Origin of the sequence: Winogradskyella sp. SM1960 (assembly GCF_020179375.1) — a bacterium.
Classification (GTDB): domain Bacteria; phylum Bacteroidota; class Bacteroidia; order Flavobacteriales; family Flavobacteriaceae; genus Winogradskyella; species Winogradskyella marina.
The window spans coordinates 1-115,343 of record NZ_JAICBG010000003.1 but is presented as its reverse complement, the minus strand read 5'-3'; the positions used below and the strand labels follow the sequence as shown (position 1 = coordinate 115,343).

At 34.1% G+C, this 115,343-nt stretch carries 96 protein-coding genes, 1 tRNA gene and 2 pseudogenes (1 of these 99 running past the window's edge); 51 read left to right on the top strand and 48 right to left on the bottom strand.

The genetic code is table 11. The features are described 5' to 3' along the window. The 16 genes from K1X16_RS09370 to K1X16_RS09295 form a co-directional block, all read left to right on the top strand. Positions 1 to 110, top strand: the 3' end of a protein-coding gene (locus tag K1X16_RS09370) for a polymer-forming cytoskeletal protein (RefSeq protein WP_195870265.1). It extends 319 nt beyond the left edge of the window; the window shows 110 of its 429 coding nt (coding positions 320-429); its start codon lies off the left edge, out of view; its stop codon occupies positions 108 to 110. Next, a complete protein-coding gene (locus K1X16_RS18080; RefSeq protein WP_195870264.1) occupies positions 67 to 312 on the top strand; it encodes an AtpZ/AtpI family protein in 246 nt (81 codons plus the stop codon). The genes K1X16_RS09370 and K1X16_RS18080 overlap by 44 nt, the downstream gene beginning before the upstream one ends. Before the next feature lie 11 nt (positions 313 to 323). Then, positions 324 to 719, top strand: coding sequence for a hypothetical protein (locus tag K1X16_RS09360; RefSeq protein ID WP_225035891.1), 396 nt, complete (start codon positions 324 to 326; stop codon positions 717 to 719). A gap of 145 nt (positions 720 to 864) precedes the next feature. Further along, complete coding sequence (gene atpB, locus K1X16_RS09355; RefSeq protein WP_225035890.1) at positions 865 to 1,965, top strand: F0F1 ATP synthase subunit A; 1,101 nt, start codon at positions 865 to 867, stop codon at positions 1,963 to 1,965. A gap of 30 nt (positions 1,966 to 1,995) precedes the next feature. Beyond that, positions 1,996 to 2,205, top strand: a complete 210-nt coding sequence (gene atpE, locus K1X16_RS09350) for an ATP synthase F0 subunit C (protein ID WP_195870261.1) — start codon at positions 1,996 to 1,998, stop codon at positions 2,203 to 2,205. 131 nt (positions 2,206 to 2,336) lie between these two features. Continuing rightward, positions 2,337 to 2,831: a F0F1 ATP synthase subunit B gene (locus tag K1X16_RS09345; protein WP_225035889.1), complete on the top strand. Its 495-nt coding sequence runs from the start codon at positions 2,337 to 2,339 to the stop codon at positions 2,829 to 2,831. Positions 2,832 to 2,906: 75 nt separating this feature from the next. After that, positions 2,907 to 3,443: an ATP synthase F1 subunit delta gene (gene atpH, locus K1X16_RS09340; RefSeq protein WP_195870259.1), complete on the top strand. Its 537-nt coding sequence runs from the start codon at positions 2,907 to 2,909 to the stop codon at positions 3,441 to 3,443. A 55-nt stretch (positions 3,444 to 3,498) separates the two neighbouring features. Beyond that, positions 3,499 to 5,079 carry a F0F1 ATP synthase subunit alpha gene (gene atpA, locus K1X16_RS09335; RefSeq protein ID WP_195870258.1) on the top strand — a complete coding sequence of 527 codons (1,581 nt, stop codon included), beginning with the start codon at positions 3,499 to 3,501 and terminating at the stop codon, positions 5,077 to 5,079. Positions 5,080 to 5,163: 84 nt separating this feature from the next. Continuing rightward, complete coding sequence (atpG, locus tag K1X16_RS09330) at positions 5,164 to 6,024, top strand: ATP synthase F1 subunit gamma (RefSeq protein WP_195870257.1); 861 nt, start codon at positions 5,164 to 5,166, stop codon at positions 6,022 to 6,024. 447 nt (positions 6,025 to 6,471) lie between these two features. Continuing rightward, a complete protein-coding gene (locus K1X16_RS09325) occupies positions 6,472 to 7,929 on the top strand; it encodes an oligosaccharide flippase family protein (RefSeq protein WP_225035888.1) in 1,458 nt (485 codons plus the stop codon). A gap of 93 nt (positions 7,930 to 8,022) precedes the next feature. Continuing rightward, complete coding sequence (gene dut, locus K1X16_RS09320; protein WP_195870255.1) at positions 8,023 to 8,457, top strand: dUTP diphosphatase; 435 nt, start codon at positions 8,023 to 8,025, stop codon at positions 8,455 to 8,457. A gap of 39 nt (positions 8,458 to 8,496) precedes the next feature. Then, positions 8,497 to 8,814 carry a GIY-YIG nuclease family protein gene (locus K1X16_RS09315; protein ID WP_225035887.1) on the top strand — a complete coding sequence of 106 codons (318 nt, stop codon included), beginning with the start codon at positions 8,497 to 8,499 and terminating at the stop codon, positions 8,812 to 8,814. Positions 8,815 to 8,894: 80 nt separating this feature from the next. Beyond that, positions 8,895 to 9,914 (top strand): sugar phosphate nucleotidyltransferase, encoded by a 1,020-nt coding sequence (locus K1X16_RS09310; protein WP_225035886.1) that lies wholly within the window; start codon positions 8,895 to 8,897, stop codon positions 9,912 to 9,914. A 137-nt stretch (positions 9,915 to 10,051) separates the two neighbouring features. Next, complete coding sequence (locus tag K1X16_RS09305; RefSeq protein WP_225035885.1) at positions 10,052 to 11,410, top strand: tetratricopeptide repeat protein; 1,359 nt, start codon at positions 10,052 to 10,054, stop codon at positions 11,408 to 11,410. 3 nt (positions 11,411 to 11,413) lie between these two features. Beyond that, positions 11,414 to 12,208: a DUF4292 domain-containing protein gene (locus K1X16_RS09300; RefSeq protein ID WP_225035884.1), complete on the top strand. Its 795-nt coding sequence runs from the start codon at positions 11,414 to 11,416 to the stop codon at positions 12,206 to 12,208. Beyond that, the gene (locus K1X16_RS09295; RefSeq protein WP_195870251.1) at positions 12,208 to 13,431 is read left to right on the top strand and encodes a murein hydrolase activator EnvC family protein; all 1,224 of its coding nucleotides are present in this window, start codon (positions 12,208 to 12,210) and stop codon (positions 13,429 to 13,431) included. Before K1X16_RS09300 ends, K1X16_RS09295 begins: the two co-directional genes overlap by 1 nt. A 13-nt stretch (positions 13,432 to 13,444) precedes the next feature. Here the strand turns inward: K1X16_RS09295 and K1X16_RS09290 are convergent, their stop codons facing one another. Together K1X16_RS09290 and K1X16_RS09285 are read right to left on the bottom strand one after the other, a co-directional pair. Then, positions 13,445 to 13,954, bottom strand: coding sequence for an acyl-CoA thioesterase (locus K1X16_RS09290; protein ID WP_195870250.1), 510 nt, complete (start codon positions 13,952 to 13,954; stop codon positions 13,445 to 13,447). Positions 13,955 to 14,365: 411 nt separating this feature from the next. After that, positions 14,366 to 15,304, bottom strand: coding sequence for an SPOR domain-containing protein (locus K1X16_RS09285; RefSeq protein WP_195870249.1), 939 nt, complete (start codon positions 15,302 to 15,304; stop codon positions 14,366 to 14,368). Positions 15,305 to 15,707: 403 nt separating this feature from the next. On the opposite strand from K1X16_RS09285, the gene dprA reads away from it, so the two are divergent. The 3 genes from dprA to K1X16_RS09270 all read left to right on the top strand — a co-directional run bounded on the left by dprA (position 15,708) and on the right by K1X16_RS09270 (position 23,658). Further along, the gene (gene dprA / locus K1X16_RS09280) at positions 15,708 to 16,811 is read left to right on the top strand and encodes a DNA-processing protein DprA (protein ID WP_195870248.1); all 1,104 of its coding nucleotides are present in this window, start codon (positions 15,708 to 15,710) and stop codon (positions 16,809 to 16,811) included. A gap of 261 nt (positions 16,812 to 17,072) precedes the next feature. After that, positions 17,073 to 20,345: a T9SS sorting signal type C domain-containing protein gene (locus K1X16_RS09275; RefSeq protein ID WP_225035883.1), complete on the top strand. Its 3,273-nt coding sequence runs from the start codon at positions 17,073 to 17,075 to the stop codon at positions 20,343 to 20,345. A 124-nt stretch (positions 20,346 to 20,469) separates the two neighbouring features. Then, positions 20,470 to 23,658: a T9SS type A sorting domain-containing protein gene (locus K1X16_RS09270; protein WP_225035882.1), complete on the top strand. Its 3,189-nt coding sequence runs from the start codon at positions 20,470 to 20,472 to the stop codon at positions 23,656 to 23,658. A gap of 78 nt (positions 23,659 to 23,736) precedes the next feature. On the opposite strand, the gene trpS is transcribed toward K1X16_RS09270, so the two are convergent. Further along, positions 23,737 to 24,705 carry a tryptophan--tRNA ligase gene (gene trpS, locus K1X16_RS09265; RefSeq protein WP_225035881.1) on the bottom strand — a complete coding sequence of 323 codons (969 nt, stop codon included), beginning with the start codon at positions 24,703 to 24,705 and terminating at the stop codon, positions 23,737 to 23,739. Positions 24,706 to 24,821: 116 nt separating this feature from the next. Here trpS and K1X16_RS09260 point away from each other — a divergent pair, with 116 nt between their 5' ends. Further along, positions 24,822 to 25,580, top strand: a complete 759-nt coding sequence (locus K1X16_RS09260; RefSeq protein ID WP_225035880.1) for a lysophospholipid acyltransferase family protein — start codon at positions 24,822 to 24,824, stop codon at positions 25,578 to 25,580. A 55-nt stretch (positions 25,581 to 25,635) separates the two neighbouring features. On the opposite strand, the gene K1X16_RS09255 is transcribed toward K1X16_RS09260, so the two are convergent. The 6 genes from K1X16_RS09255 to K1X16_RS09230 all read right to left on the bottom strand — a co-directional run bounded on the left by K1X16_RS09255 (position 25,636) and on the right by K1X16_RS09230 (position 33,282). Continuing rightward, on the bottom strand, positions 25,636 to 27,216 hold the full coding sequence (locus K1X16_RS09255) for a hypothetical protein (RefSeq protein ID WP_225035879.1): 1,581 nt from the start codon (positions 27,214 to 27,216) through the stop codon (positions 25,636 to 25,638). 2 nt (positions 27,217 to 27,218) lie between these two features. Further along, complete coding sequence (locus K1X16_RS09250; protein ID WP_225035878.1) at positions 27,219 to 27,764, bottom strand: RNA polymerase sigma factor; 546 nt, start codon at positions 27,762 to 27,764, stop codon at positions 27,219 to 27,221. Positions 27,765 to 27,788: 24 nt separating this feature from the next. Continuing rightward, on the bottom strand, positions 27,789 to 28,238 hold the full coding sequence (locus K1X16_RS09245; protein WP_225035877.1) for a hypothetical protein: 450 nt from the start codon (positions 28,236 to 28,238) through the stop codon (positions 27,789 to 27,791). A gap of 102 nt (positions 28,239 to 28,340) precedes the next feature. Beyond that, positions 28,341 to 29,345, bottom strand: coding sequence for a recombinase RecA (gene recA, locus K1X16_RS09240; protein WP_195870240.1), 1,005 nt, complete (start codon positions 29,343 to 29,345; stop codon positions 28,341 to 28,343). Positions 29,346 to 29,554: 209 nt separating this feature from the next. Further along, on the bottom strand, positions 29,555 to 30,853 hold the full coding sequence (locus tag K1X16_RS09235; RefSeq protein WP_195870239.1) for a hypothetical protein: 1,299 nt from the start codon (positions 30,851 to 30,853) through the stop codon (positions 29,555 to 29,557). A 20-nt stretch (positions 30,854 to 30,873) separates the two neighbouring features. Next, on the bottom strand, positions 30,874 to 33,282 hold the full coding sequence (locus K1X16_RS09230) for a TonB-dependent receptor domain-containing protein (RefSeq protein ID WP_225035876.1): 2,409 nt from the start codon (positions 33,280 to 33,282) through the stop codon (positions 30,874 to 30,876). Between the two features lie 615 nt (positions 33,283 to 33,897). On the opposite strand from K1X16_RS09230, the gene K1X16_RS09225 reads away from it, so the two are divergent. The 6 genes from K1X16_RS09225 (at position 33,898) to K1X16_RS09200 (ending at position 40,819) form a co-directional block, all read left to right on the top strand. Further along, on the top strand, positions 33,898 to 34,968 hold the full coding sequence (locus K1X16_RS09225) for a rhodanese-related sulfurtransferase (RefSeq protein WP_195870237.1): 1,071 nt from the start codon (positions 33,898 to 33,900) through the stop codon (positions 34,966 to 34,968). A gap of 309 nt (positions 34,969 to 35,277) precedes the next feature. Beyond that, complete coding sequence (locus K1X16_RS09220; protein WP_225035875.1) at positions 35,278 to 36,519, top strand: stage 0 sporulation family protein; 1,242 nt, start codon at positions 35,278 to 35,280, stop codon at positions 36,517 to 36,519. After that, complete coding sequence (locus K1X16_RS09215; protein WP_195870235.1) at positions 36,497 to 37,006, top strand: gliding motility lipoprotein GldH; 510 nt, start codon at positions 36,497 to 36,499, stop codon at positions 37,004 to 37,006. The genes K1X16_RS09220 and K1X16_RS09215 overlap by 23 nt, the downstream gene beginning before the upstream one ends. A gap of 5 nt (positions 37,007 to 37,011) precedes the next feature. After that, a complete protein-coding gene (locus tag K1X16_RS09210) occupies positions 37,012 to 39,369 on the top strand; it encodes a penicillin-binding protein 1A (protein ID WP_225035874.1) in 2,358 nt (785 codons plus the stop codon). A 92-nt stretch (positions 39,370 to 39,461) separates the two neighbouring features. Next, positions 39,462 to 40,163: a CoA transferase subunit A gene (locus tag K1X16_RS09205; protein ID WP_195870233.1), complete on the top strand. Its 702-nt coding sequence runs from the start codon at positions 39,462 to 39,464 to the stop codon at positions 40,161 to 40,163. 2 nt (positions 40,164 to 40,165) lie between these two features. Beyond that, entirely contained in the window at positions 40,166 to 40,819 is a 654-nt protein-coding gene (locus tag K1X16_RS09200) for a CoA transferase subunit B (RefSeq protein WP_225035873.1), read from the top strand. Positions 40,820 to 41,181: 362 nt separating this feature from the next. Here K1X16_RS09200 and K1X16_RS09195 read toward each other — a convergent pair whose 3' ends face one another. From K1X16_RS09195 to hemB, 7 genes are all read right to left on the bottom strand, one after another. Then, positions 41,182 to 42,867 (bottom strand): ABC transporter ATP-binding protein, encoded by a 1,686-nt coding sequence (locus K1X16_RS09195; protein ID WP_225035872.1) that lies wholly within the window; start codon positions 42,865 to 42,867, stop codon positions 41,182 to 41,184. A gap of 28 nt (positions 42,868 to 42,895) precedes the next feature. Next, positions 42,896 to 43,609: a 3'-5' exonuclease gene (locus K1X16_RS09190; RefSeq protein WP_195870230.1), complete on the bottom strand. Its 714-nt coding sequence runs from the start codon at positions 43,607 to 43,609 to the stop codon at positions 42,896 to 42,898. Between the two features lie 55 nt (positions 43,610 to 43,664). Next, entirely contained in the window at positions 43,665 to 44,804 is a 1,140-nt protein-coding gene (locus tag K1X16_RS09185; RefSeq protein ID WP_225035871.1) for a serine hydrolase domain-containing protein, read from the bottom strand. A 37-nt stretch (positions 44,805 to 44,841) separates the two neighbouring features. Next, the gene (locus tag K1X16_RS09180; protein ID WP_225035870.1) at positions 44,842 to 45,330 is read right to left on the bottom strand and encodes a methylated-DNA--[protein]-cysteine S-methyltransferase; all 489 of its coding nucleotides are present in this window, start codon (positions 45,328 to 45,330) and stop codon (positions 44,842 to 44,844) included. 8 nt (positions 45,331 to 45,338) lie between these two features. After that, positions 45,339 to 46,457: a CNNM domain-containing protein gene (locus K1X16_RS09175; RefSeq protein ID WP_225035869.1), complete on the bottom strand. Its 1,119-nt coding sequence runs from the start codon at positions 46,455 to 46,457 to the stop codon at positions 45,339 to 45,341. Between the two features lie 339 nt (positions 46,458 to 46,796). Beyond that, positions 46,797 to 47,204 (bottom strand): Lrp/AsnC family transcriptional regulator, encoded by a 408-nt coding sequence (locus K1X16_RS09170; RefSeq protein ID WP_195870227.1) that lies wholly within the window; start codon positions 47,202 to 47,204, stop codon positions 46,797 to 46,799. Between the two features lie 165 nt (positions 47,205 to 47,369). Continuing rightward, positions 47,370 to 48,362 (bottom strand): porphobilinogen synthase, encoded by a 993-nt coding sequence (gene hemB, locus K1X16_RS09165; protein ID WP_225035868.1) that lies wholly within the window; start codon positions 48,360 to 48,362, stop codon positions 47,370 to 47,372. A gap of 132 nt (positions 48,363 to 48,494) precedes the next feature. Between hemB and K1X16_RS09160 the strand changes: the two genes are divergently transcribed. After that, positions 48,495 to 51,131 (top strand): DEAD/DEAH box helicase family protein, encoded by a 2,637-nt coding sequence (locus K1X16_RS09160; RefSeq protein ID WP_225035867.1) that lies wholly within the window; start codon positions 48,495 to 48,497, stop codon positions 51,129 to 51,131. Between the two features lie 233 nt (positions 51,132 to 51,364). Here K1X16_RS09160 and K1X16_RS09155 read toward each other — a convergent pair whose 3' ends face one another. The 8 genes from K1X16_RS09155 to hemA all read right to left on the bottom strand — a co-directional run bounded on the left by K1X16_RS09155 (position 51,365) and on the right by hemA (position 59,058). Continuing rightward, positions 51,365 to 51,751 carry a YchJ family protein gene (locus K1X16_RS09155; RefSeq protein WP_225035866.1) on the bottom strand — a complete coding sequence of 129 codons (387 nt, stop codon included), beginning with the start codon at positions 51,749 to 51,751 and terminating at the stop codon, positions 51,365 to 51,367. A gap of 59 nt (positions 51,752 to 51,810) precedes the next feature. Next, the gene (hemF, locus tag K1X16_RS09150; protein ID WP_225036127.1) at positions 51,811 to 52,770 is read right to left on the bottom strand and encodes an oxygen-dependent coproporphyrinogen oxidase; all 960 of its coding nucleotides are present in this window, start codon (positions 52,768 to 52,770) and stop codon (positions 51,811 to 51,813) included. Positions 52,771 to 53,336: 566 nt separating this feature from the next. Beyond that, positions 53,337 to 53,882, bottom strand: a complete 546-nt coding sequence (locus tag K1X16_RS09140) for a GNAT family N-acetyltransferase (RefSeq protein ID WP_225035865.1) — start codon at positions 53,880 to 53,882, stop codon at positions 53,337 to 53,339. Next, positions 53,882 to 54,652 (bottom strand): EI24 domain-containing protein, encoded by a 771-nt coding sequence (locus K1X16_RS09135; RefSeq protein ID WP_225035864.1) that lies wholly within the window; start codon positions 54,650 to 54,652, stop codon positions 53,882 to 53,884. The genes K1X16_RS09140 and K1X16_RS09135 overlap by 1 nt, the downstream gene beginning before the upstream one ends. Positions 54,653 to 54,724: 72 nt before the next feature. Further along, positions 54,725 to 55,753: a uroporphyrinogen decarboxylase gene (gene hemE, locus K1X16_RS09130; protein ID WP_225035863.1), complete on the bottom strand. Its 1,029-nt coding sequence runs from the start codon at positions 55,751 to 55,753 to the stop codon at positions 54,725 to 54,727. A 50-nt stretch (positions 55,754 to 55,803) separates the two neighbouring features. Next, positions 55,804 to 56,160: a four helix bundle protein gene (locus K1X16_RS09125; RefSeq protein ID WP_225035862.1), complete on the bottom strand. Its 357-nt coding sequence runs from the start codon at positions 56,158 to 56,160 to the stop codon at positions 55,804 to 55,806. Positions 56,161 to 56,237: 77 nt separating this feature from the next. After that, positions 56,238 to 57,818 (bottom strand): hydroxymethylbilane synthase, encoded by a 1,581-nt coding sequence (gene hemC / locus K1X16_RS09120; protein WP_225035861.1) that lies wholly within the window; start codon positions 57,816 to 57,818, stop codon positions 56,238 to 56,240. Beyond that, positions 57,811 to 59,058, bottom strand: coding sequence for a glutamyl-tRNA reductase (gene hemA, locus K1X16_RS09115; protein ID WP_195870219.1), 1,248 nt, complete (start codon positions 59,056 to 59,058; stop codon positions 57,811 to 57,813). The genes hemC and hemA overlap by 8 nt, the downstream gene beginning before the upstream one ends. A gap of 209 nt (positions 59,059 to 59,267) precedes the next feature. On the opposite strand from hemA, the gene K1X16_RS09110 reads away from it, so the two are divergent. Then, positions 59,268 to 60,167: a helix-turn-helix transcriptional regulator gene (locus K1X16_RS09110; protein ID WP_225035860.1), complete on the top strand. Its 900-nt coding sequence runs from the start codon at positions 59,268 to 59,270 to the stop codon at positions 60,165 to 60,167. Between the two features lie 8 nt (positions 60,168 to 60,175). Here K1X16_RS09110 and K1X16_RS18075 read toward each other — a convergent pair whose 3' ends face one another. Together K1X16_RS18075 and K1X16_RS09105 are read right to left on the bottom strand one after the other, a co-directional pair. Continuing rightward, on the bottom strand, positions 60,176 to 60,475 hold the full coding sequence (locus K1X16_RS18075) for a type II toxin-antitoxin system RelE/ParE family toxin (RefSeq protein ID WP_410530002.1): 300 nt from the start codon (positions 60,473 to 60,475) through the stop codon (positions 60,176 to 60,178). Then, a complete protein-coding gene (locus K1X16_RS09105; protein WP_195870216.1) occupies positions 60,459 to 60,692 on the bottom strand; it encodes a hypothetical protein in 234 nt (77 codons plus the stop codon). The genes K1X16_RS18075 and K1X16_RS09105 overlap by 17 nt, the downstream gene beginning before the upstream one ends. Before the next feature lie 73 nt (positions 60,693 to 60,765). Between K1X16_RS09105 and K1X16_RS09100 the strand changes: the two are divergent. Continuing rightward, positions 60,766 to 60,918, top strand: a pseudogene (locus tag K1X16_RS09100) (helix-turn-helix domain-containing protein); the annotation flags it as partial. Positions 60,919 to 60,922: 4 nt separating this feature from the next. On the opposite strand, the gene K1X16_RS09095 reads toward K1X16_RS09100, so the two are convergent. Beyond that, entirely contained in the window at positions 60,923 to 64,438 is a 3,516-nt protein-coding gene (locus K1X16_RS09095) for a TraB/GumN family protein (RefSeq protein ID WP_225035859.1), read from the bottom strand. 309 nt (positions 64,439 to 64,747) lie between these two features. Between K1X16_RS09095 and hemH the strand changes: the two genes are divergently transcribed. From hemH to K1X16_RS09070, 5 genes are all read left to right on the top strand, one after another. Continuing rightward, positions 64,748 to 65,782: a ferrochelatase gene (gene hemH / locus K1X16_RS09090; protein WP_225035858.1), complete on the top strand. Its 1,035-nt coding sequence runs from the start codon at positions 64,748 to 64,750 to the stop codon at positions 65,780 to 65,782. Further along, entirely contained in the window at positions 65,782 to 67,137 is a 1,356-nt protein-coding gene (locus K1X16_RS09085; protein WP_225035857.1) for an MATE family efflux transporter, read from the top strand. Before hemH ends, K1X16_RS09085 begins: the two co-directional genes overlap by 1 nt. Positions 67,138 to 67,468: 331 nt before the next feature. Then, the gene (locus tag K1X16_RS09080) at positions 67,469 to 68,017 is read left to right on the top strand and encodes a CopD family protein (RefSeq protein WP_225035856.1); all 549 of its coding nucleotides are present in this window, start codon (positions 67,469 to 67,471) and stop codon (positions 68,015 to 68,017) included. Between the two features lie 201 nt (positions 68,018 to 68,218). After that, a complete protein-coding gene (locus K1X16_RS09075; RefSeq protein WP_195870517.1) occupies positions 68,219 to 69,643 on the top strand; it encodes an ATP-binding protein in 1,425 nt (474 codons plus the stop codon). A gap of 80 nt (positions 69,644 to 69,723) precedes the next feature. Continuing rightward, positions 69,724 to 70,506, top strand: a complete 783-nt coding sequence (locus K1X16_RS09070) for an enoyl-CoA hydratase/isomerase family protein (protein WP_195870211.1) — start codon at positions 69,724 to 69,726, stop codon at positions 70,504 to 70,506. A gap of 156 nt (positions 70,507 to 70,662) precedes the next feature. Here K1X16_RS09070 and K1X16_RS09065 read toward each other — a convergent pair whose 3' ends face one another. Both K1X16_RS09065 and K1X16_RS09060 read right to left on the bottom strand, forming a co-directional pair. Continuing rightward, positions 70,663 to 71,220 (bottom strand): hypothetical protein, encoded by a 558-nt coding sequence (locus K1X16_RS09065; protein WP_195870210.1) that lies wholly within the window; start codon positions 71,218 to 71,220, stop codon positions 70,663 to 70,665. A gap of 446 nt (positions 71,221 to 71,666) precedes the next feature. Further along, positions 71,667 to 72,227, bottom strand: a complete 561-nt coding sequence (locus K1X16_RS09060) for a hypothetical protein (RefSeq protein WP_225035854.1) — start codon at positions 72,225 to 72,227, stop codon at positions 71,667 to 71,669. 235 nt (positions 72,228 to 72,462) lie between these two features. Between K1X16_RS09060 and K1X16_RS09055 the strand changes: the two genes are divergently transcribed. Together K1X16_RS09055 and K1X16_RS09050 are read left to right on the top strand one after the other, a co-directional pair. Next, positions 72,463 to 73,341, top strand: coding sequence for an AraC family transcriptional regulator (locus K1X16_RS09055; protein ID WP_225035853.1), 879 nt, complete (start codon positions 72,463 to 72,465; stop codon positions 73,339 to 73,341). Positions 73,342 to 73,346: 5 nt separating this feature from the next. Further along, the gene (locus K1X16_RS09050) at positions 73,347 to 73,520 is read left to right on the top strand and encodes a hypothetical protein (protein ID WP_195870207.1); all 174 of its coding nucleotides are present in this window, start codon (positions 73,347 to 73,349) and stop codon (positions 73,518 to 73,520) included. A gap of 5 nt (positions 73,521 to 73,525) precedes the next feature. Here the strand turns inward: K1X16_RS09050 and K1X16_RS09045 are convergent, their stop codons facing one another. The 5 genes from K1X16_RS09045 to K1X16_RS09025 form a co-directional block, all read right to left on the bottom strand. Beyond that, entirely contained in the window at positions 73,526 to 74,185 is a 660-nt protein-coding gene (locus K1X16_RS09045) for an HD domain-containing protein (RefSeq protein ID WP_225035852.1), read from the bottom strand. Between the two features lie 9 nt (positions 74,186 to 74,194). After that, entirely contained in the window at positions 74,195 to 75,175 is a 981-nt protein-coding gene (locus K1X16_RS09040) for an acyl-ACP desaturase (RefSeq protein WP_195870205.1), read from the bottom strand. Between the two features lie 21 nt (positions 75,176 to 75,196). Next, positions 75,197 to 75,934 (bottom strand): lysophospholipid acyltransferase family protein, encoded by a 738-nt coding sequence (locus K1X16_RS09035; RefSeq protein ID WP_225035851.1) that lies wholly within the window; start codon positions 75,932 to 75,934, stop codon positions 75,197 to 75,199. A gap of 123 nt (positions 75,935 to 76,057) precedes the next feature. Beyond that, complete coding sequence (locus K1X16_RS09030) at positions 76,058 to 76,468, bottom strand: BrxA/BrxB family bacilliredoxin (protein WP_195870203.1); 411 nt, start codon at positions 76,466 to 76,468, stop codon at positions 76,058 to 76,060. A 142-nt stretch (positions 76,469 to 76,610) separates the two neighbouring features. Beyond that, positions 76,611 to 77,015, bottom strand: coding sequence for a hypothetical protein (locus tag K1X16_RS09025; protein WP_225035850.1), 405 nt, complete (start codon positions 77,013 to 77,015; stop codon positions 76,611 to 76,613). Positions 77,016 to 77,145: 130 nt separating this feature from the next. On the opposite strand from K1X16_RS09025, the gene K1X16_RS09020 reads away from it, so the two are divergent. After that, positions 77,146 to 77,913, top strand: a complete 768-nt coding sequence (locus K1X16_RS09020) for a TerB family tellurite resistance protein (protein ID WP_195870201.1) — start codon at positions 77,146 to 77,148, stop codon at positions 77,911 to 77,913. Between the two features lie 372 nt (positions 77,914 to 78,285). On the opposite strand, the gene K1X16_RS09015 is transcribed toward K1X16_RS09020, so the two are convergent. From K1X16_RS09015 to K1X16_RS08985, 7 genes are all read right to left on the bottom strand, one after another. Next, positions 78,286 to 79,446, bottom strand: a complete 1,161-nt coding sequence (locus K1X16_RS09015) for a metal ABC transporter permease (RefSeq protein WP_195870200.1) — start codon at positions 79,444 to 79,446, stop codon at positions 78,286 to 78,288. After that, on the bottom strand, positions 79,439 to 80,566 hold the full coding sequence (locus K1X16_RS09010; RefSeq protein ID WP_225035849.1) for a metal ABC transporter permease: 1,128 nt from the start codon (positions 80,564 to 80,566) through the stop codon (positions 79,439 to 79,441). The genes K1X16_RS09015 and K1X16_RS09010 overlap by 8 nt, the downstream gene beginning before the upstream one ends. A 129-nt stretch (positions 80,567 to 80,695) precedes the next feature. After that, positions 80,696 to 81,493 carry a metal ABC transporter ATP-binding protein gene (locus K1X16_RS09005; protein ID WP_225035848.1) on the bottom strand — a complete coding sequence of 266 codons (798 nt, stop codon included), beginning with the start codon at positions 81,491 to 81,493 and terminating at the stop codon, positions 80,696 to 80,698. Between the two features lie 47 nt (positions 81,494 to 81,540). Next, entirely contained in the window at positions 81,541 to 82,452 is a 912-nt protein-coding gene (locus K1X16_RS09000) for a metal ABC transporter solute-binding protein, Zn/Mn family (protein ID WP_225035847.1), read from the bottom strand. Between the two features lie 141 nt (positions 82,453 to 82,593). Next, positions 82,594 to 83,037 (bottom strand): tetratricopeptide repeat protein, encoded by a 444-nt coding sequence (locus K1X16_RS08995; RefSeq protein WP_195870197.1) that lies wholly within the window; start codon positions 83,035 to 83,037, stop codon positions 82,594 to 82,596. Positions 83,038 to 83,185: 148 nt separating this feature from the next. Next, positions 83,186 to 83,656 (bottom strand): thioredoxin family protein, encoded by a 471-nt coding sequence (locus K1X16_RS08990; protein ID WP_195870196.1) that lies wholly within the window; start codon positions 83,654 to 83,656, stop codon positions 83,186 to 83,188. 11 nt (positions 83,657 to 83,667) lie between these two features. Continuing rightward, positions 83,668 to 86,022, bottom strand: a complete 2,355-nt coding sequence (locus K1X16_RS08985) for a TonB-dependent receptor (protein WP_225035846.1) — start codon at positions 86,020 to 86,022, stop codon at positions 83,668 to 83,670. A 103-nt stretch (positions 86,023 to 86,125) separates the two neighbouring features. On the opposite strand from K1X16_RS08985, the gene K1X16_RS08980 reads away from it, so the two are divergent. Next, complete coding sequence (locus tag K1X16_RS08980; protein ID WP_225035845.1) at positions 86,126 to 86,779, top strand: metal-dependent transcriptional regulator; 654 nt, start codon at positions 86,126 to 86,128, stop codon at positions 86,777 to 86,779. A gap of 41 nt (positions 86,780 to 86,820) precedes the next feature. Here the strand turns inward: K1X16_RS08980 and K1X16_RS08975 are convergent, their stop codons facing one another. From K1X16_RS08975 to K1X16_RS08960, 4 genes are all read right to left on the bottom strand, one after another. Further along, the gene (locus K1X16_RS08975) at positions 86,821 to 86,961 is read right to left on the bottom strand and encodes a FeoB-associated Cys-rich membrane protein (protein WP_195870193.1); all 141 of its coding nucleotides are present in this window, start codon (positions 86,959 to 86,961) and stop codon (positions 86,821 to 86,823) included. Between the two features lie 27 nt (positions 86,962 to 86,988). Next, complete coding sequence (gene feoB / locus K1X16_RS08970; RefSeq protein WP_195870192.1) at positions 86,989 to 89,091, bottom strand: ferrous iron transport protein B; 2,103 nt, start codon at positions 89,089 to 89,091, stop codon at positions 86,989 to 86,991. Further along, positions 89,084 to 89,317, bottom strand: a complete 234-nt coding sequence (locus K1X16_RS08965) for a ferrous iron transport protein A (RefSeq protein WP_195870515.1) — start codon at positions 89,315 to 89,317, stop codon at positions 89,084 to 89,086. Before K1X16_RS08965 ends, feoB begins: the two co-directional genes overlap by 8 nt. 92 nt (positions 89,318 to 89,409) lie before the next feature. After that, positions 89,410 to 90,090: an SCO family protein gene (locus tag K1X16_RS08960; protein ID WP_195870191.1), complete on the bottom strand. Its 681-nt coding sequence runs from the start codon at positions 90,088 to 90,090 to the stop codon at positions 89,410 to 89,412. A gap of 85 nt (positions 90,091 to 90,175) precedes the next feature. Here K1X16_RS08960 and K1X16_RS08955 point away from each other — a divergent pair, with 85 nt between their 5' ends. The 3 genes from K1X16_RS08955 to K1X16_RS08945 all read left to right on the top strand — a co-directional run bounded on the left by K1X16_RS08955 (position 90,176) and on the right by K1X16_RS08945 (position 93,723). Further along, positions 90,176 to 92,116 (top strand): M1 family aminopeptidase, encoded by a 1,941-nt coding sequence (locus K1X16_RS08955; RefSeq protein WP_225035844.1) that lies wholly within the window; start codon positions 90,176 to 90,178, stop codon positions 92,114 to 92,116. A gap of 95 nt (positions 92,117 to 92,211) precedes the next feature. Beyond that, positions 92,212 to 93,555 (top strand): RIP metalloprotease RseP, encoded by a 1,344-nt coding sequence (gene rseP / locus K1X16_RS08950; RefSeq protein WP_225035843.1) that lies wholly within the window; start codon positions 92,212 to 92,214, stop codon positions 93,553 to 93,555. A 94-nt stretch (positions 93,556 to 93,649) separates the two neighbouring features. Then, positions 93,650 to 93,723: transfer RNA gene (locus K1X16_RS08945), tRNA-Asn, on the top strand. A gap of 76 nt (positions 93,724 to 93,799) precedes the next feature. Here the strand turns inward: K1X16_RS08945 and K1X16_RS08940 are convergent. From K1X16_RS08940 to K1X16_RS08930, 3 genes are all read right to left on the bottom strand, one after another. After that, on the bottom strand, positions 93,800 to 95,584 hold the full coding sequence (locus tag K1X16_RS08940; RefSeq protein WP_225035842.1) for a response regulator: 1,785 nt from the start codon (positions 95,582 to 95,584) through the stop codon (positions 93,800 to 93,802). Between the two features lie 510 nt (positions 95,585 to 96,094). After that, complete coding sequence (locus K1X16_RS18050) at positions 96,095 to 97,267, bottom strand: LuxR C-terminal-related transcriptional regulator (RefSeq protein ID WP_225035841.1); 1,173 nt, start codon at positions 97,265 to 97,267, stop codon at positions 96,095 to 96,097. 1,091 nt (positions 97,268 to 98,358) lie between these two features. Continuing rightward, a complete protein-coding gene (locus K1X16_RS08930) occupies positions 98,359 to 98,793 on the bottom strand; it encodes a hypothetical protein (RefSeq protein ID WP_225035840.1) in 435 nt (144 codons plus the stop codon). A 237-nt stretch (positions 98,794 to 99,030) separates the two neighbouring features. Here K1X16_RS08930 and K1X16_RS08925 point away from each other — a divergent pair, with 237 nt between their 5' ends. From K1X16_RS08925 to K1X16_RS08880, 10 genes and pseudogenes are all read left to right on the top strand, one after another. Continuing rightward, positions 99,031 to 99,588: an RNA polymerase sigma factor gene (locus K1X16_RS08925; RefSeq protein WP_225035839.1), complete on the top strand. Its 558-nt coding sequence runs from the start codon at positions 99,031 to 99,033 to the stop codon at positions 99,586 to 99,588. A 113-nt stretch (positions 99,589 to 99,701) separates the two neighbouring features. Next, positions 99,702 to 100,832, top strand: coding sequence for a FecR family protein (locus K1X16_RS08920; protein WP_225035838.1), 1,131 nt, complete (start codon positions 99,702 to 99,704; stop codon positions 100,830 to 100,832). A 153-nt stretch (positions 100,833 to 100,985) separates the two neighbouring features. Beyond that, complete coding sequence (locus K1X16_RS08915) at positions 100,986 to 104,471, top strand: SusC/RagA family TonB-linked outer membrane protein (protein WP_225035837.1); 3,486 nt, start codon at positions 100,986 to 100,988, stop codon at positions 104,469 to 104,471. A gap of 14 nt (positions 104,472 to 104,485) precedes the next feature. Next, positions 104,486 to 105,925, top strand: a complete 1,440-nt coding sequence (locus K1X16_RS08910; RefSeq protein WP_225035836.1) for a RagB/SusD family nutrient uptake outer membrane protein — start codon at positions 104,486 to 104,488, stop codon at positions 105,923 to 105,925. Positions 105,926 to 105,937: 12 nt separating this feature from the next. Then, positions 105,938 to 106,828 (top strand): hypothetical protein, encoded by an 891-nt coding sequence (locus tag K1X16_RS08905; protein WP_225035835.1) that lies wholly within the window; start codon positions 105,938 to 105,940, stop codon positions 106,826 to 106,828. Between the two features lie 3 nt (positions 106,829 to 106,831). Beyond that, positions 106,832 to 108,328 (top strand): TlpA family protein disulfide reductase, encoded by a 1,497-nt coding sequence (locus K1X16_RS08900; RefSeq protein ID WP_225035834.1) that lies wholly within the window; start codon positions 106,832 to 106,834, stop codon positions 108,326 to 108,328. Then, positions 108,309 to 109,424 (top strand): hypothetical protein, encoded by a 1,116-nt coding sequence (locus K1X16_RS08895; protein ID WP_225035833.1) that lies wholly within the window; start codon positions 108,309 to 108,311, stop codon positions 109,422 to 109,424. The genes K1X16_RS08900 and K1X16_RS08895 overlap by 20 nt, the downstream gene beginning before the upstream one ends. 142 nt (positions 109,425 to 109,566) lie before the next feature. After that, complete coding sequence (locus K1X16_RS08890; protein ID WP_225035832.1) at positions 109,567 to 111,558, top strand: protein-disulfide reductase DsbD family protein; 1,992 nt, start codon at positions 109,567 to 109,569, stop codon at positions 111,556 to 111,558. Positions 111,559 to 111,909: 351 nt separating this feature from the next. Then, positions 111,910 to 113,400 carry a helix-turn-helix domain-containing protein gene (locus K1X16_RS08885; RefSeq protein WP_225035831.1) on the top strand — a complete coding sequence of 497 codons (1,491 nt, stop codon included), beginning with the start codon at positions 111,910 to 111,912 and terminating at the stop codon, positions 113,398 to 113,400. A gap of 375 nt (positions 113,401 to 113,775) precedes the next feature. Then, positions 113,776 to 115,343 (top strand): annotated as a pseudogene (locus K1X16_RS08880) (hypothetical protein); the annotation flags it as partial.

Sequence of the window (115,343 nt, the reverse complement as noted above, 5' to 3'; positions counted from 1 at the left end):
CTGTAGAGCCTGGAGCAACTTTTAACGCTACTTGTAGTATGAAAGGCACTGTAAAATCTTTATCTAATGAGCCAAGCAAATCACAACAAACCGCAAAAGCCCAAAACTAAAAAGAGCGATCTTAATTCTTATGCTCGTTATTCTAGCATAGCAATTCAGATGGTAATTATTATCGGTGTTGGGACATTCATAGGAGTAAAACTCGATGAATACTTTCCTAATGAGCATAAATTATACACTTTAATATTGTCATTATCTTCCGTAATTTTGTCAATGGTTTATGTTATAAGACGTATTATTGCAAGCTCATAAGTAGATTAAAAATGGAGGATTTTAAAAAGAGACAAATAGCATTTGTTTTGCAGTTAGTTGGACTTAGTGTGTTATTATTTGGTATTCACGCTTATCTTTTGTTTCACTTTGCAAAAGACACTACTTTCTTTTTTCCTGTTTGGCATATTTATACCTTTCACGTCATTGTGACCTTAATAGTATATACAGTAGTCAATTACAAATTTTCCTCTGGAATGAAAGATGTTTTTATTCTATTTATGGGAATGACACTTTTTAAGATGCTATTAGCGATATTATTTTTACTACCATTAATTCTATCGGATTTTGAAAACAAAGTGCCAGATGTTTTCAATTTTTTCATCCCGTATTTCTTGTATTTGTTTTTTGAGGTTTTAGGCTTAGTTAAATTTCTTCAAAAGTCCTAAGGTTTGTTTTTTTAAAACTTATAAATCAACGGTTTCCGTAGTAAAACAGTAATTATAAATTATAGAAAAATTATTGTTTGTCAATTCATTTAATGTACGTACATTTGCATGAAATTTAAAAGAAGGTATTTTAAAGCCGTAAATAATGACATTAAGCACCTTAAAGCGCACCCTTTTTACTGTTTTGTTTTTAACTGTTTTTAGCTTCAGTTTTGCTAAGCAGAGTGAAGACACAGGAGATTCAGAAAAGTTTGACTCAAAAGCAATGATTTTGCATCACGTTAAGGATGCTTATGGTTTTCATATTGCCACCTTACATAAGGGGCAGGAGAATGAAACTCATATAAATATTCCTTTGCCTATAATTCTTTATACAGATCAAGGGTTTACAGCCTTTTTGTCCTCTGAATTTGAGTACGACTATAATGGAAATGTAGTTGTAGAAAAAGATGGTCAAAAATTCGCTAACGTGCACGAGAAGATATACGTGCTTAACGAAGGTGAAACGGCGGTTGCTTATGATGCAGATCACCATCCAACAAATGCTTCGAGACCAATTGTAGATTTATCAGTGACCAAGAATGTCTTTATGATGTGGGTGTCAGTTATAGTACTGTTACTTATTTTTATGACGGCCGCAAAACACTATAAAAAATCTGGAGAGAATGTTCCTAAAGGTATTGCTAGTTTTATTGAGCCTTTAGTTCTTTTTGTAAGAGACGACATTGCTATTCCTATGATAGGTGAGCACAAGTATAAGCGCTTTATGCCTTATTTGTTAACCGTGTTTTTCTTTATATGGATAAATAATATTTTTGGATTAATTCCAATTCTTAATGGTGCTAACCTTACAGGTAATATTGCATTTACATGTGCTATGGCATTGTGTACGTTTGTAATTACCACTTTGAGCGGTAATAAAAATTATTGGAAACACATATTTTGGATGCCAGGAGTTCCGGTGCCGATGAAAATATTTTTAATGCCTATTGAGATTGTTGGGATGTTTGTTAAACCTATATCGCTAATGATTCGTCTGTTTGCTAATATTACAGCAGGTCATATTATTGTATTGGCATTAATGTCTCTGATTTTTATATTTAAGAGCTATGCTGTAGCGCCAATATCAGTAGGTTTTTCATTGTTTATTATTATTATCGAGATATTAGTAACAGCAATACAAGCATATATATTTACAATATTGTCTGCCCTTTATTTTGGAATGGCAACAGAAGAAGCACATTAAACTAAATATTACTAATTTAAATTTTATATTATGACTATTACAGGAATCGCAGCTATTGGAGCTGGTATCGCAGTAATTGGAGCAGGAATGGGAATTGGAAAAGTTGGTAGCTCAGCTATGGAAGCTATGGCACGCCAACCAGAAATCCAAGGAAAAATCCAAACTTCAGCCCTTATTTTAGCAGCTTTTATTGAAGCTGTTGCATTATTCGGTGTTGTTGTTGCTTTATTACAAGGATAAGAAGACTAAGATACAGAAGTAGCGGTTGGCTGCTTCTGTGTTTTTACTTTAATTCTCTAGAGCTATAGAGAATCGTTTTTTGACCTAATTAGTCATATAGAATAAAACTTAAGTTATATAAATAAAACAGTATGGATATAATTAAACCAGAACTTGGTCTCGTATTTTGGTCGTTAGTAACTTTTATAATACTACTTATTGTATTAAGAAAATTTGCTTGGAAACCTATTTTAGGAGCTGTTGAGGAAAGAGAAGAAGGTATAAAAACTGCCTTAGCATCTGCCGAAGGCGCACGTAGAGAGATGGAAAATCTTAAAGCGGATAACGAGCGTATTTTACAAGAAGCGCGTAACGAACGTGAAAGCATGTTGAAAGAGGCGCGTGAAATGAAGAACAAAATGATTGCTGATGCTAAAGAAGAGGCTCAGGCACAAGCTGATAAAATGATTACTCAAGCTCAAGAAGCTATTGTAACCGAAAAGAAAGTAGCGATGGCTGAATTAAAAAGTCATGTTGCAGGCTTATCTTTAGATATCGCTGAAAAAGTAGTGCGTAATGAATTATCTAATAAAGACAAGCAACTAGAATTAGTTGAGTCTATGTTAGGTGAAGCAAAGTTGAATTAAAGTATCGTTGAGCGTAAGTTCAAATCGATAATCATTGAAGTATAATTAAAAGTCACCCACATCGTGGGCATAAATATGTCAGGATCAAGAGCAGCCATAAGATATGCTAAAGCGGTTTTAAGCATAGCAACAGATCAAAAATCTGCAGAAGCGGTAAATAGTGATATGAAATTAATCAAAAACACTATTGCTGAGAGCGGAGAATTAAATCAAATGCTTCAAAGTCCTGTTGTAAGATCTACAGATAAAAAGGAGGTATTATTAGCAGTTTTCAAAAATGCTAATGATGCAACCACTAATTTAATAGATACTTTAATTGCTAATAAAAGATTGGCGTTATTAAATGATGTTGCCATAAGTTATATTCAGTTATACGATGAACTAAGAGGTAGCCAAGTAGCAACAGTTACAACAGCAGTTCCATTAACAGAGGAGTTAAAAACGAAAGTATTAGCTAAAGTTAAAGAACTTACAGGAAAAGACGCTGAAGTAGAAAATATTATAGATGAAAACATTTTAGGTGGTTTCATATTACGAGTTGGAGATATTCAGTATAACGCTAGTATTGCAAACAAACTCGATAAATTAAAAAGAGAATTTACATTAAATTAAAAGCGTTAGCGTAGACGTTTATCGTCCACATCTAACGTCTAATATCTAAACAAAGATGGCAGAAGTAAAACCAGCTGAAATATCAGCAATCTTAAAACAACAACTTTCAGGTTTTGAAGCAGGTGCTTCATTAGATGAAGTAGGAACAGTATTAACCGTAGGTGATGGTATTGTACGTGCATATGGATTAGCTAATACACAATATGGTGAATTAGTCGAATTTGAAGGTGGTGCAGAAGGTATCGTTCTTAACCTTGAGGAAGATAATGTAGGTATTGTACTTTTAGGAACTTCAATTGGAATTAAAGAAGGCTCTACAGTAAAACGTACAGGACGTATCGCCTCTGTTAAAGTAGGTGAAGGTATTGTTGGACGTGTTGTAGATACTTTAGGTAATCCTATTGACGGTAAAGGTCCAATAACTGGAGATACTTATGAAATGCCATTAGAGCGTAAAGCACCTGGTGTTATCTATAGAGAACCAGTAACAGAACCATTACAAACAGGTATTAAGGCAATTGATGCTATGATTCCAGTGGGTAGAGGACAACGTGAGTTGGTTATTGGTGACCGTCAAACTGGTAAAACAGCAGTTTGTATTGATGCGATTTTAAATCAAAAAGAATTTTACGATGCAGGTGAACCTGTATATTGTATATATGTTGCTGTAGGTCAAAAGGCTTCTACAGTAGCTTTAATTGCTAAAACTTTAGAAGAAAAAGGAGCTTTAGCTTACACCACAATAGTTGCGGCTAACGCTTCAGATCCTGCAGCAATGCAAGTTTGGGCACCTATGACAGGAGCTTCTATTGGAGAGTACTTTAGAGATACTGGTCGTCCAGCGTTAATTGTATTTGATGATTTATCAAAACAAGCCGTTGCTTACCGTGAGGTATCTTTATTATTAAGACGTCCACCAGGACGTGAGGCATATCCTGGTGATGTATTTTACTTACACTCAAGATTATTAGAGCGTTCTGCTAAGATTATTAATAACGATGAGATTGCTAAAGAAATGAATGACCTTCCAGAGGTGTTAAAGCCAATGGTAAAAGGTGGTGGTTCATTAACAGCTTTACCAATTATTGAAACACAAGCGGGTGACGTTTCAGCATATATTCCTACCAACGTAATTTCTATTACAGATGGTCAGATTTTCTTAGATGGTGATTTATTTAACTCTGGTGTTCGTCCAGCAATTAACGTAGGTATTTCTGTATCTCGTGTTGGTGGTAACGCACAGATTAAGTCTATGAAAAAAGTATCTGGTACGTTAAAATTAGATCAAGCACAGTATCGTGAATTAGAAGCGTTTGCTAAGTTTGGTTCTGATTTAGATGCCGTTACTTTAAACGTAATTAATAAAGGTAAGCGTAATGTTGAAATCCTAAAACAAGCGCAAAATGATCCTTTTAAAGTAGAAGATCAGGTGGCTATCATTTATGCAGGTTCTAAGAACTTATTAAAAGATGTGCCTGTAGAGAAAGTAAAAGAATTTGAACGCGATTATTTAGAGTTCTTAAATGCAAAGCATAGAGATACTTTAGACACGCTTAAGGCAGGAAAATTAACTGATGAGGTTATTGATGTGTTAACGAATGTGTCTAAGGAACTTTCAGCGAAGTATAGAGCATAGTTGTCATTCCTGCGAAAGTAGGAATCTCATGTTTGAGTTAATATAATTGAAGACGCATTTAATGCGTAATGAGAAAAACAGATTATGGCGAATTTAAAGGAAATTAGAAACAGAATATCATCGGTATCTTCAACGATGCAGATTACTAGTGCCATGAAAATGGTATCTGCTGCTAAGTTAAAGAAAGCTCAAGATGCTATTACTGCAATGCGCCCTTATTCTAATAAGTTATCGGAATTGCTTCAGAGCTTAAGTGCAACTTTAGACGAAAACACTGGAAGTAAGTATGCAGAGCAACGCGAAGTTGAAAATGTACTTATCGTGGCTGTCACATCTAATAGAGGCTTATGTGGTGCTTTTAATTCTAATATTATTAAACAAACGAGTAATTTGATTAATAATGTTTACGCCACTAAAAATGTTTCGATTTTAGCTATTGGTAAAAAAGCCAATGATGCGTTTGCAAAACAAGATAGAGTTATAGCAAACAAAAGTGAAATTTACGACGACTTAACGTTCGATAATGTTTCTGAGATAGCAGAAATGCTAATGGAAAAATTTGAAACAGGTGAGTTCGATAAAATTGAAATCGTTTATAATCACTTTAAGAATGCAGCAACTCAAATAGTAATGACGGAACAGTTTTTACCAATTGTACCTGTAGAAACTGATGAAAACGTTACTTTAGATTATATTTTTGAACCTTCTAAAATAGAAATTGTAGAAGAATTAATCCCTAAGTCGTTAAAAACACAATTATATAAAGGGATTAGAGATTCTTTTGCGTCAGAACATGGTGCACGTATGACAGCGATGCATAAAGCAACAGATAACGCAACAGAATTAAGAGATCAACTTAAGTTAACTTATAACAAAGCACGTCAAGCGGCTATTACTAATGAGATCTTAGAGATTGTTGGTGGTGCTGAAGCTTTAAATAATTAAATTTAACTTATGATACATTGAATTTAGTCTTAGTGTCTCATAAATAATATTATAAAACCTAACTTTAACGAGTTAGGTTTTTTTTATGACTTAAATTAAAATGTTATAAAACCTATAGTTGTCGTTTGTTACATCTTAACCAATAACAATAGGAAAGGCCTAAGAAAGCCAACTTTCGTCATTGTTTTGCCACGCGCTTTATCCGTCACTTTTTACTATTCTAGTCCAAAAGCAATAACAACACAACGCGATTAATCCACACCTTTTAAGGTAACACCTATTCAATTTATAGAATGCGTTGCTGTAATTAAAGTTGGTCGTGAAAGAAAGCCTGTTTTTGTTTTTATTTCTAGTGTTTGTGTCAACTAATGTTTTAATTATTGATGTTTTGAAAGTCATAAGGTCTCAAATTATTTCAATACTTTTGAATTCAATAAGATAAATACATTGAGCGGATTCAAATCACTTTTTAAACAGACATTTATTTATGGCTTAGCGACTGTACTGCCTAGAATGTTAAGTTTTATTTTAGTCCCACTTTACACGGATCCAGCTGTACTCTCAGTAGAAGAATATGGACGTGTATCATTCATCTTTGCTTATTTTGTGTTATTTAATGTTGTTTTGGCATACGGCATGGAAACGGCTTTTTTTAGGTTTTTCAATAAAGAAGATCATCAAGAAAAAGTAACTAGCACTTCTGCAGTGTCATTAATAATCAGTTCTTTTGGGTTGATCGGAATTACCTTTTTGTTGAGACATCAAATTTCTAGTCTAATAAATATTGAGCTTAAGTACCTCAATTTAGTCTTTATTATTTTGCTATTAGACGCTTTGGTTATTATTCCATTTGCTTGGTTGCGCGCTACAGCAAAACCAATGCGTTATGCTATTATTAAAATATTAAATGTTGCCGTAAATCTTGGGCTCAATGTTTTCCTATTACTATACTTAAAAGATTTAGCAGAAAGTAATTCTGTTTTCGATCGTATTTATAAGCCGGATTTTGAAATAAGTTACATCTTTATTTCCAACGTCATTGCAAGTGGACTAACATTACTATTATTACTTCCATTTTATACAAAACTTAAGTTTACGTTCGATACCGTTCTTTGGAAAAATATGATGCGTTACGCCATACCAGTGCTTATTGCTGGCATTGCCTACTCAGTTAATGAAACCTTTGATCGTATTTTATTAGAGTACTTATTACCAGATGATATTGCTGATCAACAAATTGGTATGTACTCTGCATGTTACAAGCTGGCTTTATTCATGACCTTGTTTGCAACCGCCTTTCGTTTAGGAATAGAACCGTACTTTTTTAGCCATTCTAAAACAGATAATCCACAAAAAAATTATGCTAAAATTTTAGAATATTTTGTAGCCCTTGGTTCTGTAATCTTTTTAAGCGTTGTTGTTTTTGCAGATGTTTTAAAACCTTTTATAATTCGAAGTGAAGCCTATTACGAAGCCATGTGGATTGTTCCATTTATACTTTTAGCCAATTTTTGTTTAGGTATTTATCACAACCTTTCCGTGTGGTATAAAATAACAGATCGTACTAAGTACGGCGCTTATATTTCAATACTTGGTGCTATTACAACTTTAGTATTAAATGTAGTCTTAATTCCAATTATAGGTTTTAAAGGTTCGGCCATAGCAACACTTTCAGCGTATTTAATTATGATGCTGCTATCGTTTTACTTCGGAAAAAAACACTATCCAATTCCTTATAACTTGAAAAAAATAGGCGCATACCTTTCTGTATCTATAGTGTTTTCATTTGTGTTTTTCTATAACTATCGCGAGAATTATATTATAGGAATTGCAATGTTAATTGTATTTTTGGGACTGGTTATTTCACTTGAAAAGAAGGAATTAAAACAAGTGTTAAAACGTTAATTATTCTGTCCTCTCGAGCGCAGACGAGAGGGTGTTATTGAGGTTAGAGTTTTACATAGTTTTCGACTGCGTTCGAACAGACAAAAATGACTTATGAAAATTAAAATAATAAACAAATCAATTCACAATTTACCGCATTACGAAACCATCGCATCTGCAGGTATGGATTTACGAGCAAACTTATCGGAGCCTAGAATTTTAAAGCCATTAGAACGCAGTATTGTTGGTACAGGTCTATATATAGAATTACCAATAGGAACTGAAGCACAAGTAAGGCCAAGAAGTGGTTTAGCGGCAAAAAAAGGAATCACAGTTTTAAATGCACCTGGCACTATTGATGCGGATTATAGAGGTGAAATCGGTGTGATATTAGTCAACTTGTCTAATGAGGATTTCGAGATTCAGAATGGAGAGCGTATCGCACAATTAGTTATTGCCAAACACGAACGTGCAGAATGGGAGCAGGTTGACGTTTTATCTGATACTGATCGCGGTGAAGGTGGTTTTGGAAGTACAGGAACTAAATAACTAATTCCTGCGAAGGCAGGAATCTCTGAATAAATAAGAATGAAACTTTGGTATGTCTATATAATGGCAAACAAGCCATATGGAGTAATTTATATCGGAGTGACGGATAATATAGAAGAAAGAGTAAAAGAACATCAATTAAAAGTGTATCCTAAATCATTTACAGCAAAATATAATTGTGATTTGTTGGTGTATTTTGAAGAGTTTGAAGATGGAAGTAAAGCTGAGAAGCGAGAAAACCAATTCAAAAAATGGAAAAGAGATTGGAAAATTGAATTAATAGTAGAAATGAATCCTAGTTGGTCAGATTTAAGCACCAACTGGAATTTAAATTATAATAAATTAAGAACAAAATAAAGAGATTCCTTCACGATAATTATCGGGATTCAAAGGAATTAAGTTTAACCTAAAAGATACCTGCTTTCGCAGGCATAGAGATGAAAATAATAGTACCAATGGCAGGCAGAGGATCTCGCCTAAGACCACACAGTTTAACCGTACCAAAACCTTTAATTCCTGTTGCAGGTCAACCGATAGTACATCGTTTAGTAAAGGATATTGCTAAAGTTTTAAAACAACCCATTGAAGAAATTGCCTTTGTATTAGGCGATCCTGCTTGGTTTGGAGACGATGTAGTAGCTAGTTTAACTGAATTAGCAGAAGGTTTAGGTGCAAAAGCATCTATTTATAGACAAGATCAACCTCTAGGAACTGGTCATGCTATTATGAGTGCAAAACCATCATTGTCTGGTCCTGCTGTAATTGCTTATGCAGATACTTTAATTAGAGCTGAGTTTGATTTAGATCCAACAGCAGATAGTGTTATTTGGACCAAATCTGTAGAGAATCCTGAAGCCTATGGTGTTGTAAAATTAAATGATGACCAAAATATTGTTGAACTTGTAGAGAAACCAGAAACCTTTGTAAGTAACCAAGCCGTTATTGGTATTTATTACTTTAAAGATGTAGCTGTTTTAAAAGAGAAATTGCAAGAGATTTTAGACGAAAACATTATGAATGGTGGCGAGTACCAAATAAACGATGGTATAAAACGCATGATGGCAGATGGACGCATTTTTAAAACAGGAACCGTTGACGAGTGGATGGATTGTGGAAATAAAGCCGTGACACTAGACACTAACGCAAAAATGTTAGGTTTTTTAACATCAGATAACGAAGAGCAATTAGTTGATGATTCTGTTGTTTTAGAAAATTCAACAGTAATAGAACCATGTTACATAGGAAAAGGGACAGTTTTAAAAAACACAACAGTTGGACCAAATGTTTCAATTGGTAAGGATTGTGTGATTCAAAATTCAACCGTTAAAAATAGCTTAATACAAAACCAAACTACTATTAAAAACGCTAATTTAGACGAGGCTATGATTGGAAATCATGTAAAGTACAATGGCGAGTTTACTAAGATTAGTATTGGTGATTATACTGTTATAGAATAAAATCTTTGCAAAAGCTGAAACGGCTTTATTTTTAGTTAAATTTAGTTTTTGGAATAACTTTTGTCAGTGATTAGGTTATGCTGAGCTTGTCTAAGCCTCTATTAAAATGAGAGGCTCGGTATCAAAGTGAACAACAGATGAAAAAACAATGCTACATAATAATGCTTCTGCTCGGAATAGTCTTCATTCCGCAGATGGCGCATGCCCAAGTCGATTTCAATAAAAGACCAGATGACGACTTAGGCAATGTAGAAGACGAATTTCAAGAACACTTTTTTGAAGCCTTAAAGCAAAAAGGCATTGAGAATTACGGTAGAGCTGTTGATGCACTTCATAAATGTTTGAATTTAGACAGTAGTAAGCCAGTAATTTATTTCGAGTTAGGAAAAAACTACAACAAACTCAAAAACTTTGGTGCTGCAGAAGAAAACTTAAAAAAAGCCATCGATATGCAACCCGATAATGTTTGGTTTCTAGATGAGCTCTACGATGTGTATTTTCAGCAAGATGATATTAGAAATGCGTTAAAAACCATAAAGCAGTTGGTAAAATACCATCCAGATTATAAAGAAGATTTAGCGGCACTTTATGTTAGAGAAGAGAAATATAAGCTAGCCTTAAATATATTAGACGAATTAGATGAAGAGTTCGGTTTAAGCGAGTCTAGAGATGCCATGCGTAACGATATTTATAGCATTACGGGAAATGCAGATGATCGTATTGAAAACCTTGAACAGCGTATTGCTAACAATCCTAATAACGAAGACAATCATTTAAAACTCATTTACAGATACAGTCAAACAGGCGATAAAAAGAATGCTTTTAAAGCCGCACAAAATTTATTAAAACTAAAGCCAGATTCTAAATTTGTGCACTTGGCTTTGTATAAATTTTATCTTCAAGATAACAAGGTAGAAGACGCTATTAGTTCTGTAAAAACGGTTTTAACAAGCCCAGAAATAAATGCAGATGCTAAAGCTAAAGTTCTTAAGGATTTTGTCGCTTTTGTGGCTACAAACCCTGAGTATGAAACCGATTTAATTGATATTACATCGCTTATTGATGGCAACAAAGACGCACAGACACATAGCGACTTAGGACAATACTATTTAAAAGCAGGAGATAAAGCAAAAGCACTTTCAAATTTTAAAGAAGCCTTAAAGCAAAGCCCTAACGACTTTAAATTAATTAAAGACGTCTTATTACTTCAGTTAGATTTAAAGGATTATAATGCGGTTATAACAGATAGTGAGCAGGCTTTAGAACTTTATCCAGCGCAACCTATTTTATATTTAGTAAATGCTGTGGCAAATAATAATTTGGGCGCACCTAAAAAGGCGATTGACAATTTAGAAATGGGATTAGATTTTTTAATTGATAACCCAAGTATGGAGGCTGACTTTTATTCCGAATTAAGCATCGCACACAAAGCCTTAAATAATATTAGTAAATCTGAAACGTTTGCTAAAAAGGCAAAAGCCCTAAAAGCTCAATAATTAATGAAGTTACCTCAAGTACATAGACATATAAAATGGACACTAAGTGTCTTTTTAATAACCGTTGCATTTAGTTGTAATTCGGCAAAACGTGTTATAGCCTCTGGAGAAGCTAGTGATAAACTTTCAGCAAAACAAGTGATTAAACAACACCAAAAGAATGAGGTTAACTTTAAAACTTTAAAAGCTAGAGTAAAAATCGATATTTCTCAGAATAACAATTCACAAGGAGCTGGCTTTACTTTGCGAATGGAAAAGGATAAAGTGATATGGTTAAGTGAATCTATATTAGGCATGGCACGCATGATGATTACACCAGACAAAGTGAAGTTTTATAATAAATTAGACAACGAATATTTTGATGGAGACTATAAACTGCTCAGTGATGTTGTAGGTATTGATCTCGATTTTATGAAAGTACAAAATATCCTTTTAGGTCAGGCTATCTACGACCTTGATGACGAACCTTATCAGGTTTCAGTAAATAATAATTCTTATGCAATTAACCCAAAAGATCAAAATGCATTAATAGAGTTATTTTATTTAATTAACCCTTCGCATTTTAAGATGGACAGCTTACAAATGCAACAAATGTTAAAAAAGCGAATGCTTCAAGTTGATTATTCGTCGTATCAAAAGGTTGATAAGCAAATTGTGCCAGAAAACATAAGAATTATAGCCGTAGAAGATACTGACGAAGTTGCTATTACCATGGAGTTTAAATCGGTATCTTTGGACGATGAAGTGCGTTTTCCGTTTAATATTCCTTCAGGTTATAAAGAAATTGAAATCAAATAATGACTAACAATCGGTTTTATATTACTCTAGTATTTGGACTTTTATTGTCCTGCTTTTCACTGTACGCTCAAAGCGACAGACAAAAAGAGTTAGAAGCACAACGTCAACAAAAGTTACGAGAGATTAAGCAAATCAATGCATTACTATTCACCAAAAAGAAAGAGGAAAAATCTGCAATTACGCTTATTGAAGACATTAATTATAAGGTAAACGTTAGAAAAAATTTAATTAGAATTACTAACGAACAAGCCAACTTATTAACGCGCGAAATTAATGCTAATCAAGAAGAAATCACTAGCTTAAGAACGCAACTACAAGAATTAAAGGACGACTACTCGGCAATGGTTGTAAAATCTTATAAAAGCAAATCTGAACAAAGTAAAGTGATGTTTTTACTGTCCTCGCGCAACTTTCAGCAAGCCTATAAACGATTGCAATATATAAGGCAATATAGAGATTATCAGAAAGAGCAAGGGGAAGCCATAAAGGTTAAAACAAAAGAATTACAAGAGTTAAATATTCAGTTGTCTAAACAAAAAGAAGATAAGCAAAAGCTTATTGAAGAAAACCGAGTTGCTAAACGCGAATTGGAAGGAGAATTAAAAGAACGTGAAGCTTTAATGGCTTCAATAAAGTCTGATATGAGCAAATTTGCTTTACAGATAAAAACAAAAAAGCAAGAAGCAGACCGATTAGATAAAGAAATAGACCGTTTAATTGCCGAAGCTATTGCTGCATCAAATAAAGAAGCAGGTAATAAATCGTCTACCGGAAAATTTGTGTTAACACCTGAAGCTAAAAAATTAGCCTCAAGTTTTGCTGCCAACAAAGGTAAATTAGGATGGCCAGTGTCTAGAGGTGTTATTAAAGGAAAATTTGGTAAAACACGTTCGTTAACGGATAGTTCGGTAGAAGTTAACCATTCTGGTGTAAAAATAGCGACTGAGACCAATGCAGAAGTTAAAGCCGTTTTTAATGGTGTGGTGTCTTCAATTCATGTGATGAAACGAGGAAATCCTACGATATTAATCAGGCATGGAGACTATTTAACCATTTACCATAATCTCTCAAAACTTTACGTAAAAAAAGGAGATAAAATTACCACAGGTCAAGTTATAGGTGAAGTGTTTACTAACAAAATAACGGGTGAAACTCTTCTTGATTTTAGAATTTACAAAAGTAATCTAAAGTTGAATCCTGAATCTTGGTTGGCAAGACAATAGAACAGTTAGAATACTACTCGAAAAGTGCTTTAAGTTCTGTTGCATCTTCAGGCTTCATCTTTCCTGCTAAGACTAAACTTAATTGTTTTCTACGCAAAGCAGCGTCAAAACGTTGTTTTTCTAATTCTGTTTCAGGCACCAATTCTGGTACTCTAACAGGTCGTCCTGTTTCGTCTACAGCAACAAAGGTGTAGATGGCTTCGTTGGCTTTAATACATTCGCCAGACTCTCTATCTTCAATCCAAACATCCATATATACTTCCATAGAAGATGAAAATGCTCTCGATACTTTAGCCTCAATCATTACAACGCTACCTAAAGGCACAGCTCTATTAAAGGCCACATGATTTACAGAGGCAGTTACAACTATACGTCTAGAGTGTCTTCTGGCAGAAATACTAGCTGCTCGGTCCATACGAGCTAATAGTTCACCACCAAATAAGTTATTGATAGGGTTAGTTTCGCTTGGTAATACCAAATCGGTAACAATGGTTTTAGACTGAAATGCGGTTCTAGATGGCATAGGAAATTTAAAATTTGTGCAAAGATAAAGCGATTTTAGGATGAAGGAGTATTATTGTGCGTAAAAAGTAAAAAGTAAAAAGTAAAAAGTAAAAAGTGAAAAGTGAAAAGTGAAAAGTGAAAAAAGTTCGGCGAATAAAAAGATTAGATCAATCTATTAAAGTTTCTAAGTAAGCTTGGTCAAATTTCTCGCAGTGAATCTCGGAGTAAACTCTATCGATCTCTGTGTAGAACTATTCCACGCAACGTCGCTAAGCCGCAAATTATTAACACTTTTATCTCTGTGAATCTCCGTGTAAACTCCGCGAACCTCTGTGTAACCTCTATGGATCTTTGTGTAATTCTATTCCACGCAAAGTCGTATAGCCGTAAAAATTTGTGTCAATTAATGTAATTCGTGTCAGAAAGGAACCTAGTCAAGTTTCTTAATCAACAACCAAGCATCACGGTTGTGCTCACTACGAATTTTAAAAAGTTCATTTTGTGCTTCAGCTCTGGTTTCAAAACTAGCATAAACCACTTCATGCAGTCCATAGCGGTTGGCACCAATTTGTCGTGCTTTAAATCCTTGTTCTCTTAGTTGGTTGACTTTCTTTTTAGAATTAGCTTCCACTCTAAAAGCACCAGCAACAATGTGGTAATTTCCAGTTTGTTTTTTAACAGATAATGTTGCCGCAGGTAATGGGTTACTAATCACAAAAGTGGCTTCTTGCACTTTAGCATCGAGTTGCTCATTGGCTTGCTCTTGTGCTAATTGATTGTGATCTTCAATGGTGTTGTTGTAATACGTTGTACCACCAAAAGTGCCTATACCTAATAAAACAACAGCTGCAGCTGCATATTTTAACCAGTTACGGTTAGAACGTTTTTCTGGTGTTAATACAATTGGTGCAGTTTCTTCAATGACTTCTACGGTTTCCTTGTAAACTTCGCGAGAAATGTCTGAAGAAGAAAAGTGCGATAGTCCAAAGGCATCCGTCAAATAATTAATATGACTAGATGGATCAAATTGAATCTTTCCATCGGTGTTTAAAACCATTTCACCAATATTTTTTAGTTGAATAGTTTCACCTTCAACTAAAAACGACTTAATAGATCTTACTTGCCTAGAGATTTTATTTAGCGCTGTTGCGTATGGTATTTTTTCAACCTCAGCAATATAGTTAGCCAATAAACCATCGTTTTGTTGTAATTGCTCGTTAAAAGACAAGGCTTTTTTTGGAGGGTAAAACGTATGTGTGGTTTCATGAATTTTCGCCGAAACACGTTGTGTCAAAAATGCTCCAAATTCTGGAACAGTAACACAATCGTATCGGTATAAAAGGTCGCTAATGTAAGTCTCTAACTGCATATAAAGACAAAGTTAAAAATTTTTATTTCTGAACGAAGTGAAGTTTCGTTTATTTATTAACATCAAAATAGATTTTTTTCTATGTGTTTGATTTACTATGAATTTGTGTCTAAAATATTTATGTAATTTGGTGTTTACAGCTCAAAAGTAAAGTGATTTGTATTTAAATCTCAGGCATAGGGATCAGTTCGTCAGTTCGAGTCTTTCGACATTTTGGTCGGGATGTATCGAGAACCTTTTTTAGTTTTAATATAATAACGAGTAATGGCTTTTCAAGACAATTATTTTTGCGATGCAGTAATCATATTATTTATGGACTTCTTTAATGAAACTATAATCTGTTCAGAATTAAATAATTATATTCGTGTATGTAGGAATATTATCTTTAACTACTTCGTTTTCAATGACAGATCAACAACTTATATATGCATTAGCGTTACAACATGTTCCAAAAATTGGAGCAACAACGGCTAAAAAGTTGATTAATCATTGCGGATCTGCAGAAGCGGTTTTAAATGAAAAAAAATCGAATATTTTAAAAATTGATGGTATCGGAAGCATTACCATTCAAGGTTTGTTTGATAAAATTCATCTCGAAGACGCCGAACAAGAATTAAAGTTCATAAAAGATAACAACATCATTACACATTATTTCACCGAAGACACCTATCCAGAACGCTTAAAACATTGTATTGATGGACCGATAGTCTTATTCCAGTCGGGAAATATTAATATAAAACAGCAACGTATCATCAGTATTGTAGGTGCTCGCAAAATCACAACTAGCGGTATTTCGTTTTGTGAAAAGCTAGTAGAAGCTTTGTCTCCATTTAACCCAATTATAGTGTCTGGTTTTGCCTACGGAACAGATATTACAGCGCAAAAAGCTGCCGTAAAGCACAATTTACAAACTATAGGTTGCTTGGCTCATGGTCTTAATCAGATATATCCTAAAGTACACAAGAAGTATGTGGCAGATATAGAAAACCATGGTGGATTTTACACCGATTTTTGGAGTACAGATGCCTTTGATAGAAATAATTTTTTAAAACGTAACCGTATTATCGCTGGATTAAGCGAAGCGACCATTGTTATAGAATCTGCGGAAAAAGGTGGAAGTTTAGTCACTGCAGATATTGCTAATTCATACAATAGGGAAGTGTTTGCTGTACCAGGACGAACAACGGATAGCCAAAGTGTGGGGTGTAATAATTTAATAAAATTTCAGAAAGCCCATTTACTATCAAATCCATTAGATGTACCATATATGTTAAATTGGGATTTGGAATCGGATAAAAAACCAGCCATTCAACAACAGCTATTTGTAGAATTAGATCCCGATGAAAAAATAATCTATAACTTCCTTAAAGACAATAACAAAGAGTTGTTAGATGTCATAGCCTTACGTTGTGAAATGCCAACGTATAAATTGGCAGGTATTTTACTAAACATGGAATTAAAAGGTGTCATTAGGCCTTTACCAGGAAAATTGTTTGAAATAATCTAGAAACAATTAGTAGATCTTGCCCAACACCTTCTTCTTGTAAGATTTAAAATACAGTTTTTGTGTGAGTTACACTGTGATGTAATGCATTTCAAAGAATTTAGCTTACACATTAACTAGTTTATTTTAGTTATCACATAAAGCAATATATGTTTGCGTGGCCTAACCCAAATTTACATAGAAGTGTTATTTCTGTAAAGACCCAGTCTTAAAAAGTAATAACAATTCATAACATTTAAGATGCATAACTAAAATACAAAACCTATGAAAACAATTATACACACTGTTTTTTCTTTTTTAATGTCTAAAAGACTATTAACTGCATTTATGCTTTTGTTTAGTGTCTTGTCTTTTTCACAAACTGTCACTGATGTGTTTCCAACACGGTTTACAACAGGAAGTACGATCACCATTATTGGTACAGGATTTTATCCTGGCCTTGAAGGTAATATTGATACAAATTACAGCAGTCAAACTGATTTAACTTATGTAAGTTCTACGGAGATGACGGTGAAAATGACAACTGCTGCAACTCATGATGTTGTAAGAACTTTTACACTCTCAGGTGCTACAATAGATTCTAGTGTTGATGATCAATTAAGATATATTGCTCCCATAAATAAAAAGTTGACGACTGGAAGTGATTTTAGGATTACAGAAGTATATACAACATGGAATGGATTTTGGAGTTCTGGAGACTTTAATTCATCTACCTCGGAAGCAGGGAAAGCAACATGGCCTAATGACAGACATGATTTACTTGGTTTTAAAATGAATAATGGAGTAATTTATTCCACTGGGGTAGATGACGATTTACTTGAAGATGAGTTAACAGATTTAGGGGTAAATATAGCAGATCCATCTCAATATGTAAGTCAAGAATTTAAAGCCTATTCCTCTAGGGGGATTACCGGAAAACCACATAACTCTAATTTTTTAGCTATGGCGGACAAAGTTGATGGTGTTATCAATGGTCGTGTTTTAAATAGTAGTGTTTTAGCTACGGTATATGATGTTATCATTGATGGTGTAAATGGATTAGATTTAGGCACGGGAATTACCAATTTTAATAAAGATGCCGAAATTAAATTTTATAGTGGTAACGGTAATGTAGGAGCTATAGATACGACTCCTGATTTGCTAATTACGCAAATGGCTCAACCTGGAGGTAGTAGGAACAAAGATGTTTATTATTATGCTGATGTCTACGGTAATGTGATAGGTAACCCAATAATACTTCAGATTGACCATAGTTCTGCAACACGATTATTTGAATGGAGATTGGATTTATATTTAATGGATCAGTCGTCTTCTGTAACCTATGAAAATGCATACCCTACGCAGTCATCCTTTGGTACGCAAGAACATAGACCTTTTACAATGTTAGCTTTGAAGCTTCAAGATTTTGGTATTGATGCGAGCAATATTGAGGACGTTAACAATATTAATATGGCTGCAGGTGGTTCTTCCGATATGGCATTTATGGCCTATAATAAAGCTGCCTTTGAGATTAAGTCACCGGTAATTACAGAAGCTCCTGTATCAAGATATTTTTGTAGATTCCCTACGACAGAAGACATTACTTTTGAAGCTTTAGGCGGTGTAGAAGACGGTTACTCTACTCCTGTAGATACACTTGAAACCATTACCTACCAATGGTTTGAGAATTTTTCTTCATTAACGGCAAAGAGCGAAACTTTAGACTCATACACTTTTGCAACTGGTTTAAATGAAACTGATGTAGAAAATAAAATTTATAAGGTAAGAGTTGAAAATGATTATGGGGCTATAGATATACCGTTTACAATTTCTAAAGGAGGCACGCCTACGTATTGGGATGGTTCGGATTGGGTTTTGGCTCCTGTCTATGATGGAATTAGCATAAATGATGAAGATAAAAGTTTAATTTTTTCAAATGACTACTACGAGTCTGGTGATTTATTAGGTTGTGATTGTACAGTATCTGCGGGTAAGGATGTTGTTATTCCTGGAGGATCTAAAATGACACTTGTTAATTCGTTAACCGTAGAGGGTGAGATACCTGCATTTACCGATGAAGAGGGTTATACTACACCCTATGTTGCAGCCGGTACCTTGACCTTAGAAGATGACGCGAGCTTAATACAAATTAATGATGTAGCCAATAGTGGTGACATTATTATGAAAAGAACCGTAGATGGTAGCACATTAAATGGTAATGACTATATCTATTGGTCGTCTCCTATTGAAAATGCTCCATTTTCTTCAATACCAGGAAATGTTACTTACGAGTGGCATACAAATGAGACAAATGCTCGAGGAACAATAGGTGATTGGGCTTCAGCAAGTGGTGCTATGTCTGTGGGCAGAGGTTATATTGCGAGAGTACCTTCGGCAATTGACTATACGGCTTCTTTTAATGGAGTACCGAACAATGGAGATATCACTATGAATGTTTATAAGACTAGTAGTACAAGTGGTATGAATTCTGAAGATGCTCATTGGAATTTAGTAGGTAATCCATACCCATCTGCACTTGATGCTGATCAATTTTTACAAGCCAATACAAATATAGAGGGTAGCGTATACCTGTGGCAACACCATACACCAGCATCTACAGGTAATGCTAATCCATTTTATGAAAATTTTCCAGTTAATTATGGGGATCAGTATTTAACTTATAATAAAATGGGACCTTCTAGTCCTACCTCCGATTTTGATGGCTATATTGCTTCTGGTCAAGGGTTTTTTATTCAGGTTTTGAATTCTGAAAGTCAGACCTCTACACTTAACTTTGCAAATGCTATGCGTCACGATGTTGATGAATCAGGTTTTGACAATTCACAATTTTACAGAAGTAGTACGGAAGAAACTATAGCTCTAGAAAAGCAATTAGTGTGGTTAAGCTTATCTAATGAAAACGATAAGGCTATTAGTACATTAATTGGCTATGCGGACGGTGCTACTGAAGGAAAAGATAGACTTTACGATGCCTATACTAATAATGAAGGTTTCAACTTATACTCTCTAATTTCAGAAGACGAGAAATTAGTCATTCAAGGCCTTCCATTGCCATTTGTGGATACCAATACAGTACCTTTAGGTTTTGAAATACAAAAAAGTGGAATTTACAAAATTGCTATTGGTAAAGTAGAAGGGAATCTATTTGAAGCGCAAGAACAAGACATTTATCTAGAAGATACTTATACTGGTGAGGTTCACGATTTAAGAGTTGCTCCTTATACATTTACAGGTGAGGCAGGTATCTTTAATGACCGTTTTGTTTTAAGATATACACCTTCGATTTCACTTTCTATAGATGAGGTATCTAATACAAACACATATGCATACATTAATGATGCCATGTTGTTTGTTAGGTCTTCAAACACCATAAAATCTGTAGAGGTATATGATATAAATGGTAAGCAAATTGTTAGCCACATGTCAAATGATAATAGAGATACTTTTAGCACAGATTTTAATTTTGCTAAAGGCGTATATATAGTAGCTATCAAATTAGATAATGTCAGTATAGTAACTAAGAAATTAATAAACTAAATACTCTAATTTAGACTTCCCTAGGTTTAAATATAATCTATCTCATTTTTAATTAAACTAAATTTTAACCTTTAAAAATTTTAAAGGGTATAGGCGACTATGCCCTTTATTTAAACCTTCTATTATGAATAAAAAAATTACTTTAAATTTAAAACCGCTTGAAATAGTCAAATGGACAGTTTTAGCATTATTGTTAACAGTTTCAAATAGCGTGTTGGCACAATCAGAGACAGTTTCTCAAGTTACTCCTTCAAGAATTACAACCAATTCTCAAGTTACAGTATTAGGAACGGGCTTTACAGAAAGTACCTCAATTAGTATTAATGGCATTAGTGTAGCTAATAGTAGTATAACGTTACTAAGTGCTACGGAAATGCGTTTTAAAATATCTCATACAGGATCATCAGATACTTCTGGGGAACTTGTGTTAGGCGGAATTGCTACAGGGCATACTGTCGAATATGTGAGTCCTACAGCAAAGGAATTAAGAAATGGAGAGACGAGTAACGTCACTAAAATAACGGAAATATTCACTACTTATAATGGCTTTTGGAGATCTTCACAGTGGAAAGCAGACCCAGATAATAATAGTCTAAAACCAAATACTAGTCATGATTTACTCGCGTTTACTTACAATGGTGTTACCTATTCTACAGGTGTTAACGATCAGTTACTTACAGATAATGGAGTAACTTTTAGTTCTCAGTTATTCTATGCTTACACAACTAATGGTGTTGATGGTATAACACACCCAGGCAATTATTTAGCTATGGCAGATATGATAGATGGTGAAGTTGGAGAGGGAGTCGCTATAACATCTTCAGAAATAGAAGGTACTACGGTGTATGACGCTATTACTGATGGTGTAAACGGTTTAGATATCGGTACAGGTGTTACCAATTTTAACGCTACTGCCGATGTGGAATTTTACAGTAGTGGAGGGCAACTAGGAGCCTTAGAAGATGATATACCAGATTTTTTAATTACGCAAATAGCGCAGGCAGGTAGTACAGATGTTTATTATTATGCAGATGCTGAAAAGAACGTTGTTGGTAGACCTATAAAACTAACCATTAGAGATCAAAATGATAATGACGGTGATGCGCTATTAACTAAGTGGAGATTAGATTTATATAAATTTAATCCTGGGGTTAATTACGGTAATGCAACACCTAAAAGTAGAGCATTTTCTAATAATGAAGAAAGACCATTACGAATGGCAGCATTTAAATTTGAAGATTTTGAAATCAATGACGCTAATATCACAGATATTAATAACCTAAATATGGTTGCTGGTGGTACAGCAGATCTTGGGTTTTTAGCGTATAACAGAGGATCTTTTGATATAAAAACACCTGTAGTTACAGAATATCCATTAGCGAGATTTGTATGTGATTTTCCAAGTGATTCTAGTATTACATTTTCAGCTACAGCTGAGGTTTCTGGTGGTGCTACTGGTGCGCCAGAGGAAACCTTATCTTATCAATGGTCTAAGTATAATGAGCCAATTCCTGGTGCTACTTCTAATACATATACAATTCCTGGTAATATTAATGAGGAAAGTTTAGGTAGCTATAAATTGAGAGTAACCAATGATTTTGGATCTGTTGTGGTACCTGTAAGTTTATCGATTGGTGGAACACCAATATATTGGAATGGTTCTGAATGGCAATTACCTTTGGTTTATGAAAATGCAGGAATTACAGTAGAGCCACAAGATAGAGGATTAGTATTTTCTTCAAATTATAACGAAGCTGGAGATATTGAAGGTTGTGATTGTTTAATACCTTCTGGTAGTAATGTCATCATTCCTTCTGAATCAACACTTAAACTTTACGGCGCTGTTACTGTAGAATCTGGAGGCTCATTAACTTTAGAGGATAGTGCGAGTTTAATTCAAACAAAAATTGTAAGTACCAATGAAAATTCTGGTAATATCAGAGTAAAACGTGAAGCTAATGATTTAGATGCTAGTGATTTTATATTATGGTCATCACCTGTGGCTAATTTCGATATGGAAGATCTTGCAAGCCCTATGGTTTCAGATGGGTTTAAATGGGATGTTAATACTGTTAATACAAACGGTGTTGCTGGAGATTGGATTGCAACAACTATTAATATGACAGAAGGTATCGGATATGCTGTAGAAGCTCCATCTGATTATACAGTAAATTTTGTAGGAACACCAAATAATGGTGATATTTCAGTAAATGTTTTTAAATCTACAGGAAATCAGCCTAACCTTGAAGTTAGACACAGAAACCTTTTAGGAAACCCATACCCTTCAGCTATTGATGCTAATCAATTATTAGCAGATAACACCAGATTAGAAGGTCATATAAAATTCTGGGCGAATAACATGGCTATTGCAAACCAAAACCCTTTAAGTAGCTCAGCTTATCAAAGTTTAAATTATAATTACGGACAACAGTTTGTGAGCTACAACCTTACAGGAGCTAATCCTCCGGCTACTACAGATGGCTTTATTGGTTCTGGTCAAGGCTTTTTTGTACAAGTAGACGATAATGCATCAGAAGGTGAAGTTACCTTTACAAATTCAATGCGATATGACGACAATGAAGTAGCTCATGATAATTCACAATTTATTGGCTCCAGTCATACCTCAGTTCCAAGTACACAAGATGCAGGAAAACAATTAATGTGGTTAAGCCTAATTAATGATGCCAACGTTTCTGCAAGTACCTTAGTAGGTTATGTTGCTGGAGCAACTTTAGGAAAAGATAGACTTTATGATGCGTATTCTGATGAAGAAAGTATGCGAGTATATTCTATTGTAGATAACGCAAAAATGGTAATTCAAGGACGTCCAATTCCTTTCGTGGATACCGATGTGGTGCCTTTAGGAGTTGAGCTACCAACAGAAGGGGCTTACAAAATTGCTATTGGAGACTTGCAGGGAAGTGTGTTTGTTAATGATGCGCAAGGTATATATCTCGAAGATACATTACTTAATTTAGAGCACGATCTTAGACAATCTCCATATGCTTTTACAGGAGTTCAAGGTGAAACTAACGATAGATTTAACTTACGTTATGTTACTACGTTATCTATAGACGACAATGTGATGCTTGGTACTTTTGCTTTTGTAAAAGACGGCATGTTAAATGTTCAGTCTAACGCAAAAATAGAAGCGGTTAACGTTTATGATATTAATGGAAGACAGGTTGTATCCTATAGTTCTAACGGTTATAGCAATACACTTAGTGAAAACTTCCAGTTTTCTAGAGGTGTGTATTTAGCGTCTATAACTTTAGAAGGTGATATAACCGTAACGAAAAAGATTGTTAACTAACATATCGAAGTCGTTAAACATAAAAAAGCCCTCAATTATTTTTTAACTGAGGGCTTTTTATTTTATTACGCGAAGCGACTAGTAACCAACCTTTGCTCTAACACGCCCTAAGACATCATCAGCAACTAATTTAGCCTTTGCAGCTCCTTTTGCCAATGCAGCATCGACTTCGTCTAGGTTATCCATATAATAATGGTAACGTTCGCGTTGTTCTGCAAAACGCTCAACAACTAATTCATATAAAGCTTGTTTGGCATGACCATAACCGTAATTTCCACCTTCATAATTGGCTTTCATTTCTGCAATTTGAGCATCTGAAGCCAATAAACTATAAATAGCAAAACAATTACAAGTTGACCAATCTTTTGGCTCTTCAAGAGGTGTGCTATCCGTTTCAATAGACATTATTTTTTTACGTAATTTTTTATCTGGTAAAAAGATATTGATAAAATTACCTCTACTCTTACTCATTTTTTCACCATCTGTTCCAGGAATAAGCATGCCATCTTCTTGTATCTTTCCTTTAGGAAGTACAAAAGTGTCTCCCATTTTGGCGTGAAAACGAGACGCGACATCACGAGTCATTTCAATATGTTGTAATTGGTCTTTACCAACCGGAATTATTTCAGCATCATACAATAAAATATCGGCAGCCATAAGCATTGGATAAGTAAACAAACCAGAATTTACATCTTCTAAACGATCTGCTTTATCCTTAAATCCATGTGCTAAGGTTAAACGTTGGTACGGAAAAAAACAACTTAAATACCAAGATAATTCTGTGACTTGCGGAATATCACTTTGTCTATAAAACACCGTTTTTTCAATATCTAAGCCACAGGCCAACCAAGTAGCAGCAACAGAATAGGTATGATTTCTTAACTCCTCAGCATTTTTTATTTGCGTTAATGTGTGCAAATTTGCGATAAATAAAAACGAATCGTTTTTGGCGTCATTTGCCATTTCTATTGCTGGTAAAATTGCACCTAAGATGTTTCCTAAATGTGGTGTTCCTGTACTTTGTACTCCTGTTAGTATTCTTGCCATAACATTACCTGCGGAAGCAGGTATCTCTTTAAATTCAACTTCAATTAAAAAACAAAGGTAAATTTTTTAGCAGAACTATTAGAAGTCATTTAATTTAATTAACTAGTTTTGGTGCTATGGCATTTTTTAAATATCCATTTTGGCTTTTATATCGCATTTGGTTCTACATTTTGGTTGCTATTCCAATTATTGTACTGTTTCCGTTGTTGATTATTTCTATCTCAAGAGAGCAATGGTATTCTTACTTTTTTAAACTCGCTCGCATTTGGTCTAAGTTTATTTTAATAGGTATGGGGTTTGGATATAAAATTAAGAGAGAAGAAATACCAGATCCTGATAAAAGTTACATGTTTGTTGCTAATCACACGTCTATGGCAGATATTATGCTAATGCTAGTGGCTGTAAAAAACCCTTTTGTTTTTGTAGGAAAACAAGAGTTAGCCAAAATCCCCTTATTCGGATTCTTTTATAAACGGACTTGTATATTAGTTGACAGATCGAGCGCTAAAAGTAGGCAGGCTGTATTTTTAAGAGCACAACGACGACTAAAACAAGGTGTAAGCATTTGTATTTTTCCAGAAGGCGGAGTACCAGAAGAACATATTCTGTTAGACGAGTTTAAAGATGGTGCATTTCGATTAGCCATTAATCATCAAATACCTGTAGTACCAATTACGTTCTACGATAATAAAAAGCGATTTTCCTATACTTTTTTTAGTGGAAGTCCTGGTAGAATGCGTGCTAAAATCCTAACGTTTATTCCAACAAATGGATTGGAAATTGCAGATACAAAAGCTTTAAATAAAACAACAAGGACTATAATTTGGGATGAATTAAGCACAAGTCTTATAACCAAAAAAAACCACTCTAAATAAGAGTGGCTTTAATCATCATTGCATTTTCATAGCGTATAACTTGCAATAACCTAACCTAAAACTTATAACGTAATCCTGTATAGACTCCAATAAAGAAAGGCTTAAAATCACCTGTTGTATTATTGAAGGTATTTATTTGATATTTAAATGTGGGTTCAAGGTTTATATTCCATTGTTTTGAAAGGCTATAATCCATGCCTAAACCAAAATTGGCACTAAAACTTGTATCATTAATATTATTAGCTTCTCCTATTAATGATGAGCTTCCATCAATATCAGCATAAATTTCATTTTCACTTAAAAAGAAAGTACTGAATCCGCCAATAACATTAACTCCAAATTTGTTATCTAATACTCTATATTCTAATTCTAAGGGTATTTCTATAAATCCAAAACGCTGATCTATATTACCAGCAAGTTTTGTGTTAAATAGCTCTGGTGTAGAGGATCTATTCATCATTTTAGCACTCATAAGCGATACGTGCTCTCCTTCACTAAATGCAATATTATTAAATGAAGCATCGACACCTCTAGAAGCCATTTCTGGTCCTGTAAATGCATACACATCAGAAGTAGTTTGATTAAGATTAACACGGTTAATACCTGCTCTAACTTTTAGTTTTTTGGAAATAGCATAACTACCTGCAATACCATAACTCATATTAACATCAGAGCTTTTAGAATTTTCGTTAAATTGCTTATCTAAAGAAGAACCTTGACCAAAGGAATTAAAATAAACAGGCGCAACATTTGGCGCAATGCTCCACCTGCTTTGATCATCTTCTTTTTCTTCTTCACTTATAGTTTCGTTATGCTCTGCAATAGCATTTTCTATGGTTTCTTTCTCTGGAATTTCAATAATTGAATTCTCAGGTTCAGTATCGGTTGCTTTATTAGTTTCTGAATTAAAAGTCTCAGAGTCTTGTTTTTTGGGTGTTGCGTTTTCTACGACAGTAGTTTTAGTATCCTCAATACGCTTTTTAATTGCAGATTTCTGTTCTACCTCAGATGCCAACTGTATTTTAGTGTCTGTTTTTAAATTAGTATTAGACGTTTTGGTTTGCTGCACAACTTTTGTACGCGAAGCCTTATTAGTACCTGTAGATGTATTGTTTTGTTGCTGAGTAGTGTTTAATTTCTCTTCATTAGTGGTGTTGGCAACGGTGTTCGATGTTTGATTCGAATTTTTAGGTGTTATTAATGGCTTTGAACTATTCGATTTACGAGATGTTTTAGTTTCAGAATCGTTTACTTTTGATTCTTGTTCAGCACCTAATTTAGAATCGACCATCTTAGTGGTTTCACCTGTAACTGATTTAAGTTCGTTTTGATTTTTACGAGATGACGTATTTGAATTGTCCTTTTCTAACGGGCTTTCTACCTCTTCAGTATTTACTATAGGAAGTTCTTGATTATTATTGTCGTCTGAATTATAAACAGCATAACCAATGGTAAACAGTAGTGCAATTGCAGCTGCAACTCCACCAACTTGCCACCAAAGCGCAATGACTCTGCGTTTTTTCTTTTTATTAGGAAGACTTTCGTTTATGCGATCCCAAAGTGCATCATTTGGTGCAACTTCAAAATCTTTAAACTTTTCTTGAAAAAGCCTATCTATGTTTTTCTTGTGACTCATTTTTATATACTCTGCGAATTTGAACTCGCGTTGTAGGTTTCTATCTTTTCTTTTAAAATCTTTCTTGCGCGCGCTAGATTTGATTTTGAAGTGCCTGTTGAAATCTGAATTAACTCACTAATTTCAACATGAGAATAACCATCTAAAACATACAAATTGAATATCAATCTATATCTGTCTGGTAATTCTTGTATGATTTTTAACAAAAAATCAATACTAATATTATCATCATTAATAATTACAGAAACATCTTCAATATGGTCTTCGTTTACTATATCATAAACACCGACATCTTGTCTGTAGCGTTGTAATGAGGTGTTAATCGCGATGCGTTTTAGCCAACCTTCAAAAGCCCCTTTATTATTATACTGCTCTATTTTATTAAAAATAGTTATGAATGCGTCATGCAGGTTATCTTCTGCTTGTGCATAATTTTTTGAGTACTTAAGACAAAGCGAAAATAACTTACTTGCATACTGCTTGTATAATTGGCTTTGAGCTTGTACATCTTTATTAATACAATTTTTTATGAGCTTGTCTAAACTCACATTAGTTAAGGAATTAATTAATAATTAGTCTAATAATATAGCGTCGGAAGTAGGTCTTTCATTAAGAACGGGTACTTCTACTAAATAATACTGATCTTCACCTTCTTCATCAAGGCCTTGGTAAAATTTAAACAGATAAGTCTCTGTTTCTGTAACCAGAAAATTTAAAGTTACTGTAACCGATTCTTCTTCTTGCACACAATTTGAATTATTATACACCGAATTAATTATTGCAACGGTACGTTCGTTCTCATTAATTTCGTATAAAAAATTATAGAACTGATAACAGGTTGAAGGACGATTATATGTTATTTCAATTTCGTAGCTTTCTCCAAAAATAAAGTGATCTGGTATTTCTACACTTTCTATTGGTATAATTTCGTTACCAATATAATTACTATCATCATCGAGACTACAAGATGTAAATGCAGTGACAAAGCCAAAGACTAAGGCTAAAATGGTATATCTTTTCATAATTAAAAATAATCAATTTCACCTAATAGATGTAGAAAAGCCAAAAGGGTTGCGTCTGAAATCAAAAAAATCCTGAATTAATCAGGATTTTTTTTCAATGTTCTATTTAGGGTCGTTAATCAGTGCTCTAACTTTTTCCTCTAACTCATCCATCAGATCTGGATTGTCTTTAATAATAAGTTTAACGGCATCACGACCTTGTCCTAGTTTGGTATCTCCATAGCTAAACCATGAGCCACTCTTTTTAACGACTTCATGCTGTACAGCTTGATCTAAAATTTCTCCAACTTTAGAAATACCAGCTCCATACATAATATCAAACTCCGCCAATCTAAACGGTGGAGCTACTTTATTTTTCACGACTTTAACTCGGGTTTTATTACCCATTACGTTACTATCGCTATCTTTAATTTGTGTAGATCGTCTGATGTCTAAACGTACTGAAGCGTAAAACTTTAAGGCATTACCACCTGTTGTAGTTTCCGGGTTTCCGAACATAACACCAATTTTTTCACGTAATTGGTTAATAAAAATCACCGTACAATTTGTTTTGCTAATTGAAGCCGTTAATTTTCTTAAAGCCTGAGACATTAAACGCGCATGTAAGCCCATTTTAGAATCTCCCATTTCACCTTCAATCTCACTTTTTGGTGTTAAAGCCGCAACAGAATCGACCACTACAATATCAATAGCACCAGATCTAATTAGGTTATCTGCAATTTCTAATGCTTGTTCACCATTATCGGGTTGAGAAATTATTAAATTATCGATATCTACACCTAATTTTTCAGCATAAAAACGGTCAAAAGCGTGCTCTGCATCAATAAATGCTGCAATACCACCGGCTTTTTGAGCTTCGGCAATAGCATGAAGTGTTAGGGTTGTTTTACCTGATGATTCCGGACCATATATTTCAATAACACGTCCTCTAGGATAACCACCAACGCCTAAAGCTATATCTAATCCTAATGAGCCTGAAGGTATCGCATCAACATCTACCACAGCTTGGTCGCTCATTTTCATTACTGTTCCTTTTCCGTAAGCTTTATCTAACTTGTCTAAAGTTAATTTTAAGGCTTTTAATTTTGCGTCTTTTTCATTACTCATATGTTCTGTTTTCTAAGAATTCTTAATTAATTAATATTCAAAAATACCACTTATTTTAATTAATAACATTTCTTGTTTCAAATTACTACAAATGCAGGTAATCTTTTTTTATTTTTTAAAAAGGAATAGGTATTATTTTAGATTATAAAACACAAAAAAACCAGAACAAATTCATGCTCTGGTTTTACTATTTAATGCGTTAGACTGTTTTAAAATAGTCCAATATATGAAGCATCTGTTGTACCAGTTTCTAAAGTTGCACCTGTGGTATAACCATCTGGACTTGTAGAATTAGGATCAAAAATATAAACATTACCAACACCTCCTAAGGATGCTAATGCCATATATAATTTGCCATCAATAACACTTGCCCATTGGTACTGACGTAACCATAAATCTAATGGAATATTCATTTTAACGGCTGTTTTATTGTACACATCAATACGTACAATATCCCAATTAGAACTTGCATTATCACCTAAATCTGTGTTTAATACAGGTACATATCCAATACCATTGCCAACGTAAAACCATCCTGTATTTGCTTCAGCATTATAACCTAATAATGATTTTATATCAAATTTACCATAAGCCGTATCATAAGCACCATTGCTTATTTTCATAATAGAAGCGTCTCCGCTGGTTACTAATTGGTATGTATCTCCACTTTCATCTTTATGAGAAACTGGTGTTCTATAACCATTAGTAGAACCTTGGGCTAAAGTTGAGGTAATTGTAGTTTCATTTTCTAAAGAAGGATAATCTACAACCAAGGTTTCAATATTATCGTAAACCATTGTACCTCTTTCACCTGTTAAAGCATCATAAAATCGTTTCGCAACACCATAGTATAATTTTCCATTAGTAATTACTGGTGCATCAATACGGAAAGCATAAATACCTTCAGTAGATTCATCTTCACTATAAGGGAATTCAAATGATGAATTTTCTAAAACGGTCATTGTATTTAAGTCTACACGAGCCAAAGTTACTGTGGCTGTAGTTTTGATGTAGGGAGAAGTCTCGTCTTCAGGATTTTCATAAATGTTCTCGGTAGTGACGTTATGTAACATCGCGTAGTTCTCATCGATTTTTGTCCAACGTGGATATGCAGTTCCCATTACGGCTTGGATATCAGTTGTTAAAAGCAAATCATAGTTTTGTCCACTGACATAATCATACTTGGCAATATCACCACCACCATAATTTAAATTGTATACCGTTTCGCCATCATCAGATGTGTATAATCTTGCTGTACGAGTTGATGGTATTTCTTTACCAAAACCACTAAATGTAAATGTTTTGTCAGGATTATTAAGGTCTTCAACAGTGACTCCTTGAGTGTAAGTTTCTGATTCTCCTGTAGGACTTGAACCTATAACCAAGTGATATGGTCTGTAATTAGATTCAGATGGTCCTGAGCTTGGTACATCATCTTCACTACATGAAAACGTAGCTAAAGATAGGGCTGAAATAAAGGTAAAACGAAATAGGTTTTTAAAATTCATAAGTATTAAATTAAAAGTAATTATAAAATTGAAAATGTTAGTTTCCCATAAAACCCTCTTCCAGGTTTTTGAAGGGCATAATTGTCGAATAATTGATTGTTTAAAATGTTTTTTACATCAAAACTAAATGAGACTTTGTTTTTGGGAAATGTATAAGCAAAACCAGCATCAAAAGACACTTGGCTTGGAATTATTGTTTTTCCAGATCCACCAAGAACACTGCTACCTCTAAAAAATTCATGTACATATAATAAATTAGTATAGCTAGATAGTGTAGATCCTTTTTGAATAAGATTTTTGGTATTGAATTTTAAATTATAATTCATTGTAAAATACGGTGTGTTGGCTAGTCTTTCATAGCTTGGTGTAATTGGATTTCCATTAACATCATAAGTCACATTATAATCTCTAGCATTAAAGAACGAGGTATTAGCACTAAAGAAAAGTGCTTCGTTGTAGTTATAATTTAGAGTTAAATCAACACCTTCAGTATATATTTTCCCAACATTAGAGTTTGCAAAGAATTCTTCGTTACTACCTGTTGGCAGTTGCATAATTAAATCGTCTGTATCTCTAATAAAACCATTAGCAGTAACTCCAAACGTATGTTTTTTAAATTGTAAATTATCGTATGTAAAACCGAGGTTATAGTTGTTACTATGTTCTGGCTTTAGATTTATTGAAGCATTTAAATTTGCGGCTACATTTCCAAAGACTTCATTGGCTTCTGGTAACCGAATGGCTTTTTCGGCAGAACCAAATACAGTAAGTTTTGGAGAGAATGAATATGAAATTGAGCCTCCAAAGCCAAATTCATTAGAGGAAATAGTGTTTTCTTCAATAGATATTGTGGCAGTTGATGAATTTGAACTTCGTGTGCGTAATTTTGAAGTTCTATTCATATAATAAGATTTACCAAAAACCGAAGTTCTCAATTTCTCATCAAAAGCTTTATTTTCAAAAGAAACCGTTAAGATAGATTTTAAATATTCGCGTTCTTCTCGTAGTGCATTTTCAGCAGCAGGCAGCATTGGGTCGTCAGAATCTCGTGTAAAGGTGTTTAGTAAATGATTTAACTGAACAGTGTTATTATCATTGAGATGGTAAGCAACATTTGTCCGTGTATTAATGGTTTGATCAATATCTTTTTGAAGGGTTGGATTTCCTGCTTCTGCTCCAGTTGCCCATACATCAGGATCGTTATAATAACTCGTAGGATGTCCCAACCAACTGTATTGCGTAGCAATGGTATCTATAGTTTTTCTGTTAAGACGAGAATAAGACGCAAAAGCACTCACATCGAGGTTTTTAATAATATCTTCTTTTGCATAATCTAAACTATACATATTGGTGTTTTGCTCGGTAAATCGGTTACCATAAACAATTTCCATGGTGGCACCAGTTTGAATTTGTTGATCCATATTAGACAATAAAACACCAGCTAAAAGCTTATCTGCCCAAGGAACATGCGTGTAACCAAATTCGGCTTTTCCTCCTTGAGACCTATAGCGATCATGGAAACGCTTTGCTCGGATGTAAACATCTGGAGTTCCTGCAGAAAGTGCTACAGCAACTTGATCTCCCCAAACTTCATAATCGTTGTCTGCGTAGTTTACAAAGGCAGATCCTCTAGCAGTAAATCCGTTTTTATTATTTCTGAAACCGCCATTTACATCAGCTCTGTAGGTTCCAAAAGAACCAGCAGAAACAGATGCTTTTAATTCATTTTTGGTAATGCCATTTAATACCACATTAATAGCTCCACCCATGGCATCATCAGATAAATGCGGAGGAACAACACCTTTGTAAACTTCAATACGTTTTATTAACGATGGAGGAATACTATTTAAAGAAAACGACGGCCCAAAATTCCGAATGGGAACCCCATCAATGAAAACTTTTACAGAATTCCCAGTCATGCCATTTAAATTATAATGTGCATGAGAACCTAAACCACCAGATTGACGCACTCTAACACCTGCAGATTGGTCTAACAATTCGTTAACTTGTATGGATTGTATGGCAGCATCTTTAGTCTCAATAACGTTAACGGCAAAACCTTTTTCTTCAATTTTTTGCTGAACAGTTTTGGATCTCACCAAAACTTCATCTAAAGCCGCAACCTCTAGAGTCACATTGACCTCTTTGTTTTTTGAGTCTAATGTTATAGTAACGGTTTTCGGTTGGTCGTTTAGTGAATAAAATGAAATGGTGTATTCGCCATAAGGAATGTCCTTAAACGTATAAGACCCATTGATATTAGAGTTGGTTTCTTTGGTTATACTATTACCTTTTAAAGCTATAAATGTTGCGACAGCAGGTTCGTTAGAATCGTATTTTACTTTTCCGTAAAAATTTCCATTTTGACCAAAAGCAGAATAGCTTAAAAAAAGCCCTAATAAAACAGCGTATAAATTGAATTGAGACACCTAAAAATTTTTGACAAAAGTATCCTTATTTTTATTCATTCCAAATAAAAATAAAAGCTTTTGTGTTAAAATTTATGAGGACCTGATTAAAAACGGTGTATTGAAATAAACTGTTTTGAATTATTTGTTGTTTTTTGTGTTGATAATCAGTTGTATAATCATGTAAATACTCAAAGGTGTTGAGGCTTTTTGTAAGAGAAAAGAAGCCAATCGTTAAATGAGAACTATTTTTTTTAAATTTATGACGCAACCCTTTTAAACTTTTTACATCTACTAAATGAAAAAGGAAATAATTGCTATGAAAAACGCTACAATCAACTCTGAAGTTAGCTTTAGAGTTGCGTAGCGAATTTTTTCTAAATGTTTTAGTTAAAATTAAAATATTCAGATTTTTAAGAAGGTTAGTAAAGCATTTGGTGTTTCAGTTACCGTTTGTTTTTTCCTCAGTAACTGTAAAGCCGGTGTAGATTAGCGTATTATTTGTTTTAAGTTGATAGGTTAATTTAGTAAAGCACTTTGAATGTATTCAAGGTGCTTTTTTATGTTTTTTTTAAATCATTTTCAGTAAAAACAATACCTTTGCAACTTATTCTTTAACCTTAAAATTAGTATAGCATGCAACTGTACAATAACTTAAGTGCTAAAGAAAGAGCAGAACTTATTGAACAAGCGGGAAAAGAACGCTTAACCATCTCTTTCTACAAGTACGCCAAAATTAACAATACCGAAATTTTTAGAAATCATCTGTTTCTTGCTTGGGATCAATTAGAAGTCTTAGGAAGAATCTATGTGGCAAATGAAGGTATAAATGCCCAACTCTCTGTGCCAGCAGAAAACTTTGAGCCCTTTAAAAACCACTTAGACACTATTTCTTTTTTAGAAAACGTGAGATTAAATATTGCTATTGAGCACGATAATTTTGCCTTTTTAAAACTGAAAGTTAAAGTCAGAAATAAAATTGTGGCAGACGGATTAAACGATGCGTCCTTTGATGTCACTAATAAAGGGGTTCACGTTAATGCCGAAAAATTTAATGAACTCATAGAAGACCCAAACACCGTTTTGGTAGATATGAGAAATCATTACGAAAGTGAAATAGGCCATTTTAAAAATGCCGTTACTCCAGATGTCGATACGTTTAGAGAATCTTTAGATTTAATAGAAGAAGACTTAAGAGAACATAAAGAAGATAAAAAACTAGTGATGTATTGTACTGGTGGAATTCGTTGTGAAAAAGCGAGTGCGTATTATAAGCATAAAGGTTTTAAAAATGTGTTTCAGCTTGAAGGCGGAATCATAAACTACGTCAGACAAATTGAAGCTAAAGGATTGGAAAATAAATTTTTAGGCAAGAATTTTGTGTTCGACGAAAGACGATCTGAACGAATTTCAGATGATGTTATTGCCAATTGTCACCAATGCGGAAAGCCAGCAGATTTACATACCAATTGTGCTAATGAAGCATGTCACTTACTATTTATTCAGTGTGATGAGTGTAAAGCAAAAATGGAAAATTGCTGTTCAACTAACTGCATGGAAATAAATCAATTGCCTTACGAAGAGCAAAAAGCACTGCGAAAAGGCCAAGGTAATAGTAACGATATTTTCAAAAAAGGACGCGCAGATCATTTGCCTTATAAAAAAGACCTGCGGAATATTTTTGAAACGATGACATCTAAAAAATAGATAAATGTCATTTCGAGCTCAGTCGAGAAATCTATACGGTTATTTTTTATAGTTTTTTGGACCGCGCTCAATGTGAACATCAATTTTTTTCTATCATAGAGCAACAACAGCTCGCAATATCAAAGCAGACTTTAGATAACTCAATAAATAATATTATCTTTACTCATTAATTATTTACGAATCCTATATCTAGATTTTTAATACTTATGAATTGATTTTATTTCGTTTTAGCTTAAGTACGTCTTTGCAGAGTACGAAGAAAACGGATTAGTTCATATTCGGAATTTAGATTTAACATATATATTATTTATGGCTTGTAACAGTTGTACAACTGGTAAAGATGGCCAACCAAAAGGATGCAAAAACAACGGAACTTGTGGTACAGATAGCTGCAATAAATTAACTGTTTTTGATTGGTTAGCCAACATGTCGCTTCCTAACGGACAAGAACCCTTTATCGGTGTAGAAGTACGTTTTAAAAATGGCAGAAAACACTATTATAAAAACACAGAAAATCTTACATTAAGCATTGGAGACATTGTGGCAACACAGGCAAAGTCTGGTCACGATATCGGAATGGTTACACTTACTGGCGAATTGGTAAGCGTACAAATGAAGCGCAAAAAAGTAAAGCTTGACGACTCAGAAAATGTTTTAAAAATATACCGAAAAGCATCACAAAAAGATATTGATGTTTGGTCACAGGCTAGAGATAGAGAAGAGCCAATGAAGGTAAAAGCGCGTCAGTTTGCTATAGATTTAAATCTGAAAATGAAAATTTCAGATATTGAGTTTCAAGGAGATGGTAGTAAAGCTACTTTCTATTACACAGCAGAAGAACGTGTAGATTTTAGAGAGTTAATAAAAGTCTTTGCACGCGAGTTCAGAACACGTATTGAGATGAAACAAGTTGGCTTTAGACAAGAAGCTGCAAGACTTGGTGGTATCGGTTCTTGTGGTAGAGAATTATGTTGTTCAACCTGGTTAACCGATTTTAGATCGGTAAGCACTTCAGCGGCACGTTATCAGCAACTGTCTTTAAACCCTTTAAAACTTGCAGGTCAATGCGGAAAGTTAAAATGTTGTCTTAATTACGAATTAGATTCGTATTTAGATGCACTAAAAGCATTTCCGAAATCTGACACTAAATTGTACACTGAAAAAGGAAATGCAGTTTGCCAAAAAACCGATATTTTCAAGGGTTTAATGTGGTATGCTTATGAAGGTGAGTGGATGAATTGGCACATTATTACCACTGCGCAAGCCAATGAAATTATTGCAAAAAACAAGAAAAGAGAGAAAGTGACAAGTCTTGAAGAATATGCTGCTGAGCATATACAAGACACTAAAAACGAGTTTGAGAATGTTGTAGGTCAAGATAGTTTAACACGTTTCGATAATCCAAAATCGAATAAGAAACGTAAAAATAATAGGAACAAAAGAAATTCTAAGAACCGAAACAACAAAAACAACAACAAGAATAAAACTCAAAATCGAAACCGTAATCAAAAACCAAAAGCCAAATCCAATGCAAATACTAAGAAAGACTAATAAGTTGTTTTTGGTTGTTGTCGGCTGTCTTTTATTTACAAGTTGCGATTCCGACGCTGTGTTTGACGAGTATGCATCGGTTCCTAATCAATGGAACAAAGATTCTATCGCAACATTTAACTTTAAAGCACCAGATACTTTAAATGGATATAATTTGTATGTTAATTTAAGAAATACTGACGCTTATAAGTTTAGTAATTTATTTCTTATTGTAGAGATGAACTATCCTAACGGAAAGGTGGTTAAAGATACATTAGAATATAAAATGGCAGCACCAAATGGTGAGCTTTTAGGTACCGGATTTTCAGATTTAAAAGAGAATAAATTGTGGTATAGAGGCTATAAAGAACCGTTTGCGTTTAATGAAGAAGGTGAGTATACGGTTAACATTCAACATGCCATGCGAAACTATGGTGTTGTTAATGGTGTAGAAAATTTACAAGGTATAACTGAAATTGGTTTTAGAGTAGAAAAGGCTCAAAAATAGAGAACATGGCAAAAAAGAAAACAATGAAATCTAAAACAAAGACTTTAGATTTTTCAAAGTACGTACGTTGGTTTTGGATCGTATTTTTAGGTGGCATCCTTGCCGTAGTGTCTATATTTTTATTGGCATCTTGGGGTGTGTTAGGTGATATGCCTGACCCTTCTAGATTAGCAAATCCTGAAACAAACTTAGCAACGGAAATTATTTCTTCAGATAATCAAACATTAGGTAAGTTTTATTTTGACGATAACAGAACACCTATTGGGTTTGAAGATTTACCAAAAAACTTAGTAGATGCGCTAATCGCAACAGAAGATGTGCGTCATTATAATCATTCAGGTATTGATGGAAGAGGCACTTTGAGAGCCTTTGTTTTCTTAGGTAGAAGAGGAGGTGCAAGTACAATATCTCAACAGTTGGCAAGGCAATTGTTTATTGGTTTTAGGGATAAAGAAAGTACTACAAATGCTATCATACAAAAAATACAAGAATGGGTGTTAGCCATCCGTTTAGAGCGACAATATACAAAGGAGGAAATTATTGCCATGTACTTTAACATCTATGATTTTGGTAATAATGGAGATGGTATTCGTTCAGCATCTCGTATTTATTTTGGTAAAGAACCAAGAGATTTAGATACAAAAGAGTCAGCGATGTTAGTCGGGATGTTTAAGAATTCTTCACTATATAATCCTAGACCTCATAAAAACCCTGTTGGTGTTAGAAACAGACGAAATGTTGTTTTAGCTCAAATGGCTAAATATGATTATATCACAGAAGAGGTTAAAGATTCACTTCAAAAAACAGAATTAGATTTAAACTACTCACCAGAATCGCATCGAGAAGGTATTGCTACTTATTTTAGAGAATACCTCAGAGGATTTATGAAAGAATGGGCAAATAAAGAAGAGAACAGAAAACCAGATGGTACTAAATACGATTTATATACAGATGGACTTAAAATCTACACAACTATAGATTCTCGCATGCAACAATATGCAGAAGATGCCATTGGGCAGCATATGCCAAGGTTACAGGCAGAATTTGATCATCAGAATACACCTGACCGTAATAAAACAGCACCATTTTTAGAACTTAGTAGTTCTGAAGTTGATAAATTATTAAAGGACGGAATGAGACGTGGTGAACGTTGGAGAATTCTAAAAAATCAAGGAAAATCAGATAAAGAAATAGAAGCGTCGTTTTACGAACCAACAGACATGACTGTGTTTAAATGGATAGATGGTAAAGCTAGTGAGGTGGATACTGTTATGAAACCCTTAGATTCTATGCGTTACTATAAGTCATTTTTGCGACCAGGTATGATGTCTATGGATCCGCAAACAGGTCATGTAAAAGCTTGGGTAGGCGGAATGAATTATAGACATTTCCAATACGATATGGTAAAGCAAGGTAAGCGTCAAGTGGGTTCAACTTTTAAACCTTTTGTTTATGCTACAGCAATTGATCAGCTTCAGTTATCTCCTTGCGATAAATTTCCAAGAACACCTATTACTATTGAAGCCAATAAATTTGGAAACCCAGAGCCTTGGACCACTAAAAACTCGGATGGTAATTATTCTGGTGAGCAATCGCTAAAAGATGCTTTGGCGAGTTCAACAAATACTATTACAGCACGTTTAATGAATGAGGTTGGACCACAACCTGTTGTTGAAATGGCGAATAAACTAGGTGTTACTTCAGATATTTTACCAGTACCAGCTATTGCTTTAGGAACACCTGATATTAGTGTATACGAAATGGTGGCAGCGTATTCTACCTTTGCCAATAAAGGAGTGTATAATAAACCAGTAATGGTGACACGAATAGAAGATAAAAACGGAACGATTCTGTATCAATTTGTACCAGAAAGTAAAGATGTTTTAAGTGAAGAGGTAGCTTATGTAACGGTAAATCTTTTAGAAGGGGTTACAAAAGCAGGTTCAGGTGGTCGTTTAAGGACTAAAGGTGTTGATAAATACAATAAAATGTATCAGGAGGTAATGACTGGTTATCCGTATGAATTAACAAACCCTATTGCTGGAAAAACAGGAACCACACAAAATCAAAGTGATGGATGGTTTATGGGAATGGTGCCCAACTTGGTAACAGGAGTTTGGGTTGGTGCAGAAGATAGAGCAGCTCACTTCAGAACGATTACTTACGGTCAAGGAGCTACAATGGCATTGCCAATTTGGGGCTTGTACATGAAAGCTTGTTATGCAGACGAAACCTTAAATGTATCTAAAGGTGAATTTGAAAAACCTTTAAATTTAAAAATTGATATAGACTGCACAGCAACAGATGAAGGAGATATTATCGATGAGTCAGATGCTATTGAAAATATAGAGTTCGATTTCTAAGAACCCTTAAAAGTCACACCCTTATTTTATGACTATTAATTATAACTTTAGGACATAGTTTTGTATTTTTAAAAAGCAAAATATTTCTAAATATGATTAATAAAAAAGTGAACAATATTTCTGAAGCCCTTGAGGGTGTCAGTGATAATATGACCTTTATGTTTGGTGGTTTTGGTTTATCTGGAATTCCAGAAAATGCCATTGCCAACCTCGTAAAACGTAATATAAAAGGACTAACCTGTATTTCAAATAATGCTGGAGTCGATGATTTTGGCTTAGGTTTATTATTACATCAAAAGCAAATCAAAAAGATGGTCTCATCTTATGTTGGCGAAAACGATGAATTTGAACGTCAAATGCTTTCGGGCGAGTTAGACGTAGAATTAATACCTCAAGGCACACTAGCAGAACGCTGTAGAGCTGCACAAGCTGGTTTTCCTGCCATATTTACTCCTGCAGGATACGGAACAGAAGTCGCAGAAGGAAAAGAAGTACGAGAATTTGATGGTAAAATGTATGTGTTAGAACACGCTTTTAAAGCCGACTATGCTTTTATTAAAGCATGGAAAGGCGATGCTGCCGGAAACTTAATATTTAAAGGAACAGCGCGAAATTTTAATCCAATAATGTGTGGCGCAGCAAAAATTACAGTTGCTGAGGTTGAAGAATTAGTGCCAGTTGGTGAATTAGATCCCAATCAAATTCATATTCCAGGCATTTTTGTTCAGCGTATTTTTGAAGGAGAAAATTATGAAAAACGAATTGAACAACTCACGGTAAGACAAAAAGCATAGTTATGTTAGATAAAAACGGAATAGCGAAACGCATCGCAAAAGAAGTAAAAGACGGTTACTATGTTAACTTAGGAATTGGTATTCCAACACTAGTAGCTAATTATGTAAGAGATGATATTGAAGTAGAGTTTCAAAGTGAAAATGGCGTTTTAGGAATGGGGCCTTTTCCTTTTGAAGGAGAAGAAGATGCAGATATTATAAACGCAGGCAAACAAACGATAACAACATTGCCAGGAGCATCATTTTTTGATTCGGCAACAAGTTTTGGAATGATAAGAGGTCAACATGTTGATTTAACGATACTTGGAGCTATGGAGGTGTCAGAAAATGGTGATATAGCGAACTGGAAAATTCCCGGAAAGATGGTTAAAGGTATGGGAGGAGCAATGGATTTAGTCGCTAGTGCTGAAAATATTATAGTAGCCATGATGCATACTAATAGAGCAGGTGCGTCTAAGTTACTGAAAAAATGCTCTTTACCATTAACAGGTGTTGGCTGTGTAAAGCGAATAGTAACAAACATGGCGGTTATAGAAGTAACACCAAAAGGGTTTAAACTTTTAGAACGCGCTCCTGGTGTCTCAGTCGAAGACATCAAAAAGGCTACAGAAGGTGAATTAATTATTGAAGGAGATATTCCTGAAATGAAATTATAGGTAATACGGTAATACAAAAATTAGAGCCGCTAATATTTAGCGGCTTTTTTGTGCGAAAAATCGTTATATAATATGTTAAATGTTAAAAAATAATGTATTTCATCGATTTATAATGTATTTAGGCTGATTAATTGAAATTATGTTTCATATTGTAATCCCAAACAAAAACTAATTTATTAACCTGATTTAACATAAACCGAAATTTACCTTTTTGCCCCTAAATCTACCATGAATTACTGCTTATGAAAACTAAATCAAATCTACCAGAACCTACTTTAAATGAAAATCAAGAATTTTCAGTATTAGAAGATACTTTTGAGTTAGTATCTAATGTTTTTAAATTAGCCAAAAGAGTATTCATGCTATAACCCTTTCGGAATAGCATGAATAAGCTTTTTTGTGTAAGCTTGTTTTGGCGATGCATAGATATCATCTGCGTCTCCAATTTCCTCAATTTTTCCTTGATTCATTACTAATAATTGATCTGCCATATATTTTACAACTGCTAAATCGTGTGAAATAAATATATAGGTGAAGCCAAATTGTGCTTTTAACGCGTTCAATAAATTTAAAACTTGTGCTTGTACAGAAATGTCCAATGCCGAAACCGATTCGTCACAAACAATAAGTTGAGGTTCTAAAGCAATTGTCCTTGCAATACCGACACGCTGTCGTTGTCCTCCAGAAAATTCATGAGGATAACGATTAAAGGCCGAAGCTTCTAAGCCTACTTTTTCTAAAATAGCTATAACTTTTTCTTTTCGTGAGCTGTTTGACGTTCCAATTTTGTGAACTTTCATGGGTTCTAAAATCGCATTTCCAACAGTTAAGCGTGGGTTTAAAGAGGCAAATGGATCCTGAAAAATAATCTGAATATCCTTTCGCATCGTTCGCATTTCGGAACGGCTTAAGTTAGTTATATCCTTTCCTTTATATAAAATACGTCCAGATGTAGCTTTATCTAATTGTAATATGGCATTCCCTAAAGTCGATTTTCCGCAGCCAGATTCACCAACCAAGCCTAAAGTTTCGCCAGGAAACACTTTAAAACTTACACCATCAACAGCATTAAATTCTTGCTCTTTTGTAAACCATCCTGTTTTAGAAAAGTATGTTTTTTCAACATCAATCACCTCTAATAACGGGTCTTTAGCATACAGTTTTTTATGATTTTCTGCTCTGTCAGCATCAGAAATAATGGCATTATTAACCTCGTCTGCCATAAAATCTGAAATGGTTGGTAATTGCTCTAACCTATAATCTGTAGACGGTCTTGCGTTAATCAGCGCTTTGGTATAGTTGTGTTTTGGATGATTAAAAATAGTGTCAGTTGTGCCTTGTTCTACGATTTTACCTTGATACATCACTAGAACCCGATCGGCTAATTCAGACACCAACGATAAATCGTGCGAGATAAACAACACACTCATTTTGGTTTCAGTTTGAATGGTTTTCAATAACTCTAAAATTTCTTTTTGAACGGTGACATCTAATGCTGTTGTAGGTTCGTCAGCAATTAACAATTTTGGTTTGCATGCAATTGCCATCGCAATCATAACGCGTTGTTTTTGTCCACCTGAAATTTCATGAGGATAGGCTTTAAAAATCCGTTTTGGGTTAGGCAATTTTACTTTTTCGAAAAGATTTAAAACTTGTGATTTTATTTCCGAATCCGTTAATTTGACATGTTGTTTCAAAATTTCTTCAACTTGTTTACCGCAACGCATCGACGGATTTAAAGAACTCATAGGTTCTTGAAAAATCATGGCAATGTCGTTACCTCTTATAGATTGGAACTCTTTTTCTGAAAGGTTAGCCAGGTTTCTGTCTTCAAACAAAATAGAGCCAGCGGTAATCTTAGAAATTTGTTTGGGTAATAAACCCATTAATGCTAACGAAGAAATAGATTTACCAGAACCAGATTCACCAACTACAGCTACAATTTCATTTGGTTTAATTTCAAACGAAATGTTACTTATAATTTGTTTTTCAAGTTGGTGCTTAAAAAATGAGATATTTAAGCCTTGGACCTCTATTAAATTTGCCATAAATAAAGTTTGAATCTAGATTACAAAATTACACATGTTTTATTTCATTATCATGTAGCAATTCATCGCCACGCAATCGTAAGAAAATCTGCGCGACAGCAATGGTATCTTTTTCGCAATAGATAATAATGCGATCTATTTCTTTTTCCTTGTAATACACGCGATAAACCTCGCTACCATCAATATCATCTTTTGGTGAAGGAATACCTAAAACATTGGTCAATAACTTTAACGAGGTATACGATTTATAGTCGCCAAATTTCCAGAGTTCTAAGGTGTCTAAATGTGGTACTTCCCAAGGTTTTTTTCCGAAGAGATTCAATTTGTATGGTAATTCTATGTTGTGGATAATCATACGTCTTGCGATATACGGAAAATCGAATTCCTTACCATTATGTGCACAAAGTAAATGTTTGTTTGAGCTAAAATGTGTGATTAATAAGTTTTTAAAATCCTTTAGAATTTTGATTTCATCACCATAAAATGAGGTCACTCTAAAGGTTCTAGATTCGCCTTCCATCTTAAAATATCCAACCGAAATACAGACGATTTTACCAAACTCAGCCCAAATGCCAGCTCTGTCATAAAATTCTTCAGCTGTATACTCTTCCCTTCTTTGATAGCGTGATTTGGCTTCCCAAAGGTCTTGTTTAGCAGCTTCTAAATCTGAGAAATGTTCCGTTTCCGGAACGGTTTCTATATCTAAGAAGAGGATGTTTTCTAGGTTGAGTTTGCTAATCATATTTTGTTTATGTGTTAGACCTGACAGGTTTTTAAAACCTGTCAGGTATTAAAGCTTATTTACCCATCATCTCATAAGCTTCATCAATATAAATATAAAAATCGGAAGGAAAAGAATTTATGGTCTCAGAACTTCTGTGATGACCTAATCTCACGACCATTAAATTGTCTTGAGGAATAACAATTACATATTGCCCTAAAATTCCTCGCATAGCAAAGGTGTGTTTCCCATTATAATCACTAATCCAAAAGCCATAGCCATAAGGTTGACCATTAAATCGAGATGTGGTTGCTTTGGCCACAAACGTTGAATCTAAGATTTGTTTACCATGCCATTGTCCATGATTTTTATAAAGCTTACCAAAACGTGCAAAATCGCGTGCATTACTAGAAATACAACAAAAAGCTTTTGCTAATTTGTTCTCGTCATCGTCTAATTGCCACAAGGCATCACTTTTAGCACCAAGAGGTTGCCAAAAACTTTCGGAAAGATAATCTGCTAATGGTTTTCCTGTAGCTTTTTTAATAACCATTCCCAATAATTGTGTGCTTCCGCTTAAATATTCAAACTCATTGCCTGGTGTTTTTATAACCTTTTGGTTTAATATGGTTTCGGCTAAATCGTCATCATAATTTGCTCTAGCTGTTATTGAAAATGGACTTGTATAAGATTCTACCCAATCTAATCCAGAAGCCATGGAAGATAAATCTCCAACGGTTGTTTTTGCGCCTTTAAATTCGGTATAAAAATCACTTACAGGTTGGTCTAAATTTTTAATGTAACCGTCCATAATGGCTTTGCCAAGTAGCGACGTTGTGATACTTTTAGCCATAGAAAATGAATTGGTTTTAGAGTCTTTGCTATAATTTTCAGCATAATTTTCATAAAAAATACTGTCATTTTTAATAATAAGGTACGCAACTGTACCAAGTTCTGTATTAATATCTGTTAGGGCTTGCGTCGCCTCTACAGTATTATAGTTTTTGTGTAATGGCCAAGCATCAGTATGTGTTCCTTTTTTAATGGTATCATTTTCAAAATATGGATGGTCATCAATAAAAGCTGAGCTATGACCAGTGAAATACACCACGCGAATCCCTTTTAAGATATAATCGAAATCAAAAATGTATGCCGCGATAACAGCCATAGCAATGATGCCGATGAGCCATTTTAATAATGTTTTTATAAATTTCATAGGACGGGTTTAGAAACTAAATATAGTAAAAGTAATCTTAAAAAAGCATTTGTTGTTTGTAGTCACTTTCATGATTAAGCAGCCATTGTTTTCTGTATAACCCGCCAGCATAACCTGTTAAACTGCCATCGCTTCCAATAACTCTATGGCAAGGAACAATAATCCAAAGCGGGTTTTTTCCGTTGGCATTAGCTACAGCTCGTATGGCTTTAGCATCACCTAACTGCTTGGATAAGTCTAAATACGAGATGGATTTACCAAAAGGAATAGTTTCTAACTGTTTCCATACTTTTTTCTGAAACGTTGTACCTTCTGGATTAAGTTTTAGGTCGAACGTTTTTCGGGTGTCGTTGAAGTATGCTTTAAGCTGAATAACACAATCTAATAACGATTCTGGAATGCTGTCTGATAATTCCTCTTGCGTATCTAATATTGAAACTGATGCAATACCGTTTTCGTTACCTGTAATTTTAGCGTGTCCAAGTGGAGTTTCAATAAAACAGGTTTGTAGAATGGAAGGTTCCAAGTTGTGGCTTATTTTTCAGGATTATCATTTTCTATTATTCCTAAACGTTTTGCTCTAGATTCCCAGCTTTTTCGTGCTAATAGTTGTAAATCAGAAACATTATCACTTTCGTCCATAATTTCGAGTCCCAGAAGTGTTTCAATAACATCTTCCATTGTAAGTAAACCACTAACAGTTCCGTATTCATCGACGACTAAGGCGAGGTGATTTCGGCTTTCTAATAATTGTTCAAATAAAGTAGGAATAGGTAAATTACGATTCACAATAATGATACTGCGTTTAATTTCCGACAATAATTTAGAACCATTACCAAGGGCCATTTCTTTAAATGCTTCCGCTTTTAAAACTAAACCAGTAATATTATCAGCGTCATCTGTATAGACAGGAACTCTAGAAAATCGAATATTAGAATTGGCTTTAAAAAATGCTTCAACCGTCATTTTTTCGTTTTCCGTTTTCATTACTGTACGCGGTGTCATAACGTCTTTGGCTTGAACCTCCTTAAAGCTAAGTAGGTTTTTAATAACCTTACTTTCGTTTTCTTCAAAAACACCTTCTTCTTCCGCTATTTCTGCCATTGCGGCAAAACTTTCTCTATTTAAAACACTTCCATGGCCTTGACCGCCAATTAGTTTTGTAGTTAATTGAAGTAGCCATAAAATACCTGTCCATTTTAAAGGAAAAATTAGAACGTTTAAAGCCTTTGCGGTAAAATTAGATAATTGCTTCCAGTAGGTGGCTCCTATGGTTTTAGGTATAATTTCTGAAGCAACTAAGATAAGAATCGTCATTATTGTAGACACGAGTCCAACCATTAATTCTTCCGTAAAATTAATGCCTAAAATACTGTGTTCTGTACTGCCATATAATTCTACATAGGCAACTTTAGCTTGTACACCAACTAAGATGGCACCAACCGTATGCGCAATAGTGTTTAAGGTTAAAATGGCGATAAGTGGTCGATCAACATCTTTTTTTAATTCTTCCAATTCAACAGCATAAGATTTACCCTCTTTTTTTTTAAGATTAAGAAAAGTTGGAGTAATACTTAAAAGAACAGCTTCTAAAATTGAACATAAAAATGAAAAGAAGATGGAAATGACAGCGAAAAAAATGAGTAAGCCCATTAATGTTTTAGAGTTTAGATACACAAAGTTACAAAATGAATACTAATTTTAGGTGCGCTAGTTTTTTAGTTATTACCAAGTTAAATTTTATAACAAGAAATAAATAGTTGAAATATTTTGTAAATTAAACTATGAAGAGCATATTTTTAATACTCGTTATACTAAGTTCATATGGCTTATCTGCTCAACTTAAAGGAAAGGTAACGTATCGTCTCGAAACCATTAAAGATAGTATATAACAGCCTTTTGAAGGAGAGTTATTAACTCATGAAGAGTTTGTAAAGTTCAGTGGGAATCCTTTTGCTGATAAATAATATAGAATTATTAGTTTAGCAAACATTAACTCTCTAAAATGATTCTGGTATTAGGCACACCATATTGTGAAATGCGTTCTAACATTGTAACTAAACCTTTATTGTTTTTAAAATAAGCTAGAATATACAGACTGTCTTCTCCGGAAACTCGGTCGCAACGTTGTACTTCTTTAAAGGTTTTAATTTGATTATAGGCCGTTCTTAAAGTGCTAGATTGATGAATTTTTAGATTGATATAAGCTCTTGTGGTGAGGCCTAATTTATCATGGTTAATTCGAAGTGAATACCCCAAAATAAATCCTTTTTCCTCTAATTGTTTAACGCGTTTCCCAACGGCAGGTGCCGATAAATCTACCGACTTCCCGATGTTCGCAAAAGACTCTCGAGCGTTTGCAGAAAGCATTTTTATTATTTTCTTGTCAATTTTATCCATTTTTTCGATTGTAAATCAGTTTTAATGTTTTTCTAACGATTCAAAATCAAATATATAAAAATTGGATTGTTGTCAATCAAAAACTAAGTGTTGATTAGCTTATTTTTAAAGTATTTTTAGATTTTTTGATGTAAATAGTAAGACGTTAAAGGCTTGAATAATTTTTTACCCATTAATAATTTTCACAACATCTTTAGCAAAATAAGAGGTAATAATATCGGCACCAGCACGCTTAAAAGCCATCGTAGTTTCTAGCATTACCTGATCATGATTTAACCACCCTTTTTCTGCGGCTGCTTTTATCATGGCGTATTCGCCAGAGACTTGATACACGGCTACAGGTACATCGACTTCATTTTTAATATCTCTTAAAATATCTAGGTAGGAAAGGCCTGGTTTAACCATCACAATATCGGCACCTTCTTCAATATCTATCAAGGTTTCTCTAACTGCTTCAATTCGGTTACCAAAATCCATTTGGTAGGTTTTTTTGTCTTTTGGGACATCAACTAAATCTACAGGTGCAGAATCAAGAGCGTCGCGAAAAGGACCATAAAACGAAGATGCGTATTTTGCAGTATAAGCCATAATACCTGTGTTTTTATAGCCTTCTTGTTCTAGTAATTGACGAATATGTAATGTTCTTCCATCGTTCATATCGCTAGGCGCTACAAAATCAGAACCCGCTTGAGCGTGTGTTAAGGCCATTTTTGCGAGCACTTCGGCAGATTCGTCATTAATAATCATCCCGTTTTGTACAATACCATCGTGGCCAACGGAAGAATAAGGGTCGAGTGCAACATCTGTCATCACTATCATATCCGGACAAGCATTTTTTACCGTTTTAATAGCGCGTTGCATCAATCCATCTGAGTTTAATGCCTCTGTACCTTTGTTATCTTTTAAATTATCCGGAACTTTTACAAAGAGTAACACCGCTTTTAAACCTAAGCTCCATAATTCTTTAACTTCATTTTCAAGTAAATCTAAACTGTACCTAAAATAGTTGGGCATAGACGGTATTTCATCTTTTACGCCTTTACCTTCAACCACAAAAAGTGGTACTAAAAAATCATTTGGAGTAATGTAGTTTTCTCTAACTAAACTTCTAATAGCCGCGTTAGTTCTTAGTCTTCTATTTCTTCGTAATGGAAACATGATTATGTGTTTTAGACTTGTTAGGTGTTGTGCTGAAGTTAATTCAGTATCTAAAACCTGACAGGTTTTTATGTATGAGGATTATGATTACTTTTATCAAATACAAAGTTAACGATTTAAACCCATTTCTGAGTGCTCAAATCCCTAGATGATTTAGAATTTATTTTTCCTTGGCGAAGCTACCAAGCCGAACTTTTAAAGCATTTTAATAGTCATATTGCAGACAATCATTTTCACGTGATTGCACCTCCTGGTTCTGGAAAAACGATTCTAGGACTAGAAATTGTTAGAAAATTAGGAAAGAAAACGCTTGTTTTAGCTCCAACATTGACGATTAGAAATCAATGGGAAGACCGATTACAAAACTTTTTTACTGAGGATTGTGATTTTGAAGCTTTTTCATTCGATATTAAATCGCCAAGCGATGTAACCTTTTCAACCTATCAATCGCTTCATGCTTTCTATAAAACGTTTGAAGACAAAAACGATTATTACCAATTCTTCAACAAACACAATATTGAAACCCTTGTTTTAGATGAAGCACATCATTTAAAAAATGCGTGGTGGAAATGCTTAATGGATTTAAAACGGAATTCTAAGTTTTATATCGTGGCACTTACGGCAACACCACCTTACGATAGTAGTAGAACAGAAGTGTCTAAATATTTTACGCTCTGTGGCGAGGTTGATGATGAAATTGCAGTACCAGATTTGGTACGTGAAGGCGATTTAAGTCCGCATCAAGATTTTGTATACTTCTCAAAACCTGAGGATTTAGAAATCAATTTTATTGTTGATTTTAGACGCGATATTTCAGATTTTAAAGACGAATTAGTAAAAGATGACACCTTCATCGATTTTTTAGTTGAACACCGTTTTTATAAAAACCCTAATTGGCACCTAGACGAACTCTATTCTAATACCGACTATTTTTCGGCTATTCTCATATTTTTGTATGCTTGTGGATTTGAAATCGATCATCAAAAATTAGAAGTTTTAGGCTTTGAAAAACAAGAAATGATTCAGTTTCCTGAACTCGATTTGTATTGGTTGGGTGTTTTATTTCAGAATATCTTAGTTTCCGATAGAGAACACTTAATTGAACAGGAAAAATATGTTTCAACTTTAGAAAAACGATTAAGACGACTCAATGTTTTTGAGCGAAAATCCGTCGATTTTATAGGCAAAAAATTGTTGTATAAATCATTATCTAACAGTCCGAGTAAACTTAAAAGCATCGTCAGTATTGTCAAAGCTGAACGCGAAAGTTTAAAATCCGATTTGAGATGTGTTATTCTTACCGATTATATTCGGAAGGAATTTTTAAATACGACTGATGAAAACATAGCGGACATTAACAAAATTGGCGTGCTTCCTATTTTTCAATATGTTAGATATTATTGTTCTCGTCCTGAAGTATTAGCGGTACTTTCGGGCAGTGTTGTGATTGTTCATCAATCGATTTTAAAAGCGTTTGAAACGATTGAATCTTTGGATAATTTTTCATTTTCACCATTGCAAACCGATGCATCGTTTTTGTTGGTCAACCCCAAAGGGAAACCTGAAAATTCTATTGTTAGCATCATCACACAGCTTTTTGAAGCCGGACACATTAATGTACTTATCGGCACAAAATCGTTGTTGGGCGAAGGTTGGGATGCGCCATCTATCAACAGCTTGGTTCTAGCGTCTTTCATTGGCTCGTTTGTATCGTCTAACCAAATGCGAGGAAGAGCCATCCGAAAAGATGCCAATGCACCTAACAAAACAGGAAACATTTGGCACTTGGCTTGTGTAGATCCAACCAATTTAGATGGTGGACGAGAAGTAGATACCTTAAAACGACGCTTTGAAGCCTTTGTTGGCGTTACCAACAGTACCATTCCGTTTATTTCCAATGGTTTTGAACGCTTAAATATTCCTAATGAAATTCCTGTGGAATCGATTGAAGCATTAAACGAAGCCACCATAAAACATGCGACAAATCGGATTTTAATTACCGAAAAATGGAATAATGCCATTGGAAAAGGGACGAAGCTAACCAAGGAAGTTAAAGTTTTACATAAGGGAAAACGACCATTTAAAAAGCAAAAGCAAATTTATTATTTTGACGCACTTCGGTTTTTTGTGGTGGAATTGTTTTTTACCATAATGCTGTTTTATGTTGAATTTATAGTGCATAGTTTCAACCTCATTTTACAACGTGGTGTTTATTACTTTACCTATGCTTTTTTAGCAGCAGCAGTGGGCACTTTTGGTTATAAATTTTATAAGGCAGTAAAGCTGTATGTACGTCATGGTTACCTCTATAAAAAGATAGGGAAAATGGGTTTAGCGATTCTCGATACGTTGGACGAATTGGGTTATATCACTTCAAACCGAAAGCACATAAGCGTGATTTCTCATTTATTAGGCAAAGGTGATGTGGTTTGTAATTTGGTTGGTGCCAATGCACTTGAAAATTCATTATTCGCTAAAGCCTTAAGTGAACTTATAGAACCTGTTGAATCGCCAAGATATCTGATAATAAAAACAAACATATTTAGAAAGCGTTTTGATGTTGAAAATTTCTATCCGGTTCCTGAAATGTTTGGGGATAAGAAAGAAAACGCTCTTATTTTTCAAAACTATTGGACTAATTATTTAGGAAAGAGTAAACTGTTTTTTACACGAAGTGTTGATGGTCGAAAATTATTATTGAAAGCACGATTATTTCACGTATACAATGCTTTTAAGGAAGTCACTAAAGAGGTTGTGGTTTGGAAATAGGTTTGAAAACACCCCTAAAGTCCCCTCAAGGGGACAGTCTCACTGTTGCGAATAAAAAAATCTAAAAGGTTTTTTTATTAATTGTCCCCTTGAGGGGACTTTAGGGGTGTAAAATTATTATCATGAAAAATGTCTTTATTCAACAATCAAATGTCATAGTACAGTTTGATAATTTTAGACCTGCTAGGTTTTAAAAACCTGCTAGGTCAAGTATGATTCATCATTTTAGTTCTTTATTTACTCAATCCCAAATAAAACCATTGCCCATTCTCTTTTACAAAAGCCGATTTTTCATGGATGACATCAACCTTTCCATTTTCAAAAAAGTAAGCGTTAAAGGTTACGGTGCCTTCAGTGTTGTTTTGCATTCCTTTGGTTGATTCTAAAACGTCTAATCGAATCCATTGCACCGATTTGGCCCATTTTACAATGGCTTTTTTCTCTTTTGTTGATCGTGTGGATTGGTGATGCGTTGCCATTAGATAATCACCATTTGCAAGAACAAAGGCACTGTATCTGGAACGCATCAATTGTTCGGCTGTTTCTGTTTTTCCGTTGTTAAGATGGAAAACTTCGCAGCATTCTTGGTAGGTTTTATTGTTTCCGCAATGACAGTTCATGGTTATTATTATCTTTTCAGACCTGTCAGGTTTTTAAAACCTGCTAGGTCTTAAATTAATTACACCCAATTCACAGGATTCTGTAACACTTTAATCAGTTTTTCCTCTTCGCTACCAGCTTCTGGCTGATGGTCATAAACCCATTGTACATGTGGTGGCAAGCTCATTAAAATACTTTCAATGCGTCCATTGGTTTTTAATCCGAATAAGGTGCCTTTATCATGTACGAGATTAAATTCAACATAACGCCCTCTTCTAATTTCTTGCCAATCGCGCTGCGGTTTGGTGTAGTCTAAAGCTTTTCGTTTTTCAACGATGGGCACATAGGCTTCTAAGAAACTATCACCAACTTCGGTGACAAAATCGTACCAATTTTGCATACTCATCTCATTTGTAGCTTTGCAATAATCAAAGAATAAACCACCCAATCCACGACCTTCATTTCGGTGTGCGTTGTAAAAATATTCATCGCAACGGGCTTTGTATTTGGCATAGAACTCAGGGTTATGTTTATCGCAAGCCGTTTTACAGGTTTGATGGAAGTGTTTGGCATCGTCTTCAAACAAATAGTAAGGCGTTAGATCTTGTCCGCCACCAAACCATTGGTCCACAATATTGCCGTCTTTATCATACATTTCAAAATAACGCCAATTCGCATGAACGGTCGGCACCATTGGATTTGTAGGATGCAAGACTAAACTTAGTCCACAGGCGAAAAAATCGGCATCTTCTACTCCAAAGTATTTTTGCATTGAGTCTGGCAGTTTCCCATGAACCCCAGAGATATTTACACCTCCTTTTTCAAAAACGTTACCATTTTCTATAACACGTGTTCTTCCTCCTCCTCCTTCTGGTCGGTCCCAAAGGTCTTCTTGGAATTTAGCCTTACCGTCTACTTCTTCAAGTTTTGAAGTGATAGTGTCTTGTAATTGGTGTATGTAGTTGAAGAATTTGTCTTTCGTTGAAGACCTAGCAGGTTTTTCAAACCTTGCAGGTCTAGAATCATCATCGTATTCCATATTTAATTCTTTCGATATTTTATTGTTATGTGTTACTTTAAAGTTTTCTATATCATCAAATAAACCAATTACATAAGACTTCTTTGGACTTATTAGTGTTTCACTCTTAGAAAAGAATGGACTAAATGAAGAAAACTTATAGGTTTTGAAATCCTCAACTATGTTATGGTTTTCAGGGTTTTTATGAATATACAAAATGAGCTGTTTTAAGTACTCTTCATCTTTAATTTGTTTCCTTTTGAAAGGTCTTTCAAACAAGGCGCCTGTTCTTGAATTTTGTTTATTAAATGCTTTAGTGTAAGCGTTGAATAAATTTGAAAAAGCTTGATTAACGTCTTTAGTTTCCGATGTGACTTCAATCGCGAAATGGAAATGATTATTCAGTAAACAAAAGGCTAAAATATTAACCTTCGGGTTTAAATACTTAGTTACTAACTTGAGAAAATAAGCCATATTATTTTCATCTTGAAAAATAGTTTCGCTATTGATTCCGCGATTATAAATATGATAGTAATTCTCTTTTTTTAGTAATTCCATTTTAATTAAAATTTAGACCTGCAAGGTTTTTAAAACCTGCTAGGTCTGTGTAACTCATACAACTCCATATCCATCGGTTCGTCACCAACTGGTATAAACTCTTTAACCAAGGTTTTAATCCATTTAAAACTGTTTTTCAAAGCGACATTCACACTTGGTAAATTGTCTTTATGTGCTATAATTTGAAGTGTTTCTAAGCCTAAATCATGAATAGCATATTGAGATAGCTGTTTAATAGCTTTAGAGGTTAAGCCTTGCCCTTCAAATGTGTATCCAATACAATAAGCAAATTCCCCTTGTTTCGTTTTCCAATTGAGTTCTTTTAGGAAAATTAATCCGGCAAGTACTCTGGTTTCAGGATGTTTTAATGTGAACAGAAACTCTTCTTTATTTTGAAATTGTTTCACTTTTGTTTCAACAAATAATTTTGATAATGTTGGATTAAGGTTCTGTGCTAAAGTTTTAGGAAAGTAGCGTTTTAATCGGTCTTCATTGGCCGTAACGAAGTCACAGATTTTCCAAGCGTCGCCACTATGAATTGGGTTAATTTCGAAACCGTCAAATTTTAAAATCATTATACCGTGATGCTGTTTTGTTGTAAGCCTTTTTCTTGTTCAATAAGTTTTACGGTACTTAAAGACGATGCTGTAACACTCATTGGTAAAACTAAAATTACACCGACTACAGGTATCAATAAAAATAGCATAAAGACCATGCCATTTCCTATGGCAATGCCTTTATGTCTTCCTACAAAATTGATGCTTTCACGGTATTTATAATGACGTTCTAAAGTGTAATCCATGTTACCAAAACCAGCATAGTAGGATTGCACTAAGAATAATATAACAGACGAAGCGATGTTTCCAATTAATGGGATAAAATTTAAAAGTAAAATAGGAATCGTAACCAATAATTCTTTTGCTAAATTCCGAATATTAATTCTTATCCCTCTCCAAAGTTGTTCTTGAAACGTGGTGTTTCTGTGATTGTGTGGTTTTATTCCTGTTAAATGATGTTCGATTTTTTCTGACACCGGACTCATAAATGGCGCAGAAAATGCCATGATGATGTGTTTGTAAAGGATTAAACCAATAGCAATAACGATAATACCTCCAATAACTATTGAAATAGAGGTAAAGGTCTCCTTTCCCCAATCCCAAAACCAAATTTTAGCGATAAAACGACCAATATTATCTGATAATCCATAAGCGGATAATCCTATGAGAAATGCCGTCACAACACTAATGATGATGGGAATCGCGAAGTATTTCCAAAGTTTTAATTTTGAAATTAAAGCTAATGTACCAGTGTAAGCTTGGATAGCTTTTAATATGTTCTTGATCATATTATTGTTTTTGATGATGATTACTTAAAAGACGCTAAAACAGGCTTTAAGTTACAATAATAGATATTAAACTTACTCTGCTTTATAGTCTTTTACAGCATCAATAAATGCTTTAGCATTTTCTAAAGGAATGTTTGGTAAAATTCCATGACCTAAATTAACGATGTATTTATCCTTACCAAAATCATTAATCATTTGAGTCACCATTTTTTTGATTTCTGCAGGTGGTGAAAATAAACGAGTTGGGTCAAAATTACCTTGTAAGGTAATGTTTCCTCCTGATAAGTATCTTGCGTTTTGTGCAGAGCACGTCCAATCGACACCTAAAGCTGAAGCCCCAGATTTTGCCATCGTATCTAAGGCAAACCAACAGCCTTTTCCGAAGGCGATAACTGGTGCATCGTCTTTTAAAGCATCAATGATTTGTTGTATGTATTGCCAAGAAAATTCTTGATAATCGACAGGTGATAACATGCCTCCCCAAGAATCGAAAACTTGCACAGCATTACAACCTGCTTTTACTTTTTCCTTTAAATAGGCAATGGTTGTGTCGGTGATTTTCTGTAATAGTCCATGAGCAGCAATCGGATTTGTGAAACAAAATTCTTTCGCTTTATCAAAGTTTTTAGACCCTTGACCTTGCACACAATAACATAAAATTGTCCATGGTGAACCTGCAAAACCAATTAATGGAATCTCGTCATTTAGTTTTTCTTTTGTTGCTTTAATGGCTTCGTAAACATAGTTTAAACTCTCCTTAACGTCAGGAACAATAACATTATCGACATCCTTTTGAGAACGCACAGGATTTGGTAAGTAAGGGCCAAAATTAGGTTTCATTTGAACCTCAATATTCATCGCTTGTGGAATGACCAAAATATCCGAAAACAGAATAGCTGCATCCATACCATAACGACGAATCGGTTGTACGGTAATTTCACTCGCTAATTCTGGTGTTTGGCAGCGTGTAAAGAAATCGTACTTTGCCTTAATTTCCATGAATTCAGGTAAATAACGTCCCGCTTGACGCATCATCCAAACTGGTGGACGTTCTACGGTTTCGCCTTTTAATGCTCTAAGGAATAAATCGTTTTTTATCATGTTAGCCTTTGGCTTTTGGCTATTAGCTTTTGGCTTTTGGCCAGTTACTATTAGCTGTTTTTAATCTTACTTATTAAACTATTTATCATTCTTGCTTCTTTATGAATAAGTTCAAAAATGACTTTTAAATTTTCTTCAGGAATAAACTCGAGTTCCTTAGAAATAATTAATTGTGTTTCAACTTCAAAAAGTGAACCCATTGCTATTTCAAGAAATCGTTTAAATTCTTTGTCACTATTTCTACTACAACCTTCAGCAATATTTGATGGAATTGAAACAGCAGCTCTAGTTATTTGACTTCTTAGTCCAAATTTTTCTTCTGATGGCAATTCTTGTGAGAGGACATAAACTTGTTTCACTACCTCTATTCCATTTTTCCAAATCTCTAGCGTTCTAAAATTTCTCATTTCAATTGCTTTTTGCTGTTCGCCTTTAGCTTTTGGCGTAACAGTGAGGCTAACAGCGAAAGGCTAAAGACCAATAGCTATTCATAAAACTCATTCACCAATTCCACAACACTCTCCACCAACGGAATTTTAGCTACTCTAACATCTTTATAATGTTTCCTTGCTTCTGTAGCTGTTGTTTCTCCAATACAAAATGCAATACCTTTTGCTTTATTCTGCTGTAAAAAACTTTGAACGGTAGATGGACTGTAAAACATGACACCATCTAAATCACCATCTACTTTTTCGGAATCAAACTTAGTTTCGTAAGCTTCAATTTCGTTGACTTTGATGTTGTTTTTTGATAATATTTCAGGAATAGTATCTAATCGTAAATTACTATGGAAATACGTTACTTCTGTGCCATCCATAAATTCAGCCATGTGTTCGGCTAAATCTTTAGCATAATTTTCATGATGTTTCACTTTTCCAATGCGTTTTTCAACTAAACGCTTTGTTTTTCTTCCGACACAATAAATATTCTTGAATTGTAACTCTACGGCTGAAAAATTGGTAAGCAGCGATTCTACTGTATTCTTACTCGTAATAATGACGTTTTCAATTTCATTCCTAACCACGCTTTTTGTTAGGCGATTAGGGTTGATTTTTACCGCATCATTACTTTGAGCGACTACATCGTCATGAAACTTTGCTAACTGATCATTGGTTAACTTTCTAGTGGAATAAATATTAGTGACTTTATCACCTTGCGTTAATTCATCAATTAATATTTTGCCACCTTTTCCAATAACATAATCAGCACAGAATTCGGCTAGTTCATCATGTTTTCCAAAAGGAACCACTTTAGTAACTTCAATCTTTTTTGTGCCATCTGTACTTAAAAGAATACCTTTAAAATTGACCTCCTCTTCTTTATTGATATAACAAATGGCTCCAATTGGTGCAGAACAACCTCCTTCTAAACGGTTTAAAAACTCGCGCTCAATAGAGGTGCAAATTTGAGTTATTTCATCATTAATTTCTGCAAGAATGGCTCTTGTCTCCTCATCAGATTCTAAAGCCGTAACCATCACAGCGCCTTGTGCTGGCGCAGGAATCATCCAACTTAAATTAATTGAATTTTCTGGTGTAAGATTTAAACGTCCTAAACCTGCTCCGGCGAAAATGGCTCCATTCCAATCTTCGTTGTTTTCAAGCTTTTCTAATCTTGAATTGACGTTGCCTCGCAAACCAACAATTGTATGTGTTGGGTAACGATTCAGCCATTGTGCGCGTCGTCTTAAACTTCCTGTGGCGATGACGGCGTCTCTAGCGGATAAAAACTCTTCGTTATCCTTAAAAACTAAGGTGTCATTAATGTTTCCTCGTTTTAAAACTGCGGCTTGTATTATGCCTTTTGGTAAAATGGTTGGTACATCTTTTAATGAATGCACTGCAATATCAATACTACCATTTAGCATGGCAATATCTAGAGTTTTAGTGAAAACTCCTGTAATTCCCATTTCGTATAAGGGCTTATCGAGCACTAAATCTCCTGTTGATTTTACGGGAACAAGGACGGTTTTATGACCTAAATGTTCAAGTTGAGATTGAACGGTTTTTGCTTGCCACATAGCGAGCTGGCTGTCGCGTGTGCCAATGCGAATTATCTTAGACATTATCGGTAGTTTCTAACTGAAATATTTTTTTGATAAGCTCAATGCTTTCGTCTGAAGAACTGCTGTCTTCTCTTAGGTGGTGTGCAAATTGATTGGTGATTTTCTGAATCAAATTATTGGTAATCAATTCGGCTTGATCTTCATTAAAATCGGACAATTTTTTGCGTTGTGTATTGAATTCAGAATTTTTAAAATCAGTCAATTTATGTTTTATAGCCTGAATGGTTGGTACAAATTTTAAAGTGTCTAACCACGCATTAAACTCGGAAGTAATTTCGGATATAATGGCTTCTGCATTTGGAATAAATGCTTTTCGTTTTTCTAAAGTATCATCTGTGATTTTTGCTAAATCATCTAAATGTACGAGTGTAATATTATCGAGTTCTCTTATATCTTCATTTACATTCTTAGGAATGGATAAATCTAGAATCAACAGCGGTTTTTCAGTAGATATTAAAGATTTGTAAACCGTAGGATTTTGAGCTCCTGTAGCAACAATTACGATGTCAGCGTCGTTAATTTCCCCTTTTAAATTCTCGTAATCTTTTACAATAAGATTGAATTTACCAGCAACTTCTTCAGCTTTTGTTTTTGTTCTGTTGATTAAAGTAATATGAGGATTCTTAGTGTGTTTTACTAAGTTTTCACAGGTGTTTCTGCCTATTTTTCCTGTTCCGAAGAGTAGAATATTCTTTTTTGAAATTTGCTCAACATTGTTCATAATGTACTGAACAGAGGCGAAAGACACAGATGTTGCACCAGAAGATAATTCCGTTTCGTTTTTAATGCGTTTACTCGCCTGAATTACAGAATTCACTAAACGCTCCGTAAATGAATTTAATAAACCGACTTTACGAGATGCTTTTGCACCAAATTTAAGTTGACTAATAATTTCAAAATCGCCAAGAATCTGACTATCTAAACCAGAACCTACACGAAACATGTGGTTTATAGCGTCGTTGTTTTTATGAACGTAGGCAACCTCTCGGAATTCTTCAACGGTTCCTTTTGTGTTATCGCACAATAGCTGAATCAACTGAAAAGGGTGTTCTGCAAAACCGTAAAGTTCAGTTCTGTTACATGTAGAAATCGCCAATAGGCTTTCTACTCCATTTTGTTTGGCTTGAGACAAAACGTTTTGTTTTGCATCATCACTTAAACTAAAATGACCACGTACGCGCGCATCAGCTTTTTTATAGCTGAGACCTATAGCGTAAAAATATTTACTTCTGTTTGGCATGTGTCGCTTTACTCGTTTACCTGACTTAGGAAAGGAACAGCGCAAATGTAATTTTGATATTCATAAAAAAATAACGCTAGAAGAACTTTAAGTATCGATTGTGGTTTTTTCTTGTGCTTTTTCGATAAAAGGTGATAAATATCATATTTTTGTAGGGAAATCAAGGCTTTTCATGGTCTTTGTTTAGAATCAATCTAAATAATATTGAAATGAAATTAGAAAAATCAGCTTTAAAAAGTAACGCTCAAGGTACTTTTGATGAAATTAATATTGAAGAAGGTTTTATTGTGTTAACAAGTAAAAACGAAACGGACGATATTAAAGTTCTTGAACGCGAGATCGATAGCAGTTATATTCAGTTTCATTTTTGTAATAAGGGAACGGCTGGATTTCTATTTAATCAAGGAAATTACACCTTAAATATTGATGAAGATACCTCCTTGTTACTTTACAATCCACAGCGCGATTTACCAATTCATTTAGAATTAAAACCACATTCTTGGTTGGTTTCTTTAGTGATTTCTATCAAAAAATTTCATGGTTTGTTTTCGGAAGATGCGAATTATGTGACGTTTTTAACAGATGATAATAAGGATAAAAAATACTATAAAGACGGAAAAATATCACCATCGATGGCTGTGGTTTTAAATCAGCTGATTAGTTTTAATCTTAACAATTCTATTAAGCCCTTATATTTTAAAGGTAAAGCTTATGAACTATTGAGTCTGTTTTTTAATCGAAGTGAAGACGCAGATATTGAGCAATGTCCGTTTTTGGTGGATGAAGTGAATGTGGCGAAACTGAAAAAAGCCAAAGATATTATCATCGCCAATATGGCTGAACCTCCAACGTTACAAGAATTAGCTGATGACATAGATTTAAGCTTAAAAAAACTAAAAGAAGGTTTTAAACAGATTTATGGCGATTCGGTTTTTAGCTTTTTGTTCGATTATAAAATGGAAGTGGCTCGTAAACTTTTGGAATCTGGTGATTATAATGTGAATGAAGTCGGACTAAAAGTCGGTTACAGCACAGGAAGCCATTTTATCGCCGCTTTTAAAAAGAAATTTGGGACGACGCCTAAGAAGTATATTCAGGCTTCGAGTTGATGCCGTTTTTATATTTTTCTTTTGTTAGGATTTTGTCTATTCGAGAAAAATGAAAGAATTTCAACATTATTTTTATTTTCCCGGTAATAGATAGTATTAAATTTTTTAATCACAACTCTTCTGATTCCACGTGATTCGGATAAAGGAAATAAATTGGGATTTTTTGAGATTAATTTCAAAGTTCTATCAATCTCAATTGAGAGTTTTATTAACTCTCGGTTTGTGAAATGTAGTTCTAGATATTCATAGGTTTTAGCCAATTCACTTAATGCATGGTCAGTCCAAAGAATGTTATAACCATTTTCCATAAATTTTTTCGGCTTCAGAATTTGATTTCAATTTTCCATTATCAGCATCAGATAATCCAATTTCAATTGACTCTTTTTCAGCATCAGATATTTCATTCCACCAATCTTTGGTTTCATTTTTCCTTAAATCCATAATTTTTTGAATTAAAGAACTATCTTCCAACGTTGTTAACCATTGTATGAGTTCAATTTTTGCATTTTGAATATTCGGTTCCATAACTCAAAGTTAGTTTATTTTCGTTAAGTGGACAAATGTAGTACGTTGAGTTAGTGAATGAGTAATCGTGTAAATAAAAGTATCTCGTAAACTCTTAGAATCTGGCGATTATAATGTGAATGAAGTCGGGCTAAAAGTCGGTTATAGTACAGGAAGCCATTTTATTGCGGCTTTTAAAAAGAAATTTGGGACGACGCCTAAAAAGTATATCCAGGCGTCGTCATAAATCTCTAATAATCATAATACCCATCGCCAGCACTAGCAGTTACACGTTGTCTATCCTTGTAAATCGCTAAGTTGAGAATCTCAGTATATTGCTCTTCTAGTTCTTTAGTTTTATCGACCGAAGTACCATAATTTTCAGATTTAGAATAATAATCTACAACCAGTTGCTTTGGGTCTTTTGGCTTAATAAAAGAGATGTAATGTAAAGCTTCAGTCTTTCCAGAGTACTCATCGTCTTTATCTATTTTAAAGAAATACATTACAGCGTTTTTGCCTTTATCGGTTACAAAATCGCGCTTAAAGAGAAACTGAATAGAGTCTTTTTCTTTTTCAAAATTGGCATCAGATAAGAGTTTAGATTTGGCGAATTGTTGTTGATTAATAGTAATAGATTTCAATTGACTTAATAGTTTAGCTTCGTCTAGCTCCTCTAAAAGTAAGTATTGATTCTCCTCATCTTCTACGAGTTTTTCGGTAAGTTTTGTTGGTATGGTTTCTTTGGCTTTAGTTAGCAATACATAGTATTTTACTAAGGCGTTGGTGTCCTCTACATTCAATAGTTTTTCAAAGAAATCTTTTGCACTGCGCTCATTTCTATACGGAAAAATTAAGCGTACATAGGTCGCTAAATTATAGGAATACGAATTATAACCGTAATTATTAGAGTTTCCTAAATTGCGTTTTACTTCAATTTTAGCATCATTAATCAGCTGGTTTTTATATTTTTTATAGGTTTTTGGTTTTACAAATCCGCTATCTTTCACCTTTGCCAATAAAGTGTAAAGTGGTTGTTTGTATTCTGAAATTGTACTGTATTCTAATATTTTAGGAAATAAGGAAGCCTTTAATTCTAAAGAATCTTTACCATTATAATTGTAAAACATGCCACTTACGCTACCTAAGGGCAAATCGCGCTCCATAAGGTCTAGTGCAATTTTGTAATTCCCTTTTTTGTTAGAATCTAAAAGACCTTCTAAGATGGCTGTTTGGGTTTGTGGATCGGAATAACTATCGTGATACAATTGCTTTATAAACGGTAAATTGTTCTTTAAATCTATAGTAATGAGTTGTTCTACCAAATGTGATTTGATGTCTAAACGCTCTTTGTCAAATTCAAAATCCTTGAGTACAGAAACGATATCTTTACTATTGTGCTTTTTGAATTTAATGAGGTTATAAGCTTCAAAAACTAAACTGTCATTGGCTCTTAAAGCTTCAAAAAACTGTTTGCTTTTATCGGTTAATACATTTTTGCCTAACAAGGTGTCTTTTGGTGTGAACGTCTCATAAAATTCAGTTACAAATTTTGAAGGGCCACTTATAGAATCCACTAAAGTTTTAAGTTCAAAAAGGACACCTTCTTTCAAAATGTTTTTTACTAAAACCTGTTTGGCACTTGCAGAATCGGTGTAACTAAAACTATTGGTATAAACATTATCGGTTTTAGAAGACTTACGATTGGCAATTTTAAATGCTTTTGCATCATTATAATAACGTGCTCTGTAGTTGATTTTCTCTTCTAAATTCTTCCAAAGACTATCGACGTTATGAAACATTTGTAAATCGTGAAACTTGGTTCTAGAGACCGAAATTTGTTCATTCGCATAGGTAGAATAAACCGTTTCATTTATGGTTTGTTCGTAATCCTTTGCTTTTTTACCAGTATTATAATTGTAGTCATACGGATTTGGTAAAGGGGCTTTTCCATTGGTTTTTACCGAAAAATGTAAGGATGTATCTATTACTTTTTCAAAACCGGAATAGTCGGTTTTATTGAATTTAAAGGACTTAAAAAATGCAGATTTATCATTTTCATTGGTGCCAACGTAACCCAATAAATAGTAGCTACCATCTTTTACAATGGTTTTTAGGTGTAGTTTTTTGTCAGTGTCTTTGTCTAAAATAGCGTTGGACTCATAGGTTTTATAATCACCTGCTTTAAAACCTCCTTCAGCTTCAGTTAACTTGTAATTTTTATATAAGGCATGATGAAAATATTTAGCTTCAAAACTATCTTCTTCTATATAGGTGATGTCGTTTAAAACGGCTTCTTCAACAAAATAATACGCGTTATTTTTATAGCCTTCCACCAACTTTTTTCCAAAGTTATTCATGTTGCTAGAAATGTAATATTCAGGAAAATCGACTTGAAATTTTTTCTCAGGTGATACAAATAATTGTGTTTTCTCTGAAGGAGTTTTTAACGCTATAGAATTGAATATTTTATCTTCATGCTTCAAAACAAAATCACTACGACCCGCAAATTTTATAATGATAATTTCTAAAGGCGTTTCATAAATATGATACTTCTGAAACTCTCCTTTTTTTGTTTTATTAACAATGCTAATACCCGGATAAGGTTGTGTTAGCGTTTCCTTTTTAATGATATCTCCAGGAATGTCTTCGTACAATAAATGATCAATTTCTTTAAGGGTAATATTTTCTTTTTCGTTTGGTAAATACGAAAAACGACTAATTCTATTTAAGGTTAAATAAGCACCATTAGTCATATCTGGATCTAAATAATATTTTTGTCCTCCATAGGAAAACTCACGAAGTTCATCGTAGGTATTGATGCTTAAAAACCCATCTGGTGTGCTATGTTGTTGTAGTTCTGGTGTTACAAAAAGACTGTCTAGTTTAGTTTTCTCTGTTTTACTATAATCGGTTTGCTCAGAGGTTAAGGCTTCTACGGTATAACCGCGTTGACGCAACATATTAATCATGCCGTGTTCGCCTGGTAAATGTGCTGCTCCAACACCTGCAAATACGGATTTGGTTGGCATTAATTTTTCTAAAGAAACAACCATATTCTCATTTCGAATATAAAGCATATTCTCTCTAAAAAATTCCGTATTTACACTAGATCCAAGAGAATCTAATAGGTCTAAATTACGATCGCGATAGAGGTTTTCTTGAATTAAATAGGCGTTTTCTTGAGCATATAATTTCTGAACCCATGGATCTAATTCCTTTTTATTGGCATTATAAGCTGCTTTTGTGGTTAAGTATCGCGATTCTTCTAAATCCTCTAAAGCGTATATTTTTTTATTGTTCTTCTTTCCGGCTTGAAAAATAAACATGTCTAAATACGTCTCTTCTTCAAAATTATCTGAAGCACTACTTTTTCTGTATAAATACGCGTTAACAGCATTATTATCCATACGTACAGAACCTCTAATCGCCATTTCTTCAGGGTGCGTTAGCTTAAAAAGATTGGTGTAAAAATCGTTGTTATAATTACTGTACGATGCCATTTGCCCAAGCATCATTTCGTAGTTAAAACCTGGCCATGTGGTTGGGTCCGATTCTAAAGCAATACAGTCACTCTGATTTAAAGCTTTGTAAAACACATCGTCTAAACGAAAAGCCACTTTTTTGCTAACATGCATTGTGCCATATAAGTAAGATGGTTTTTCAAGATTGTTTCCGGTTATTTTCCAAAGTAAGCTCTGGTACTTTTGTTGCGAAAAGGCAACTAAGGTGATTAATGTAAAAGCAATAGATAGGAGTTTCTTCATAATAAAATGCAATCAAGGCTTGTAAAGATATTTAAATCCTTTAAACAGCTGTGTGGATTTTATAAAAGTCGATAAAAAACGCTAATTGCAAATAGATATTTCATATTTATTAACGTTTAAATCCATGCCAACCATTATAAAGTATTACAATTAGTGTTGTACTTTTGCAGTTGAAATTGAAAACCGTAAATCTCTTGTAAGCAAACTGAAATACATTCGGCATGAATGCAACTGATTTAAGATTTTATCACGCAACGCAAGGTTTATTAGCTAACAGTATGTGTCCTAACTAAACAATAAACACTAGACATGAAAGGAATTTTATTAGTCAATTTAGGCTCGCCAGATAGTCCAAGTCCCAAGGATGTAAAAAAGTATTTGGGAGAATTTTTAATGGACGAACGTGTTATAGATGTTCCACTTTGGGCACGTACACTTTTGGTTAAAGGTATTATTTTAAATACCAGACCAAAAGCTTCGGCAGCAGCGTATAAGAAAATTTGGTGGGACGAAGGATCGCCATTGATTGTGTTGTCTGAACGCCTTAAAGATAAAGTACAGAAAAAAGTAGATTATCCTGTAGCATTGGCCATGCGTTACGGAAGTATGACCATTAAAAAAGGGCTACAAGAATTGGTAGATAAAGGTTGTACTGAAATAAAAACACTGCCGTTATATCCGCAATTTGCAATGGCAACAACAGAGACCATTGACGTAAAGGTTGATGAGTTGGTTGCTGAGTTTTTTCCTGAAGTTACCATTACAAGAACTCCTGCGTTTTACAAACGTGAAGATTATATTAACGTACTTTCAAAAAGTATAGGCGAAGTTCTAAATGATTTAGATTACGAACATGTACTTTTTAGTTATCACGGGGTGCCTGAGCGCCATATCCGTAAAAGTGACATTACCAATGGCAACTGCAAAATGAATGGTAAGTGCTGTTTTAAAATGGGAAGTGAGCAACACGAATTTTGTTACCGTCATCAATGTGAAATTACCACTATTAATGTGGCTAAAAAATTAGGATTAAAAAATGGAACCTATTCCACTACGTTTCAATCTAGACTTGGCTTTGACCCTTGGTTACAACCTTACACAGACCGAACCATTGAAAGAATGGGCAAAGAGGGTATTAAAAAAATGGCTATCGTCACCCCAGCGTTTGTCAGTGATTGTTTAGAGACCTTAGAGGAGATTGCTATGGAAGGCGAAGAAATTTTTCACGAAATGGGAGGCGAAGAATTTACAGTGATTCCTTGTCTTAATGAGCGAGATGATTTCGCAGAAGTGCTTAGCAATATGGTTGAGGAATGGGCGACTTCTAAAACAAAAACCATGTAATGGCCAAAGTATCTTCTGAAGCCTTAGGTAATGAGCCTATTGGGAAATTACTGATAAAGCAAGCCGTACCAGCATCTATTGGTATTTTGGTGATGTCGCTTAACATCTTAGTAGATACTATTTTTGTGGGCAATTGGATAGGTCCAACAGCTATTGCAGCGATTAATGTGGTGCTTCCTGTTTCATTTTTTATTGCGGCACTTGGTATGGCCATTGGTATTGGTGGTTCGTCCATTATTTCTAGAGCTTTGGGATCTAATAATGCCGTAAAAGCCTTAAAAACATTCGGGAACCAAATTACGTTAACCATTCTTATTACTTCAATTTTTGTAATTTTTGGTTTAGTTTACATCAATGAAATTGTGCCAGCATTTGGTGGAAAAGGGGGCATTTTCGAACCTGCAAAAGTGTATTACAGAATTGTATTATACGGAGTGCCAATTTTAGCGCTTTGTATGATGGGAAATACCGTTATTAGAGCAGAAGGCAAACCCAAATTTGCGATGTATGCCATGATGTTTCCGTCTGTAGGGAATTTACTTTTAGATGTTTTATTTATAAAAATATTTGATTGGGGAATGGCAGGGGCAGCTTGGGCAACAACCATTTCGTATGTTTTGTGTTTTTTGTTTGTGCTTTGGTTTTTTCTCTCAAAACATTCCGAATTAAAAATCAATTTTAAACACTTTGGATTAGATAGACCAATCGTAAAAGAAATTGGTGCACTCGGTTTTGTGACTTTAACAAGGCAAGCGATTGTTAGTGTTACCTATTTATTAATGAATAACATTCTGTTCGATTTAGGAGGTGAAACTTCAGTGACCGCTTATGCCATTGTTGGTAGAATGCTGATGTTTGCTTTATTTCCAATATATGGAATTACACAAGGATTTTTACCTATTGCAGGATTTAATTATGGTGCCGAAAAATTTGAACGCGTTAAAGCATCTATAATAACAGCCATAAAATATGCCGCTTTGCTAGCTACTATAGTTTTTGTGTTTTTAATGGTTTTTCCTGAGTTTATCACACGATTATTTACACAAGATGCTAAGGTACTTATTGAAACACCTCCAGCCATGCGTTGGGTGTTTGCAGCAACACCAATTGTGGCGATTCAGTTAATTGGGTCAGCGTATTTTCAGGCGGTTGGTAAAGCTATTCCTGCGTTGCTATTAACCTTAACACGTCAAGGGTTTTTCTTTATTCCTTTAATTTTTATACTGCCAAATTATTTTGGTGCTTTGGGTGTTTGGATGGCGTTTCCGATTTCAGATGTGTTATCAACTATTGTAACAGGATTTTTCTTGTATCGTGAAATGAAGGTGAATTTAGATCCTAAAATTGTTGACTGATTTTTAATTTCAAGACGTACGAACGTATATTTAAGCGTTTGAGATGTCCTGTTAAGGACAACATATTGGTAAATAATAACAAGGGTTTACAATTGTGCCTTTAGGTACAATATATGGAGTACCTAAAGGCACGCTAGATAAACGTAAGTGCTTGTTTTTACCTATTTGCTGTACCTGTCGGCACAGTTTGTAAGTTCAAATTAAACGATTGTCGTCGTATCTTATTATGAGCAGGACAGTTTAAGATAAGTTCAAATAATAACAGTGGCTATACCAAAATTAGATTGGTAAAACCCAGTCCAAAACCACATAAAATCACGATTTTTGTAATATGGAATACTACAACTATATAAAAGCGCTTCACCTCATATTTGTGATTACATGGTTTGCTGGCTTGTTTTACATTCCACGATTATTTGTATATCAAATTGAAGCCTTTCATAAACCATCACCTGAAAAAGAAATTTTAGGCAAACAACTAAAATTAATGGCAAAGCGACTTTGGTTTATTATTACGTGGCCTTCTGCAATTTTAGCCACTGTATTCGCTGTTTTGTTACTGATATTAATGCCAAGTTGGTTTCAGCAAGGTTGGATGCACGTTAAATTACTGTTTGTGTTTTTACTGTTTATTTATCATTATAAAACACATTTGTACTACAAACAACTTCAAAATGATGAGGTTAAAGTCACTTCTAGTTTTATGCGTATTTGGAATGAAGGTGCAACATTTATTTTGTTTGCGGTGGTGTTTTTAGTAATTCTTAAAAGTTCTATCGATTGGATTTTTGGAATTATTGGTTTGGTTGTTTTAGGAATTCTAATCATGTTGGGCTTCAAACTGTATAAAAATATTCGTTCTAAAAATCCGGATGCTTAATAAAAATTCCAATATTCAAATTCCAAATTACAAAAGGAATCTATTGAAATTTTGTTTTTTGTAAATTGAAATTTGTGCGTCGCACTTTTGGATTGATTATTGCTATATTTAAAACTTAGAATTTAGAATAAAAAAAATCGTACCAAGCGTATTTAGATGATTAATAAACGCCTATCCTTAAGAGCTCGTATAAATTTGGCTATGATACTGTTGGTGCTTGTAGCGTCGGTTCTGATTGCTGCAATTACTATTTATCAATATAGCGAAGAAGCCAAGGAATATCACAGTGAGCGATTAGAGCGTAAGGAAAAAGCGATTAAACAAAGTATTGATTTTGTTATAAGAGAAACCACATACCCTGTTTCAACAGAAAATATTCATTTAATTTTTAAAGATGAAATATTTGAAATCGATGCCATTCACAATCTACAAATTAACCTGTATGATTTAGACGGACAATTACTAAAAAGCTCGAAACGAACCATCCAAAGAGATTCTTCAGATCTTTGTTTAGATGCAGAAATATTAAATACATTATCTAATACTTTAGAACATCGCTATGTGGTGAAAAACAATGTGGCAGGTCAGACGTTTCAATCGTCATATACCTATATAATGGATGAAAAATTTAAGACCATTGCCATATTAAATTTACCGTATTTAGAAAATGACGACTTTTTTAATAAAGAATTAAAAGAATTTTTAATGCGCTTGGCGTATGCGTATATCGTATTGATTTTAGTTGCCATTATTATTGCTTATTTTATCTCTAAATACATTACCAAATCACTTAGAACCATAAGTGATAAAATGAATGAAACACGACTAGAAAAACGAAACAAAAAAATACAAATTGAATCGTCTAGTGAGGAGATTGAAACGCTTGTTAATTCGTATAACAGCATGATTGATGAGCTTGAAGCCAGTGCTGTAGTATTGGCAACCAACGAAAGAGAGCAAGCCTGGCGCGAAATGGCAAAACAAGTGGCTCACGAAATTAAAAATCCGTTAACACCGATGCGATTGACGGTTCAAAGTTTTCAGCGTAAATTTAATCCTGAAGATGAAAAAATTCATGAAAAAATAGACGAATACAGCAACACGTTAATTCAACAAATTGATACCATGAGTTCTATTGCTTCTGCATTTTCTAATTTTGCTAAAATGCCAGCGCAAAAAAGTGAAGTTCTTAATGTGGTACAAATTGTAAAAATGGCGCTTGATATTTTTAATGAAGACTATATTGAATTCCAGTCTTCATCCGAAAAAATCATAGCTAAATTCGATAGAACTCAGTTAATAAGAGTGGTAACTAATTTGGTTAAAAATGGGATTCAAGCTATACCAGATAATGTTGAAAGTCCGAAGGTTGAAGTACGTGTATTTAAGGAAGGAGACCATGTAAATATTACAATTAAAGACAATGGTTCTGGTATTGCTGAAGATACTAAGGATAAAATATTTGAACCAAAATTCACTACCAAATCTAGTGGAATGGGATTAGGATTAGCCATGGTAAAGAACATTGTAGAAACTTATAATGGAAGTATTACCTTTACAACGGAATTAGGAAAAGGGACTGTTTTTACGGTTTCATTTCCTGTGCAAGAAGCGACTATAAAATAAATAATTATAAATTGTTACTCTGAGAAAAGCTTGTGCTGAGCGCAGACTAAGTCTAGAAGAGTCTTAAAAATCAAACCAAAATGTCTTATAATACTATTATTTCAGAATACAGCGATGGCATCACAACCATAACCATCAACAGACCAAAAAAGTTAAATGCTTTAAATAAAGACACCATTCAAGAATTGCATGATGCTTTTGATGAAGCCGATTCAGATGATAATACCAAAGTTATCATCATAACAGGAAGTGGCGAAAAAGCTTTTGTTGCAGGAGCAGATATTAGCGAATTTGCGGATTTTAGTGTTGACGAAGGTGGAAAATTAGCAGCACAAGGACAAGCATTATTGTTCGATTTTGTAGAAAATTTAAGCACTCCTGTTATTGCTGCGGTTAACGGTTTTGCGCTAGGTGGAGGATTAGAATTAGCCATGGCATGTCATTTTAGAGTGGCAAGTACTAACGCCAAAATGGGATTACCAGAAACATCACTTGGAGTGATTCCAGGTTATGGAGGCACACAACGTTTACCACAATTAGTTGGTAAAGGAAGAGCTATGGAAATGGTAATGACCGCTGGTATGATCAATGCTGATCAAGCCTTGAATTACGGATTGGTAAATCACGTTGTAGAACTAGAAGCATTAGTACCATTAGCCGAAAAAATTGCAAGTAAAATTATGCGAAATTCATCGGTTGCCATTGGAAAAGCCATAAAAGCTATTAATGCGAATTACAAAGACGGAAAAGATGGCTACAAAGTAGAAATCAAACAGTTTGGAGAATGCTTTGGAACGGAAGATTTTGTAGAAGGTACAACGGCATTTTTAGAGAAGCGTAAGGCTGAGTTTCCTGGAAAATAAGTCTTGCTGCTATATAATGTACAGCATAGTAGAATTAGAATAAAGAGGAATTAAAGTTTTTTATGAATGATGCCTCACCAAACTATTTTAAACAAAAAAAAAGTGGGCTCTCTACAACCCACTTTTAACTAAATAAACTAATAAATAAACAATAATCTAAATTTTGAAATTTTCAACAAACACTCGATCATTTGCTCTAATGATTGCAGTGTAGTTACCTTTTTGAGTTTCGTCTAATTGGTAAACTCGAGTTAAAATTTCATTTCCTTTTACAGTCTCAGTGTGGATAAGCTCATTTTTAAAATATAACTCCACAACCATTTCTTTAGTATCAATGGCTAATTTTGAAATAATTACTTGAGATGCATTTGACCTAAATACAGGCTTAAATATCTTTTGTTTCGTAGTGTCTAAAAATGTAACAATATGATTTTGTACTTTAACAGAGTTAACTTCTATTTCAAAATCCTTGTTCACTTCAACAGTATACGTACCATTTTCTAATTGAGAAAAATCGTATAAGCTTTCCATGAAGCCATTGTGGTTAATACGCCCACTGTAAACAACTTCTCCGTAAACGTCAGATACAGAAATGAAATCTCCTATACTAACCATGGTAGCCGATGGTGGAACCTCTTCTATTGTATTTGCGAAACTTGTACATGTTCCTAATAATACTGTTAAAACTAAAATGCTTTTAAATATCTTTTTCATAATTTTTGTTTTTAAAGCTGGAATTGTGACTTGGGTTATAGCAATTTTTTCATGCTCCGGCTTTAAATGATTTACTGATACAAAGTTAGAGCAGATTTACACCTTAGAAAACAACCATTTTGGCATATTTATATGCAAAATTAACCTTATTGACGCAATGTGTGTTTGTATGTGTTAATATAGTATATATTGGTGGTAATTTGCCATAGGTTTGGGTTTTATAAACAAAACGGATGTATTGCGGTTACTTAAAAATCATATATTATTTAAACTGTAATTTTTAGAGGTAGAGTCCTAATTATTATAAATTTTAAAACCATATACAAATGGATCTTTGCAAATTGGTCGATACATTTACTTCATAAAGAAAACCAAGTAGAGTATTTGCAACAAAAAAAAAGTGGGCTCTTATAAGCCCACTTTTATTAATATAATTATTAGCTAATCTATAGACTGAAGTTTTGAACAAATACTCTATCGTTAGATGTAACGACTGCAGTATAGTCACCTTTAATACTATGATCTAGTTTGTAGATTCTATTTAATATATCACCACTTTCATTAATCGATTCTGTGTGAATTAACTCATCGCCATAAAAAATCTCAACACCCATTGATGGATTGTTTAATGCTAATTTGGTAATTATAAGTCGGTCTTTTTCAAGTCTAAAGACAGGTTTATAAATCTTTTCACTTCTTTGGTTAAGAAAGTTAACGTTATGATTTTTAATTTCAACAATGCTCACTTCTATTTCAAAAGATTTTTCTACTTCAATAGTGTAAATACCATCTTTTAATTGTGAAAAATCGTAAAGACGACTAATATTTCCATCATAATTAATAAGTCCGCTAAAGATGACTTCTCCAACAGCATCTGTAACAGAAATTGAGTTTCCTTTTTTAACACTATTAAAGGTAGGTAAAACCTCTAATGTTGCATTTGCGTAGCTTGTGCATGTTCCTAACAACACCGCTAATACTAAAATGTGTTTAAATAATGTTTTCATAATGTTTCATTTTTTGGATTACACTGATTTTTTAAGGGATCAGTTTAAATGATTTTACATGACAAAGGTATCTTGGTTTTAGCTTCCATAAAACATGGATTTTGGCACATTTATATACATAATTATCCTTATGGGCGATATAATTATCATATTAGGTTAAAATAGTGTATATTATTGGTAATTTGCTATAGGTTTTAAAATTGAATAGACTTAACTTTGCCTTAATTAATAAACTATGAATAATAGAAAACCTACATTAGAAAAAATAAGTCCAGAATTTGGAAGCTCCATATTGGTAAGAAAACATAAAATTGATGCTTATAAAGGTGAAAAAAAGCCATTTTGGCATTTTCACCCAGAAATAGAATTGGTTTATGTTAATAAAGGACAAGGGAAACGACATATAGGTAATCACCTCTCTTACTTTAATAATAGTCAACTGCTATTAATAGGATCAAACTTGCCACATAATGGTTTTACAGATCGATTAACTATAAATGGTTCGGAAACTTTGGTACAATTTAAACCCGAATTTTTAGGGGATCATTTTTTCGATATTCCAGAAATGGAAAAGATTAATCAGTTATTTGAGCGTTCTAAAAAAGGAATTCTTTTTGGTGTAAAAACGAAACAAAAACTTGGGAGTAAAATAGAAAAGCTAAATGAAAAAACAGGCTTTAAAAAGATTTTAATCCTATTAGAGGTATTACATGGTTTAGCAAAATCTGAAGATTATGTATTGTTAAACGCAGACGGTTTTGCTTTTGAAACGGAACCACAGGACAGTGCTAAAATTGATGTTGTTTTTAAGCACGTTAACCAAAACTTTAACGAGCATATTAGCTTAGATGAAATTGCAGACAAGGTGAATATGACGGTTCCTGCGTTTTGTCGCTACTTTAAAAAAGTGACAGGTAAAACATTCACAAAGCTGGTAAATGAATATCGTATTGTACACGCTACAAAATTACTTTCGGAAAGTCAGATGAGTATTGCAGATGTTAGCTTTGAGTGCGGTTTTAATAATTTTTCACATTTCAATAAATTATTTAAAGAATTTACAGGAAAAAGTGCTTCTAAATATAGAAGTGAATTAAAATTAATGGTTCAATAATTATTATGGGTAAGAAAATAAATACCGCAATACTATACTATTCTAAAAAAGGTCAAGATATTTTAGATGCCGTTAACTCGAATACAAATTTAACGGCTGATGAACTCATTCATTATGGTGAAGAGATGGCTGTTATTGAATATAAGTTAACAGCCTTAGAGGTTGCTAAAGAGAGCTAAACGTTCTATTTTATACCGTCCCATTCTGCATAAAACTGTTTTAAAAAGCCTTCCATATAGTTATGGCGTTCTAAAGCAATGCGTTTGCCTGTTTTAGTATTCATCTGGTCTTTTAGCAATAGCAATTTTTCATAAAAATGATTGATTGTTGGTGCATCTGAGCTTTTATACTGCGCTTTGGTCATGTTGAGGTTGGGCTCAATTTCGGGATTATAAAGCGCTCTGTTTTTATAACCTCCATAATTAAAACAACGGGCAATACCAATCGCTCCAATAGCATCTAGGCGATCTGCATCTTGGACAACTTCCATTTCTTTTGAAGTAAACGCCGTATTTACATCCAAGGAATTTTTAAACGACATATTTTGGATAATCTGAGTAACATGTTCAATTACCGAACTATCAACATCATTCTCTAGTAAAAATTGTTGTGCTTTTTTGGGGCCAATGGCTTCGTTGCCATCATTAAATTTTGAATCTGCAATATCGTGCATAAGTGCAGCCAAACTTACAATTTCAATATCAACCGGCTCAGTTTTAGCAATTAATAGGGTGTTCTTGTACACACGTTCTACGTGAAACCAGTCGTGTCCTCCTTCAGCATCAATTAGTTCTTGTTTTACAAAAGCAATTGTGGAAGCAATTAGTTTACTTTTATTATGCATAAGACTATTTTACGCAGGATCTACCCACTTAAACTGATATGAGTTTTCAGGAATCTTCATACGTTCAGACAAACGATACATTCTAGGAGGTAATTTCATTAAATAATCTCTCGCTTTTTCCGCTTCATCGTTTAAGCCTGTCATGTTTCCAATGTCCCAACGGTCAATAAGTTTTTGAAGAATATCTACATAGTCGTTTGAGGTGTAGACTCCAATACGTTGTGCAGTATAAGAAAACTCTTCGAAAGCCGTACCTATACTTTCGCCAGATTCTCTTAAGAAATGTGCTGGCATAGCAATTTTTCGTTTCATCATATCGTGAAACGCCATCATCATCTGATTAGGGTCTACGGCAAAAATACGCTCAACAAACTCAGAATATGCATGGTGATGACGCATCTCATCGCCTGAAATAATTTTACACATTTTAGCCAATTGCTTATTCCCTTTTTGTCGGGCAATTTTAGCCACACGATTATGAGAAATATACGTCGCTAATTCTTGAAAACTGGTGTAAACAAAGTTTTTATAAGGATCTCTTCCGGTACCAATGTCAAAACCATCATTTATTAAATATTGTGTGGTTTTTTCAATTTCTCGCATATTTACGCGACCAGATAAGTATAAGTATTTATTTAATACATCGCCATGTCGATTTTCTTCTCCTGTCCAATGTCTAAGCCATGTAGACCAACCGTTTCGTTCTATTTGGTCTACGCCTTCTACATCCATAAGCCAAGACTCGTAGCTAGGAAGTGCTTCTTCGGTAATCATATCTCCAACTAACACCACCCAAAAATCATAAGGCAATTCTTTAGATAAGGCTCTAATTTCTTTGACCTCTTCGTAAAATGATTCTTTTGTAGGGTCTGGTAAAAAGTCTGTAGGTTGCCAGATTTTTTCAACAGGAATTAAGTATTTTTCAATTAGGGATTGTACATCTTTTTCGAGATGCTGCATCACTTCCAATCTTACATTTTTCAACGACATATTTGATGTTTTTTTAAAGGGTTATTTTTCGATAGCTTCAACAATGGTTTGTTCAACTTGCTGAATTAATTCGACCTTATTTGTAAAGTTAATAATTTCTAAGGGCTTATGCACAGTAAATGTCATATGATTTCCTATTCCCATTGGGAAATTTCCATAGCGTAACATCTTCCATGAGTTGTTTACGGTTACAGGAACAATGAGGGCAGAAGGTACTTTTTTAATAAGCATTTCTAAGCCTTTGGATTTAAATGGTTTTGGAACTCCTGTTTTGCTTCGTGTGCCTTCAGGAAAAATAACAGCTGCTCTTTTGGTTTGTTCAATATAGTCACCAAAAGTCATCATTGCTGCTAAGGATTGCCTCGGATTTTTGCGATCTATTAAAACCGATCCGCCATGACGCAAATTGTAGGATACACTTGGTATGCCTTTTCCTAATTCTTTTTTAGAGACAAACTTTACATGGTGCTTACGCATATACCACATGATAGGTGATATATCAAACATGCTTTGATGATTAGAAACAATTATTAAAGGGCGATCTGTACTAATTTTATAAGGATTGTAAAATGATATTCTAGTGCCTAAAAGGTTGAGACAGCGCATTATAAAAAATTGAAGCCAATCTACACTAATTTTAAGTGCTTTATAACCAAATACATTAAAGCTAATCCATTGGATGACATGAAATATAACCAAGGTTAATCCAAAGCATAAATAAAATACCACCGAAAGCGGATAGGCTAGTAGTTTTCTCATGATACAAAAATATAAAATGAATAGAATAAAAAAACTGTCATTTTAAGTGAATTTGAAACAAAATGTTTCTAAACCAACGAAAAATGACAGCTTCGGTAAAGCCTGATATTCCAAGCTTTTATTTTAACAATGATCGTTATAAGCGTCTTTAAGATTCTCTGCAATTAATTCTGCAGGACGTCCTTCAATATGGTGACGCTCTAACATGTGAACTAATTCTCCATCTTTAAATAATGCCATAGAAGGTGAACTTGGAGGAAATGGTACCATGTGTGCTCTGGCAGCATCAACCGCGTCTTTATCTACACCTGCAAAAACAGTTACGATATGATCTGGTTTTTTTGCGTTTTGTAAACTCATACTAGCACCTGGTCTTGCATTTGCTGCTGCACAACCACAAACAGAGTTTACAACCACTAAAGTTGTGCCTGCTTTTGCAATGGCATTATCTACAGCTTCTGAGGTGTGTAATTCTTCAAAACCAACCTTGGTTAAATCCTCACGCATTGGTTTTACTAATTCTGCTGGATACATATTTTTTATTTTTAATTAATTCTTATGTTTGTTCCGATAGTTATCGGACTACAAAGATAATGAAAAATAGTGCGCAGGCTTAACGAAATGGTTGGCAGTTTTAATGGCGCTATTGTCCTTTTCAATGGGATGTAAAATAAAACTATCTATTAAAGGTATATCGAAAACCATCGGAGGCCAAGCCTTCGTCTAAAATGAGTTGAAAATTGGTTAAGCTTTCAAGTTTTAAATCGTTGTTCTCGATAACTACTATGATATCGTTCTCTGTAGATATCACTTCGTAACTGTAAGTTCCTGATGGGTAGCCACTATGTATAACTTCGGAAGTGTTAGAATTGGTAACTATAATTTCAGAGGTTTCAGTTTTAAAATCCCAAGTTATTATTCCAGATTCAAAATCATCGTCAACACCTGCTAAACCACCAGAAACATTTACTAAAGACCAAGTACCATGAAGTGTCGGATTTGTATTTTGCTGCGAACCGTCACTAAGATCACAGCTGTATGTGATTAGTAATAAGAATAAAATATACATATAAGATTTCATAGACATACTGTATTGGTTCTGCTTGTAAGATGTCTCTTTATAGAAAAGGTTGCGTACAAAACGTAACAATTTACATTTTCATCCCACTTACATATAGTATATTTACAGCTTTATAAAATTAAAATATTATATGAGTTTTGCAAAATGGGTTGGTGGTGCTTTAGGTTGGTCGTTTGGTGGTCCAATTGGTGCTATTATAGGATTGGCTTTAGGTAGTTTTGTTGATAATTTAACGGATAGTGGAACACCTTTACTAGGTGATCGCCAAGCAGGAAAGCAACGAGACTACGGTCAACGCACATCTAGACCAAGAACACAGTCTGGTGATTTTGAAGTAAGCCTATTAATTTTAGCCTCTATAGTTATAAAAGCGGATGGTAAGCAAGACCAACGCGAACTCGATTTTGTGCGTCAGCAGTTTTCTAATATGTATGGGAAAGAGCGCGCGAATAAGGCCTTTGAATTGTTTAAGCGTATTAATAAACAAAATATATCTACGCGTCAAGTATGTTTGCAGATTAAGCAAATGATGGATCATGCATCGCGTTTACAATTGCTTCATTTTTTATTCGGAATAGCTAAAGCTGATGGGATTGTTACAGAAGATGAATTACGTCAGATTTACACCATAACGGGATATTTAGGAATCAGTAATAGGGACTTTGAAAGTATTAAAGCCATGTTTTATAACAGTAGCGATAATGCGTACAAAATCCTTGAGATTGATAAATCTGTATCGGATGCTGAGGTTAAAAAAGCATACCGTTCAATGGCGAAAAAATACCATCCAGATCGTGTTGGTCATTTAGGTGAAGAACATCGCGAAGGTGCCGAAGCTAAGTTTAGACAAGTGCAAGAATCTTATGAGCATATACAGAAGGAGCGTGGGTTTAAGTAAGGGAGTTGTAAATCGAAATCGAACTTGAACTTGAAATCGAAGGTTACATTACCCTATAAACACTAAGAAATTAACCTTTATAGCTTCAATCTACCTGTTGTCAGTGGTTGTTGGGATTTAGTTAAAAGGTAAAACAGCAGTTATTCTTTACTCTTTTTTTCTTTCTCTCGTTTTTCAATGTATTTAAAGTAGCGCTGTGTTTTATACTTGTTGTAGATGAAAATACACAGGACAATAAATCCTAAGATAATTAATCCATTTTTACCGGTAAAATAATTTAAAAGTTTCATGATGATTTGAAATATTGAGCTAAGTCGGTATTAAGCGTTGAATCTTTCAATATTATGCTAATTAGATTTAGATACATAGAATTTACCCTCTAAACAAAAAGAAATCATCTTTCATATCTTCAATCTGTGCATCTTCATTTGTAATAATATAATCAATTGCTTTTGAGGTAAATTCATCACCTTTTTCGGTTAATGAAACCACTTGATTATCAATATGAATCATATTATTTTTTTGGGCTAAATCGAGCACGGTTTTAGCACGTACTTTTTGCCAATTTATATGTTCATAAAGGTGATTGACGTGGCGTTCTTCAACTTCATCATGGTTTTTTAAGTGTAATAAAAACGTGAGTAAAGAGACTTCGGTACGTTGTTGTTTTTCTCTGTACATCACTGCTATAATACCTTTTGAAGGCGCAAACAGATACACCAATAAAAATACCAATCCAAGAACCGTTGTTATGGATCCTGCAATAGAAGCATCTAACCAATGGGCTACCCAATACCCAAAAATGGCACTAAATATTCCAAAACTTATAGCTAAAGCCAGCATTTTCTTTAAATTGGTAGTGAGTAAATAAGCCGCAGCAGCGGGAGCAATCATTAAGGCTACGACTAAAATAGCACCAACGGCATCAAAAGCTCCAACAGTGGTTACAGAAGACACCGACATTAATCCGTAATGAATAACGGCTGGTGAAAAGCCAAGAGAAGCCGCTAGACCTTTATCAAACGTGCTCACTTTTAACTCTTTAAAAAACAGGAATAAGAGTGTAATTGTAATTAATAAAATAGTACCGACCACCCAAAGCGATTTCGGTCCAACGTCAGTGCCACCAATTATTAAGCGATCAAAAGGAGCAAAAGCCAATTCACCTAATAAAACGGCATCAATATCTAAGTGCACATCATTGGCGTTTTTAGCAATAAGAATCACACCAATACTAAACAGAGCAGGAAACACCAATCCAATGGCAGTGTCTTCTTTAACCAAGCCTGTTTTTTGAATGTACTCCACTAAAACCACGGTTATAATTCCGGTTAATGCAGCTAAAAGAATTAATAGTGGGCTATTTAAATCTTGTGTAATAAAAAAACCGACCACGATTCCTGGTAGAATAGAATGACTAATCGCATCGCTAATCATGGCCATTTTTCGCAGCACTAAAAATGTTCCTGGAATGGCACAAGCCACGGCAACTAAACCAGCAATCAATTGTATTTCGAGTTGTGCATTACTCATCTTCGGTGGATTGTTTAGTGTATAAATTGGAGGCAGCCTCAAAGCCAGTTTTGGTTAAACTCCACATATTTCCATTGAGATGCACATAATCTTTATCTACCAATTTTTGAAGTGTACCTTTAGTATAGCCTTGAAAATTATTTAAAAGTTTTATGGTATGCGGATGCGAAATATCGTCGTGCGTTTCTGCTATATGATGCATAAATGCTAAAGTTTTATGAAGCTGTAAGTCGCGACGATTTTTAATAAAACGAATTTGTTTAAATAATAAGCCGCGACTCGGAGAAAATATAAATGAAAACACCACAAAAACACCAGCCACTAAAACAATTACAGGTCCTGTAGATAAATTATCTTGACTCGCACTAATGGCTGTGCCAAATACTCCCGAAAAGGCTCCAAAAATAGCCGCTAAAAACACCATCATTGATAAGCTGTTTGTCCATTGCCTGGCAGCAGCAGCAGGAGCTAAAAGCATAGCGCTCATTAAAACCACTCCAACAGTTTGTAAGCCTAAAACAATGGCTAAAACAATAAAGCTCGTAATAAGAATATCTATGAATTTAGTATTGAAACCTAAGGTTTTGGTATAATCGGCATCAAACAATAGAATTTTAAACTCTTTCCAGAAAGTGAGCATTACAGCTAAACAAAGTCCTGTTACAATGGCCATCGTCCAAACGTCACTTTCTACTAAGGTTGCGGCTTGCCCAAAAAGATACTTGTCTAAACCGGCTTGATTGGCATTGGGTTGTTTTTGTATAAAGGTTAATAACAACATCCCAAATCCAAAAAACAAGGATAAAATTAAACCCAAAGCAGTATCTGATTTTAAATGGGTTTTGGTGACGATACCTCTAATCCAAAACGTCCCGATTAAGCCACTAATTAAGGCTCCAATAAGTAAAGTGTTACTGTCTTTTGCACCAGTAATTAAAAACGCAATAGCAATGCCTGGTAAGGCCGCATGCGAAATAGCATCGCCTAATAAACTTTGTTTTCTGAGTACAGCGAAACTTCCCAACATTCCTGTAACCGCACCGAGAATGGTGGTTCCAAGTGTAATGGTTCTAAGGGTGTAGTCTGTGAAGACGAGTTTTATGTATTCTGTGATGTCCATAATTCCTGCGAACGCAGGAATCTCCCGTTTCGCATTAGTTTATTTTGTTTTGTCATTCCTGCGAAGGCAGGAATCCACTTTTATACTTTTGTTTTCTTGTTTAGATTCCTGCCTTCTCAGGAATGACAGTTACTCCTGAATACTCACTTGATAATTAATCCCGTAAGTTTTCGTTAAATTATCATCATTAAAGATGTCTTTTACAGGTCCTGTGGCAATTTTCTTCACGTTTAAAAAGGTCACCCAATCAAAATATTCGGGTACGGTTTGTAAATCGTGATGCACAACAATCACGGTTTTTCCTGCTTTTCGTAATTCCTTTAATATGTTTATAATCGCTATTTCTGTGGTCGCATCTACACCTTGAAACGGTTCGTCCATAAAATAGATAGCTGCATTCTGTACTAAAGCTCTTGCTAAAAATATACGTTGTTGTTGACCACCAGATAGCTGACTTATTTGTCTATTTTTAAAAGCTAACATGCCTACTTTTTCTAAGGCTTCTAGTGCTGCTTTCTTCTCTTTTTGGCCAGGACGTTTTATCCAACCTAAACTGCCATAGGTTCCCATCATCACCACATCTAATGCAATGGTTGGAAAATCCCAATCCACACTGCCTTTTTGTGGTACATAAGCAACGAGTTGCCGTTGTTTGTCGTAAGGTTTATCGTAAATAGTTACGCTTCCTGCAATAGGTTTTAAGATGCCAAGAATGGCTTTTATGAGTGTCGATTTACCAGCTCCATTGGGACCAACGATGGCCATTAAAACACCTTCTGGAATTTCTAAATCAATATCCCAAAGTACAGGTTTGTAGTTGTAGGCAACGGTAAGGTCATCTACTTTTACGGCAATAACTCCTGCGGAAGTAGGTGTCTTATCATTAGGGCTACTATGTTTTATGTTTTCCTTTGAGTCTTTTTTCATTTTAGAATTGAACTAAGTTTCATGAGATTCCTGCGTTCGCAGGAATTTTATTTCAAGGCATTCACTATAGTATTCACATTATATTCAAACATTCCAATATAGGTACCTTCTACTGTGCCAGCGTTTCCAAGTGCATCGGAGTATAAGGTACCGCCAATTTTTACATCGTGACCTTTCGAATTTACCGCAGCTTGTAACGCTTCGATGGTTCGTTTGGGTACTGAGCTTTCTATAAATATCGCTTTGATATTTTTCTCAATAATAAATGCGGCTAATTTTTGAACGTCTTGCACTCCTGCTTCAGTAGCTGTAGATAACCCTTGTAAACCGACCACTTCGAATCCATAAGATTTTCCGAAATAATTAAACGCATCATGTGCGGTAACTAGAACTCTTTTTTCCTTTGGAAGTGATTCAATTATCCGTATTATCCTATTTTGAAGTTCTTCAAGTTTAACAATGTAGGCTTTTTTGTTGTCTTCAAAAGTTGTCGCATAATCGGGTTTTTTTTGAGTTAAAATAGAGCTGACCTTTTCTGCAAATTGTTTGTAGTATTCAATATTAAACCAGACATGTGGATCGTAATTTGAAGCAAAATAATCTGAGCCTATAAGTGTGCTTTTATCGAGCTCGTCTGCTAATGCAATAGGTGTTTTAGCCTGATCTCCCATTTTTTCAAACACCTCAACTAATTTACCTTCTAAGTGTAAACCATTGTAAAAAATAACATCTGCATCCACCAATTTAGTAACATCGCCAGCACTTGCTTTATATAAGTGTGGATCTACACCACTTCCCATTAAGCCTTGAATATTAACTACATCTCCTCCAATATTCTGTACCAAATCTGTAATCATGGTTGTTGTAGTTACTATATTTAGTTTTCCATTTGCTTTAGGTGTGTCTTTACAAGCTGTGAAAGTGAATGTGATAGCTAATAGGAAAATTATTTTTTTCATACATCTAAATATTTATTGCGAAAGTACTAAAAATAGAGATACTTGAGATTAACTTTAGAAGCAATTTCAAAAAATTAAAATGCAGATAAATCGGAATTAATAGCGTTTGGATATTTATGGTCTTATACTCTCATATTATTTTTAGGGCATAATTTTAGAGCGTAGTGTTTTATAGAATTGCGTTTGCTTATTTTTAGATGGGTCTAGTTGTTCTACAAAATTAAAGTAGGCTATAGAAGCTCGTCTCAACTCTGATTCTAGTATGTCATTATCTGTATATTTTGAGTTTTTAAAATGTAATAGAAAAATGACTTTTCGTTTTAAGATGTTTTCGGCTTCTAATAGATTCCCTAATGCTTTGTAAGTGTTTACAAGGTTATTACAGGATATGAGATATATTTGAGTAAAGGGAATTTTTAGTTTTTTACAGTTTGATGGGTGGTTATTTAAAATTTCAGACCTGTATAGCGCATTTTTATAGCCTATTAATGCTTTTTTGAATTGTTTTTCTTCAAAGAGTTTATTAGAAGTTTTTGTTTTAGTCTTCCAGTAATTTTCAATATCGTTGAGGGAAATGTCGCTCATGAGTAATATGTTTTAATTGATAGACAGCTAAACCGCTTTTTGATTAAAAAAAGCGGTACTGTCTAACTCTTAGAATATGAAAAAAAATAGTAACAGTTACTTGGTTACTATGCTGTTAATGCCACTGTTTAACGTAGCATTGATAGGTTTAATTAAGCATATTTAATAATTGCTTAGAGGTATAATAATTGTAAACCTGTTGTTCTATACCGAAATCTTTATTATAGATTAAAGTTGCAGGCAGTGTTACTTGTTCACCATCTTGAGATGCTAAAAGCAATGGCAACTCGTGTATGCCATTGCGTTTTGTTTTCGCTTGTTTGTTGGTGAAGGTGACGCCATCAAAAACAATAGTTTCTAAGGATTCAACATCCATTTTTAAGGCGTAGTAATCACGGTTTATCTGTTTTATAACCGCGGTCTTTGTAAAGACTTCGCGATCTAATTTTTTACAATAGACACACCATTCAGCATTAAAATAAATGAATACTGGTTTTGGTTCTTGCTCAATTGCTTTTTCTAGTTCTGTCCATGTTTTCCACTGAATTTCTGTTTTATCCTGAGATAATACCATCTGAGAAATAAGGAAGAATACTAATGTTAAAAACGCATGTTTCATACTAACGGGTTTTAAAAGTCGCCAAATCTAAGTCCGATAAAAAATGTTCTTGGTCGGTTAGGTCCGTAGATATAAGTTGAATCTCTTCCTGCACCACTATCAAAATCACTTTGGTAGCTGTCAAACAGATTTTGAACACCGCCACTTAATTCTACATGAAAATTATCGATGGGATCAAAATGATAGGTTAGTTTCGTGGTCATATCAAAAAACGATTCGGTATCATTTAAGGTTACAAACCCAGAATCACTTACTACAAGCGGTACAATCATTGACCCTGTATAATTTCCTGTGACATCTAATTTAAGCGATTCGCTCATTTGCCAATTAGTAGTTAGAAATCCATAGGTATTAGGTGATCTTACAAATTCATCAAGAACAACATCTTGTTCTCCAGGAATGCTGCCATCGGCTTCAAACAGTACTTGATCTTCTTTATAAATTGATTTTTGTAACGTAACACCTGCTTGGAAAAACAATTCTGAACTTGGTGACACACTCAATTCAATATTTGCTCCTGTAACATAAGCTCCAGCGCCATTTCTAGTTTCTTCTAAAATAGAACCGTTAGATAAAGAAGCACCTGTACTTACAATAGTAAATGGGTTTTCTAATGTGGTATAGAAGCCTTCAACTAATACGTTGGTTTGTGTTTTATTGAAATCTTTTGAATAATCAAATGAAGCTGTATAGGCATTTGAATACTCACTTTCTAGTTCGTTTGATAATATGACGAAACGTTGTTCACCACCAACTGAAGAAATATGAAGATCTTCATTAAATGCTTGAGGTGCTCTAAATCCACGAGCGTAACCACCTCTAAATTGAAGCGCATCTGTAAAGTTGTAAAGGATAGTAAGTCTTGGACTGATAACCGTTTCTGAAACATCTGAAGTACTTTCAATAGCTTCAATGGTGTAATACCCATCTACGTTGACATGGTCTAAACGTGCTCCAAGAAGTGCAGAAAATTTATCTGTAGGTTTCCATTCGTATTGGCCGTAAACTCCAAGGCTATTTACTTTTTGGTCCACAAGACGATTATAGCCAATAATAGCATCATCAGTGTCGTTTAATTGATATTCTACTCCAGTGGTGATCACATCATTGTTACCAAACGTATGGTTGTATTTAGCGCCAGCAACAAAGGCTATATCTTTAGTGTTTCCAAAGGCGTTATTTGCTGCGATAGAATCTTCTGCGGTTCTTCCGCCACCAAGTCCGCCGTAATAACTACCTCTATCCGTATATTGTATAGATGAGTAAACGCTTAAATTTTGTGTACGCTCATCATTAAAAAGTTCGTAATCTATACCTGAAAAAACAGTGTTGTGCTCAAGCTCTTCTGTAACATCTGTAAATTGCGGTGATAATTCTAATTTGTCGCCACCACGTCTATATTCGTGTATAGCCGAAAAATCTAAACCAATTTTACTGTTGTCATTAGGTTTTAAAAAGGTTTTCATTCCTAACGAGTTATTGGTTAATTCGGTGATTTCACTAAAACCATCTCCGTTGGCATCATAAGCATCACGACTACGTAAAATACCATATACAGTTACACCACTCGTTAAATCTTCACTCACCACAGAACCGTTGATATTAACGCTTCTGTCTGCAGTTTCGCCATCTATTAATGCTAAAGAAGAGTTGATTTCCCAGCTGTCATTTACAGGTTCTTTCGTAATAACATTAACCGTACCTGCAATAGCATTTGAGCCAAATAATGCAGAGCCACCACTACGGACAACCTCTACGCGATCTATCATACTAACAGGAATTTGCTCTAAACCATACACGCCATTGAGGGCGCTAAATACAGGGCGACTGTTCACTAGGATTTGTGTGTACTGTCCTTCTAGACCGTTCATACGCACTTGTGTAAAACCACAGTTTTGGCAATTGGTTTCTAAACGTACACCAGGTTGGTAACCTAAACCGTCTGCTAAATTTGCTGATTGTGTGGCATTAAAAAGTTTAGGACCTAACACCTTAACTATCACAGGAGCTTCTTTCTTACTGATGCGATTTCTTGTGGCACTAACTACAACTTGGTCTAAACCGAGAACATCTTCCGTTAATTCAAAATTGATGTTTTGGTCAGTACCTGCAACTAAGGTAATTTGTTTTTCTTGTGTACGGTAACCTTGAGATTTAACTACTAATGTTAAGTCTCCAGACTTAATGGTCATTTTGTAGTTACCGTTTTCGTCGGCATCGGTTCCTTGAGTGCCATTTTTAACATAAATACTAGCGTAGGGAACTGGTACTCCTTCAGTTGTTATCTGACCAGAAATTGTTGTTTTATCATCTTGTGCAGAAACTAAAGTGACCATAAATAAGCTTATGAGGGTAAAGTATTTCATGTAGTTGTAATTTTTTATTTAGCGTTATATAATTAAAATTTTAGGCAAAGCTAAAAATATGTTTTTAATAAAAAAAATATATCTTTGTGTAAATTAAAAACTTGTGACTTTAGCAGAAGAAAATTACCTAAAAGCGATTTATCATTTAGAACAGCAATTTAAAAATGGTGTATCTACAAATGCCTTAGCTGAGGAAATGAATACCAAGGCATCGTCGGCTACTGACATGGTAAAGAAATTAGCTGATAAAAACATGTTAACGCATATTCCTTATCAGGGAGCTACCCTTTCTGAAGCTGGTCGAATTTGTGCGGTAAAAGTGATTAGACGTCATCGACTATGGGAGGTGTTTTTAGTTGAAAAATTAAATTTTTCTTGGGATGAGGTTCATGAAGTTGCTGAGCATTTAGAGCACATTAATTCCGATAAGTTGGTTGACGAATTAGATGCGTTTTTAGGGCATCCTACTTACGATCCTCATGGTGATCCTATACCAGATAAGGAAGGTAAATTTACCTATATTGAAAAAATTGTTTTAGCTAAAAGTGAAGTTGGTGCGACCTATAAATGTATTGGAGTGGATGATACATCTTCAAAATTTTTAAAATATTTAGATAGTAATAATATTGGGCTTGGTACTATAATTAAAGTGATACACAAAGAGCCATTTGATAATTCTCTAAAGTTAGCTTTGGGCGATACTGAAATTGTAGTGTCTCAAAGTGTCGCTAAAAATCTGTATTTGAAGAAGATCTAGATAATACAGTCGCTTAAATAGAGCATGGCACTGCGTCCTTTTTAGTGACAACCACAGCCATCATCTCCACCACAAGCTTTTGACGACTTTTTCTTAGGCGACCAAAAAAACTTTCGAATTAAGAATAGTACGGCCAATGCCAATGCTGTAAAGACTAATATGTTTTGAATAATGGTATTCATATATACATAATTTAAAACCTGCTAGGTCTATATCAAAATTTGATAAGCCACCAATGCTACAATATAAGCAAAAGCACTCATAATTACTAATTGATACATTGGCCATTTCCATGAGTTAGTTTCTTTTTTTACAATCGCAAGTGTACTCATACATTGCATCGCAAAGGCATAAAATAACAGCAACGAAATACCAGAAGCAAAGTTAAACAAAGGACCACCAAGAATTGGGTTGACTTCGCCAGCCATTCTATTTTTAATGGTTTCTTCTTCGTCACTACCCACACTGTAAATGGTGGCTAGTGTACCAACAAACACTTCACGTGCAGCAAAAGAACTCACTATGGCTATACCAATTTTCCAATCGTAACCTAAAGGTCTAATGGCTGGTTCAATCGCATGACCTGCAATACCAATAAAGGAATGTTCTAGTTTGTGAGATTCTATTTTTTGATGTAATTCGTCTTCAGATAAGTTTTCGGAAGCAAATTTTTCAGTTACAATGCTTTCGGCTTTATTAAAGTTGTCACCTGGGCCATAAGATGCTAAAAACCAAAGTATAATTGAAATTGCTAATATAATTTTACCAGCACCAAAGACAAATGCTTTTGTTTTTTCTATAACCGTTAATGCTACGTTTTTAAATAAAGGCAATTTATAGTTTGGCATTTCTACAACGAAGAAACTCTTACTTTTAAAATTCATGATCTTGTTTAAGATCCACGCAGAGCCAACGGCAGCACCAAAACCAATAAGATATAACAACATTAAAGTTAGTGCTTGGTAGCTTATAAACCCTAAAAAACGACCCTCAGGAATAACCAACGCAATGATGATAAGGTAAACAGGTAATCTAGCCGAACACGTAGTGAATGGAGTGACTAGAATGGTGATTAAGCGTTCTTTCCAACTTTCAATATTACGTGTTGCCATAATCGCAGGAATGGCACAGGCAGTACCCGAAATTAAAGGCACTACACTTTTTCCACTCAAACCAAACCGTCGCATAATGCGGTCCATTAAAAAGACCACACGACTCATATAGCCGCTTTCTTCTAGAATAGAAATAAACAGAAATAAAAACGCAATCTGTGGAATAAAAATAACGATACCACCAAGCCCAGAAATTATACCTTCTGCTAATAGGTTGGTAAAAGCACCTTCTGGCAAAGTGTTTTTAGTCCATTCGCTTAAGGAGGCAAAAGAACTATCAATAAAATCCATGGGTACACTAGACCAATCGTAAATGGCTTGAAAAATTAATAATAAAATGACTCCAAAAATTAAATAACCCCAAACTTTATGCGTTAAAATACGGTCTAGTTTTATTCGTAAATCTTTAGCCGAATTTAGGTCAATAGTTTGCCCTTTTTTTAAGGTTTCATTTATAAATTGATACCGTTTTATGGTTTCTTTTTGTTGCAGTCGTTTTAAGTCTGCATTAGATTTGGTTTTAAAGTCTTCAACAGCTTCAATGGTTTTTCGGTCTGTTTTTCCGAAGTTGACATCTTGGGTAATCACTAACCAAAGCTTGTACAACAATTGATTAGGAAATGCTTTACGTAAGTTGTCAAAATACGATTTATCAATAGTAGACGCGTTTAAACAAGGTTCTGAAGAAAGCTCTTTATAGTGTGTAATTAACTCTTTAAGCTCTTGAATACCTTTGTTTTTCCGAGTACTTATTAAGGCAATTTTAGTGTTTAATTCTTTTTCTAAATATTCGATATCTAACGAAATGCCCTTGTATGCCATTCTATCAGACATATTAATAACTAAAATTGTAGGAATTTGTAAGTCTTTAATCTGAGTGAATAGTAACAGATTTCGCTTTAAGTTTTCAACATCACTTACAACAACAGCAACATCAGGATAATCTTTATCATTTTTATTGAGAAGCAATTCTATAACTACATTTTCATCTAAAGAAGAGGCGTTTAAGCTATACGTTCCTGGTAAATCTATGATATGTGCTTTAACACCACGTGGCAATTTGCAAATGCCTTCTTTCTTTTCGACTGTAATTCCAGGATAGTTTCCAACTTTTTGGTTTAATCCAGTAAGCGCATTAAAAACAGATGTTTTTCCAGTGTTTGGATTCCCAATTAAGGCTACATTGATTTGCTTACTCATTTGTAGTTTCAATTAAAATATGAATAGCGGTTTCTTTTCTAATAGCTAAATGACTACCATTAATATTAAGATACATGGGGTCTGCAAAAGGTGCAACCTGAACAAGTTCTACCAAATTACCAGGTAAACAACCCATTTCGAGAAGCTTTAATGGTATGTGTATAGATGATACATCTGTAATTATACCTTGTTGTCCGCGTTTTAAATCAGCTAAAGTCAACCTTATTCTTATTTAGATTAATTTTAAAGAAGCAAAAGTAAGTGATTTTTTTTAGTGTATAAAGCTAGTCGATGAATATTTGAAAGTAGGATGATTTTCTAAGAACCGCCAAAATATTTTAGGGTTTCAATATCCTCTAATAATTGGTCAATATCTTCTGGATTTGTACCATCGTAAAAGCCTCTAATTTGACGTTTTTTATCAATTAACATAAAGTTTTCTGTATGAATCATATCATAGGCATCGCCATTACCATCGGTCTTAACTGCTAAATAACTTTTCCTAGCGAGTTCATAAATTTGCTTTTTATCGCCTGTTACTAAATTCCATTTTCTATCAATAACGCCTTTTTCTTTAGCGTATTTTTTTAATTGAGCAACACTATCGATTTTTGGGGTTACAGAATGTGATAATAGCATTACCTCGTCATCATTAATAATTTCATTTTGTATTTTTACCATGTGATCTGTCATTATTGGACAAATAGTTTGGCACGTAGTGAAAAAGAAATCTGCAACATAAATTTTATCCTTATAATTATTTTGCGTTACTATTTCACCGTTTTGATTGGTTAAACTGAAATCAGCTATTTTATGGTATTTTAATTGATATTGAATAGCGCTATCTACTAATTCTTCACTTACCATTCCAGGTTGATACACTGCTAATGGTTGCTTAACGTTTAAAACATTATAAATTATAGTCAGGATGACTACACAAAGAATAGCGAAGAATATTCCGAATTTTTTATACCCTTTAAAAAAAGAAAGAAATGACATTATAAATATTTATAATTAAGTTGAAATACAAAAATACGATTGAATCTCAATAAAAGCTTTATTTTTAACATTAAAAGGAATCGTTATGAAACAATTATTGGCATGTATAACCGTAATCTGTGCTGTGCAATTACATGCTCAAGATTATAGTGAAACTTTAAACGCAATTCGTAATTCTGAAGCTGAAACAGCGCTACGTCAAATGATGAATAATCAGAATGCTAATACAGGTAATTACGATGTAAAATATCACCGACTAGAATTGAATGTAGATCCTTCTATTGTTGAAATTTCGGGTGATATTACTACTTATTTTGAAGCCAAAGAAGACATGACAGAAATTACGTTTGATTTGGCTGATAATATGACGGTTTCACAAGTTTTACAACGTGGTACAAGTTTAAGTTATCTTCAAAATACTAATGACGAATTGGTAATTACCTTACCAATAACACAGTCGCAAGGAGTATTAGATTCCTTAACCGTCAGTTATACTGGGAATCCTATAAGTTCTGGTTTTGGGTCTTTTGAACAAACGACTCATGGTGGAGATAATGATCCTATTATATGGACACTTTCTGAGCCTTATGGTGCCAAGGGTTGGTGGCCATGTAAACAAGATTTAATTGATAAAATAGATTCTATTGATGTTTACATTACCACACCAGAATTAAATCCATCGAATAAAACATATGTAGCAGTATCTAATGGTTTAGAACAGAGCCAAAACGTTGTAGGCGGACAGAAAACAACTCATTTTAAACATAGACATCCAATTCCGGCGTATTTAATTGCTATCGCAGTAACAAATTATGATGTGTATTCGCATGAAGTGACTAATAATGGAAACCCTTTTGATATTGTAAATTATGTGTACCCAGAAAATTTAGCTTACGCACAGTCAAATACAGGCGTTACCGTTGATATTATGAACCTTTTTATAGATTTATTTGAAGACTATCCGTTTGCAGACGAAAAATATGGCCATGCGCAATTTAGTTGGGGAGGAGGTATGGAGCACACTACTGTTTCGTTTATGGGTTCTTTTACTAGAGGACTTATTGCACACGAGTTAGCACATCAATGGTTTGGGAATAAAATTACCTGTGGCAGTTGGAAAGATATTTGGTTAAATGAAGGTTTTGCAACCTATTTAGCGGGTTTGGTTATAGAAGATATGGATGGTGAGGCAAGTTTTAAAACATGGAGACAGCAGACGGTAAGTAATATTACGTCGCAGCCAGATGGCGCTGTATATCTTACAGATCAAGATACTACAAGTGTTAGCAGGATTTTTAGTAGTCGACTAAGTTATAATAAAGGAGCGATGGTGCTACATCAATTGCGTCGAAAACTTGGTGATACTGATTTTTATCAAGGATTACAAGACTATCTAAGCGCACCAGAATTAGCTTTCGATTATGCTAAAACCCAAGATTTTATTGATGTTATGGAATTGTCTACAGGTCAAAATTTAGATGAATTCTTTAACGATTGGATTTATAATCAAGGCTATCCAAGTTATTCGGTAAATTGGAATCAGGATGCTAATCAATTGCAATTAACACTTTCGCAAACGCAGAGCCATTCATCTGTTTCGTTTTTTGAAGCTGGCGTACCTATTCGGATTTTAGGAACTTTAGGTGAAACTTTAGATGTGGTTTTAGACCATACTGTTAATAATGAGGAATTTTTTGAAACTGTAAATTTCACGGTTCAAGAGGTGTTATTTGATCCGGATTATCATTTAATTTCAAAAAATAATGCCGTAACTTTAGGAACCTCAGATTTAGATTTTAATACAGGTATTACTATATATCCCAATCCTACATCGTCTTCTATACACATTGAAAAACCCGAACATATAACGATTGAAACGATTAAAATTTACAATAGTTTAGGCCAATTATTGCTGCAACAAGGTTGGGCAACTGAAGTGGATTTAAAATCCTTAGCATCAGGTGTATTGTTCGTGCAAATTCAAACAAAAGACAATATCATTAATAGAAGAATTATAAAAAATTAGAAACGTTAGCCTTTTAACTGAATGCTAAGGTTTATTTAAATATGTGTTTGATATAAATATCTTACTTTTGCAAATCGAAATTTGAAAATAATTACATGGAATTTGTTATAAAAATATCTCAATTTTTACTCAGTTTATCTTTGCTTATTGTACTGCACGAGCTTGGACACTTTATACCTGCAAAACTTTTTAAGACCAAAGTCGAAAAATTTTACCTCTTTTTTGATGTGAAGTTTTCACTTTTCAAAAAGAAAATAGGAGATACTGTATATGGTATTGGTTGGTTACCGCTTGGAGGTTACGTAAAGATTGCGGGAATGATTGACGAGAGCATGGATAAGGAAGCCATGGCACAACCACCACAACCATGGGAGTTTCGCTCTAAACCAGCATGGCAACGTTTAATAATTATGCTTGGTGGTGTTACAGTGAACTTTATCTTGGCCTACTTTATTTACGTCGCTATTTCATTTACTTATGGAGATACCGATGTAACTACGGACAGTATGAAAGACGGTTTCTGGATAGAGAATAAACTGCTTTTAGATGTCGGTTTTAAAAATGGAGATAAAATATTAGCAATTAACGACGAAAAAGTTGATACCTATTACGACGTTAGAAAAAACTTAGTAAATGGAGAAAAGTATTCTATTGAAAGAGATGGTAAACAGAAAGAAATTGTACTCCCAAAAGATTTCTTAGGTCAGCTATCCTCAGCAGAACGAAAAAATGGAACCTTTAAGTTAAGAATTCCGTTTATGGTTGGAAGTGTACCAGATTCATCAGTAAATGCTGGTGCAGACTTAAAAGAAGGAGATATTCTGTTGTCTGTTAATGGACGTGAATTACGTTATTTTGATCAGGTAGAATCGCGATTAGATGACTATAAAAATCAGTCTGTAAACGCTACATTTTTGAGAGATGACGAAAAAATAAATAGAGACCTAAAGATTGATGCCATTGGTAAAGTTGGAATTTTCCCTGCATCACATAACTCAAGATTTGCAGAGTTAGGTTATTTTAATATTATTCATAAGGATTATACGTTTTTAGAAAGTTTTGGAGGTGGAGTAGATAAGTTTAGTGAGCAAGTTTCTGGTTACTTCGATCAATTAGGAAAAATCTTTACACCGAGTACAGGAGCTTACAAAGGCGTTGGTGGCTTTAAAGCTATTTTCGATGTGTTCCCTGACCAATGGATATGGCAAGACTTCTGGAGTTTAACAGCCTTTTTATCTATAATGTTAGCGATATTAAACTTATTGCCTATTCCGGCATTAGATGGCGGACACGTTGTGTTTTTATTGTATGAAATGATTTCGGGACGTAAGCCAAGCGAAAAGTTTTTAGAGCGTGCACAAGTTATTGGATTCTTTATTTTAATCGCTTTAGTGCTGTTTGCCAATGGTAATGATATTTTTAAAGCCATGACAAATTGATTGTTTTTTAGATTTTAACAAAAAAAATAATATTTCGTTTTGTAGAAATGAAAATAGTATATATATTTGCGCTCGCTAACGCGAAAAATAACCTTCCTCTTTAGCTCAGTTGGTTAGAGCATCTGACTGTTAATCAGAGGGTCCTAAGTTCGAGTCTTAGAAGAGGAGCAAACAAAGCCACTAGAAATAGTGGCTTTTTTGTGTTTTATAGGTTATGTTTTTTGAATTTATATAATTACCGTTTTCAGCGTTTTGAAAAATAATGATTTAATAATGTAATCAGCTTTTGTTTAGATAACGGTTTTGTTAAATAGTCATTCATACCAACATTTAAAGACTGACTGATTGCTTCCTTAGTTACATTGGCAGATAAACCTATGATTAATATATCTTTATTTGTGTTGCGAATCTTTTTTGTTGCTTCATAACCATTTATTACTGGCATATGAATGTCCATTAAAATTAATTGGTAATCATTGTGTGTGGCTTTGTCTATGGCTTCCTCACCATTATTAGCCTCATCGGGTGTAATTCCTAATTGCTCTAAAATTTTTGTGAGAACTAGTCTATTAATCTTATTATCATCAACAATTAAAACTTTAATGCGTTCTAGTACTTCAGTACTAAGGTTAAGTGATACCTCGTTTTCTTTGATTGTTTCAGAAATAGGAAAAGGAATTTTAAAGATAAATTCACTCCCAACTTCTAATTCACTTTCTACAGTGATGTTTCCACCCATAAGTTTTGCAAGACTTTTGCTTATATAAAGTCCTAAGCCACTTCCAGAATGTTTTTTCTTTAATCCAAAATCTATTTGCGTAAAGCGCTCAAAAATGCGTGACAAGTTTTCTTTCGGAATGCCAATTCCTGTGTCTTTAATGTTAATACAAACCTTTAATATTTTGTTATCGAGATGTTCTTTATAACGAATATGAACGCCACCTGTGCCTGTGAATTTTAAGGCGTTTTTTAAGAGGTTTATTATGATTTGGTTATATTTTCCTTCATCTCCAATTACGGTCGTATTTTGATAAGCGCTAAACTCTAAATTTAAGTACAAATTCTTTTCTTTATAATCAGAAGCATACTGACTGACAATAGCTTTTAATTCCTCTGAAGGTTTGAAGGAGACATTATTGAGTTTTGTTTCTTGAGATTCAATTTTATCAATGTCTAAAACATCATCCACTAAAGCGAGCAAGTTTTTAGACGACTTATCCATTAAGTCTAAATAGGCTTGATTGGTGTCCTTCAGATTGTTGTGTTTTAATAATTGTATAAAACCTAGAATAGCGTTTAAAGGCGTGCGTATTTCATGACTCATATTGGATAAAAATGCAGTTTTAGCTTGTGATGCTTTTTCTGCTCTATTTCGTTCCTTGTAGAGTTTTTTATTAGTTTTTGTTAATTCTTCATTAATAGCAATAGTGCGTTTGGCTTCTTTTTTTGCTATTAAGTAGAAATAAATAATAAGGCTCATTAGTGTTGATAAAACAATACCAAAATAGAGCATGTTTAATAAGGAAGTGCTCTTATCTAAAAAAAAACTCGATGATGTTGGTGTTACTGTTATATCCCATACCTGCATATCTAGCTGGTCTATAGTAAGTGTACTAGAATAGTGGTAATCTAAAGTTAAATTATCTTCTAAAACTGTATTGTGATTGTAAAATACAGAGCCTTTACCGTCTGTAATTTGAATACCATAATCTTGCATATTATAAGCGAAGTCGTCTAGATTTTTCTCAAAATCCATTCCGGCTGTGATAGTTCCTTGAAATTTGTCCTTAAAAAAGACAGGAACATCCACTAAAAAAGCATCTCCTCCTTGCGTGAGTTTTGCCCAAGGGGTTATGTTGGTAGAACTATCTTTGCTGTGTTTTAGCCATTCATCTTTTCGATACTCTATTTTAGAAATGTCTAATCCGATAACGGGTTCATTACCTTTAAGTGGATTTATTTTTCTAATAATCATGGAACTATCAATCCATTCAATAAATTTAAAGGACTGATTTTGTTCTAAAATCATTTCGGCATCATGCTCCCAGTATTCAAAATATCGGCCATCGGTTTTTTCTAAACGATGTTTTAGGTTTTCTAAGCGCTGAATGTCACGATTTACAATAGAATTGAATTTTTAAGTTAAAATCTCTCCCGTAATTTGAACCTGATTTTTTAAAGCTAACTTTTGAACGTTGATAGATATACTCCAAATGGCTAGAATAATTACGTTGAGGATAATAAAAGAAAAAAAAGAAAATGCAAGTTCTTTTTTTGCAAACGATGGCATCATTTAAACTCAGTATTTTTCAACTAATATAAGTATTAAAATAATTGGACTCTAATAAATATCTAAAGTTTTGATTCATAATTTTTTAAGTCATCATAGAGTCGTTTTTTTTTAGCTGCTTTTTAAAGGCAGTATTTTTATGCTTTTACATCTGTTTATTAAAATTTTTTAAAATCATAAATTGTTACGGTATCTGGTTTAGTATTTATAGTACTGACAATGGATGTGTTCATCTTTAGGTAGGAAAACCTAAAGATCTGTACGACTTCCTATTTTTAAAATATCGTAAATAATTTTTAGGTGATACTTTACAGTGTTTTCTGAAATAAATAAATCTGCTCCAATTTCCTTATTTGTTTTGCCTTGTTTTACCAATGCAATGATCTGATTTTGCCGATCGGTTAAGTCGTAGTTGTTTAGATTTATTTTATTCTGTCCAGATTCATTCAACTCTTGGGTTACCCGTTCTAAATCGCTGCGAATGCTGTTAATTTCTAATTCAGCAATTTTTCGCTTGCGTTTTGCGATGCTATAAAAATAAAAGAGTAAGGACAAAGTAATGACAAGTGTAGTGATGAGCACGCCATAAATCTTTCGAATTTTATTTTGATTTTCATTTTCACGATTACGACGTTGTTCTAGTAATTTTTTTTCTAATAGTTGAAGCCTTCCGCTTTTATTGTTGCCGTTAAATTTAGTTGCTAATTTTCCGACTTCACGTGTCGCTTCAAGGGCTTTTTCAAAATCACCTATCTCAGAATAATAAAAAGAAATGTCATCGTACATCGCAATGATATAGATATCTACTTTATACTTTTCGGCATAATACAGACCCTTGTCAAAACTTTCAATAACCTTATCGTGTAATCCTTGTTTTTTGTAGAGGCTTATTTTTTTTCTGTATACTAACGGTAGGTGTTTTGGAGCACCTTTTTCTAAAATTTTTAAAGCTTTGTTTAAATATTGGTCGCCTTCCACATAGTTTTCCTGGCGAATATCCATATAAGCTAAAGCGGAGTAGTAAAAGCCTTGGGTTTCTACATCGAGATATTTTATGTTGCTTTCAGAAATTGTTGGCATCATCTCAATAACCTTGTCAAATTCAAGTAAATCAAAGTGTACTAACAAGCGTTCAACTTTGTATCGTGTTTCAACCTTTTCTTTGTCGTTGGTTAATAATCCTACATTTCGAGCTAGCTCTAGATTCTCTATGGCTTGCGTGTAGTTAAATAAGCCTTTATATATAATATACTTTTCTAAATATGCGTTGTAGATGTCTTTATTTGAAGACTCCGGATTATAGATAATATGCTCACATTTAAGAATGCGTTGATCCTCTGCTGTAAGTTCTTCTTCCGCTAAATGATATTGGTCGTCCTGAAACTTATTTTGACTATTTCCGCTTTGAATAGGAAATAACACGAACGAAAATATTAATAAAATATAACGTATCAAATGGGTTAATTATCTTGGGGATGAGCTGCAAAGATATAACCTATTCATAAAATTACGTCATCTTATACCTACAAAATGGATGGGCTAATAACGGATGTGTTGTTTTTTATTTAGCTCTTATAAGTAATTCTAATATTAAAATTTTGACACCATAATTTTTAAAGCTAAAACCGTTCACTTTTTAAAAAGAAACAGCTAATGAATAAGTGTCAGATATACAGTATTTTAATGTTCTACTACCTAGTGGGTAGTGGTTATTGAGGGCTGGTTTTTTTTCAAAACTACCCTTTTACTACCTCGTTAATTTTAGGAAATTTTACGAGTGTTATGGACTTTTGATCTCGCCAAAAAAAATAATAAGACGGCCATTAAGTTTACAGGTTGAGGTCATTTACGTACCTATTTTATAGATACATCTATGTGGTAGTAAATTGCTGAGATGTCAAAGGAGACTGAATTATGGATACTCATATTAGAAATTTCGTGATCGTAATTTGTACGAAATACTCTAAATAAGATAAATTGATAGATACTTTTTAGGGGATTAATTAGGGTGTATTTATCTTGCAATCATTATTAGGTGTGACAACATCAAAGTAGTGATTGCTTTTTTTTAGGGGGAATAATTGTGCTTGGTTTTGCTATTAGGCTAAAAAATTTTATCATTTAGAATGATAGGTTCTTCCTTTTACTACGTTAACATTTCTGAAGCTATTTTTTAAGGTCAAAATCGTGAGACCAGTTAAAATCGTTTTGTACGATGCTATCGTTACAAAGGTTGTTAACTTCTTGCAATGGCTTGTCTAAAGTCAGGGTGATAGGTCATACTAAACTATAGCATTTCGGCCTTAATACTTTTGGCAATTTCTTCAGGTGTAAAACTAATAGCTGCTAAGTGATCAGCTATACTTGTATCTATAGTGAGTGCTACCACAATTGGGTGTGGTACTTATTAAAGCAACAAAAACAACCAGAGCAATCTATGCTATGTTTTAAAAAGACACAACTAGCTTTCTAGTGGTTAAAAGGTGATATACACAAAGTAGTTAAGAACAACACTATTGAATAAATATCAATACTGCAATAGGGATTACGTCTGTTGCCGTATATAAGACCGGGTTGTACTTTCCTTTGCCTTGACGTATGTATTTGCCGTCCCAAGTATATAAAACGGTATTATAGTCGCCTTTGCCTAGCCTTATGTATTCGCCATCCCATGTGTAAAGCACTGTATTATAGTCGCCTTTTCCTTGGCGTAGATATTTGTTATCCCAAGTGGCTAAAACGGTATTGTAGTCACCTTTGCCTTGTCTGAGGTATTTACCATCAAAAGTGAATAGAACCGTATTGTAACTGCCTTTACCTTGCCTTAAGTATTTGCCGTCCCAAGTATATACTACTCGGTTATAATCGCCTTTGCCTTCTCTAATATACGCTTGTGCATCTATAATTAGTACAGACAGTAAAAATGTAAGAGTAAAAACCAGTTTCATACTTTGCTTTGTTGTGCGGTTTTTAGGGTTTGTCTTTCAAATATAAATGATATTATTGACAGACAGTTGTCTGTTAAGTCAGTGGCTTAAGATTCAAAATGTCTTAAAACAACTATACAGGTTATGAAATAAACTCCGATATAATTATATAAGGCTTGTTGTTATTCATAAAGGGTAGACATCATTAAATTTCTTTTTTATAGATTTGTTTTACACTCCAAAATCCCCTCTGAACTAATGAATCTTATCATAAATGAAATCAAAAAAGGAAACCGTCAGGTTTTTAAAAATTTTTTCAATAAAAATTATGAAGATTTAGTTATATATGCCAATGGGTATTTGTTTGACAAACAGGCAAGTGAAGATGTGGTTCAGGATGTTTTTGTTTACATCTGGGAAAAACCTGAAAAGATAAATATAGAATCCTCACTTCAGGGTTATATATATAGAATGGTTAGAAACCGATGTCTAAACTATTTAAAATCCTTGAAAATTACTGATAATTTTGACCTTCTGGATTTTAATATTGCACTCATAACTGAACATGTTTTTGATACTACTTCAGATCAGGACAAGCAAATTGTTTATCATCAAGTTCTCAAAATAGTAGATTCACTTCCTGATAAAATGCAGCAAATTGTAAGACTTAAATTTTTGCATGGTTACAAGTACAAAGAAATTGCTGCCGAATTGGATATCTCCATTAATACCGTAAAAACACAGTTAAAAAGAGCTAAACTGAAAATTAGCGAATCTATCATGTGTGTGCTTGTATTATTAGATTTATACCAATAAATTCACTACAAATAGTCGTACTTAACAATAACTTCACATTTTTTTAACAAAAATGTCACCCTTTTTTTAATTTTCGTTGTCTTTATAGTAAAGCCCCGAATAAATAGATCATTATGGAGTTTAAAATTCTCATCAAAAAACTAAACGATACGCTTTCAAAAAAGGAAGAGGCTATTTTCGATTCATGGCTTAATGAGTCTGACCTTCATAGGGTGTATTTTGCCAGAATGAAAAATAATTATTCAAAAGATATAGAGGATATTGATGTTGAAAAAGCTTGGAAAAAACTTTCAACTAAATTATCAGATAGAAATATAAAGAATTCCTATTGGAAGTATGCGGTGGCAGCGGCTATTGTGCTTCTTATTTCAATTCCGTTTTTAACGCGACAACTTTCCTCTGAAAAATCATTGGAACATCAAATAGTGACTTCCAATATACAACCAGGATCAAATAAGGCGATTTTAACATTGGAAGACGGTACACAAATGCCCTTGGAAAAGGATTCTAAATTTTCAAAAGGCAATATGGTCGTAAAAGGCGAAAAAGTATCATATAATACACCTGTAAAAGATGCAAATGTTGCTGAAATCAGATATAATTACCTTACAATTCCAAGAGGTGGTCAATATTTCGTTGAACTCTCTGATGGTACCCAAGTATGGTTGAACTCGGAATCAAAAATAAAATACCCTGTGCGTTTTATTGAGGGTAAACCGCGAAATATCGAATTAGTTTATGGAGAGGCATATTTTGATGTGTCACCAAGTAGTAAACATAAGGGGGCAACCTTCAATGTGCTTACAAAATCTCAGGAAATCACTGTACTTGGTACAGAGTTTAATGTTAAGGCTTATGAAGATGAAAATACCATATTTAGTACGTTGGTAGAAGGCAAAGTAGCTGTGACGTCAGAATTTGGGGAGAAATTATTGAATCCGGGGCAACAATGTGCAATAAATATAGAAAACAATAGCTTAACGGTAAAAAATGTAGATGTTGCCTATGAAACATCGTGGCGAAACGGTTATTTCATGTTTGACAAGGAGTCCTTGGGACATATGATGAAGACCTTATCGAGATGGTACGATGTTGAAGTGTTATTTGAAAATGAAAACAACCGAGATATTGTGTTTTCTGGAATTTTAAACAGAAGTGATAATATTGAAGAATTACTAAATAACATTAAGAAAACAGGAGAAATGGATTTTAAAATAGATGATAAAAAGATAATCATAAAATAAAAAAGGAATAAAGCCAGCACCTTCCACAGCAGTAGCTAAATCCCTTTAAAGAGAATTAATTAAAATAATGTTTAACTAACTCCATGCAAATTTATGAAAATTAAAATGACCAACCTCTTCGTTTGTCATAAACGAAGATTTTTAACGGTAATGATGAAAACGTTTATCTTTCTGTTTTGTACTACAGTCTTTAGTTTAAGTCCGAAACTAGGATTTTCTCAAGATGTTGATATCGTTATAGATTCCGATCAATCGTTATCCATTGAAAAGATTTTTTCGTTAATAAATAAACAAACGGATTTAAAATTTGTTTATAGAAATGATCTTATAAAAAATGTTCCTCAAGTACCTCTCGAAAAAGGCATCATTAAAGTAAGCATACTACTTGAGAAAAGTTTGACTCCAGGTAATTTGACTTTTGAGTTTTCTAAGAGTACAGTGATTGTAAAAAAGAGAGAGAAGAGTTCATCTAACTTGAGACAAGCTGTGACGGTAACAGGAAAAGTAGTAGATGAAAATGGAGTTCCGATGATGGGAGTTACTATTTTGGTAAAAAATAAAAATATAGGAACTTCAACTGATTTTAATGGTGAATATTCTATAAAAGCGAATTCTAATGATGCTTTAGTTTTTTCTTCTATTGGTTTTTTTACTCAAACTATCGAAGTGAAGGACCAGCATAACATTGACGTAATTCTAGTGGAGGATGTTGCGTCTTTGAGTGAAGTTATCATAACAGGGTACAATACTATTGTTGAGAAAAAAAACACAGGGGCAATAAGTACTGTGAAAACAAAGGATATCCCAGCATGGAATCCTCAAATTGATAATATGATCCAAGGTCAAATCGCCGGTGTTGCAGTTGCAAAAACCTCGGGTGAGGTTGGTTCTGTGCCTATTGTTAAAATAAGAGGAACATCTACATTAACGGGAAACACGTCTCCTTTGTGGGTTGTTGATGGTGTAGTTTTGGAAGATCCAGTGCCATTAACGCCAGCAGAATTGAATACTCCAGACTTAGTAAATCGTATTGGAAACTCCATGTCAGGTATAAATCCCCAAGATATAGAGTCTATAACGGTGCTAAAAGATGCTTCTGCATCAGCAATTTATGGAGTTAGAGCAGCAGGTGGTGTTATTGTACTTAAAACTAAAAGAGGCATTGAAGGAAAACCAGTAATTAATATTAACATCGGTACAAGTGTTACTCAGAGACCACGCTATAGTGACTTTAACCTCATGAATTCTAAAGAGCGGATTGGCATAGAACAGTATTACTTTGATTCTGGATTACAATATTATAACGCTGATGCCAATATCAATTCTGTTGGACTTGCTGGGGCATATGCACGGTATAAAAATAGAGATTTACAAAATTGGCAACAATTTGAGGATGAAGTACGTTTAGCGCAAACGTCTAATACAGATTGGTTTAAGGAGCTGTTTAGAGATGCCGTAAGTTTATCAACTGATTTTAATATCTCAGGTGGTGGTAAGAATGTTAATTATTATGCGTCATTATCTTATTTGAATCAAGAAGGAACAGATGTTTTGACTACAAATAGACGCTACAACGGTTCAGTTAAGTTAAATGCAAAATTGTCCGAGAAATTGAATGTAGAATTATATTTATCTACTTTTAATACTAACAGATCTTCATATCCTTATAGCTATGTTCCTGCAGGAATATCGAATTTTACGAGAGTTACTCCGACCCCTTTTAACTATGCTATAAATACCAGTAGAACATTCCCTCTTTATAATAATGATGGAAGCTATAACATGTACCGAGGGCACAGTGATTTTTATTTGTTCAATATTATGAATGAATATGATAATTCTAACCAAGAAACTAAAACAAACAGTAATACTACTAGACTATCCATTAATTATGATGCTCTTGATAACCTTAAATTTTTTGGAGTATTTAATTTTACCAATAGTAATCAGTTAAATGAGACGTACTATACAGAAGAGACGAATCAAGTCGCTGGAATAAGAAGGTCTAATTATGGAGAACCTGCGCCAGAAGACAGTAATTTGCCTAGAGGCGGTGTTATTTTTTCTAATTCTAATTTTCAGGAATATTATATGACGCGAATGGCTGTGGAATATACTCCAGTTGAAACTGATGTGAATTATTTTAAATTTTACGCAGGAGGAGAATACCGCGTTAATAATTACAGAGGTGATAATACAGTTGGATGGGGCTATTTGCATGATAGAGGACGTGTCATTGCTACCAGTGAGAATATCGGTGAAGAGTTGGCTGGTTCACCTTATTTGAAAATTAGAGACTATACTACTAAATCTGCGTCATATTTTGGTGTATTAACATATTCTCTATATGATAAGTATGTCATCAATGGTAATGTGCGTTTCGATGGGTCAAATTTATTTGGTTCAAGTCCAGAATATAGATGGGAGCCTGCTTGGTCTGTTTCAGGAAGGTGGAATGTGATGGAAGAAAATTTTCTTAAAGAAAGTGTATTCGATAATCTATCAATCCGTGCTTCATATGGGTTACAAGGGTCCACCAATTCGCAAAATACGCCTCAAATTGTAGCGTCATTTTTAAATCCTGCATATTGGTCAGACTTAGATTTATTGACAATAGCTTCTCCAGCGAATCCCAATCTAAGATGGGAGAAAACATATAGTACCAATATTGGGTTAGATTTTGCAATATTAAATAATAGAATTCAGGGAGCAATTGACGTATATGATCGGTATAGTAAAGATTTGATTACTAATACTAGAATTTCTGAAGTCAACGGTTTTTCATCATTGCCTATTAATTTTGCTGATGTCTCTAATAAAGGAGTTGAATTTGGGTTAACAACTAGGAATATTCGTAATGCTAAACCTGGCTTTAATTGGAGTACCACAGTAAATTTTGCCTATAATAAAAATGAGGTTAAGAAAGTAAATATAGATCCAAATGTGTCAAGAATGTTATCCCCATTTCCTTATAAACCTGATGCAGCCATTGTTGGAAAACCTTTAAATGCGCTTTATTCAGTTTCTTACAGTCACTTGGATGAAAATGGAATCGCTCATTTTAATCTTGCGAATGGTGAGACAACAACCTCTTCAAGAGATCTAGAATTTGGTATGGAAGACCTGGTGTATAATGGTCCAATAGAAGCTCCATACCAAGGAGGAATTAGCAATCTCTTTGAATTTCGAAATTTTCGACTTTCAGCGCTCATGACCTATGGATTTGGTAATTATTTCAGAAAAGAAGAAATTTTAACGTCATGGATGTATTCTCCGGATCAAAATTTGAATAGGGAACTTCTTAACGCTTGGAGAGAGCCAGGAGATGAAAACTTTACTGATATTCCGCATATTCAAAATGAAACAGGAGCTAATAATCATAAGTACTATTGGAACAAGAGTGATATTAGAGTGATTAAAGGAGACTATTTACGCTTAAGTAATGTGACACTTCAATACAATTTACCAGAAAATATGCTCAAAAGTTTAAAGTTAACAAGAGGTTATATTCAAATTGAAGGTAACAATTTATTGCTGTTTGCTGATGAAGGTTTAGATGGGTATGATCCAGAAACTTTCCCATACAAATCTTTACCTATCCCAACTTCATTTTTGATGAGTTTTAATGTGACATTTTAATTAAACATAATATTATGAAATCTATTTTAAAGAAAATTATACCAGTATTAGTCCTATTAATGACTTCCTGCGATAAGGCTTTAGAGGAGGAGCCTCAAAATAAATTGAAGCCACAAACAATTAGTGATTATGTAGAATTATTAAATTTTGCATATCCTACTACGAAAGATTATGGAACCATTGTAGCTTTAGATTATTATGTGGAAATGATGACTGACGATCAAGACATAAGATATTTAAACATTGATCGAGGAGAATATGCGTTGCACCCCTTCACATTCGAGGATACCCATGAGCATAGTTCCATGCTAAATGGCTACGATCAGGCTTGGAAAAACTTTTATCAAACAATATATTATACCAACGTTGTTATAGACAATGTGGATGATGCAGATGGAAATGCTGAGGAAATAGCTTATACTAAAGGTGAAGCAATGGTGCTACGGGCGTTTTCTTATTTTAAGCTTGTTAATCTTTATGGTGCGCCATATAGTGAGAGTACAGCTAGTTCTGATTTGGGGGTGCCTCTCAAATTGGATCCCACAGTACAGGCAGAGTCTTATGTAAGAAACACAGTACAGGAAGTTTATGATCAAATTAATAATGACCTTTTAGCAGGTATTCAATTAATGGAAGAGAATGATCAACGTGTCACATCTGTTTACAAAATAACACCTGTTGCTGCTAATTTATTGGCATCTAGGGTTGCGCTATACCAACAAAGGTATCAAGATGTCATTTTGTTTGCAGATAAAACTATAGGACTTAATAATACATTATTTGATCTTTCAACAAACTCTATAAATTTTGCCCAAACAAGTTGGGGATATGGTCAAGGAACACATTATTTTAATGATGGAAATTCAAATCTGTTATTTAAATATGGTTCAAATGAAATGTACTATTATGTCTTTTTCCCAGGAGCACTTGCAATTTCAGATGATCTCACAGATTTATATGAACCAGGCGATTTAAGGTTATATTATTTTACGTATGTGAAAGGACCTTTGGGAAGAGCTTATTTTAAAAACAGACCGTTTCCAAATCGTTTGGGAGAACCTATTCGTGGATTCAGGGTAGAGGAGGCTTTTTTAAATAGAGCAGAAGCTTACGCAATGTTAAACCAGCAAGATCAAGCATTGGCAGACCTTAACACTATTAGAAGAACTAAATTTGATGCGTCATTTGATGCAAATCCAGATTATTATAAATATACTACTCAAGTTTATGACAGTCAAGAAGAAGTTATAAATGTAGTTAGGGATGAAAGACGTCGAGAACTCTTTGGCGAATTCCATAGATGGTATGATTTGAGGCGTTATGGTATGCCTGAAATTATCCACAGTTATGATAATGAGACCTATATCCTTTCTGATAATGATCCGCGGTATATATTACAAATCCCACAAATAGAACTTGACTATAATCCATTGATGCAAAAAAATCCAAGATAAAATATATTCATTATGAAAAATATTACAAATATTACTCGTTTATCTCTACTCGTCGTCGTAGTGGCGTGTATCGTTGCGTGCAGCAAAGAAGGGCCTCTTGAAGCAGACTATGTAGCTCCAAATGAGTTACCTGCAAATCTTGTTTCAGGAAGTCCATTAAATGATAGAATTTTAAGCTTATACGATGATTTTGGTATTGTGGTGTATACCGATATTACAAACCCTAGGATGTATGAAGATTTAGTTTCAGAAGAAGGTCTGAATATTTCAGAAGAAAGAATGCCTGCTGATACGACTGCTGCAATAATCTATATCAATATGATTGAAGATGAATTTATAAATGAACTTCCCCTTGACAACAGAAACCTCGTACCACGAAATTTCTATTTATTTGAAAATGATTTAATTGTAGGAACTAGTTCTTATAATAGCTATGAATACATATCAAAGCTTTGGTATAATTCCAATGGAGATTTGACCGTTGGAGGCTTAAAAAATGAAGAAATGGATAGCACAAAACTCAAACAAACGTTCTACTATGGGCTTTCTAACATATTCCGTAATGATGCAACAAACACCAATTCCTTTTATCAACCATTTGTAGATATAAAGACAGATGCAGCTGTTTATTATTGGCAAGTCAACTCTTTAGATTCAGCCTATGAAAAAGGGTTTTTAACGGATAACCAAAACCTAATCAAATCCCACCAACAAGATTTTGACCTATTTGCAGCATGGGCCGCAACAACCCCAAATAGTACGAAAGATAGCATCTTTAATCTTTATCCAATGGTAAGACAAAAATACGATCTCGTAGATGCGATGTTTAGACAAGAAGGTGTTGATTTGGATATTGTTAATGCAAATTGGGAGGAGAGCCCTTATAATCCTGAAAACAACTAATTTATGAATAATTTAAAAATGAACAACAACTTATTTTTTCTTGTGTTAACATTGATATTAATCGTGTCTTGTGAAAAGAAGGAGAAAAAAGCAATAAAATCTAACGCAATAGTTGTAACCGGACAGGTTGAAAACGTAAAGGACACAACTTTGAATTTTTCATATTATGCCTATGACTTTTTACAAAATTTAACGCAACATCCTGTTGAGTTTGATAGTGTAGGGAAGTTTAAAATGAGGTTGGAGTCAAAAGAACCCCTCAAGGGTTGGTTTTCTTTTGGAAGAACACCTATAACTGAAGAATTTAGTTTCACTACTAAAGACGGAAAAGACTCTATTGTTAAAACAGGAACTTTTGATTCTAAGATGTTGTATCTCTATTTAAAACAAGGAGATAGTATGAATGTGGCTGTGGATGCTGATGATATAAAAGAGACCTTAAATATTACAGGAGACTCCACAGATGATATTCTATTTGCAATTGCAGAAGAAGAAACATTTAACGATTATAAACATAAATATCTCAAAAATTGGTATGATGTTAGTCAAAGAGAACCAAATGATTTTAAACAAAATGCAGAGAGGCTATATAATGAAAAAATGGATTTTCTCAATGATTATAAATCCAAATATAATCTCAGTGAAGAATTAATAAGGTTTTATGAAATCAATAACTATGCAACATTAATTAGTTCTAAAATCAATTATCCAAGTATAAACTCGAGTTACAACAATAATAAGGAACCTGATTTGCCAGAAGATTATTTTGACTTTTTAAAAGATGTGAATTTAGACTACAGTATTAGTGAAAATGGCATTGGATACTTTTATTCTCTTAAAGCGTTTTTGAAGAAAAAGTATGACCTATATATAGAGAAGGAATCCGAACCTGAAGAGTTTTATGATTGGTTAGAAAATGAACTTCCAGAAAAGGTAAGGTATGAGTATATGGCTTATTCTTTATCTAGTGATTTTTCAAATAGACTTTACAATGCTTTTGACGCTTCTTCGCCCTATCCAGAAATGGCAAAGGTAGTTCGGGAAAAATTCACACATTTAGAAGGTATGCTCGAAGGAAGTGAGGCACCTGATGTTAAATTTGAAAATACTAAAGGAGAAAGTGTTTCTTTATCAGATTTTAGAGGTAAGTATACTTATATTGATTTATGGGCAACTTGGTGTGGTCCTTGTATTAAGGAAATTCCGAGTCTTCAAAAGGTTGAAAAGCAATATCATGGTAAGAATATACAGTTTGTTAGTATATCTTTTGACAAGGCAAAAGATCATGAGAAATGGTTGAATTTTGTAAAAGAAAAATCTCTTACTGGTCATCAATTAATTGCCAGTAAGGAAACACACGATATACTTTCAGAAACCTATAATATAAAAATGATTCCGAGATTTATTTTTTTAGATCCTGAAGGAAAAGTTATTGATGCCACGGCACCATTTCCATCAGATCCTATGCTTTTAAAATTGTTTGACAAACACCAACTTTAACCCTATTGCGATGTATTTAAGACTTTTTATAGGATTCATTTTCATCTTGTCAACCAGTTTAGTAGTTGGTCAAGTTACAATTGAGAATCAACACTATTTTGATTCATTTTTCAAAAATGAGAAAGGTAAAAATTTATTGTTGTTAGGAGAAAATCACTCTTCTTCTGTAGCTTCAACCATTTACCCCGAGCTAATCAAATCGCTGTATGAAAACAAAGGTTTGAGAACGTTGTTTATTGAATTCGGACCTGCCGAAGCCTATTTTTATAATAAATATTTAGAATCAGGAGATGAAAAATATTTAGCATATACAATTTATGGCGGATTTTATACATCATGGAAGGAAGCATGGAAAGAAATATACACCTTTAATTCCACAAAGGAAGTGCCTCTGAAAGTCGTTGGAGTTGATTTTGATAGAACTCGGACCTTCGGTTATAGTCTGTACAATATTTTAAAGCCACATAAAGAAAAAGGGTTGCCAAAGTCAATTGATTCATTATTGTCTGTAATAAAAGATCAAAGTTTTTTTAAAACATATACCATAGGCCATCCATCTGAAGAAGGTAAAGCTTTTGTGAAAAGCACAAAGGAGTTACTGAAAAAACATAAAACGGAGTTATTTGGACTGCTTAAAAAGGAGGATGGTGAAGTGTTGAGTCAACTCATGTTAAATCGAGCTGAAGGTTATGGTGGAACAAGGGAAGAAGACATTAAACAGAATATTGTTCAGTACCTAAACAGTTCGGAAGAAAGGAATTTTTTAATGCTTGTAGGAAGAGATCATTTATATTATAAACCGTTATACGACGACAATCCCAGAATGGCAAAACTATTAAAAGAAGAGACTTCTTTAAATTTAATATCGGGAGTTATTTTGCATGAGGATTCAGGACAATGGGGAGATAATTATGAAGAGGAAATTATTCTAAATGAAGTCCAAAACAAAACACCTTGGAAAGATTTTTATTCTATCCTAAAAGATCAGATGAATAGTGATTTCACAATTATCGAATTAACCAACCAGTTAGAGGCTTTATCCATTTATATGGATTATATTCTAGTTGCCAAAAATCAGCCGGCAATAAAAATATAGTTTGTTTTTTTTTAATTATTATTTGAGTTAATTTCAAAATCACCTCAGTTTTATTTTGAGGTGATTTTTTTTAACATCAACTTTTATTTCAACTATTTCCTTTTATCTATTTGTTCATTAGATTAAATACAAACATAACCCAATGAAATATATACTTACATTATTAACATTGATTTTATCTGTCACTGTCTATTCCCAAGTATTGGAGCCCGTAAAATGGTTCACCACTATTGAGAAAATTTCAGATACAGAATACGACCTGATTATGACCGCGACCATAGACCGTGGCTGGCACCTCTATTCGCAAGTGGTTCCTGAGGACGGACCAATACCCACTACCTTTACATTCGCCAAATCAGAAGCTTTTGAATTAGTCGGCAAGACCTTGGAAGGAGAAGGACACACTGTTGATGATCCTGTCTTCAACATGATGATCAAATTCTTTGAGGACAAGGCTCAATTTAAACAACGTATCAAAGTTTTAAATGCTGAACTGTCAATGGTAAAAGGTGAAGTAGAGTTTATGGTCTGTGATGACCAACGCTGCCTACCTCCAACATACATTGATTTTAACTTTAACATCCAGAACACAGAGGGCGCAGATAAGGAAGACGCATATAACGATCTTGATTTTTCTGAGACCACCCTTGATAACACTTACACACCACAAGGCGAGGAAGAATCGGACAAAGGGCTTTGGGCTATATTTATTTTGGCTTTTCTATCAGGGTTTGCAGCGTTATTGACTCCTTGCGTCTTCCCTATGATTCCGATGACCGTTAGCTTTTTTACGAAACAGAGCAAGTCTAAGGCGGCAGGGATTAGGAATGCCATTATCTATGGATTAGCCATTATAGTTATTTATGTGCTGTTGGGCACAGGTGTAACCGCTATTTTTGGGGCAGATGCGCTCAACGCATTGGCCACCAACGTATGGTTTAATGTCATCTTCTTTTTATTGTTAGTGGTATTTGCAGTATCCTTTTTGGGAGCCTTTGAGATCATGTTACCCAATTCATGGGCCAATAAAGTGGACAAGCAAGCTGATAGAGGTGGACTTGTTGGCATTTTCTTTATGGCCCTTGCCCTTGCCATCGTTTCGTTTTCATGTACAGGACCAATCGTTGGAACTTTATTGGTTGAAGCCGCCTCAAAAGGAGGGATAGCACCGATTGTAGGCATGTTTGGGTTTTCACTAGCAATTGCACTGCCCTTTGCATTGTTTGCAGCCTTCCCTGGTTGGTTGAACTCGTTACCAAAATCTGGAGGCTGGCTGAACACGGTCAAAGTCGTCCTAGGGTTTTTAGAACTAGCACTAGCCTTTAAATTTTTATCCCAAGCAGATTTAGTACTGCAACTACATATCCTTGAAAGAGAAGTATTCATAGCCATCTGGATTGCTATATTTGGGGCCTTGGCACTGTACCTCTTTGGGAAGATCAAATTACCGCATGATTCGCCGCTTGCTTATATTTCGGTGGGACGTTTGATGATGGCATTGCTAGTGACGTCTTTTACCATTTACATGATTCCAGGATTATGGGGAGCACCGCTGAACTTAATCAGTGCGTTTCCACCACCATTGGAGTATAGCGAATCACCTTATGGTGTTGGATATTCTAAAGTAACGGCAGGTTCCGCTGCAAACCATGAGGAGCTTCCAGAAGGTGCTCACCTTTTAGCACCGCACGATATCATGGCGTTCAACGACTATGACCTGGGCTTGGCCTATGCCAAAAAAGTGGATAAGCCAGTGATGATTGATTTTACAGGTTGGGCGTGCGTGAATTGTAGAAAAATGGAACAGAACGTTTGGCCAAAGGCTAAAATTTTGAGCGTCTTGAAGAATGAGGTCGTGCTGATTTCATTATATGTCGACGATAAACGGAAGTTGGAAGAAGGCGATATCGTAGAGTCTCAGTTGCGTCCAGGAAAGAAGCTCAAATACATTGGGCAGAAATGGAGTGAGATGCAAACCATAAAATATAAAGCCAACACTCAGCCTTTCTATGTGCTGATGGATCACGATGAGGAGAATCTAGTCAAACCTATTGGCTATACACCAGATGCCGAAGCGTATTTTGAATGGATGCAAGCAGGATTAAAAAATTATAAAAATTCAACCGTTGAATAGTTTTAGTGTTACATTCAGGTAATAATGATTTTTTAAATCGAGGAGGATGCTTTTCTCTAAGAATAAACAAGAAAAACTAAAGCAAACAAAACTATTGCGAAAGTAGTGGCTTTTTTGTGGTTTATAGGGTTCTTGCTAGAATGATAACCCAAATTATTGAAAGTTGTTTTCTATAATTGAATTTATAGTCAGGTGTAACTCTAGACAGTCTTATGAATAAGTCTTAAATAGTGCTGATTTACAGCAGTTTGTTCTGGATTAAGCATACAGTATTGTTTGTAGGAAAACCTTTAATTAAACCTGATTTTGTTTTACATTTGCTGAAAATTTTAGATTTTCAAATAATCACTAATGAAAAAACGGTTCTTTTTCCTGTGTTTAGTTCCTTTAGTTCTTTTTTCTCAAAAAGAAACGTCATCTAAAGCATTTGATTCTATATTTTATGACATTGCCATAAATATTTCTTCTTCCAATCCGATTAAAGCGCTGCATTTGTCGGATTCTTTATTCATTAATTCTAAAAATGTAAAGCAAAAGTTAAAATCGCTTATGCTTACTGCAGATATTTTAGCGAAACAAGAGAAACGAGGTGAAGCTATTATGTATGCACAACAAGCGCTTGAAATTGCTATAGCTGAAAAAGATTATAATTTTAAATCTAGAATATATGGGTTTTTATCAACCCAATATCGACTAATTGGTTTTTTAGATAAGGGAAAAAAATTCCTAAATAAAGGCATAGAGGCCAGTGAGCAAATGTCAGATAAAGAACAAGTCATAAAGTACAGGGCTTTGGGTTATCAGGAAATGGCAGAATACGATTTGGTTGATGAAAATTATAAAAAAGCAATTGAACATCTTAAGTTGGCGACCCATGCTTATCAAAAAGAAGACAATATCCAACTCAAACACTTCACTCTAGCTAATGTAGAAGAAATGATTGCTCGCTCCTATAACCAACTTGGAGAAGTAGAAAAAGAAATGATGCATTTGTCTAGAGCTAACATGCTAATAAATAAAGCAGACGCTGGGAGCTCTTTATGGGCAGCTTTAATTTATAGAAGGTTAGGTTTTGCATTTCTACAATCTAAGGCCATAGACAGTGCTGGTGTCTTTCTCAATAAAGCCTTAGTTATTTCTGAAAAAAGCAATCATGGGTCTTTAAAAGAGAAAATATATAAGGATTTAGGTGATTATTATAAACAAAAACAAGACTTAGATAGTGTTGTTTATTACAATGCAAAATATGATGCTGTTTTAACTGAAAACACGCTTAAAAAAAAGCACATGATAAATAGTGCTTATAATATGCTAAAAGTAGAGCCTAAACAGGCGTCTTCTAATATTAAGTTTTATGTTATTATTGGAGGGTTATGTTTACTATTAATTCTTGGTGTATATCATAATAGAAAAAACATATTTCATAGCCTTAAGATTAATACTGCTGACGGTAATGATAACTCTGCAGAAGTTCTTTTGTCTAAAAAAACAAAAAAAGAACTTCTAAAAAAATTAGTAGCCTTTGAAGCATCAAATCAGTTTTTAGATAAAAATATGTCATTATCAACTTTAGTCGGTGAGTTAAATACTAATGCTAAATATTTGAGAGCGATACTTAAATTTGAGAAACATACGGATTACAATAGTTATATCAATGAATTGCGTATTAAGTATATTGTCGAAAAGTTAAAAACCAATCACGAGTACTTAAATTATAAGATAAGTTATCTAGCTGAAGAGTCTGGTTTTTCTTCGCACAGTAAATTTTCTGCTAGTTTTAAGAATATTACAGGGCTTTGTCCTTCAAAATTCATTGAAGACTTAGAAGCTAATACGGACTAATTTTTCTTCCATACTGTCAGGTGTATAATGCTCCTTTCTCAATAGGAGTATATTCTTCATAGTTAAAATAATTTACCTGTATCCTCATTACTTTTATGAATTGCCTTCAAAATTAGAGTGCAATACATCATTTTCCTGAACAAATACGTAACTACAACAAAATCAATTGTTTGCACACTGTCTGTTTTACGGTAAATGGCTATTGTACAATTCGTATAACCTTCATTGATAATCTAATTTTGCATAATTAATGCGTATCCCTCTAATATACTGTTTCGTTTTTTATCATTTGTTTTCAATTTTTTAACCAAAACAGTATAACTCTCATTTTAAAAATAGAAGTATTTAAGCCTTAAGGCAAAACAATCAGAATTCATGAAAAAACTATTATTACTACTTATTTTAATTACAAGTAATCTTATTTATTCGCAAGTAGGTATTGGTACCGATATGCCTAATCCATCCACTCAATTAGAAATTGTATCTGGAAATCGTGGGATCTTAATACCGCAATTGCCACTAACTAGTGTTACCGATCAAACAACCATTTCAGCAGGGAATATTGAAAGCTTATTGGTGTATAACACAAATACTTCTTCAACGCTAAGTCCTGGATATTATTATTGGTTTGAAGGGCGTTGGAATAAGTTAATGGTAGAAGATGATTTGCCAGATAATATTGTGTTTTGGGATATTCAAAATAATGAATTTACCTATACAGATGAAAATGGAGATGATCATGTAATTAATATGTCTGACCTTGAAAATTTAACATACCTTGGGCTTAATACAGAAGATTTCACATTAGAATACACGGATGAAGATGGTGTGGTAACGAGTATAGATCTTGAAGATGCAATTAAACATTTTGAAGTCTTAACTACGATTGTCGCTAACAGTGATGGTACTTTTACGTTTACAGATGAAGAAGGCAATCTAACTGTAATAGATATTAGTGATTTAGAAACTCTAACGAGTTTAGCACTTAACGCAGATAACAGGCATATCGATTATACCGATGAGAATGGTACAGTTACACAATTAGATTTAACGCAAATCGTACAGAATCTAGAAACACTAACGACTGTTGTTGAAAATAATGACGGTACATTTTCTTTTACAGATGAAGCAGGAAGCACAACCATAATAGACATTGGTAATCTTGAAACAATAACTTCAATTCAAGATAATGGTGACGGTACCATTACCTATAGAGATGAAAATGGTAATGAAACTGTTATTAGTTTATCGGCAGGACCAGCAGGTCAAGATGGAACATCAGCATATCAAGAATGGTTAGCAGCAGGGCACTCAGGATCAGAACAAGACTTTTTAGATGCATTAGTAGGTCCAGCCGGACAAGATGGAGCAGACGGCACCTCAGTAACGGTAACGGATAACGGTAATGGTACTATAACTGTAAGCGATGGTACAAACGATGTAGTAGTTTCTAACGGAACAGATGGTGAAGATGGGGCAGACGGCACCTCAGTAACGGTAACGGATAATGGTAATGGTACTGTAACCGTAAGTGATGGTACAACCGATGTTGTTGTATCAGATGGAGCAGATGGATTAACTCCAGAAATAGGAACGAATAATCATTGGATAATCGGAGGAGTTGATACAGGTATTGTTGCAGGAGGACAAAATGGTGATTCAGCATACGAAGAATGGTTAGCTGCTGGTAATTCAGGGTCAGAACAAGACTTTTTAGATGCATTAGTAGGTCCAGCCGGACAAGATGGAGCAGACGGCACCTCAGTAACGGTAACGGATAACGGTAATGGTACTATAACTGTAAGTGATGGTACAACCGATGTAGTAGTTTCTAACGGAACAGATGGTGAAGATGGAGTAGATGGCACCTCAGTGACGGTAACCGATAATGGTAATGGTACTGTAACTGTAAGTGATGGCACAACCGATGTTGTTGTATCAGA

What these genes read in the sequence shown, in the direction of transcription:
- K1X16_RS09015 (WP_195870200.1), bottom strand. Translation starts at nt 79,446, where the DNA reads ATGAGTAATGCACAACTCGAAATACAATTGATTGCTGGTTTAGTTGCC.
- K1X16_RS08890 (WP_225035832.1), top strand. Translation starts at nt 109,567, where the DNA reads ATGAAATATATACTTACATTATTAACATTGATTTTATCTGTCACTGTC.
- K1X16_RS09105 (WP_195870216.1), bottom strand. Translation starts at nt 60,692, where the DNA reads ATGGAACCGAATATTCAAAATGCAAAAATTGAACTCATACAATGGTTA.
- K1X16_RS09020 (WP_195870201.1), top strand. Translation starts at nt 77,146, where the DNA reads ATGAGTTTTGCAAAATGGGTTGGTGGTGCTTTAGGTTGGTCGTTTGGT.
- atpG (WP_195870257.1), top strand. Translation starts at nt 5,164, where the DNA reads ATGGCGAATTTAAAGGAAATTAGAAACAGAATATCATCGGTATCTTCA.
- K1X16_RS09055 (WP_225035853.1), top strand. Translation starts at nt 72,463, where the DNA reads ATGAATAATAGAAAACCTACATTAGAAAAAATAAGTCCAGAATTTGGA.
- K1X16_RS09235 (WP_195870239.1), bottom strand. Translation starts at nt 30,853, where the DNA reads ATGAATTTTAAAAACCTATTTCGTTTTACCTTTATTTCAGCCCTATCT.
- hemH (WP_225035858.1), top strand. Translation starts at nt 64,748, where the DNA reads ATGAAAGGAATTTTATTAGTCAATTTAGGCTCGCCAGATAGTCCAAGT.
- hemC (WP_225035861.1), bottom strand. Translation starts at nt 57,818, where the DNA reads ATGTCTAAGATAATTCGCATTGGCACACGCGACAGCCAGCTCGCTATG.
- K1X16_RS09050 (WP_195870207.1), top strand. Translation starts at nt 73,347, where the DNA reads ATGGGTAAGAAAATAAATACCGCAATACTATACTATTCTAAAAAAGGT.
- K1X16_RS09190 (WP_195870230.1), bottom strand. Translation starts at nt 43,609, where the DNA reads ATGATTAGCAAACTCAACCTAGAAAACATCCTCTTCTTAGATATAGAA.
- rseP (WP_225035843.1), top strand. Translation starts at nt 92,212, where the DNA reads ATGGAATTTGTTATAAAAATATCTCAATTTTTACTCAGTTTATCTTTG.
- K1X16_RS08920 (WP_225035838.1), top strand. Translation starts at nt 99,702, where the DNA reads ATGGAGTTTAAAATTCTCATCAAAAAACTAAACGATACGCTTTCAAAA.
- hemF (WP_225036127.1), bottom strand. Translation starts at nt 52,770, where the DNA reads ATGGAATACGATGATGATTCTAGACCTGCAAGGTTTGAAAAACCTGCT.
- K1X16_RS09270 (WP_225035882.1), top strand. Translation starts at nt 20,470, where the DNA reads ATGAATAAAAAAATTACTTTAAATTTAAAACCGCTTGAAATAGTCAAA.
- K1X16_RS08975 (WP_195870193.1), bottom strand. Translation starts at nt 86,961, where the DNA reads ATGAATACCATTATTCAAAACATATTAGTCTTTACAGCATTGGCATTG.
- K1X16_RS09200 (WP_225035873.1), top strand. Translation starts at nt 40,166, where the DNA reads ATGTTAGATAAAAACGGAATAGCGAAACGCATCGCAAAAGAAGTAAAA.
- K1X16_RS09225 (WP_195870237.1), top strand. Translation starts at nt 33,898, where the DNA reads ATGCAACTGTACAATAACTTAAGTGCTAAAGAAAGAGCAGAACTTATT.
- K1X16_RS09095 (WP_225035859.1), bottom strand. Translation starts at nt 64,438, where the DNA reads ATGAAGAAACTCCTATCTATTGCTTTTACATTAATCACCTTAGTTGCC.
- K1X16_RS09310 (WP_225035886.1), top strand. Translation starts at nt 8,895, where the DNA reads ATGAAAATAATAGTACCAATGGCAGGCAGAGGATCTCGCCTAAGACCA.
- K1X16_RS09220 (WP_225035875.1), top strand. Translation starts at nt 35,278, where the DNA reads ATGGCTTGTAACAGTTGTACAACTGGTAAAGATGGCCAACCAAAAGGA.
- atpA (WP_195870258.1), top strand. Translation starts at nt 3,499, where the DNA reads ATGGCAGAAGTAAAACCAGCTGAAATATCAGCAATCTTAAAACAACAA.
- K1X16_RS09345 (WP_225035889.1), top strand. Translation starts at nt 2,337, where the DNA reads ATGGATATAATTAAACCAGAACTTGGTCTCGTATTTTGGTCGTTAGTA.
- dut (WP_195870255.1), top strand. Translation starts at nt 8,023, where the DNA reads ATGAAAATTAAAATAATAAACAAATCAATTCACAATTTACCGCATTAC.
- K1X16_RS18075 (WP_410530002.1), bottom strand. Translation starts at nt 60,475, where the DNA reads ATGGAAAATGGTTATAACATTCTTTGGACTGACCATGCATTAAGTGAA.
- K1X16_RS09110 (WP_225035860.1), top strand. Translation starts at nt 59,268, where the DNA reads ATGAAATTAGAAAAATCAGCTTTAAAAAGTAACGCTCAAGGTACTTTT.
- K1X16_RS08985 (WP_225035846.1), bottom strand. Translation starts at nt 86,022, where the DNA reads ATGAAATACTTTACCCTCATAAGCTTATTTATGGTCACTTTAGTTTCT.
- K1X16_RS09285 (WP_195870249.1), bottom strand. Translation starts at nt 15,304, where the DNA reads ATGCAGTTAGAGACTTACATTAGCGACCTTTTATACCGATACGATTGT.
- K1X16_RS08925 (WP_225035839.1), top strand. Translation starts at nt 99,031, where the DNA reads ATGAATCTTATCATAAATGAAATCAAAAAAGGAAACCGTCAGGTTTTT.
- K1X16_RS08960 (WP_195870191.1), bottom strand. Translation starts at nt 90,090, where the DNA reads ATGTCATTTCTTTCTTTTTTTAAAGGGTATAAAAAATTCGGAATATTC.
- K1X16_RS18080 (WP_195870264.1), top strand. Translation starts at nt 67, where the DNA reads ATGAGCCAAGCAAATCACAACAAACCGCAAAAGCCCAAAACTAAAAAG.
- K1X16_RS08940 (WP_225035842.1), bottom strand. Translation starts at nt 95,584, where the DNA reads ATGATTTTAGAACAAAATCAGTCCTTTAAATTTATTGAATGGATTGAT.
- K1X16_RS08915 (WP_225035837.1), top strand. Translation starts at nt 100,986, where the DNA reads ATGAAAACGTTTATCTTTCTGTTTTGTACTACAGTCTTTAGTTTAAGT.
- K1X16_RS09205 (WP_195870233.1), top strand. Translation starts at nt 39,462, where the DNA reads ATGATTAATAAAAAAGTGAACAATATTTCTGAAGCCCTTGAGGGTGTC.
- K1X16_RS08995 (WP_195870197.1), bottom strand. Translation starts at nt 83,037, where the DNA reads ATGAGCGACATTTCCCTCAACGATATTGAAAATTACTGGAAGACTAAA.
- K1X16_RS09125 (WP_225035862.1), bottom strand. Translation starts at nt 56,160, where the DNA reads ATGAGAAATTTTAGAACGCTAGAGATTTGGAAAAATGGAATAGAGGTA.
- K1X16_RS08930 (WP_225035840.1), bottom strand. Translation starts at nt 98,793, where the DNA reads ATGAAACTGGTTTTTACTCTTACATTTTTACTGTCTGTACTAATTATA.
- K1X16_RS09360 (WP_225035891.1), top strand. Translation starts at nt 324, where the DNA reads ATGGAGGATTTTAAAAAGAGACAAATAGCATTTGTTTTGCAGTTAGTT.
- K1X16_RS09295 (WP_195870251.1), top strand. Translation starts at nt 12,208, where the DNA reads ATGACTAACAATCGGTTTTATATTACTCTAGTATTTGGACTTTTATTG.
- K1X16_RS09300 (WP_225035884.1), top strand. Translation starts at nt 11,414, where the DNA reads ATGAAGTTACCTCAAGTACATAGACATATAAAATGGACACTAAGTGTC.
- K1X16_RS09210 (WP_225035874.1), top strand. Translation starts at nt 37,012, where the DNA reads ATGGCAAAAAAGAAAACAATGAAATCTAAAACAAAGACTTTAGATTTT.
- atpB (WP_225035890.1), top strand. Translation starts at nt 865, where the DNA reads ATGACATTAAGCACCTTAAAGCGCACCCTTTTTACTGTTTTGTTTTTA.
- K1X16_RS09065 (WP_195870210.1), bottom strand. Translation starts at nt 71,220, where the DNA reads ATGAAAAAGATATTTAAAAGCATTTTAGTTTTAACAGTATTATTAGGA.
- atpH (WP_195870259.1), top strand. Translation starts at nt 2,907, where the DNA reads ATGTCAGGATCAAGAGCAGCCATAAGATATGCTAAAGCGGTTTTAAGC.
- K1X16_RS09305 (WP_225035885.1), top strand. Translation starts at nt 10,052, where the DNA reads ATGAAAAAACAATGCTACATAATAATGCTTCTGCTCGGAATAGTCTTC.
- K1X16_RS09030 (WP_195870203.1), bottom strand. Translation starts at nt 76,468, where the DNA reads ATGTATCCAGCAGAATTAGTAAAACCAATGCGTGAGGATTTAACCAAG.
- K1X16_RS09135 (WP_225035864.1), bottom strand. Translation starts at nt 54,652, where the DNA reads ATGATCAAGAACATATTAAAAGCTATCCAAGCTTACACTGGTACATTA.
- K1X16_RS08990 (WP_195870196.1), bottom strand. Translation starts at nt 83,656, where the DNA reads ATGAAACATGCGTTTTTAACATTAGTATTCTTCCTTATTTCTCAGATG.
- K1X16_RS08905 (WP_225035835.1), top strand. Translation starts at nt 105,938, where the DNA reads ATGAAAAATATTACAAATATTACTCGTTTATCTCTACTCGTCGTCGTA.
- K1X16_RS08900 (WP_225035834.1), top strand. Translation starts at nt 106,832, where the DNA reads ATGAATAATTTAAAAATGAACAACAACTTATTTTTTCTTGTGTTAACA.
- K1X16_RS09045 (WP_225035852.1), bottom strand. Translation starts at nt 74,185, where the DNA reads ATGCATAATAAAAGTAAACTAATTGCTTCCACAATTGCTTTTGTAAAA.
- K1X16_RS09010 (WP_225035849.1), bottom strand. Translation starts at nt 80,566, where the DNA reads ATGGACATCACAGAATACATAAAACTCGTCTTCACAGACTACACCCTT.
- trpS (WP_225035881.1), bottom strand. Translation starts at nt 24,705, where the DNA reads ATGGCAAGAATACTAACAGGAGTACAAAGTACAGGAACACCACATTTA.
- K1X16_RS09255 (WP_225035879.1), bottom strand. Translation starts at nt 27,216, where the DNA reads ATGAGTCACAAGAAAAACATAGATAGGCTTTTTCAAGAAAAGTTTAAA.
- K1X16_RS09155 (WP_225035866.1), bottom strand. Translation starts at nt 51,751, where the DNA reads ATGAACTGTCATTGCGGAAACAATAAAACCTACCAAGAATGCTGCGAA.
- K1X16_RS09175 (WP_225035869.1), bottom strand. Translation starts at nt 46,457, where the DNA reads ATGGGCTTACTCATTTTTTTCGCTGTCATTTCCATCTTCTTTTCATTT.
- K1X16_RS08910 (WP_225035836.1), top strand. Translation starts at nt 104,486, where the DNA reads ATGAAATCTATTTTAAAGAAAATTATACCAGTATTAGTCCTATTAATG.
- hemA (WP_195870219.1), bottom strand. Translation starts at nt 59,058, where the DNA reads ATGCCAAACAGAAGTAAATATTTTTACGCTATAGGTCTCAGCTATAAA.
- K1X16_RS09170 (WP_195870227.1), bottom strand. Translation starts at nt 47,204, where the DNA reads ATGGATAAAATTGACAAGAAAATAATAAAAATGCTTTCTGCAAACGCT.
- K1X16_RS09060 (WP_225035854.1), bottom strand. Translation starts at nt 72,227, where the DNA reads ATGAAAACATTATTTAAACACATTTTAGTATTAGCGGTGTTGTTAGGA.
- K1X16_RS08885 (WP_225035831.1), top strand. Translation starts at nt 111,910, where the DNA reads ATGAAAAAACGGTTCTTTTTCCTGTGTTTAGTTCCTTTAGTTCTTTTT.
- K1X16_RS09025 (WP_225035850.1), bottom strand. Translation starts at nt 77,015, where the DNA reads ATGAAATCTTATATGTATATTTTATTCTTATTACTAATCACATACAGC.
- recA (WP_195870240.1), bottom strand. Translation starts at nt 29,345, where the DNA reads ATGAGTAATGAAAAAGACGCAAAATTAAAAGCCTTAAAATTAACTTTA.
- K1X16_RS09245 (WP_225035877.1), bottom strand. Translation starts at nt 28,238, where the DNA reads ATGAAAAGATATACCATTTTAGCCTTAGTCTTTGGCTTTGTCACTGCA.
- K1X16_RS09195 (WP_225035872.1), bottom strand. Translation starts at nt 42,867, where the DNA reads ATGGCAAATTTAATAGAGGTCCAAGGCTTAAATATCTCATTTTTTAAG.
- dprA (WP_195870248.1), top strand. Translation starts at nt 15,708, where the DNA reads ATGACAGATCAACAACTTATATATGCATTAGCGTTACAACATGTTCCA.
- K1X16_RS09040 (WP_195870205.1), bottom strand. Translation starts at nt 75,175, where the DNA reads ATGTCGTTGAAAAATGTAAGATTGGAAGTGATGCAGCATCTCGAAAAA.
- K1X16_RS09035 (WP_225035851.1), bottom strand. Translation starts at nt 75,934, where the DNA reads ATGAGAAAACTACTAGCCTATCCGCTTTCGGTGGTATTTTATTTATGC.
- K1X16_RS08955 (WP_225035844.1), top strand. Translation starts at nt 90,176, where the DNA reads ATGAAACAATTATTGGCATGTATAACCGTAATCTGTGCTGTGCAATTA.
- atpE (WP_195870261.1), top strand. Translation starts at nt 1,996, where the DNA reads ATGACTATTACAGGAATCGCAGCTATTGGAGCTGGTATCGCAGTAATT.
- K1X16_RS09215 (WP_195870235.1), top strand. Translation starts at nt 36,497, where the DNA reads ATGCAAATACTAAGAAAGACTAATAAGTTGTTTTTGGTTGTTGTCGGC.
- K1X16_RS09075 (WP_195870517.1), top strand. Translation starts at nt 68,219, where the DNA reads ATGATACTGTTGGTGCTTGTAGCGTCGGTTCTGATTGCTGCAATTACT.
- K1X16_RS09185 (WP_225035871.1), bottom strand. Translation starts at nt 44,804, where the DNA reads ATGAAATTTATAAAAACATTATTAAAATGGCTCATCGGCATCATTGCT.
- K1X16_RS09080 (WP_225035856.1), top strand. Translation starts at nt 67,469, where the DNA reads ATGGAATACTACAACTATATAAAAGCGCTTCACCTCATATTTGTGATT.
- K1X16_RS09005 (WP_225035848.1), bottom strand. Translation starts at nt 81,493, where the DNA reads ATGAAAAAAGACTCAAAGGAAAACATAAAACATAGTAGCCCTAATGAT.
- K1X16_RS09000 (WP_225035847.1), bottom strand. Translation starts at nt 82,452, where the DNA reads ATGAAAAAAATAATTTTCCTATTAGCTATCACATTCACTTTCACAGCT.
- K1X16_RS09275 (WP_225035883.1), top strand. Translation starts at nt 17,073, where the DNA reads ATGAAAACAATTATACACACTGTTTTTTCTTTTTTAATGTCTAAAAGA.
- K1X16_RS09085 (WP_225035857.1), top strand. Translation starts at nt 65,782, where the DNA reads ATGGCCAAAGTATCTTCTGAAGCCTTAGGTAATGAGCCTATTGGGAAA.
- K1X16_RS09260 (WP_225035880.1), top strand. Translation starts at nt 24,822, where the DNA reads ATGGCATTTTTTAAATATCCATTTTGGCTTTTATATCGCATTTGGTTC.
- K1X16_RS09140 (WP_225035865.1), bottom strand. Translation starts at nt 53,882, where the DNA reads ATGATTTTAAAATTTGACGGTTTCGAAATTAACCCAATTCATAGTGGC.
- K1X16_RS09070 (WP_195870211.1), top strand. Translation starts at nt 69,724, where the DNA reads ATGTCTTATAATACTATTATTTCAGAATACAGCGATGGCATCACAACC.
- hemE (WP_225035863.1), bottom strand. Translation starts at nt 55,753, where the DNA reads ATGATAAAAAACGATTTATTCCTTAGAGCATTAAAAGGCGAAACCGTA.
- K1X16_RS09290 (WP_195870250.1), bottom strand. Translation starts at nt 13,954, where the DNA reads ATGCCATCTAGAACCGCATTTCAGTCTAAAACCATTGTTACCGATTTG.
- feoB (WP_195870192.1), bottom strand. Translation starts at nt 89,091, where the DNA reads ATGAGTAAGCAAATCAATGTAGCCTTAATTGGGAATCCAAACACTGGA.
- hemB (WP_225035868.1), bottom strand. Translation starts at nt 48,362, where the DNA reads ATGTTTCCATTACGAAGAAATAGAAGACTAAGAACTAACGCGGCTATT.
- K1X16_RS09315 (WP_225035887.1), top strand. Translation starts at nt 8,497, where the DNA reads ATGAAACTTTGGTATGTCTATATAATGGCAAACAAGCCATATGGAGTA.